The sequence below is a fragment of the Acinetobacter sp. AR2-3 genome (assembly GCF_001878775.1).
Lineage (GTDB): Bacteria > Pseudomonadota > Gammaproteobacteria > Pseudomonadales > Moraxellaceae > Acinetobacter > Acinetobacter lwoffii_D.
Window position 1 is genome coordinate 1 of sequence record NZ_MJIQ01000059.1, and the last position, 115343, is coordinate 115343.

The 115343-nt window shown below is 41.8% G+C and carries 107 protein-coding genes and 1 tRNA gene (1 of these 108 running past the window's edge); 63 read left to right on the top strand and 45 right to left on the bottom strand.

Features of this window, described 5'->3' with window-relative positions:
- Positions 1–582, top strand: a 582-nt coding sequence (locus tag BFN00_RS11075; RefSeq protein ID WP_171260797.1) for an FAD-dependent oxidoreductase, incomplete at its 5' end; no start/stop codon positions are given.
- A gap of 250 nt (positions 583–832) precedes the next feature.
- Here BFN00_RS11075 and BFN00_RS11080 read toward each other — a convergent pair.
- The 3 genes from BFN00_RS11080 to BFN00_RS11090 form a co-directional block, all read right to left on the bottom strand.
- Positions 833–1087, bottom strand: coding sequence for a YfhL family 4Fe-4S dicluster ferredoxin (locus tag BFN00_RS11080; RefSeq protein ID WP_071851677.1), 255 nt, complete (start codon positions 1085–1087; stop codon positions 833–835).
- A 2-nt stretch (positions 1088–1089) separates the two neighbouring features.
- Positions 1090–2499, bottom strand: coding sequence for a prephenate-dependent tRNA uridine(34) hydroxylase TrhP (gene trhP, locus BFN00_RS11085; RefSeq protein WP_071851679.1), 1410 nt, complete (start codon positions 2497–2499; stop codon positions 1090–1092).
- A 133-nt stretch (positions 2500–2632) separates the two neighbouring features.
- Positions 2633–3043: a Cd(II)/Pb(II)-responsive transcriptional regulator gene (locus BFN00_RS11090; protein ID WP_044112990.1), complete on the bottom strand. Its 411-nt coding sequence runs from the start codon at positions 3041–3043 to the stop codon at positions 2633–2635.
- 86 nt (positions 3044–3129) lie between these two features.
- Here BFN00_RS11090 and BFN00_RS11095 point away from each other — a divergent pair, with 86 nt between their 5' ends.
- From BFN00_RS11095 to BFN00_RS11105, 3 genes are all read left to right on the top strand, one after another.
- Positions 3130–3753: a cation efflux transmembrane domain-containing protein gene (locus tag BFN00_RS11095; protein ID WP_071851681.1), complete on the top strand. Its 624-nt coding sequence runs from the start codon at positions 3130–3132 to the stop codon at positions 3751–3753.
- 171 nt (positions 3754–3924) lie between these two features.
- Complete coding sequence (locus BFN00_RS11100; RefSeq protein WP_071851683.1) at positions 3925–4176, top strand: hypothetical protein; 252 nt, start codon at positions 3925–3927, stop codon at positions 4174–4176.
- Positions 4177–4194: 18 nt separating this feature from the next.
- Entirely contained in the window at positions 4195–4377 is a 183-nt protein-coding gene (locus tag BFN00_RS11105; protein ID WP_004279008.1) for a YgdI/YgdR family lipoprotein, read from the top strand.
- Positions 4378–4441: 64 nt separating this feature from the next.
- Here the strand turns inward: BFN00_RS11105 and BFN00_RS11110 are convergent, their stop codons facing one another.
- On the bottom strand, positions 4442–5221 hold the full coding sequence (locus BFN00_RS11110; RefSeq protein WP_004279005.1) for a ferredoxin--NADP reductase: 780 nt from the start codon (positions 5219–5221) through the stop codon (positions 4442–4444).
- Between the two features lie 105 nt (positions 5222–5326).
- Here BFN00_RS11110 and tsaA point away from each other — a divergent pair, with 105 nt between their 5' ends.
- Positions 5327–6046 (top strand): tRNA (N6-threonylcarbamoyladenosine(37)-N6)-methyltransferase TrmO, encoded by a 720-nt coding sequence (gene tsaA / locus BFN00_RS11115; protein ID WP_071851802.1) that lies wholly within the window; start codon positions 5327–5329, stop codon positions 6044–6046.
- 1 nt (position 6047) lies between these two features.
- Here tsaA and BFN00_RS11120 read toward each other — a convergent pair whose 3' ends face one another.
- Entirely contained in the window at positions 6048–7298 is a 1251-nt protein-coding gene (locus BFN00_RS11120; protein ID WP_071851685.1) for an MgtC/SapB family protein, read from the bottom strand.
- 209 nt (positions 7299–7507) lie between these two features.
- Between BFN00_RS11120 and tfpB the strand changes: the two genes are divergently transcribed.
- From tfpB to BFN00_RS11140, 4 genes are all read left to right on the top strand, one after another.
- Positions 7508–9265, top strand: a complete 1758-nt coding sequence (gene tfpB / locus BFN00_RS11125) for a type IV pilus assembly ATPase TfpB (protein WP_071851687.1) — start codon at positions 7508–7510, stop codon at positions 9263–9265.
- Positions 9266–9358: 93 nt separating this feature from the next.
- Positions 9359–9724, top strand: a complete 366-nt coding sequence (locus BFN00_RS11130) for a NirD/YgiW/YdeI family stress tolerance protein (RefSeq protein ID WP_004645581.1) — start codon at positions 9359–9361, stop codon at positions 9722–9724.
- Positions 9725–9859: 135 nt separating this feature from the next.
- Positions 9860–10525, top strand: a complete 666-nt coding sequence (locus tag BFN00_RS11135) for a response regulator transcription factor (RefSeq protein WP_004645580.1) — start codon at positions 9860–9862, stop codon at positions 10523–10525.
- A gap of 4 nt (positions 10526–10529) precedes the next feature.
- Positions 10530–11864: an ATP-binding protein gene (locus BFN00_RS11140; RefSeq protein ID WP_004645579.1), complete on the top strand. Its 1335-nt coding sequence runs from the start codon at positions 10530–10532 to the stop codon at positions 11862–11864.
- A gap of 75 nt (positions 11865–11939) precedes the next feature.
- Here the strand turns inward: BFN00_RS11140 and hemP are convergent, their stop codons facing one another.
- Positions 11940–12110 (bottom strand): hemin uptake protein HemP, encoded by a 171-nt coding sequence (gene hemP / locus BFN00_RS11145; RefSeq protein WP_071851689.1) that lies wholly within the window; start codon positions 12108–12110, stop codon positions 11940–11942.
- 138 nt (positions 12111–12248) lie between these two features.
- On the opposite strand from hemP, the gene BFN00_RS11150 reads away from it, so the two are divergent.
- Positions 12249–13148 carry an NUDIX domain-containing protein gene (locus tag BFN00_RS11150; RefSeq protein WP_071851691.1) on the top strand — a complete coding sequence of 300 codons (900 nt, stop codon included), beginning with the start codon at positions 12249–12251 and terminating at the stop codon, positions 13146–13148.
- A gap of 58 nt (positions 13149–13206) precedes the next feature.
- On the opposite strand, the gene BFN00_RS11155 is transcribed toward BFN00_RS11150, so the two are convergent.
- Positions 13207–13752, bottom strand: coding sequence for a hypothetical protein (locus BFN00_RS11155; protein ID WP_026055721.1), 546 nt, complete (start codon positions 13750–13752; stop codon positions 13207–13209).
- Between the two features lie 20 nt (positions 13753–13772).
- Positions 13773–16163 (bottom strand): penicillin-binding protein 1B, encoded by a 2391-nt coding sequence (gene mrcB, locus BFN00_RS11160; protein ID WP_071851693.1) that lies wholly within the window; start codon positions 16161–16163, stop codon positions 13773–13775.
- A 191-nt stretch (positions 16164–16354) separates the two neighbouring features.
- Here mrcB and BFN00_RS11165 point away from each other — a divergent pair, with 191 nt between their 5' ends.
- Together BFN00_RS11165 and BFN00_RS11170 are read left to right on the top strand one after the other, a co-directional pair.
- Positions 16355–17293, top strand: a complete 939-nt coding sequence (locus BFN00_RS11165) for an NAD(+) kinase (protein WP_004645573.1) — start codon at positions 16355–16357, stop codon at positions 17291–17293.
- 3 nt (positions 17294–17296) lie between these two features.
- Positions 17297–17569, top strand: coding sequence for a YeaC family protein (locus BFN00_RS11170; RefSeq protein ID WP_004278992.1), 273 nt, complete (start codon positions 17297–17299; stop codon positions 17567–17569).
- Positions 17570–17651: 82 nt separating this feature from the next.
- Here the strand turns inward: BFN00_RS11170 and BFN00_RS11175 are convergent, their stop codons facing one another.
- The gene (locus BFN00_RS11175) at positions 17652–18653 is read right to left on the bottom strand and encodes a glycosyl transferase family protein (RefSeq protein ID WP_004645572.1); all 1002 of its coding nucleotides are present in this window, start codon (positions 18651–18653) and stop codon (positions 17652–17654) included.
- A gap of 410 nt (positions 18654–19063) precedes the next feature.
- Between BFN00_RS11175 and BFN00_RS11180 the strand changes: the two genes are divergently transcribed.
- A complete protein-coding gene (locus BFN00_RS11180; RefSeq protein ID WP_071851695.1) occupies positions 19064–20407 on the top strand; it encodes a dicarboxylate/amino acid:cation symporter in 1344 nt (447 codons plus the stop codon).
- Between the two features lie 159 nt (positions 20408–20566).
- Complete coding sequence (locus BFN00_RS11185; RefSeq protein ID WP_071851698.1) at positions 20567–21709, top strand: acyl-CoA dehydrogenase family protein; 1143 nt, start codon at positions 20567–20569, stop codon at positions 21707–21709.
- Between the two features lie 85 nt (positions 21710–21794).
- Here BFN00_RS11185 and BFN00_RS11190 read toward each other — a convergent pair whose 3' ends face one another.
- Positions 21795–22313, bottom strand: a complete 519-nt coding sequence (locus BFN00_RS11190; protein WP_005106495.1) for a DJ-1/PfpI family protein — start codon at positions 22311–22313, stop codon at positions 21795–21797.
- Positions 22314–22801: 488 nt separating this feature from the next.
- On the opposite strand from BFN00_RS11190, the gene pheA reads away from it, so the two are divergent.
- The 5 genes from pheA (at position 22802) to BFN00_RS11215 (ending at position 28311) form a co-directional block, all read left to right on the top strand.
- Positions 22802–23911, top strand: coding sequence for a prephenate dehydratase (pheA, locus tag BFN00_RS11195; protein ID WP_004645570.1), 1110 nt, complete (start codon positions 22802–22804; stop codon positions 23909–23911).
- A 66-nt stretch (positions 23912–23977) separates the two neighbouring features.
- A complete protein-coding gene (gene hisC, locus BFN00_RS11200; RefSeq protein WP_071851700.1) occupies positions 23978–25069 on the top strand; it encodes a histidinol-phosphate transaminase in 1092 nt (363 codons plus the stop codon).
- 3 nt (positions 25070–25072) lie between these two features.
- Positions 25073–27319 (top strand): bifunctional prephenate dehydrogenase/3-phosphoshikimate 1-carboxyvinyltransferase, encoded by a 2247-nt coding sequence (locus tag BFN00_RS11205; protein WP_071851702.1) that lies wholly within the window; start codon positions 25073–25075, stop codon positions 27317–27319.
- 99 nt (positions 27320–27418) lie between these two features.
- Positions 27419–27781 (top strand): hypothetical protein, encoded by a 363-nt coding sequence (locus BFN00_RS11210; RefSeq protein WP_071851704.1) that lies wholly within the window; start codon positions 27419–27421, stop codon positions 27779–27781.
- Entirely contained in the window at positions 27769–28311 is a 543-nt protein-coding gene (locus BFN00_RS11215) for a GNAT family N-acetyltransferase (protein WP_071851706.1), read from the top strand. The genes BFN00_RS11210 and BFN00_RS11215 overlap by 13 nt, the downstream gene beginning before the upstream one ends.
- Positions 28312–28342: 31 nt before the next feature.
- Here the strand turns inward: BFN00_RS11215 and BFN00_RS11220 are convergent, their stop codons facing one another.
- Complete coding sequence (locus tag BFN00_RS11220) at positions 28343–28975, bottom strand: alpha/beta hydrolase (RefSeq protein ID WP_004645565.1); 633 nt, start codon at positions 28973–28975, stop codon at positions 28343–28345.
- Positions 28976–29098: 123 nt separating this feature from the next.
- On the opposite strand from BFN00_RS11220, the gene yaaA reads away from it, so the two are divergent.
- The 4 genes from yaaA (at position 29099) to BFN00_RS11245 (ending at position 33859) form a co-directional block, all read left to right on the top strand.
- The gene (gene yaaA / locus BFN00_RS11225; RefSeq protein ID WP_071851709.1) at positions 29099–29881 is read left to right on the top strand and encodes a peroxide stress protein YaaA; all 783 of its coding nucleotides are present in this window, start codon (positions 29099–29101) and stop codon (positions 29879–29881) included.
- Positions 29882–31059: 1178 nt separating this feature from the next.
- Positions 31060–32382, top strand: a complete 1323-nt coding sequence (locus tag BFN00_RS11235; RefSeq protein ID WP_004645563.1) for an NCS2 family permease — start codon at positions 31060–31062, stop codon at positions 32380–32382.
- A 76-nt stretch (positions 32383–32458) separates the two neighbouring features.
- Complete coding sequence (locus tag BFN00_RS11240) at positions 32459–33460, top strand: adenosine deaminase (RefSeq protein ID WP_071851713.1); 1002 nt, start codon at positions 32459–32461, stop codon at positions 33458–33460.
- Positions 33461–33505: 45 nt separating this feature from the next.
- Entirely contained in the window at positions 33506–33859 is a 354-nt protein-coding gene (locus BFN00_RS11245; RefSeq protein ID WP_004645560.1) for a hypothetical protein, read from the top strand.
- A 43-nt stretch (positions 33860–33902) separates the two neighbouring features.
- Here the strand turns inward: BFN00_RS11245 and BFN00_RS11250 are convergent, their stop codons facing one another.
- Complete coding sequence (locus BFN00_RS11250; protein ID WP_026055720.1) at positions 33903–34466, bottom strand: cytochrome b; 564 nt, start codon at positions 34464–34466, stop codon at positions 33903–33905.
- Between the two features lie 217 nt (positions 34467–34683).
- On the opposite strand from BFN00_RS11250, the gene BFN00_RS11255 reads away from it, so the two are divergent.
- Together BFN00_RS11255 and rnhB are read left to right on the top strand one after the other, a co-directional pair.
- Entirely contained in the window at positions 34684–35055 is a 372-nt protein-coding gene (locus BFN00_RS11255; RefSeq protein ID WP_004278974.1) for a hypothetical protein, read from the top strand.
- Between the two features lie 59 nt (positions 35056–35114).
- The gene (gene rnhB / locus BFN00_RS11260; protein WP_004278973.1) at positions 35115–35702 is read left to right on the top strand and encodes a ribonuclease HII; all 588 of its coding nucleotides are present in this window, start codon (positions 35115–35117) and stop codon (positions 35700–35702) included.
- A gap of 95 nt (positions 35703–35797) precedes the next feature.
- On the opposite strand, the gene csrA is transcribed toward rnhB, so the two are convergent.
- From csrA to alaS, 3 genes are all read right to left on the bottom strand, one after another.
- The gene (csrA, locus tag BFN00_RS11265) at positions 35798–36052 is read right to left on the bottom strand and encodes a carbon storage regulator CsrA (RefSeq protein ID WP_004278972.1); all 255 of its coding nucleotides are present in this window, start codon (positions 36050–36052) and stop codon (positions 35798–35800) included.
- A gap of 250 nt (positions 36053–36302) precedes the next feature.
- Positions 36303–37583, bottom strand: coding sequence for an aspartate kinase (locus tag BFN00_RS11270; RefSeq protein WP_004278971.1), 1281 nt, complete (start codon positions 37581–37583; stop codon positions 36303–36305).
- 64 nt (positions 37584–37647) lie between these two features.
- Positions 37648–40341: an alanine--tRNA ligase gene (gene alaS / locus BFN00_RS11275; RefSeq protein ID WP_171260798.1), complete on the bottom strand. Its 2694-nt coding sequence runs from the start codon at positions 40339–40341 to the stop codon at positions 37648–37650.
- Between the two features lie 388 nt (positions 40342–40729).
- Between alaS and BFN00_RS11280 the strand changes: the two genes are divergently transcribed.
- Together BFN00_RS11280 and BFN00_RS11285 are read left to right on the top strand one after the other, a co-directional pair.
- Positions 40730–41752 carry a type I glyceraldehyde-3-phosphate dehydrogenase gene (locus BFN00_RS11280; RefSeq protein WP_071851716.1) on the top strand — a complete coding sequence of 341 codons (1023 nt, stop codon included), beginning with the start codon at positions 40730–40732 and terminating at the stop codon, positions 41750–41752.
- 192 nt (positions 41753–41944) lie between these two features.
- Positions 41945–42241 carry a hypothetical protein gene (locus tag BFN00_RS11285; RefSeq protein ID WP_004278968.1) on the top strand — a complete coding sequence of 99 codons (297 nt, stop codon included), beginning with the start codon at positions 41945–41947 and terminating at the stop codon, positions 42239–42241.
- Positions 42242–42286: 45 nt separating this feature from the next.
- Here the strand turns inward: BFN00_RS11285 and BFN00_RS11290 are convergent, their stop codons facing one another.
- A complete protein-coding gene (locus BFN00_RS11290) occupies positions 42287–42586 on the bottom strand; it encodes an AzlD family protein (RefSeq protein WP_071851718.1) in 300 nt (99 codons plus the stop codon).
- A complete protein-coding gene (locus BFN00_RS11295) occupies positions 42583–43332 on the bottom strand; it encodes an AzlC family ABC transporter permease (protein WP_071851720.1) in 750 nt (249 codons plus the stop codon). The genes BFN00_RS11290 and BFN00_RS11295 overlap by 4 nt, the downstream gene beginning before the upstream one ends.
- A 147-nt stretch (positions 43333–43479) precedes the next feature.
- Here BFN00_RS11295 and BFN00_RS11300 point away from each other — a divergent pair, with 147 nt between their 5' ends.
- From BFN00_RS11300 to BFN00_RS11320, 5 genes are all read left to right on the top strand, one after another.
- Positions 43480–43935 (top strand): Lrp/AsnC family transcriptional regulator, encoded by a 456-nt coding sequence (locus BFN00_RS11300; protein WP_004645552.1) that lies wholly within the window; start codon positions 43480–43482, stop codon positions 43933–43935.
- 206 nt (positions 43936–44141) lie between these two features.
- Positions 44142–45308, top strand: a complete 1167-nt coding sequence (locus BFN00_RS11305) for an ATP phosphoribosyltransferase regulatory subunit (protein ID WP_071851722.1) — start codon at positions 44142–44144, stop codon at positions 45306–45308.
- A gap of 70 nt (positions 45309–45378) precedes the next feature.
- Positions 45379–46698 (top strand): adenylosuccinate synthase, encoded by a 1320-nt coding sequence (locus BFN00_RS11310; RefSeq protein ID WP_005106508.1) that lies wholly within the window; start codon positions 45379–45381, stop codon positions 46696–46698.
- Positions 46699–46858: 160 nt separating this feature from the next.
- Entirely contained in the window at positions 46859–47167 is a 309-nt protein-coding gene (locus BFN00_RS11315; protein WP_071851724.1) for a hypothetical protein, read from the top strand.
- Positions 47168–47279: 112 nt separating this feature from the next.
- Positions 47280–48050 (top strand): M48 family metallopeptidase, encoded by a 771-nt coding sequence (locus tag BFN00_RS11320; RefSeq protein ID WP_071851726.1) that lies wholly within the window; start codon positions 47280–47282, stop codon positions 48048–48050.
- A 166-nt stretch (positions 48051–48216) separates the two neighbouring features.
- Here BFN00_RS11320 and slyD read toward each other — a convergent pair whose 3' ends face one another.
- The 3 genes from slyD to BFN00_RS11335 all read right to left on the bottom strand — a co-directional run bounded on the left by slyD (position 48217) and on the right by BFN00_RS11335 (position 51686).
- Positions 48217–48699: a peptidylprolyl isomerase gene (gene slyD, locus BFN00_RS11325; protein WP_004278960.1), complete on the bottom strand. Its 483-nt coding sequence runs from the start codon at positions 48697–48699 to the stop codon at positions 48217–48219.
- A gap of 136 nt (positions 48700–48835) precedes the next feature.
- The gene (locus tag BFN00_RS11330) at positions 48836–50122 is read right to left on the bottom strand and encodes an NAD(P)/FAD-dependent oxidoreductase (protein WP_071851729.1); all 1287 of its coding nucleotides are present in this window, start codon (positions 50120–50122) and stop codon (positions 48836–48838) included.
- 250 nt (positions 50123–50372) lie between these two features.
- Positions 50373–51686, bottom strand: coding sequence for a D-alanyl-D-alanine carboxypeptidase PBP6B (locus BFN00_RS11335; protein ID WP_071851731.1), 1314 nt, complete (start codon positions 51684–51686; stop codon positions 50373–50375).
- A 175-nt stretch (positions 51687–51861) separates the two neighbouring features.
- Between BFN00_RS11335 and BFN00_RS11340 the strand changes: the two genes are divergently transcribed.
- Complete coding sequence (locus BFN00_RS11340; protein WP_071851733.1) at positions 51862–53565, top strand: M61 family metallopeptidase; 1704 nt, start codon at positions 51862–51864, stop codon at positions 53563–53565.
- Between the two features lie 76 nt (positions 53566–53641).
- On the opposite strand, the gene paaI is transcribed toward BFN00_RS11340, so the two are convergent.
- Complete coding sequence (gene paaI, locus BFN00_RS11345) at positions 53642–54034, bottom strand: hydroxyphenylacetyl-CoA thioesterase PaaI (RefSeq protein WP_071851734.1); 393 nt, start codon at positions 54032–54034, stop codon at positions 53642–53644.
- Between the two features lie 168 nt (positions 54035–54202).
- Here paaI and BFN00_RS11350 point away from each other — a divergent pair, with 168 nt between their 5' ends.
- The gene (locus BFN00_RS11350) at positions 54203–55249 is read left to right on the top strand and encodes a DUF2971 domain-containing protein (RefSeq protein ID WP_249449791.1); all 1047 of its coding nucleotides are present in this window, start codon (positions 54203–54205) and stop codon (positions 55247–55249) included.
- Positions 55250–55275: 26 nt separating this feature from the next.
- Here BFN00_RS11350 and uraH read toward each other — a convergent pair whose 3' ends face one another.
- Together uraH and BFN00_RS11360 are read right to left on the bottom strand one after the other, a co-directional pair.
- The gene (gene uraH, locus BFN00_RS11355; protein ID WP_071851738.1) at positions 55276–55671 is read right to left on the bottom strand and encodes a hydroxyisourate hydrolase; all 396 of its coding nucleotides are present in this window, start codon (positions 55669–55671) and stop codon (positions 55276–55278) included.
- 117 nt (positions 55672–55788) lie between these two features.
- The gene (locus BFN00_RS11360; protein ID WP_004645540.1) at positions 55789–56577 is read right to left on the bottom strand and encodes an rRNA large subunit pseudouridine synthase E; all 789 of its coding nucleotides are present in this window, start codon (positions 56575–56577) and stop codon (positions 55789–55791) included.
- A 194-nt stretch (positions 56578–56771) separates the two neighbouring features.
- Here BFN00_RS11360 and icd point away from each other — a divergent pair, with 194 nt between their 5' ends.
- The 3 genes from icd to BFN00_RS11370 all read left to right on the top strand — a co-directional run bounded on the left by icd (position 56772) and on the right by BFN00_RS11370 (position 59154).
- Positions 56772–58028, top strand: coding sequence for an NADP-dependent isocitrate dehydrogenase (gene icd, locus BFN00_RS11365; protein WP_071851740.1), 1257 nt, complete (start codon positions 56772–56774; stop codon positions 58026–58028).
- Between the two features lie 299 nt (positions 58029–58327).
- On the top strand, positions 58328–58453 hold the full coding sequence (locus BFN00_RS16260; RefSeq protein WP_283397895.1) for a hypothetical protein: 126 nt from the start codon (positions 58328–58330) through the stop codon (positions 58451–58453).
- Positions 58454–58596: 143 nt separating this feature from the next.
- Positions 58597–59154, top strand: coding sequence for a M23 family metallopeptidase (locus BFN00_RS11370; protein ID WP_071851742.1), 558 nt, complete (start codon positions 58597–58599; stop codon positions 59152–59154).
- Here the strand turns inward: BFN00_RS11370 and BFN00_RS11375 are convergent.
- Positions 59133–60344, bottom strand: coding sequence for a YbfB/YjiJ family MFS transporter (locus BFN00_RS11375; protein WP_071851745.1), 1212 nt, complete (start codon positions 60342–60344; stop codon positions 59133–59135). The two genes, BFN00_RS11370 and BFN00_RS11375, sit on opposite strands and share 22 nt — an antisense overlap.
- A 212-nt stretch (positions 60345–60556) precedes the next feature.
- The gene (locus tag BFN00_RS11380; protein WP_071851747.1) at positions 60557–61987 is read right to left on the bottom strand and encodes a pyridoxal phosphate-dependent aminotransferase; all 1431 of its coding nucleotides are present in this window, start codon (positions 61985–61987) and stop codon (positions 60557–60559) included.
- Positions 61988–62215: 228 nt separating this feature from the next.
- Between BFN00_RS11380 and msrB the strand changes: the two genes are divergently transcribed.
- A complete protein-coding gene (gene msrB, locus BFN00_RS11385) occupies positions 62216–62635 on the top strand; it encodes a peptide-methionine (R)-S-oxide reductase MsrB (protein ID WP_004645533.1) in 420 nt (139 codons plus the stop codon).
- A complete protein-coding gene (locus BFN00_RS11390; RefSeq protein ID WP_071851748.1) occupies positions 62632–63108 on the top strand; it encodes a glutathione peroxidase in 477 nt (158 codons plus the stop codon). The genes msrB and BFN00_RS11390 overlap by 4 nt, the downstream gene beginning before the upstream one ends.
- A 102-nt stretch (positions 63109–63210) precedes the next feature.
- On the opposite strand, the gene dapC is transcribed toward BFN00_RS11390, so the two are convergent.
- The 6 genes from dapC to BFN00_RS11420 form a co-directional block, all read right to left on the bottom strand.
- Positions 63211–64380: a succinyldiaminopimelate transaminase gene (gene dapC, locus BFN00_RS11395; protein ID WP_071851750.1), complete on the bottom strand. Its 1170-nt coding sequence runs from the start codon at positions 64378–64380 to the stop codon at positions 63211–63213.
- 17 nt (positions 64381–64397) lie between these two features.
- A complete protein-coding gene (glnD, locus tag BFN00_RS11400) occupies positions 64398–67070 on the bottom strand; it encodes a [protein-PII] uridylyltransferase (RefSeq protein ID WP_071851752.1) in 2673 nt (890 codons plus the stop codon).
- Between the two features lie 26 nt (positions 67071–67096).
- Positions 67097–68311, bottom strand: a complete 1215-nt coding sequence (gene purT, locus BFN00_RS11405; protein WP_171248532.1) for a formate-dependent phosphoribosylglycinamide formyltransferase — start codon at positions 68309–68311, stop codon at positions 67097–67099.
- Positions 68312–68426: 115 nt separating this feature from the next.
- The gene (locus BFN00_RS11410; protein ID WP_044113026.1) at positions 68427–69071 is read right to left on the bottom strand and encodes a hypothetical protein; all 645 of its coding nucleotides are present in this window, start codon (positions 69069–69071) and stop codon (positions 68427–68429) included.
- A gap of 93 nt (positions 69072–69164) precedes the next feature.
- A complete protein-coding gene (gene ygaH, locus BFN00_RS11415; protein ID WP_044113027.1) occupies positions 69165–69512 on the bottom strand; it encodes an L-valine transporter subunit YgaH in 348 nt (115 codons plus the stop codon).
- Positions 69509–70261, bottom strand: a complete 753-nt coding sequence (locus BFN00_RS11420; RefSeq protein WP_044113028.1) for an AzlC family ABC transporter permease — start codon at positions 70259–70261, stop codon at positions 69509–69511. Before BFN00_RS11420 ends, ygaH begins: the two co-directional genes overlap by 4 nt.
- Before the next feature lie 103 nt (positions 70262–70364).
- On the opposite strand from BFN00_RS11420, the gene BFN00_RS11425 reads away from it, so the two are divergent.
- Positions 70365–70862: a hypothetical protein gene (locus tag BFN00_RS11425; protein ID WP_071851754.1), complete on the top strand. Its 498-nt coding sequence runs from the start codon at positions 70365–70367 to the stop codon at positions 70860–70862.
- 204 nt (positions 70863–71066) lie between these two features.
- Here BFN00_RS11425 and BFN00_RS11430 read toward each other — a convergent pair whose 3' ends face one another.
- Both BFN00_RS11430 and ychF read right to left on the bottom strand, forming a co-directional pair.
- Complete coding sequence (locus BFN00_RS11430) at positions 71067–71684, bottom strand: superoxide dismutase (protein ID WP_005097397.1); 618 nt, start codon at positions 71682–71684, stop codon at positions 71067–71069.
- A 206-nt stretch (positions 71685–71890) separates the two neighbouring features.
- Positions 71891–72982, bottom strand: coding sequence for a redox-regulated ATPase YchF (gene ychF / locus BFN00_RS11435; protein WP_005097395.1), 1092 nt, complete (start codon positions 72980–72982; stop codon positions 71891–71893).
- 293 nt (positions 72983–73275) lie between these two features.
- On the opposite strand from ychF, the gene BFN00_RS11440 reads away from it, so the two are divergent.
- Positions 73276–74040 (top strand): glutathione S-transferase family protein, encoded by a 765-nt coding sequence (locus tag BFN00_RS11440; protein WP_071851756.1) that lies wholly within the window; start codon positions 73276–73278, stop codon positions 74038–74040.
- Between the two features lie 64 nt (positions 74041–74104).
- Here BFN00_RS11440 and BFN00_RS11445 read toward each other — a convergent pair whose 3' ends face one another.
- Complete coding sequence (locus BFN00_RS11445; RefSeq protein WP_071851758.1) at positions 74105–75256, bottom strand: hypothetical protein; 1152 nt, start codon at positions 75254–75256, stop codon at positions 74105–74107.
- A gap of 379 nt (positions 75257–75635) precedes the next feature.
- Here BFN00_RS11445 and BFN00_RS11450 point away from each other — a divergent pair, with 379 nt between their 5' ends.
- Positions 75636–76106, top strand: coding sequence for an Lrp/AsnC family transcriptional regulator (locus BFN00_RS11450; RefSeq protein ID WP_004645518.1), 471 nt, complete (start codon positions 75636–75638; stop codon positions 76104–76106).
- A gap of 68 nt (positions 76107–76174) precedes the next feature.
- Here the strand turns inward: BFN00_RS11450 and BFN00_RS11455 are convergent, their stop codons facing one another.
- On the bottom strand, positions 76175–76924 hold the full coding sequence (locus BFN00_RS11455) for a YebC/PmpR family DNA-binding transcriptional regulator (protein ID WP_004731522.1): 750 nt from the start codon (positions 76922–76924) through the stop codon (positions 76175–76177).
- A gap of 247 nt (positions 76925–77171) precedes the next feature.
- Positions 77172–77726 carry a 1-acyl-sn-glycerol-3-phosphate acyltransferase gene (locus tag BFN00_RS11460; protein ID WP_026056524.1) on the bottom strand — a complete coding sequence of 185 codons (555 nt, stop codon included), beginning with the start codon at positions 77724–77726 and terminating at the stop codon, positions 77172–77174.
- Positions 77727–78523: 797 nt separating this feature from the next.
- Between BFN00_RS11460 and BFN00_RS11465 the strand changes: the two genes are divergently transcribed.
- From BFN00_RS11465 to BFN00_RS11475, 3 genes are all read left to right on the top strand, one after another.
- Positions 78524–78600: transfer RNA gene (locus BFN00_RS11465), tRNA-Ile, on the top strand.
- A 193-nt stretch (positions 78601–78793) separates the two neighbouring features.
- A complete protein-coding gene (locus BFN00_RS11470; RefSeq protein ID WP_071851760.1) occupies positions 78794–79993 on the top strand; it encodes a tyrosine-type recombinase/integrase in 1200 nt (399 codons plus the stop codon).
- Positions 79994–80122: 129 nt separating this feature from the next.
- Entirely contained in the window at positions 80123–80380 is a 258-nt protein-coding gene (locus BFN00_RS11475; protein WP_082180566.1) for a hypothetical protein, read from the top strand.
- 523 nt (positions 80381–80903) lie between these two features.
- Here the strand turns inward: BFN00_RS11475 and BFN00_RS11485 are convergent.
- A complete protein-coding gene (locus BFN00_RS11485; RefSeq protein ID WP_071851762.1) occupies positions 80904–81230 on the bottom strand; it encodes a helix-turn-helix domain-containing protein in 327 nt (108 codons plus the stop codon).
- Positions 81231–81377: 147 nt separating this feature from the next.
- Here BFN00_RS11485 and BFN00_RS11490 point away from each other — a divergent pair, with 147 nt between their 5' ends.
- Positions 81378–81701, top strand: coding sequence for a hypothetical protein (locus tag BFN00_RS11490; protein ID WP_082180568.1), 324 nt, complete (start codon positions 81378–81380; stop codon positions 81699–81701).
- Here the strand turns inward: BFN00_RS11490 and BFN00_RS11495 are convergent.
- From BFN00_RS11495 to BFN00_RS11505, 3 genes are read right to left on the bottom strand one after another with little or no spacing between them, the layout of a single operon-like run.
- On the bottom strand, positions 81696–84755 hold the full coding sequence (locus BFN00_RS11495; protein WP_071851765.1) for a tyrosine-type recombinase/integrase: 3060 nt from the start codon (positions 84753–84755) through the stop codon (positions 81696–81698). The two genes, BFN00_RS11490 and BFN00_RS11495, sit on opposite strands and share 6 nt — an antisense overlap.
- Positions 84748–86925, bottom strand: coding sequence for a hypothetical protein (locus BFN00_RS11500; protein WP_071851768.1), 2178 nt, complete (start codon positions 86923–86925; stop codon positions 84748–84750). The genes BFN00_RS11495 and BFN00_RS11500 overlap by 8 nt, the downstream gene beginning before the upstream one ends.
- Positions 86915–87556: a hypothetical protein gene (locus BFN00_RS11505; protein WP_071851770.1), complete on the bottom strand. Its 642-nt coding sequence runs from the start codon at positions 87554–87556 to the stop codon at positions 86915–86917. The genes BFN00_RS11500 and BFN00_RS11505 overlap by 11 nt, the downstream gene beginning before the upstream one ends.
- A 454-nt stretch (positions 87557–88010) precedes the next feature.
- Here BFN00_RS11505 and BFN00_RS11510 point away from each other — a divergent pair, with 454 nt between their 5' ends.
- From BFN00_RS11510 to BFN00_RS11560, 10 genes are all read left to right on the top strand, one after another.
- Positions 88011–88364, top strand: coding sequence for a helix-turn-helix domain-containing protein (locus BFN00_RS11510; RefSeq protein WP_005103547.1), 354 nt, complete (start codon positions 88011–88013; stop codon positions 88362–88364).
- 310 nt (positions 88365–88674) lie between these two features.
- Positions 88675–91005 carry a type I restriction-modification system subunit M gene (locus BFN00_RS11515; protein WP_071851772.1) on the top strand — a complete coding sequence of 777 codons (2331 nt, stop codon included), beginning with the start codon at positions 88675–88677 and terminating at the stop codon, positions 91003–91005.
- Positions 91005–92315 (top strand): restriction endonuclease subunit S, encoded by a 1311-nt coding sequence (locus BFN00_RS11520; RefSeq protein ID WP_071851774.1) that lies wholly within the window; start codon positions 91005–91007, stop codon positions 92313–92315. The genes BFN00_RS11515 and BFN00_RS11520 overlap by 1 nt, the downstream gene beginning before the upstream one ends.
- A gap of 187 nt (positions 92316–92502) precedes the next feature.
- Positions 92503–93420: an Abi family protein gene (locus BFN00_RS11530; protein WP_071851778.1), complete on the top strand. Its 918-nt coding sequence runs from the start codon at positions 92503–92505 to the stop codon at positions 93418–93420.
- A 35-nt stretch (positions 93421–93455) separates the two neighbouring features.
- A complete protein-coding gene (locus BFN00_RS11535) occupies positions 93456–96719 on the top strand; it encodes a type I restriction endonuclease subunit R (RefSeq protein WP_071851780.1) in 3264 nt (1087 codons plus the stop codon).
- Positions 96720–96748: 29 nt separating this feature from the next.
- Entirely contained in the window at positions 96749–97483 is a 735-nt protein-coding gene (locus tag BFN00_RS16055) for a lecithin retinol acyltransferase family protein (RefSeq protein ID WP_213032103.1), read from the top strand.
- A 130-nt stretch (positions 97484–97613) separates the two neighbouring features.
- Positions 97614–99788: a coiled-coil domain-containing protein gene (locus BFN00_RS11545; RefSeq protein ID WP_249449790.1), complete on the top strand. Its 2175-nt coding sequence runs from the start codon at positions 97614–97616 to the stop codon at positions 99786–99788.
- Between the two features lie 11 nt (positions 99789–99799).
- Positions 99800–100582, top strand: coding sequence for a hypothetical protein (locus tag BFN00_RS11550; protein ID WP_071851782.1), 783 nt, complete (start codon positions 99800–99802; stop codon positions 100580–100582).
- A 396-nt stretch (positions 100583–100978) separates the two neighbouring features.
- Positions 100979–104095, top strand: coding sequence for a DUF8426 domain-containing protein (locus BFN00_RS11555; RefSeq protein WP_420909160.1), 3117 nt, complete (start codon positions 100979–100981; stop codon positions 104093–104095).
- Positions 104096–104107: 12 nt separating this feature from the next.
- Positions 104108–105385: an McrC family protein gene (locus BFN00_RS11560; protein ID WP_071851784.1), complete on the top strand. Its 1278-nt coding sequence runs from the start codon at positions 104108–104110 to the stop codon at positions 105383–105385.
- Between the two features lie 122 nt (positions 105386–105507).
- Here BFN00_RS11560 and BFN00_RS11565 read toward each other — a convergent pair whose 3' ends face one another.
- Positions 105508–106380, bottom strand: a complete 873-nt coding sequence (locus BFN00_RS11565) for a competence protein CoiA family protein (RefSeq protein ID WP_071851786.1) — start codon at positions 106378–106380, stop codon at positions 105508–105510.
- A 102-nt stretch (positions 106381–106482) separates the two neighbouring features.
- Here BFN00_RS11565 and BFN00_RS11570 point away from each other — a divergent pair, with 102 nt between their 5' ends.
- From BFN00_RS11570 to BFN00_RS11580, 3 genes are all read left to right on the top strand, one after another.
- On the top strand, positions 106483–107466 hold the full coding sequence (locus BFN00_RS11570; RefSeq protein WP_071851788.1) for a hypothetical protein: 984 nt from the start codon (positions 106483–106485) through the stop codon (positions 107464–107466).
- 33 nt (positions 107467–107499) lie between these two features.
- The gene (locus tag BFN00_RS11575; RefSeq protein WP_071851789.1) at positions 107500–108186 is read left to right on the top strand and encodes a metallophosphoesterase; all 687 of its coding nucleotides are present in this window, start codon (positions 107500–107502) and stop codon (positions 108184–108186) included.
- Positions 108187–109021: 835 nt separating this feature from the next.
- A complete protein-coding gene (locus BFN00_RS11580) occupies positions 109022–109258 on the top strand; it encodes a hypothetical protein (protein ID WP_004278931.1) in 237 nt (78 codons plus the stop codon).
- A gap of 7 nt (positions 109259–109265) precedes the next feature.
- Here BFN00_RS11580 and bioB read toward each other — a convergent pair whose 3' ends face one another.
- From bioB to queG, 3 genes are all read right to left on the bottom strand, one after another.
- Complete coding sequence (gene bioB, locus BFN00_RS11585; protein ID WP_004278930.1) at positions 109266–110267, bottom strand: biotin synthase BioB; 1002 nt, start codon at positions 110265–110267, stop codon at positions 109266–109268.
- A 133-nt stretch (positions 110268–110400) separates the two neighbouring features.
- Positions 110401–110604: a hypothetical protein gene (locus BFN00_RS11590; protein WP_004278929.1), complete on the bottom strand. Its 204-nt coding sequence runs from the start codon at positions 110602–110604 to the stop codon at positions 110401–110403.
- Between the two features lie 126 nt (positions 110605–110730).
- Positions 110731–111825 (bottom strand): tRNA epoxyqueuosine(34) reductase QueG, encoded by a 1095-nt coding sequence (queG, locus tag BFN00_RS11595; RefSeq protein WP_071851791.1) that lies wholly within the window; start codon positions 111823–111825, stop codon positions 110731–110733.
- A gap of 23 nt (positions 111826–111848) precedes the next feature.
- Between queG and BFN00_RS11600 the strand changes: the two genes are divergently transcribed.
- Both BFN00_RS11600 and BFN00_RS11605 read left to right on the top strand, forming a co-directional pair.
- Positions 111849–113306, top strand: a complete 1458-nt coding sequence (locus BFN00_RS11600) for a bifunctional ADP-dependent NAD(P)H-hydrate dehydratase/NAD(P)H-hydrate epimerase (RefSeq protein ID WP_071851793.1) — start codon at positions 111849–111851, stop codon at positions 113304–113306.
- Between the two features lie 10 nt (positions 113307–113316).
- Positions 113317–113589, top strand: coding sequence for an acylphosphatase (locus tag BFN00_RS11605; RefSeq protein WP_071851795.1), 273 nt, complete (start codon positions 113317–113319; stop codon positions 113587–113589).
- Between the two features lie 3 nt (positions 113590–113592).
- Here BFN00_RS11605 and ruvC read toward each other — a convergent pair whose 3' ends face one another.
- Positions 113593–114138, bottom strand: coding sequence for a crossover junction endodeoxyribonuclease RuvC (ruvC, locus tag BFN00_RS11610; RefSeq protein WP_004278925.1), 546 nt, complete (start codon positions 114136–114138; stop codon positions 113593–113595).
- Positions 114139–114263: 125 nt separating this feature from the next.
- Between ruvC and BFN00_RS11615 the strand changes: the two genes are divergently transcribed.
- Positions 114264–114830 (top strand): FxsA family protein, encoded by a 567-nt coding sequence (locus tag BFN00_RS11615; protein ID WP_071851797.1) that lies wholly within the window; start codon positions 114264–114266, stop codon positions 114828–114830.
- Between the two features lie 117 nt (positions 114831–114947).
- Positions 114948–115343, top strand: partial view of a LysE family transporter gene (locus BFN00_RS11620; protein ID WP_071851800.1) — the 5' portion only. Its footprint extends 243 nt past the window's final position; only the first 396 of its 639 coding nucleotides appear in the window; it begins with the start codon at positions 114948–114950; its stop codon lies beyond the right edge, outside the window.

Sequence of the window (115343 nt, forward strand, 5' to 3'; positions counted from 1 at the left end):
GACAGGGGTCGAGGTGAGCAGGAATGCAAAACTCGTTGTGTGGCCTACTGTCCGCACTGTGATGGCCCACTGTTTAAGGGTAAACGTGTCGCCGTGATTGGCGGTGGTAACTCGGGGGTGGAAGCTGCGATCGACCTGGCAGGGATTGTAGAGCATGTAACTTTGGTGGAATTTGATACTAAATTGCGTGCGGATCAGGTGCTGCAAGACAAACTGAACAGCTTGCCGAACACCACCGTGATCAAGAATGCCTTGTCGACTGAAGTGCTGGGTGACGGTTCACAGGTGACGGGTCTGAAATACAAAGACCGTGCCACAGATGAAGAGCATACAGTAGAACTTGCAGGGATCTTCGTGCAGATCGGTTTGTTGCCAAATACGGACTTCCTGAAAGAAACGGCTGTTGAATTAACTAACCGTGGCGAGATTGTGATTAACGACCGCAACGAAACCAATGTCAAAGGTGTGTTTGCGGCAGGTGACTGTACCACAGTGCCTTACAAGCAGATCATCATTGCGACCGGTGAAGGTGCCAAGGCGTCACTGTCTGCTTTTGATTACATCATCCGTTCAGGACAATAAAAAAATAGCACCTGGGTTCCCCAAAACCGAGGTGCTATATCTTATAAATACATTATTATCGCTTTATAGGAACTCAGGACGCTAACACCCGAGTTCCTTTTTTTATATTTATTATTGGAACAGCCAAAAGTGTCCCCACGCACTTTCAGCTGTTCCTTTCCTCTGCACAGTTTTTGTTTTCAACCCTTATTTTTATACTTTCCCCAAGGTTGTTTTTATATAAAGCAATGTTTATTCCATCGCTTCATTTTTAAGATTTAAATAAGTTCAAACCCTTAAATTTTTCCAGTAATTGTTCTTGTGTTTCCCCATACTCCGGATGTGGAACAATGCATTCAATCGGACAGACATCTACACAGGTCTGATGCTCATAAAAACCGACGCATTCTGTACAACGGTTCACATCAATTTCATAAACTTTCGCACCCTCATAAATCGCGTCATTCGGGCATTCCGGTAAACACATATCGCAATTGATGCATTTGTCGGTAATCAGCAGTGCCATACTTAACTCGCCTGATAAGCCAGTGAAGATGCCGAAATATCCGCAGTCGAGCTTGGCAGATTACGAATCAGCAGGGCATATTGCATATCAACATCTGCCGGAACTGGAATCTCAACGATATGACCTGAACCTTTGGCGTCTTCGATCAGATTACCTTTTTTGTCTTTCATTTCGGTTAAATTGAAAGTGATATTGCCTTTAGTCGTCATCAGTTCGAGTGAGTCACCGACGATAAAACGGTTTTTCACATCGATCTTGATGTAATCTCCATTGCGCTCCAGTACTTCACCGCAGAAAATTTGATGATCAAAACTGGAAGAACCATGTTCATAATTCTGATATTCACTATGCACATGGCGGCGTAGAAAACCTTCGGTATAACCACGATTCGCTAAGCCTTCCAATTGTGTCATCAGTGACGGATCAAAAGGTTTACCCGCAAGCGCATCATCAATCGCTTTACGGTAAATTTGAGCAGTACGGGCGCAATAGAAATAAGACTTGGTACGGCCTTCGATTTTCAGTGAATGCACACCCACTTTAGTTAAGCGCTCTATATGCTGGACTGCACGTAGATCTTTAGAATTCATGAAATAAGTGCCGTGTTCATCTTCTTCTGCGGCAAACATATCTTCATCATTCCGCTGCAATAGCACAGGCTCATCAAACTGATGTTGTTCTTGCATGTGCTTTTCATCAGCATCTTTAGAGCAGCAGCCTGAATCCAGATTTTTTACTGGAATGACATCACCGGTTTCATCTTCCTTGGCATCCAGAACTTTATATTCCCAGCGGCAGGCATTGGTGCAGGCACCCTGATTGGCATCACGTTTGTTCATATAGCCAGACAGCATGCAACGGCCAGAGTAGGCCATACACAATGCGCCATGAACAAAAACCTCAATCTCCATATCGGGCACTTGCTGTTTGATTTCTGCAATTTCTTCAATCGACAGTTCACGTGACAGAATGACACGGGTCAGCCCCATGTTTTTCCAGAATTTCACGGTTGCCCAGTTCACGGCATTGGCCTGAACCGACAGGTGAATATCCATCTTTGGAAAATGTTCACGCACCAGCATGATCAGACCTGGATCGGACATGATCAGCGCATCCGGCTGCATCGCGACAACAGGTTCCAAGTCACGAATAAAATTTTTCAGCTTGGAGTTATGAGGTTGGATATTGACCACCACATAGAATTTTTTGCCTAGTTCGTGTGCTTCTTTGATGCCAATCGCTAAATTGTCATGGTCAAATTCATTATTACGAACACGCAGACTATAGCGCGGCTGGCCGGCATAAACTGCATCTGCACCATAAGCAAAAGCATAGCGCATATTTTTGAGTGAGCCAGCTGGTGAGAGAAGTTCGGTAACGGTGGTAATGCTCATGATCAAATCGAAAGACATATAAAAAGTACGGCTTTATTCTAATCATCTGGAATTTGGATTCAACCTAGTAAATCACTCGGAAATACGCGATTTGGATGTAAAACAAGGTTCTTTTTTAAGTAGGGAATCCTCCATAAAATGTCTTCAATATTCAGTCATTTTCAGAGTTTTCAAGCGTTTTTAAAATCTGGCAATGATCAATGGTGGTCGGGGTATTGCAACTTTCTCTCAGTGTGATCAGTTGTCGTTCAAATATCTGTAATTCTTTAATTTTATTTGAAATATCCGAAAGATGTTGATCAATCAGCTGGTTGACGGCACAGCAGTCCTGTTCCGGATTTTGTTCAAGTTGAATCAGGGTTTCAATCTCTTTTAACGACATGTCCAAGGCCCGACAACGCTTGATAAAAAGCAGTCTTTTTAATGCGTCTTCACCATAATAACGATACTGATTACTTGCTCGAAAATTCGGCTGAATAAAGCCTTTTTTCTCATAAAAACGTAGGGTATCAGTGCTTAGACCAGTCTTTTTGGCCATTTCTGAAATCAAATAAACTGACATATCGCCCTCATGCTTGACCTTGGAGTTAGTCCATAGTTTCTAATCAATTTATCGTGTTTTAGATAAAAAATCATCGGGGGAGTTATATGGCCTGTAGTTGTAGTCCTGAACCGGCACCCATCAAGCCCAACAGCAAATTTAGAACAGCGCTATGGATTGCCTTGCTGGTAAACTTCACTTTATTTGTAGTGGAGTTGATCGGCGGTGCATATGCACATTCATCGGCCTTGTGGGCAGATGCGCTAGATTTCTTTGGTGATGCCGTCAATTACGGAATTTCTTTGGCTGTACTAGGTGCGAGCCTCTATTGGCGGGCAACAGTCGCTTTGGTGAAGGGGATGACCATGGCATTGTTTGGTCTGGTAGTGATTGGCAAAGTGATTTATGCCTATCTGCAAGGTATTCCACCTGAAGCACTGACAATGGGCCTGATTGGTGTGCTGGCCTTAGTAGCGAATGTATTTACAGCAGCAATTCTTTATGCTTTTCGTGAAGGTGATTCCAATATGCGGTCGGTCTGGCTCTGTAGTCGCAATGATGCAATTGGCAACTTTGCGGTCATTTTGGCAGCCGTAGGCGTATTTGGTACAGGCAGTCTTTGGCCGGATATTATTGTGGCTGTAATTATCGCTACACTCGGCATCACATCAGGTTATCAAGTGATTAAGCAGTCTCTGGAAGAAAGATCACTTAAACATAAATCCAGCTAATTTTTATATTTAAAGCTGTCCTGCAGGGCAGCTTTTTATTTATTTCCATTTTTATAATATTTGAAAAATAAAGCTTTACAAATAAACAAATTAAATTAGAATCTCTGGCGAAATTCAGAAAATATAAATAAATTTTAATAATTTAGTTTTTTGCATCGTGCGAGGGTTAATGTGAATTTAATTAAAATTTTTTCAATATTGGCAATATCGGGGCTAGCCGCTTGTAGTTCCAAAGTCGTGACTTATGATGCAACAGGAAAAATCATCGGTTCATGTATGGCGACGCGTGGCCTACTTTCGACCGCAAGTGCACATTGTAGTGGTTCAGGCGATGCCTTGGGTGTGAATTATAATACGCCAAATGCTGCTACGGGCCTGTTACCAACGCCACCAAGCCAAAATCAGATTAATTTAAAACCGTAAATAATAAAGGGGAATATCATGAAATTATCAGCACTTATTGCACTTGTAGCGACTGTTGTATTGACGGGCTGTGCATCGTCAGTAACTACATTTGACTCTCATGGCCGTATGATTGGTTCATGTAAAGCGCAAACGGGTTTCATCATTGCAGGTGGCGCAGGCTGTTCAGGTTCTGCAAACCAGGAAGGTCGCGATCGTTAATTATTTAGTGATGGTTCCAATAAAAAACCGGACTTAAAAGTCCGGTTTTTTAGTTTAGCAAATCTTATTTTTCTACGAATGCACGTTCAATCACGTAGTCACCTAGAACGCCCATTTTTGGAGATTCTTTCAGACCGTGTTGATCAAGAAGCGCAGCAACGTCATCTAGGAATGCCGGGCTACCACATAACATGGCACGGTCAGTTTCCGGGTTGAAACGTGGCAGACCGATTTTTTCAAACAGTTCGCCGGTTTCAATCGCGGTGGTTACACGACCTTGGTTTGGATATTCTTCACGGGTGACGGTTGGATAATATACCAATTTTTCTTTCGCGCCGAGTTCAGAGAAGAATTCATGATTTGGCACTTCATTCAGGATCAAATCTTGATAAGCCAGTTCTGAAATGAAACGGGTACCGTGAACCACGATAATCTTTTCAAAACGCTCATAAGTTTCAGGATCGCGAATAGTCGACAGGAAGGGTGCAAGACCAGTACCAGAAGAAAGAAGATAAAGATTTTTACCTGGGTTCAAGTCATCCAGTACCAGTGTACCTGTTGGCTTTTTAGAAACCAAAATGTCATCGCCGACTTTGACTTTCTGTAAAATCGAAGTCAGTGGACCATCAGGCACTTTAATTGAGAAAAATTCTAACTCTTCTTCGTAGTTGGCGCTTGCAATTGAATATGCGCGCATTAACGGCTTGCCATTGACTTCAAGGCCGATCATTACAAACTGACCGTTTTTAAAACGCAAAGCAGTGTCACGAGTCGTTTTAAAAGAGAATAAAGTATCATTCCAGTGGTGGACGTGAGTAATCTTTTCGACGTTAAAAGCAGCCATTAAAGGTCTCAATAAATTATCAAATTAGAACAGCTTGCTATTCTAATCTAAATTCATTCTCGATAAACTGAATATATTTAATTGAGCTTATCAAAAAAAGTGATGATGACTGAACTGACGCTGCCGATTATTGGTTATATGCGTTCTCCCTATAAAGAAAAATTTGGTATTCCTCGTCAGCCGAATCTGGTTCAGGTCGAAAGCTATATTGAAATGGTCGGGCCCTATAATGACCTGCTCGCCTTTGAGGGAATTGAAGAATTCAGTCATTTGTGGCTGGTCTGGCAATTTCATGACAATAAAAACCAGCACAACAGCCAGTTTCGTCCACAAGTGCGTCCGCCGCGTTTGGGTGGTAACAAGAAAATAGGCGTGTTTGCTACGCGCAGCATGTATCGTCCATCACCGATTGGTTTATCTGTGGTCAAACTCAAAGAAGTGAGAAAAGTGGGCAAACATGTTCGAGTGTATGTGACAGGGAGTGACTTGCTCGATGGCACGCCAATTATGGATATCAAACCTTATATTCAATATTCGGATGCCATCATTGAAGCACAAAGCGGTTATGCACAGGATGAACCACCACGTAAAACCGTCATTTGGAGCGATGAAGCGGAGCAGCAAAAGCAACAATTACTAGGAAATGGAAAAATTTCTGTGCAGACGATTCAGGAACTGGAAGCTGTCTTATCTTTAGATCCAAGACCTGCATATCAGGAAGATGAAGAACGGGTATATGGGATGAAGTTTGCAAATGTTGATATCCATTTCAAAATTCATGCTCAGCAAGTGCTAACTGTTGCTATCCAGCATATTCCTTCCTAGATTATAGGTTCCACCACAAAACCCCAATCAACACCGCCATATGTAAAATCTGCACCGGTGCAAAATAAAGTACAAACTTCCAGCCACCGGTCAAAGCGGCATTGGCTGATTTGGCCAGGGCATGAGCACCCAGACCTAAAAGCAGGGCATAAATCAGACGCATATTGGAGGGATCACCTTGAACGACGACACTCGCCATCGCGGCATGAATCTCGAACAGAGAGGCGAGTAAGGTCCCGGCCAGTAAGCCGGCATCCCCGAGCCAGACCTCCAGTCCGTAAACTCCAGCCTGAATCAATGTTAATGTGACTGCAATAATCACAGCTTCTTTTAAGCTAAACATCTGGCTGTCTGATGATTCCATGCTCGGCGCAGGTTTTGCCTTGCGCAATAATAAAAATGCACAGGCTGCCAGAAGGATTACGGCAACTAAAGAGGGCAAAAGCAGGATTTTCAGCCAGTTCCATGATACCCCTCCAACCACAATCAATAGCAGTACAATGGTCGAGATACAGGACATCAGCGCGGCACCGGCATTCGATCGTGCATCCATTTCACCTTTACGGACCTGTAAACCTAACTGAGCGATGGTCGCCGTACTGGAAACAAAACCGGAAGCAATGGAGGACAGCATCAGGGCATTTTTAGTCGAAAAAAAGCGTTTCGCAATATGCGCCAGAGCTTGTACCACTAAAATTAAGGTCAGTAATTTTAAGATAATATAAGGGTTAAGCACTTCTCCCCAAAAAGGGCGATCAGGGGTCAGCGGCAAGCCAATCAAAATCAAGGCCAGTAATAATAGTCCATCCCTGAATTCGGCTTCTTTAATCCATTTTCCGGCAATATTGTGCATGGTATGTTTGGCCATCAAAATACCGGTTAAGAGCACAGAAAGACCGGCTGCCAGAGGAATATTCCATAAACACATGGCGCCAATAAAATAGGTCATCACAAATGCAAGCTCTGTGGTAATGCCCGGATCATCTGGTTGATTTTTGATAGATAAAATGACCATGCCACCCACGATCAAAGCACCTATTACAGCAATCACGATTCCAAACAGGAAACACAGTGCACCCAATAAAGCACAGATTGCAAAGGAACGTAAGCCGGCAAAACTCGGTTGCTGTTCGCGTTGCTTATGCCGTTCCCGCTCCAGACCAATCAATAGGCCGCAGCCTAATGCCGAGGTGAGTATCGTGAGCAGTTCATGAAAAGAATGCGCATGCAGGGGAACCGCAGTCAAATCCATCTGTGACCTCAGCAAGCTAAGAGTTGATTATTTAAAAATATATGCGACGAGATAGAGTTTGCATAGATCAAAAATGTTGCGGTAGTAATCAAATCCATTATTTACTTTCTTTTTGAGATTGAAATAGAAACGTACATTCAACAGGTGGGGAGCATGCGAAAAACTGCAAAAACTTGTTATAGTGGAGGCAAGTTTGGGGACTGATAATAATGAAATTTGACTTTGAAATTGATACGGCATGGTGTCTAGACCAACTCTTTAAAGACGGTAAAATCAGTGAACGCGACCGGATGCTGGTACAAACCACTCATCGGCAACGTGAACACCTAAAATGGCACCCTTTACAGTGGATTGCTAATTTTAATCTGGTCGATCAGTCCCATCCTCAAACAACACTGACTCTGAACCGTTTATGTCAGTGGCTGGCAGAAAAAACCGGATTGATGTTCTATATCATTGATCCGCTTAAAGCTGATGTACAGGCATTGACCCATGTCATGTCGCAAGAATATGCATTACGCAACCGTATTCTGGCGGTAGAAATTCAGGCAGACAAAGTTCTGATTGCTACAGATCAGCCTTATAAAACTGAATGGATGTCGAATCTCGAGCAGAATATTGTACCAAAAAAAATACAACGGGTATTACTGAATCCAGAACAATTACAACGTTATATTACTGAATACTATCAAGTCAGTCGTGCAGTTACTGGTTCACAAAAATCGTCTGCCTATGACCGGGAAAATAAGGGCGTCGAAGCCTTGCTGCAACTGGGCGATTCCCAGAATCCGGATGCCAATGACCAGCATATTGTCAAACTGGTGGACTGGGTGCTGCAATTTGCCTTTGAACAAGGTGCCAGTGATATTCACATGGAACCACGTAAAGACACCGGCAAGATCCGTTTCCGGATTGATGGGGTGCTGCATACGATTTACAATATGCCGGCCAATACATTGACCGCCGTCATTTCCCGAATCAAGATTCTGGGCCGAATGAACGTGGCGGAAAAACGTAAGCCACAGGATGGCCGACTGAAAACCCGCACGCCCAAAGGACAGGAAACTGAACTGCGCCTGTCGACCTTACCGACAGCTTTTGGTGAAAAACTGGTAATGCGTATTTTCGATCCGGAAGTGCTGGTGAGAAGTTTTCAGCAACTCGGTTTTGAAGGTCATCTGCTGAATGACTGGAACAATCTGACCAGTCATAGTCATGGCATTATTCTGGTGACCGGTCCGACCGGTTCCGGTAAAACTACTACGCTTTATTCAACTCTGAAGCAGCTGGCGACTGAACAGGTCAACGTCTGCACGATTGAAGATCCGATCGAGATGCTGGAACCTAGCTTTAACCAGATGCAGGTCAATAATGGTATTGATCTCGGTTTTGCTGACGGCGTGCGAGCACTAATGCGTCAGGACCCGGACATTATCATGGTTGGAGAAATTCGTGATCAGGACACTGCCAATATGGCGATTCAGGCAGCATTGACCGGTCACCTGGTTCTATCGACTTTACATACCAATGATGCGCCGTCGAGTCTGACCCGTCTGCATGATCTGGGCGTACAGCCATTTTTGACAGCAGCAACCATCTTGGGTGTTCTGGCTCAACGTCTGGTTCGTAAGCTGTGTCCGCACTGCAAACAGGAAAGTTTCCTGAACGAGCAGGAGTGGCAGCATCTGGCAGCCGATTATCCTTTGCCGCGACCGGAATTTGTCTTTAAGGCGGTAGGCTGTGAAGAATGCCGGCATACCGGCTATAAAGGCCGTATCGGGATTTATGAGTTTATGCCACTGAGTCTGACCACCAAACAGTTGATTGGTGCGGATGCTAACCTGAACCAGCTGCGTCAGCAGGCGAAAAAAGAAGGCGTAGAGCCGCTCAGAATTGCCGGGGCGCGCAAGATTCTGGAAGGTGTGACCACGCTTGAAGAAGTCCTGAGAGTGGTGCCCTTAAATTAATTTTGAAAATGAAGCAATCTTAAGATTCAATTCATCTTTGGCTGTTTTAATAGCATCATCGAAACAAGGCAAGACTTTAAAGAGGTAACTGCGATGAAAATGATGATAAATACGGTTTTGGCAGCTGCATTGATGGGTTCTATCGCGACAGCTACGATAGCAAGTAGTGACACGGCTGTGAATCAGGCCGCTTTTGCTAAATCGACTACAGTCAAACAGGCACTGGCCATGAAAGATGACAGCAAAGTTCAGCTCAAAGGTTATGTCGTGAAAGCAGTCGGTGATGAAAAATACCAGTTCCGCGACAGTACAGGCACCATTACGGTTGAGATTGATGACGAACTTTGGCAAGGCAAACCGATTTCAGCCAAAACACCGGTAATCATCACAGGTGAAATCGACATTGATTATAAACCGGCAAAACGTGTTGAAATTGAGGTTGATCAGGTTCGCTTCTAATATCGCCTCATTTGCTGAAATCAGTTTGAACATAGCAACAAAAAACCACATGCAAGTTACCAAAAAGCATGTGGTTTTTTTGAGTCTGCTGCTTTTTCAGGGCAAGATAGAACAAGGAAGCAAACGGAGCAGAATATGCGTATTCTTTTGGCAGAAGATGATCAGTCTCAGGCAGACAGTATCCAGACTTGGCTGGAAATGGATGGTTATGTGATTGATCGGGTAGAGCGTGGTGATCATGCGATCCTAGCGATTGAGCAGCATAAATATGACTGTATTCTGCTGGATCGTGGCCTGCCGAATGCCACTGGAGATGACATTCTGAAAATTTTGCGCAGCCAACATCAAGATACGCCGGTGATTTTTATTACGGCCAAAGACAGTATTGATGACCGGGTTGAAGGTCTGGATTTAGGCGCGAATGATTATCTGGTCAAACCTTTTAGTCTGGAAGAACTTTCGGCCCGAGTTCGTGCCCAACTCAGACAGAAACAGCAAACACCGAATCATATCCTGCAATGGCAGGATCTCAGTCTGGACACTCAAGCCAAGACCCTAACTAAAGAAGGTCAAGCTGTGAATCTGACTGCGAAGGAATTTCAAATTCTATACAAGCTGATGCAGCAGCCTGAACATATTGTCACCCGTGAACAGCTAGAAGAATCGCTGTACGCTTGGGGTGATGAAATTGAAAGTAATGCCATTGAAGTATTTATCTATCAGCTGCGTAAAAAAATCGGCAGCCAGATGATCAAGACTATTCGCGGTCTGGGCTATCGCATGCATAAGGCTGAGGCTTAACCCCATGTCGGCTGCTATTTCCCTGCAAACCCGGCTAATTAAACATGCGCTGTTCAGTTCCATCTTGGCCGGAATATTGGCCTGGCTGCTGTTATTGGGAATTTCCAGTTATCAGGCCAGTCAGCTGCATGATGAATTAATGCAGCAGATTTCTGAGTTGCTGCTTGGCGATGTCACCCAGGCCAAAGGCACCCAGGTGGATGAGCTCAGTGAACAGTTTGATATCCAGTATGCCTTGTTGCTGGATCAGCAGGTACTGACAACTTCGATTGATGATGAATTAATTAATACCATTCCAAAAGCACGGAACAACGGCTTCCAGTTTGCTTATGAGAATGGTCGTTTTATCCGGATACTGACTGCGGAAGATGACGACCTTCAGGTCAAAATCGTACAGCCACTTTCAGTACGTTTCGATGAACTCTGGCAAACTACTTTGGGCTTTGCCGGGATCTTATTCACTTTATGGCTAGTGCAATGGCTGATTCTAAGGGTCTCGGTCAAACGCCAGTTACGGCCATTAAACAAGATTTCGCGTGCCATTGGTTCCAAGACTGCTCAGGATCTGAGTCCTATTAAAACACCTGACCCTGAAATCACTGAACTGCAACCGATCATTCGTCAGCTGAATGCCATGCTCGGCCGGCTGGAGAAATCACTGGCTGCTGAACAGCGTTTTACTGCAGATGCTTCACATGAGCTGCGTTCGCCACTGTCTGCGATTCAAATGCGTCTACAGGTTTTAAAACGCAAATATCAAGATGATGCACAGCTCCCTCAGGCATTACAGTTGATCCAAAATGATGTCAACCGCGGCACGCAGGTACTGGAAAATTTACTTTTACTGGCACGACTCGATCCGGAGCGAACAGGGCAATTAGCAACGCAAACGATTAATCTTAAGAATCTGGTTCAGGAGGCTTTGCAGGCCTTGCAGCCTTTTGCAGAAGAAAAAGACATTCATTGGAATCTAAAACTTGAGGATGCTGTGATCGAAGCGAATCCAGAACTGATTTTTAGTTGTATTCGCAATCTGGTCGACAATGCGATCCGTTATACGCCGCAACAGGGACAGGTCGAGATCCGAACAGTTATTGAGCAGCATCAGATACAGTTACTGATTGAAAACTCAGGAGAGGGGATTGCTGATGAGGTACTGGAACGTTTAGGTGAACGTTTTTATCGGGCTTTGGGTACGCGAACTCAGGGTTCAGGTCTAGGTCTGTCCATTTGCCAGAAAATTATGGCACTGCATGCAGCTAAAATTGACTATGCGCCGTCGGACTTGGGTGGACTTAAAGTGTCATTGAGTTTTGAGCCTGATGGCAAAATCTCATGATTAGAAGATTAAAAAGCAGTATGCGCTGATTCATACTGCTGCTTCCCACGTTTGTTATTATTAGAACTGATTTAATTATTTGGTCAGAATAAGACGGTTATTGCGGGTCAGACGCAAGCGGTATTCTTCGCCGGCATGCATGATCCGGATTTCACGACCCAGTGCAAACAGATTGTTGGAGTACAGCATTGGCAAGGCATGGTGAGTATCATTGTTACGGGTGAATAGGCTAAATGGGGCGTTCATTCCGTCGACTCCGTGGTGTGTTTTGGATTGATTTAAATGATAATCATTATCGAATAGATCTGTCAACGAAATATTGAGCAATTTATAAAAAACTCTAATTTGCTTACAATCTGTAAAACTTTAACGGTTCTGTACATCATGACTAAAGCTACGATTCATGTCGCAATTGCGCTTTTATTTTATCAAAATCAGGTTCTCGTCGGCTGGCGTGAGGCCAAGCAGCATCAGGGCAATAAATATGAATTTCCAGGCGGAAAAGTTGAACAGGGCGAATTACCAGTCGAGGCATGTCGCCGCGAAGTGATGGAAGAGGTCGGCGTTGATATCGAATGCTGGCATGCCTCTGATTTTATCTCCCATGAATATGAAGATCTCATTGTCAATTTGCATATTTTCCATGCTTCAGTACAGCCTGCTCAACTGGCTGAAATCAAACAGCCCTGGCGCTGGTACAGTCGGGAAGAACTTGGACAGCTGAATTTTCCGAAAGCCAATCAGTCCATGATCCAAAAGCTGCAATGGCCGCAGCGCATCAAGATAGCTGAAGATCTGGATATTTTATCAAGTCTGGATACAGATCAAATGTTGTATTGGCGCGTGGAAGCAACGCCTGAATGGATCATGCAATTACAGCAATATCCGGTAGATCAACTCTCCAAGTTAATCATTAATCAGCAGCTTTGGTCACAACTGAATGAATTGCAGCAGCAGACGATTTGCACGATTCATCTAAAACAGAATCAACTGATGAACTCGAAACAAAGTGAATTGAAATCTGGCTATCGTTATCTAGCGGCTTGTCATGACCTGACCGCTTTAATGCATGCAGAACAGATCGGCTGTGAAGCGGCTTTACTGAGTCCGGTACTAGCGACCGCAACGCATCCGGACACACCTGCGCTAGGCTGGGAGCAATTCAAGCAAATGGCAGAGCAGGTACAGATTCCGGTTTTTGCTTTGGGCGGAATGAAAGCTGAAGAACTCGATTATGCAAAAAGCCAGCATGCTTATGGCATTGCCGGCATTCGCTATATTTAAACACTTTATTTAGAAAATAAACTTTCTATTGGTAAGTCAGTTTCTATAGAAAATTATCTTAAAGCTTTTTCAGTGCCTGTTGAGCTTGCTGAATCGCTTTGGCATTTTTCCGCAACTGAGCAGATTTAAGGCGCACTTGCCAAAGCTGCTTTTTCATGACACTAGATTGTGCATAACTCAGGCCACGTAAGGCAAAAGCATCGGCGCTTGCTGGCTGATTTTTACGGTTGGCGATCATGCCCAAGTATAAATAGGTTTCTGGTGCCTGAGGGGCCAGTCGCTGTGCCTGAGTTGCAGCAGCTTCAGCTTGAGCAAATTGCTGCTTGGTATAGGCCTGCTGGGTTTGCTGCATCAGACTCTTGAAGGCCGGCAGATTACGTCCATCATCAAACTTTTGGCTTTTCGGCTTCTGTTCAGGAATGACAATTTTCTGACGTTTGATGTCAGGACGGTCATAAGGCGTAATCACAACGCCGTCTGGTGTTTTTGCCTTAGGTTTTTCCGTCGCAGGCTTGGCAGGGCTAACTGGCTTTTCTGGCTCAGAGATACTTTGGCAGCCCACCAGACTGAGGATGAGCAAACCAGGGAGGATTTTTCTTAACATAAACATAAACATAAACTCAATTAATGGCTATAACTTCCACTGGCGATAATACGGGTTTCGCTCTCAAGATCGCGTTCTATTTCTGTTTCACTTTCTTGTATGTAGCGACTCATATCATCCTGTTCAGCATCAGATGGCGCAGGTTCTGAATCAATATCATAAGGTTCCGTCGCATAGTGCGAGATGCCGCAGGCAGTCGCCTGATTTGGCAGGGCATGACGCGAAATCGGGATATACATGGCGCCTTCACAGCCTTGTGCAGACAATAAACCAGTATAACGATCCAGCCAATGCCATTCGATTTCATTCGGCTGTGGCAGATTCACCGGTTTCTGGCGCAACTGTTTCATGACATTGGTCCAAACGGGCAGGGCACCTGAAGAACCGGTTAAGCCAGTGACTTTGTTGTCATCCAGACCGAGCCAAACCACGGTCATATAATTACCTGAGTATCCGGCAAACCATGAGTCACGGCTGTCATTCGTAGTACCGGACTTACCAGCAAGATTCAGACTGCGTGGTAAGCTGTTATAGGCTGCACGACCTGTACCATTCGACATGACCTGTTGTAAGCCATAATTCAGGGCATAAGCAGAAGCTGGATCAATGGTCGGTTGTACACTCAGGCTATAACGATCCAGAGAGCGGCCGTTGGCATCCACCACAGAGCGGATGGCTTTGGTTGGGTATTTAAAGCCGCCTGTAGCAAAGTTGCCGTAAATATTCATCACTTCCATCGGGGACATATCTACCGCACCCAAGTAAATCGATGGATAAGATGGAATATCTGAGGTCACACCAAATTTTTTCAGATGATTAATAAAGGTGGACAGACCAAATTCTTGTGCTAAACGCACAGTGGACAGGTTATAAGATTGCGATAAGGCTTGTGACATTGGAATGACACCATGTCCGCGACCACTATAGTTTTTCGGCGTCCAGGTTTTGCCATCACTCTTGATGCTGATTTCACTGTCTTCAATTGGGCTTGCCCAGTGATAACGGTTCGATTCCAGGGCACTCAGGTAGATCACCGGTTTTAGCAGGGAACCGACTTGACGCTTGGCATCGACTGCACGGTTAAAGCCGGTAAAATCTTGAGTCGAACCCACCGCGGCCACCAGCTCACCATTTTCCGGATGCGATACCAATACTGCGCCCTGTAAATCTTTCAGGCGACCTGGATTGGATTTACTTAAACGCGCCACCGTCTCTTTAAAGCTGTCCTGAATTCTGGTTTGGGCTAAAGGATCTAAAGTGGTGAAAATTCGCAGACCCTGATTGGTCAGATCGGTTTCCTGATAATCTGTGCGTAATTGACGACGTACGATATCCAGAAAATCCGGGAAGCGGGCAGGGCCTAAAGTCGGTTTGGAAATGACATTTAACGGACGTGCGGTTTCTTTTTCATATTGTTCCTGAGTCAGATAGCCCATCACCAGCATATTATTCAGAACGATATCACGACGTTTTTTCGCACTTTCAGGATTGCGCCATGGATTATATAGGCTTGGACCTTGGACTAAACCCACCAGAAATGCTTGCTGGGAAATATTCAGTTCACGCAGTGGCAGGCCAAAATAAAACTGCGATGCCAGACCATAACCATTAATGGAGTAGTTACCATTCTGGCCCAGATTTACCTCATTCAGATAAGCTTCCAGAATTTCATTTTTGTCATAATGCAATTCAATCAGCATCGCCATAAAGGCTTCATTCACTTTACGTTTTAAAGTGCGCTCAGGGGTCAAATAGAAATTTTTAACCAATTGCTGGGTCAAGGTTGAACCACCCTGACGTTTACCACCGGTAATATTGCTGACCACGGCACGTGCAATACCACGCGGTGAAACCCCATGATGCTCATAGAACTTACGATCTTCGGTCGCGATCAGCGCTTCGATCAAGGGCTTAGGCACTTTATTTAGCTTAATCAGCACACGGTCTTCGTTATGTTGCGGATAAATCCCGCCTATTAATAAAGGTTCTAAACGCGCAATCCCGCTTGAAGAGGGTTTGGTCGCGCTGACTTCTGCAATCTGTTCACCGCTGAAACTGACTTTCAATATTTGTTCCGGTTCAACCCGGTCACCAAAATCAAAGCCGCGTGTATGCACATACAGGGTATTGCCAGTGCTGACAAAGTTGCCTGATTTAGTATAACTATCCGAATTTTTATAACCGAGTAATTTTAATTCTTGTTGGAAATCCTGCAGGCTGACTGGGGCATTCACGTACACTTCCATCGGACGTGCGAAGACCTTGGCCGGAATATCCCAGCGCTGACCTTCAAACTTGTCGCGTACAATATTGTCTAATCTAATCAAATAGATACTAAATGCTACAAAGATAGAAATGACAATAATAGAAAAAATTAAGGCAAGAAACCCCATGCCACGTTCAGATTTCATAAATACTTATAAGATCCTGTGAAATTGTGCTAATCATGCGAAGCTTTTCATTATTTTGCAATATTTAATCAAGAAATGCGCTTAAAATTAAAATGAAACCCCACAATTTCTCCTTAATTCGAATATATTTCAAATAATTTCCTACCTATGAAGCACTGTTATAAATTGTCATCCAGGTATAGCTTAATGTTATGATAAGCAGGATTCGTAGCGGAGCGACGACACTGGTGCAAATTTCCCATAAGACCTTTCGAAATATCGGGTTAATAGGACGTCCTGATAAATCGTCGGTGGTTGAAACCTTATGCCTTATTCACGATCATCTTCTCAATTTAGGCCTACACCCAGTTTTTGATGCAGCGACAGCTGAACTTGTTCCCTATCAAAATACCCAAACCGTCAGTCGTGCCTTATTGGGTGAGGTGGTGGATCTGGTGATTGTCGTGGGCGGTGACGGCTCGCTATTACATGCAGCACGCGCCTTGGTCAAGTACAATACCCCGGTGATCGGGGTTAACCGTGGTCGTCTGGGTTTTTTAACGGATATCAAGCCGACTGAAGTGATATTCAAGCTGGATCAGGTATTAAAGGGTGACTTTCAGACTGAGCGACGCTTTTTACTCGAAGTCGAAATTCGCTCCAAAGGTGAAGTGATTTACGATGCCATTGCTCTAAATGATGTGGTGCTACATTCAGGGAAATCGGTACATATGATCGATTTTGAACTGAATATTGATGGACAATATGTCTATCGTCAGCACAGCGATGGCCTGATAGTCTCTACGCCGACTGGTTCTACGGCTTATGCGCTTTCTGGTGGTGGCCCGATTGTACATCCAAGTATGGATGCGATTGCCTTGGTACCGATGCATCCGCATACCTTGTCTTCACGCCCGATTGTGGTCGGTGGACATAGTGAAATTAAATTACTGATTCGTGAAAATCGCGTACTGCCGATGGTTAGTGCGGATGGACAACACAGTGTGTCTTTGAATGTGGGTGATAGCGTCCATATTCGCAAGCATCCCTTTAAACTGAATCTTCTGCATCCACCGGGTTATGACTTTTATAATGCCTGTCGAACCAAACTGGGGTGGAATCAGGACTTTGATTATTTTAAGCAGGATTAAATCATGAATATTGAACAAATGCTTGCCGTACTCAATCCTGAGATTGTTGAACGCCTAAGAACAGCAGTCGAAATTGGAAAGTGGCCAAACGGTGTAGCCTTGACACCAGAACAACGTCAGACCTGTATGCAGGCAGTGTATGCCTGGGAAATGAAAAACCTGCCTGAAAATGAGCGCAGCGGTTATATCGATCGCGGTACTAAAGAAGAGGGTGAAGAGTGTGATGATGATCATCACAAGAATGAACCTGAATTCAAGCCGATTCGTTTTGTTTAAGGCTTAATTCCCAGCCAATAGCAATACAATTAAAAAAAGCATTGTTCATTCACTGAACAATGCTTTTTTCTTTTGCACAAGATTAAACCGTGTGGCGATTCGCCCATAAGATTTTGGCTTTTTGCATCGCAGCTTCAAAGCTGTCACACACGCCCATGGTATATAGCGCAATGCCCATAGTTTCTATCACTGCAATCTCGCCATAATCATGGCTTTGCTGACCGTCCCAGACAGCCTTAAATAGCGCCAGATCCAGTTCTTCTTCAATTGGACTGCGGTTGTCAGTGAGCTTTGGCAATTCATGCTCATAGAGCAGGCCATCTTTAATGCCACAGATGAGCGTTTTGGCATCCGGATTACGCTCGAATTCGCCCCCTTCACCTTTAATCACGGCACTATTTTTATAGCCTAAGCGGAAAGCCGCTTGCTGATGCGAACCACGATACGCTGGATGGAAAATTGCTTGCAGGGTCGCTTTGGCATTAAACGGATTGATCAGACGCGCCAGCGTATGAATCGGGGAGCGTAACCCCATGACATTACGCAGCGCAATCAAGTCTGCAAGAATCGGAGAAATCACTTCTAGCGGAATATAGGCAAAATGCTGTTGTTGCAGTTGCTGTTCAACCTCGGCATCATTTTGACAGATTGGATAGCCTAAGTAAGTCAGCACCTGTTCGGTGTAAACACGGTTCATGGTATGGCCTGAGGCACCATGCATCACAATATTATAACCATGCTTGGCCAGCGTCAGCGCTGCCAGAATAAACCATGGATAATGTTTGCGCTTGCCCGCATAGGACGACCAATCCAGATCGACATCCAGTTTTTTGAAACTCAGCTGGTCACGTGTCGCCTGTACGAAACCGGCCAACTCATCTACAGATTCTTCCTTGACCCGCAATAACATCAAGAATGCACCTAACTGCACATCCAGCACTTCATTTTTCAAAATCATACTGAAGGCTTGATAGGCTTCATCATAGCTGAGGGAGCGGGCGCCATTTTTCCCTTTACCCACAATGCGTACATATTGGGCAAAGGGATGTTCGAAATCTTTATAGATATTTCTTTTGGTATTCATAACTTTTTACAGCTTGCAGAAAATATTAATGTCAAGGGAGAGGGTGAAAATCCATAAACCTTTCAGTATACGTAAAACAATCAGTTAAATCTGATTATCGACTAATGTCTAATCCAATATTGATTAAAAAGCAAACAAGCGCATAATAAGTTATGCACATTTAGTATGAATATTCGGTAAAATTTAGGCAATTTTTAGAGTCTGTTTAATTTTTCTTAATCTCTTTCTCCCATTTAATACTTTGGTCTGATACTTGAGTGTCAGATTCAATGCATGGCTGATTATCATTTTTGAACATTCTCTTGAGCCTTTTGAGACTTGATCCGGTTCATCCTGAGAAGGGATGAAGAGGTCAGTATATTTCTCAAAATGGTCTTTCTTATTTTTGATATCGTTCAAGTAGATTTATTATGGCGAAACAACCAATTTATAAGTCACTGTATTTTCAAGTGATTGTGGCCATTATCGCAGGTATTCTGGTCGGGCATTTTTCGCCTAGTGGTACGCAAATTATCAATGGCGTAGAACAGCATGTCCCTGGCTTGGGCGAACAGCTTAAACCGCTTGGTGATGCATTTATCCGTCTGATTAAAATGATTATCGCACCTGTAATTTTCTGTACCGTAGTGAGCGGTATTGCAGGTATGGAAAGCATGAAATCAGTCGGTAAAACTGGTGGTGTGGCTTTACTTTACTTCGAGATCGTATCTACGATTGCTTTGGTCATCGGTCTGGTCGTGATTAACATTGTGAAGCCTGGTGTGGGCATGAACGTTGATCCTGCTTCACTGGATACCAGTGGCATTAGTAAATATGTCGCTTCAGGTGAGTCACAATCGACTATCGACTTCCTGATGAACATCATTCCAAATACGGTTGTGGGCGCATTTGCAGAAGGCGAAATCCTGCAAGTTCTATTGTTCGCGATCATTTTTGGTTTTGCACTGCATAAGCTAGGTGATCAAGGCAAGCCAGTCCTGAAACTCATCGACCAGATTTCACATGTGTTCTTCAATATCGTGAATATGATCATGAAACTTGCTCCAATTGGTGCATTTGGTGCGATGGCATTTACAATTGGTAAATATGGTATTGGTTCTCTTGCTCAGCTGGCACAGTTGATCATTTGTTTCTATGTTACCTGCGTACTGTTTATTTTCATCGTATTGGGCTCAATTGCGCGTTTCGCAGGGTTCAGCATCATGAAGATGATCCGCCTGATTCGCGAAGAACTTCTGATTGTACTGGGGACGTCATCTTCAGAATCAGTACTGCCACGTATGTTGAAGAAACTGGAACTTGCCGGTGCAGAGAAGTCGGTGGTAGGTCTGGTGATTCCAACTGGTTATTCATTTAACCTGGATGGTACGTCGATTTACTTGACGATGGCTGCAATCTTTATTGCGCAAGCAACCAATACGCAACTTGACTTGTCTCATCAAATTACCCTGCTTCTGGTACTTCTGATCTCATCTAAGGGTGCGGCAGGCGTGACTGGTTCAGGCTTTATTGTGATGGCGGCAACTTTGGCTGCTGTAGGGAATATTCCTGTTGCAGGTCTGGCATTGATTCTCGGTATCGATCGTTTCATGTCTGAAGCTCGTGCCTTGACCAATCTGGTCGGTAACTCTTTGGCGACTTTAGTGGTTGCGAAATGGGTGGGCCAGTTAGATATGGACAAGCTGAACTATGCTTTAGCAAATCCTGCAGAAATTGACGAAAAAATGGCACAAGAAGGCAATAACGCTCACTAATTTTGAGTCTGTCTTTCATGTCTAAAAGGGAAGCTTCGGCTTCCCTTTTTTATTGACTGTGAAGTTAGTAAAAAGATGAATGCCGGCACATGACAGGGAGCAGGAAAGTCGATAGTCTGTGAAAAGGAAACTAAAATGATAAACAACAAGGACAATAGAATGCTTGCCTACGATGCCGATCTAGAATTATTCCGCGATAATTTTAAACGCTTTATGAACGAACATGTCGCACCGTACTACGACCAGTGGGAACGTGAAGGTCTGATGCCGCGTTCAGTCTGGAATGCACTCGGTGAAAATGGCTTCTTGTGTGTCGATGTTCCAGAAGAATATGGTGGCTATGGGGTGCCGACCGATTATTCCTTGATGCTGATCGAAGAATCTGCACGTTCCGGATACAGTGCCATTGCCACAGGTCTGTCTTGTCATTCCGATATTGCAGCACCGTATATCCTGCATATTGGTACTGAAGAACAGAAAAAATACTGGTTACCAAAAATGGTCACCGGTGAAGTGGTCGGTGCGATTGGCATGACCGAGCCAGGTGCAGGTTCAGATTTGCAAGCCATGCGTACTAGTGCCATCTTGCAGGATGAATATTATCTGTTAAATGGCTCAAAAACCTTCATTTCCAATGGTCAGCATGCTGACTTGGTGGTGCTTGCGGTCAAAACCGATCCTCAAGCCCGAGCTAAAGGCGTTTCATTGCTGCTGGTCGATACCCATCTGGAAGGCTTTAAAAAAGGCACTAATCTGGACAAGATTGGTCTGCATGCTCAGGATACGTCTGAACTGTTCTTCGACAATGTTAAAGTGCCAAAGGACCAATTACTGGGTCAGCCGGGACAGGGATTTGCTTACCTGATGCAGGAATTGCCACGTGAGCGTACCGCCATCGCTGCCACCGCTCTAGGCGCCATTCGTGGCTCGATCGATGTGACCACACAATATGTGAAAGAGCGTCAGGCTTTTGGTCAGGCGATCGGTCAATTCCAGAATACTCGTTTTGTGTTGGCGCAAGCGAAAATTGATGAATTGGCAACTGCAGCATTTTATAACCAGAATCTTGAGCTTTATATGCAAGGGAAGCTGGATGTAGAAACTGCAGCGGCATTGAAAAGTTTTTCTACCGATATGCAGATGAAAATCGCGGACAATCTCCTGCAATTATTTGGGGGTTATGGCTATATGACTGAATATCCAATTTCACGTTTCTTCGTTGATGCGCGGATTCAGCGGATTTATGGGGGTACTAATGAAATCATGAAAGAGATAGTGGCACGTGGTCTGTTAGGACGTTAATAGCTCACTCATAAAAAAAGAGTCCCGAAGGACTCTTTTTTATAGGGGGAGAACATAGCCAAGATGGGAAATATTTTTTAAGACTTTATGATTTTAAAACATCCAAACATTCATGAATAAAAATGGGTAAATCATTGGGTAGGCGCGATGAAATCAACTGATTATTGTCATTCACCAGTTCTGCATCATAATACGTTCCACCGGCACGTTGTACGCGACTGGCATGCGCGCGAATACTGGTAATAATTCGATTTTTCAGCACATCTGCTTCACACAGTAATAATGATGCATCACATAAACTAAAGATGGTTTTCTTGGCTTGATTAAAAGCCTGGATAAATTGCAGCACCCGCATATCGGTAGATAAAGAAACTGCAGATTCACCGCCAGGAATCAGCAAGGCATCAAAATCATCAATACTGATTTGTTCGATGTCCCGGTCAATCGTCACTGCAGAACAGCCATGCAGACCATAGACCACTTTTCCTGCATTAAACTCAATATTACAGATGCTATGCTTTGCTTCCAGCAAGGCTGCTACGGGTTCAAGATATTCCTGATCTTCAAAATTATTCGTCAAAAGTACAGCTATTCTTTTTGGCATGACTGACACCCAAACGCTTGTTTTAAGTTAGACTATCTATGATTGGTTAAAAAATCGTCTCTGCTTTGTAATTGAGTAGTGATTTAATGTAAAAAAATAACTGAAATCAAAGAGAAGTCGATAAAAATGGGGTTGCAGAGTGTGCATTTTATTGTGAAATCTATCTTAGATATGAATGGTTCAAAAATGACGTGTGAAAAGTAATTATTTTAATTTTCTTATGCTTAAAACCGCTATATAGATTAAGAAATAGTGATATTTTATCTTCCTTAAAATCAGTTAATATGGAGAGGCAAAGTTTACAATTTAATAATGTAAATCAAGCAGAAAAGCTGAAGTAAATGTTACCAGATATGACCAAAAGCGATAAACGGTTAAAATCAACTGTATGTTTTTAAGACTTAATCTACCAATGTCATATTGCGTAACATTTGAAAGCTCACTATTGTTATACTGAACAGATAAGGTTTATGAAGGGCGACAGAACAATGATCAACGACGATCAAAACACCACGACTTCTCTTGATTTGGCAAAAATTCGTGAAGATATCGATTCTGTTGATCAGCAAATTCAGCAATTGATTAACCGTCGGGCACGTTTGGCTGAAGCTGTGGCAAAAGCAAAGTTTGCCTCAGAAGAGAATCCGCTGTTTTACCGCCCAGAACGTGAAGCTCAGGTTTTGCGTAATGTCATGGAACGTAATGAAGGGCCATTGTCTGATACCACCATGGCACGTCTGTTCCGTGAAATCATGTCGGCCTGTCTTGCACTTGAAGCTCCGCAAAGCATTGCTTTCTTGGGACCAGTCGGGACCTATACTCATTCTGCGGTACTCAAGCACTTTGGCCATGATGCTGTGGTTCGTCCTTTACCGACCATTGATGAAGTTTTCCGTGACGTGGAAGCGGGTAGTGCCCATTATGGTCTGGTGCCGGTAGAAAATTCCTCTGAAGGCGTGGTGAACCATACTTTAGACTGTTTCAAAACCTCGAACCTGAATGTGATTGGCGAAGTTGAATTACCGATTCACCATCAGTTCCTGATTTCTGAAAATACCCGTAAAGACAGCATCAAACAGATTTATGCGCATCAGCAGACTTTGGCACAGTGTCGTAAGTGGCTGGATGCTCATTATCCAGGTGTGGAACGTGTCGCTTTAAGTTCCAATGCGGAAGCAGCGCGCCGTATTCGTAATGAATGGCATTCTGCTGCGATTGCCTCTGAAATTGCTGCGAGTATCTATGATCTCGAAATCATGCATAGCAATATCGAGGACAATCCGGAAAATACCACACGCTTCCTGGTGATTGGTCGTGAAAAAGTGCCTCAAAGTGGTAATGACAAGACTTCATTACTAATCTCAGCGCATGATCGTGCCGGAGCTTTGCTGGAAATTCTGGCGCCGTTTGCCAAGCACAATATCAGTCTGACCAGTATTGAAACCCGTCCTGCACTTCCTGAAAAATGGGCTTATGTGTTCTTCATTGATCTTGAAGGCCATATTGAGCAGGAACACGTGAAAGCAGCCATTGAAGAAATTCGTCCTTTGGTCAAAGAAGTTCGCGTACTCGGTTCATATCCTGCAGCTGTACTTTAAGTCAGCTATCCGTGGTCAGGGCGAGGGTGCTGACCACTGTTTTATATTTAAAATTGGAAGTCTAAAATGTCGTTTGTTCCAGCTAATTCAGGCATCTCAAAATTAAAGCCATATCAACCGGGTAAGCCGATCAGTGAACTTGAGCGCGAGTTGGGGCTTACCGATATCGTCAAACTGGCTTCAAATGAAAATCCGCTGGGTTGTTCAGATAAAGTCAAAGAAGCGGTCGCTGCGGAAATTGCTGAAATTGGCCGTTATCCGGATGGTGGTGGTTTTATCCTGAAAGATCAGATCAAGGCCCAGTTTGGTTTTAATCACGATCAGATTACCTTGGGGAATGGTTCAAACGACTTACTGGAAATGTTTGCCCGCGCATTCGTTTCAGAAAATGATTCGGTGGTGTATAGCCAGCATGCTTTTGCAGTTTATGCATTGGTGACTCAAGCCATTAATGCACAAGCGATTGAAGTGCCAGCTAAAGGCTTTTCGCATGACTTGGAAGCAATGGCGGCTGCAATTCAAGACAATACCAAACTCGTCTTCATTGCAAACCCGAATAATCCAACAGGAACCTGGTTTGAAGAAGCTGAATTTGAAGCGTTCATGCAAAAAGTTCCTGCCAATGTCATCGTGGTTCTGGATGAAGCCTATGTGGAATATTTCCCGGAAAACTTCAACAGTCTGAAATTCTTGGCTCAATATCCAAACCTGATCGTTAGCCGTACTTTGTCGAAGTGCTATGGTTTGGCTGCACTACGTGTTGGTTTTGCTCTGGCTTCAGTAGAAGTGACGGATTATCTCAATCGTATTCGTCAGCCATTTAATGTCAACCATCTTGCGATGGTGGCTGCGGTGGCTGCACTGAAAGATGAAGATTTTATCGCGCGTTCTCGTGAAGTGAATAAAGCCGGTATGGCGCAACTTGAAGCTGGTTTTAAGGCTTTGGGTCTTAACTATGTGCCTTCACGTGCCAACTTTATCTTGGTAGATGTACAGGCAGACCCATCAGCAACCTTCAATGGTCTGCTCAAGCAAGGGGTGATTGTGCGTCCGGTCGGTATTTCTAATCACATTCGGGTATCGATTGGTACTGAAGCAGAAAATGCGAAATTCTTGAGCGCATTGGCTAAAGTACTCGGTTTAGAGGCAAAAGCTTAAACCATGTCGCAGCCACTGTTTGAAAAAGTTGCATTTATCGGGCTTGGACTGATTGGTTCAAGTCTGGCGCGTGTCATTCGAGCCGAGCATTTGGCCAATGACATTGTTGCATCGACACGTTCACAAAAGACTTTGGAAGATGCTAAATCTCTTGGCCTGATTTCCGAAGGTTATGCCGATCCTGTAGAGGCGGTCAAAGGTGCTGATCTGGTAGTGCTTGCATTGCCGGTACGTGCCACGCAAAAGGTGTTGGAAGCCATTCAGCCTTATTTATCTCCCAATACCATTATTACTGATGTTGGTAGTACCAAAGGTAATGTGGTCGATGCAGCGAAAGCGGTTTTTGGCGATGAACTGCCTGAAGGTTTTGTACCGGGCCATCCGATTGCAGGTGCCGAGCATACTGGGGTACATGCAGGTAAAGTTGATTTATTTGCCAATCACAAAGTGATTTTGACGCCACTGCCAAGCAGTGCAAACTGGGCCGTCGATAAACTGATTCAGCTGTGGCAAGCGGCGAAAGCCGAAGTGATTTGCATGGATGTCGACAAGCACGATGAAGTGCTGGCGCATACCAGTCATCTTCCGCATCTTATGGCATTCAACTTGGTTGAACAATTGGCCAAGCGTGAAGACAATTTAGATATATTTCGTTATGCTGCGGGTGGTTTTCGGGATTTCTCGCGAATTGCCGCCAGCGATCCACAAATGTGGCATGACATCTTTTTTGCTAATAAAAAAGCAGTTCTGAATGCTGTTGATGGCTTTGAACAGCAGCTCGCGATTATCCGCAAATTGATTGAAGATGAAGATTCCCACGCATTGATGGGCTTATTGGGTCATGCGCAGGCAGCTCGCCAGCATTTCAACCATATGCTCGCCAAGAAACCTTTCATGGAGAAAAATAAAGTGACACAACAATTTACCATTCAGCCGGGTGCCAAGAAATTTCAGGGTAAATTTACCGTGCCAGGTGACAAATCTGTGTCACATCGCTCGATCATGTTTGGTGCGATTGCAGAAGGTACCACACATGTGACCGGCTTTCTGGAAGGTGAGGATGCTCTAGCGACACTGCAAGCTTTCCGTGATATGGGTGTGAGCATTGAAGGCCCTAAAAATGGTGAAGTGACCATTCATGGTGTTGGCATGCATGGCCTTAAAGCGCCACAGTCTGCCATTTATATGGGCAACTCGGGCACTTCAATGCGTTTGTTGTCGGGTATGCTGGCTGCACAAAAATTTGATTCAGTCATGACTGGTGACGCATCTTTATCCAAGCGTCCAATGGAGCGTATTGCCAAGCCTTTACGTGAAATGGGTGCGCAAATTCAGACCACAGGTGAACGCGGTACACCACCTGTATCCATCACCGGCAATCAAAACCTTAAAGGGATTCAGTACGATTTGCCAATGGCCTCTGCTCAGGTGAAATCAGGGATTCTACTTGCAGGTCTATGGGCGGAAGGTGAAACTTCGGTGACTGAACCAGAACCAACACGCGACCATACTGAACGTATGCTGCGTGCATTTGGTTATGAAGTGAAAACCGAAGGTAATCGAATTTCCCTGCAAGGTGGCGGCAAGTTAGTGGGTACCAATATTCAAGTGCCTTCAGATATTTCTTCAGCAGCCTTCTTTATGGTGGGTGCGGCCATTACTGAAAATTCGGACGTCACCCTTGAAGCGGTAGGCATTAACCCGACCCGTACTGGTGTGATTGAAATCCTCAAGCAAATGGGTGCGGACATTACAGTTGAAAACGAGCGTATTGCGGGCGGTGAACCGATTGCAGATATTCGTATTCGTGGTACACGTACGCTCAAAGGCATTCATATGCCAGAAGATCAGGTACCATTGGCAATTGATGAATTCCCGGCGTTATTTATTGCAGCTGCATGTGCTGAAGGTCAGACGATTTTGACCGGCGCTGCCGAGCTTCGCGTGAAAGAATCGGATCGTATTCAGGTCATGGCAGATGGTCTTCAAACCATGGGTATTGACTGTACCCCAACGGACGATGGCATCATCATTGAAGGTAAGGGCAAGTCCGGTGACTGGTCGCCAATCTTTAGCGGTGGTGAAATTGAATCGCATCATGATCACCGTATCGCGATGAGTTTTTCAATTGCCGGTTTGCGTAATTCGGAGCAGATCAAGATTGTCGGTACTGAAACGGTCGCAACCAGTTTCCCGACCTTCACAGAATTAACCTCAATCGCAGGATTGCCAATTCAAGTGTCAGAATAATTTTTAAAATTATGTGAAACAGCCAAGCTTTTGCTTGGCTGTTTTGTTTATATTGCTTATGCTAAACCCATATAAGAAAAAAGCCATTTGGAAGTAGCGATGCGAAAATTAAAATTCATGGCCAATACCCAGAGCCAAACACCACGGGATGGTCAGGAAACCCAGGAATATGTAGCACATTTGCTTGCCGAAAAATTAGGCAAATATGGTTTTCAGACCTTAAGCCAAAGTGGAGCTCAGGTTGCCGTCAGCGTGGAAGAACATGCGCTGCCTTTATCGGTGAGTTGTGAAACCAGAGATGAACAAGGGCATCTGGTCTGTGAAATTGCCTCATATCCTGAAGAAGAACAGGACTGGCTGGATCGCATCACTGAAAGAAGCCTGCTTAATCAGCTTGCACAGGCAGTGGAAACCTCTCTAAAAGAGCAGGAAAGCTTTAGCGAGTTTGAATGGAAGAGCTAATTCAACAGACTCAACCAGCTTTGCCTACACTGCAAAGTAAACGCTTGATCCTGAATTGTTTTAAATCAGCCGATGCCAAAGAAACTTATGCTTCAATTACGCCGAGTTTGACACGTTTTATGGCGTGGGACCCACCACAATCTGAACAGGGATTTGCAACAGTCTGGCAAAATTGGCTGGAAAATATGACTGATTATAAAGAATATGTATTTGTGATCCGTCATATTGAAACACAAGAATTTATTGGGCTATGTGGTTTGCATCGACTTCATGATGAAATACCTGAAGTCGGTATTTGGATTCGTGAAACTGCACATGGTCATCATTATGGACATGAGGCAGTGCATTGTGTTGTGGCTTATGCTTTCAATACATTAGGGATTCAAGTTTTAAGCTACCCGGTAGCAGAAGAAAACTGGGCTAGCCGTAAAATTGCAGAACGCTTGGGCGGAAAAATTATCCGCTACATCGATAAGCCTAAATATCGGGCTGTGATGTATGAAATTTTTGCAGAAGATTTTGTCTTTTAATAAAAAACCCATCATCTGATGGGTTTTTTATTTAACCAAGCGCTAAGTACCGGGTCATTGCGATCCGCAATTGCTTTAAATATCCGGTAAAAAAATGATTGGCACCAGGTAATACGGTCACTAAATGGCGTTGTGGCTTTGCCCATTCAATCATATCTGAGAGCAAAGTCACTTCATCGGCTTCGCCATGAATGAACAGAATGTCGCCTTTAATTGCAGGTGTAACATAATGGCGAATACCAGCCACTGTTGCAGTCGGCAGACCACATAAAATGGTTTGCTTTGGTTGCAGTTCTACGGGTAAGGCTGCATAGCTTTTTGCCATGACATGCGCACCAAAACTAAAACCACCTGCATAAAAAGGCAGGGCAATATGCTGGTTACGAGCGAACCGAATGACTTCTAATACATCATCCGTCTCACCGAAGCCCTCGTCATGTATACCTTCACTTTGACCAGAACCACGGAAACTTGGACGATACACAATACAGCCACGTTCCAGATACATTTGTGCCAGTAAAACCGGAACCTTATGTTGTGGTGTACCGCCTTGCAATGGATGGGGGTGACAAACTACCGCGAATCCTTTCACTTCACCCTGAGGATAATCCACAAAAACTTCAATCTGACCCGCAGGCCCTTGAAGAAAAATTTGCTCGGGCATATAAAAACCGATGATTAACAGGAGAATCGTGCATTTTAACGATTATGGTGAATAAAAACATGAATTGGAATTAAAATAAGCAGACTGATATAGTTTGATTAATCATTTTTTGACCAGGTTGCCATGCTCGCTTTAATTTCTCCAGCCAAAACTCTCGATTACGATACTCCATTACCGACTGACCAATTTACTCAAGCGAGATTATTAGAACATTCACAGGACTTGATCAACGTTTGTCGCACACTTTCTGCAACAGAAATTTCCAGCTTAATGAGTGTTAGTGAAAAAATTGCCACTTTAAATACCGCACGTTTTAATGACTGGCAACCGGATTTTAATTTAGCCAATGCCCGTCAGGCGATTTTTGCATTTAAAGGCGATGTGTATACAGGTCTGGATGCCTATAGTTTAAAACATGAAGATCTGCACTATGCACAAGACCGTTTACGCATGTTGTCTGGATTATATGGACTCTTACGTCCCTTGGATTTGATGATGCCGTACCGTCTGGAAATGGGAACCAAATTGGCCAATTCCCGCGGGCATAACCTATATGACTTCTGGGCACATCACATTACTGATGTGATTAATCAGGATCTAGCAGCAGCAAATTCTGAAATCCTGGTGAATATCGCCTCTGATGAATATTACAAATCAGTCAACGAGTGCAAAATTCAGGCAGACATTATCAAGCCGGTATTTCTGGATCAGAAAAATGGCAAATATAAAGTGATCAGTTTCTATGCCAAAAAAGCACGCGGTCTCATGGCGCGTTTTATGATTGAAAATAAAATTGATCGTATAGAGGGGCTAAAAGCTTTTAATACTGATGGCTATTATTTTGATGCAGACAGTTCACTCAAAGGAGAACTGGTGTTCAAGCGTGATGAACAACTGAGTGCATAAATGAGATGATTCCCAGTATCCAGCATGAGGATATGTATGCCGGATATTGGGATGTCTTTATCATGGTTAGCTTCTTAACTAGTGTTCAACGATTTGACTCTATGATGAGTGAAGTGTGGATGAACTGCATAATGAAAACTTCAAGATAGTTAAAAATAAAAAATATCGTTAAACACTTTGAAATCCCTTGCAAAATCTCCCTTATTTAGATCATTTTATTTTAAAAATTAAAGTTGAGCATTCTTGGAAAAGGCCGATAAAATAAACCGAAATAAGTTCTATTGAATAGGTTAGATTTCATTTATCTACATATTTTAATTTTGAATAAACTTCTTTTAGGGTGTTTAAAAAATATATTAAATTCAATTATTTAGTTTTTTTAAAAGGGTTTTTAATAGGATCGATTTTTTGAAAAAAGAATTATAAATTAATTAAGTATTAATAAATAAAACGACATAAAATTAATATTTAGAGGATAAATAAATGCCTTCTATCGGGTTAAATGTAAACTATGTCACAAGTTTGTTAGGTTTTTTGTTAGCATAATTGCATAGTGTTACAAAGCAGCATAATAAAAATGAAAATATATGCTATCCCTGTTTTTGCCTTAATGATCAGTTTATTAGGATTTTGTGTCCATAAACAGTCAGAAATCAGAAAATATGAAAAGATCCGTCATGTCTTGAACGATGGACGTGATTCAAGCAAATTGCTGGAATCCAATCGGCATCGACATTAAGCAGGTTATATATCTTCCTCCCGCCAATTGGGCTGGATTAATAAAATTAAAACCATAATAAATATAATAAAATTTTTTAAATATTCACCTGGAATATATTAATTTCTAATAAAGTGTAAAATCAAATAAGCAATAAGAAATCAATGTGTTATAATTTGCCAACGATCAGGATGAAGCAGAATTCATCTTGTTAAGCATTTGATTTAAATCGAGAAAATAAAGCTGCATAAAGGTTATGCAGCTTTTTTGTTTAGATTTTTTTTGGGTTTTTATAGCATAGCCCTGGGGCTGTAAGCTGTTCCAACATTTTAACCCGTCAAATGGCTATGCTGGCATATTCGTTGCTAACACATCCTTAAAATTGATGAATTTTTTTATAAAATTTCATTTATTTGACGGCTTGCTTAAAGCATAAAGTTTACTCAATAGGGGCTAGGTCATGACGACTCCTAATCCATCTTCAGAAAGTATGCTTGAACGTCTGTTTAAACTGAGTGAAAACAAAACCAGTTTCCGTACAGAAGTTCTTGCTGGTGTGACAACATTCTTAACGATGTGTTACATCATTATTGTCAATCCGATGATTTTGTCCGAAACGGGGATGGATCATGGGGCTGTCTTTGTAGCAACCTGTCTTGCAGCCGCGATTGGCTGTTTAGTCATGGGCTTGATTGCAAATTATCCAATTGCACTTGCACCAGGCATGGGCTTAAATGCCTTCTTTACCTATTCCGTCTGTTTGGGAATGGGTGTGCCTTGGCAAACAGCACTCGGGGCTGTGTTTATCTCCGGTCTTGTGTTTATTGCGATCAGCATGTTCAAAATCCGTGAAGCCATTGTAAATGCGATTCCAATGTCGCTGAAACTGGCCATCGGTGGTGGTATTGGCTTATTCCTTGCGCTGATTGCTTTGAAAAATGCCGGCCTGATTGTGGATAATCCTGCTACGTTGGTAGGTTTGGGCGATTTAAAACAACCATCGGTTTTGCTTGCATTATTTGGTTTCCTTCTGGTTGTTGTGATGCATCACTTTAAAGTGCGTGGTGCGATCATCATCAGTATTTTGGTGTTAACCGGTATTTCAGCAGCATTGGGTCTGAGTGAATTTAAAGGTGTGGTTGGCGCAGTGCCATCGATTGCACCCACATTTATGCAAATGAGCTTTGAAGGTCTGTTCACTGCCAGTTTAATTGGCGTGATTTTTGTCTTCTTCCTGGTCGATTTATTCGACTCAACCGGTACGCTTGTAGGTGTTTCACACCGTGCAGGCTTGTTGAAAGATGGCAAACTGCCGCGTTTGAAAAAAGCACTTTTTGCGGACTCTTCTGCAATTGTTGCAGGTGCAGCGCTGGGTACATCTTCAACTACGCCATACATTGAATCTTCTGCGGGCGTAGCAGCCGGTGGCCGTACAGGTCTAACTGCTGTTGTAGTCGGTATCCTGTTTGTTGCCTGTTTGTTCCTTGCACCATTGGCACAGTCTGTACCAAGCTTTGCAACAGCACCAGCGCTGTTATTTGTCGGTGTCTTAATGATTCAAGGTATCGTGCATATTGACTGGGAAGATATTACAGAAGCAGTTCCTGCATTTTTAACCATTGTATTTATGCCATTTACCTATTCAATTGCTGATGGTATTGCGATGGGCTTCATCAGCTATGCACTGATCAAATTGTTAACCGGTAAGGCATCAACTGTACCGTATATGGTCTGGATTATTGCAGTACTATGGACGCTTAAATTCGCACTATTTGGCGGCTAATTTTTCTAGATTTGGAAAGGGTGTAAACTCAGTTTGCACCCTTTTTTTATTATTTTAGGTTTCATGAGGAGAAGCGATGAACCGTCTTGAGTTGATTCGAGCTTTGCCAAAGGCCGAGCTTCATGTTCATATTGAGGGCACTTTTGAGCCTGAGCTAATGTTTGCGATCGCTCAGCGTAATAAAATTGCCATCCCGTATAAATCTGTTGAAGAAGTTAAACAGGCCTATAACTTTCATAATCTTCAGTCCTTCCTGGATATTTATTATGCCGGCGCTGCTGTACTGATTTATGAACAGGATTTTTATGATCTGGCGTGGGCGTATTTTGAAAAATGTGCTGAAGACCGGGTCGTGCATACTGAAATGTTCTTTGATCCACAAACCCATACCGATCGTGGCGTTGCTTTTTCAACCGTGATCAACGGCTTGCAAAGAGCTTGTGATGATGCCAAAGCTAAACTGGGTATCAGTTCACATCTGATTATGTGCTTCTTGCGTCATTTAAGCGAAGATGCTGCATTTGCAACACTGGAACAGGCTTTGCCTTATAAAGACCAGATTATTGCGGTCGGTCTGGATTCAAGTGAAGTCGGGCATCCACCTTCAAAGTTTGAACGTGTCTTTGCTAAAGCGCGTGAAGCAGGTTTCTTGGTTGTAGCACATGCAGGTGAGGAAGGTCCGGCAGCTTATGTCTGGGAAGCTTTAGATTTACTGAAAGTGAATCGTATTGATCATGGGGTTCGTTCGGAAGAAGATCCGGAGTTAATGCAGCGCCTGATCGCAGAAAAGATGCCACTGACAGTTTGCCCATTGTCAAACCTGAAACTCTGCGTCGTGGATGATATGCAGCAGCATAATATCCGTTGCCTCTTGCAACAAGGCGTGCACGTTACAGTCAATTCAGATGATCCATCTTATTTTGGTGGTTATATGAATGACAATTTTATTGCCATTGCTGAAGCACTGGATTTAAGCAATGAGGAACTCAAACAGTTGGCCATTAACTCATTTGAAGCCTCTTTTATTACCGATACTGAAAAAGAGCAATGGATCAACCAGATCCGTGCCCTGGTTTAAGTTTTTAAATAAAAGGCAGGGTTCGCTCTGCCTTTGTTTTTATAGATGGATATGAAATTGAAAAATATAATTCTGCTCATCAGTAGCGTGTTGATATCTGCTTGCTCAAATGCGGATATGACTTTGACACAGCGTACTTTAAAACCCGTGATTGAATACCAATGTGCAAAAGAATTGAAAGCATCTAAATTCTGGACTGCCTCGACCTATTTTATGCAGGACAAAAATAAAGCTGAACTTGAACAGAATGTCTGTTCATGTGTAGGTGAGCATGCACTCAAGGATATTCCGGCAAGCACTTTACTGAAAGCGACTCTGGATGAAGAAGTAAAGTCAAAACTCACGCAACAGGCTATTGCAAACAGTCTGAAAGGCTGCATGACCGAGTTCTTAAAATAAAATCAGCTTTGCAATGAAAGCTGATTGAGTGTGGTTTTGCAGATTATTTTTTAGAAGATTTGGATTGTCGGGTCATGCTGTTGAGTACATGATCTTTATCGATAAAATGATGTTTCAGTGCTGCGAAAATATGTCCAACTAAAAGTAAGCCAACTGCCCAGGAAAGCCAGATATGCAGGGGTTTTACGATCGCGGTTACAGCCGGATTTTCTGCAATCAGTGCCGGCAGGTTAAATAAATATAGCACTGGTGCTGGATAGCCCAGACTCCAGCTATATAAACAGCCGGTGACAGGTAGAGCAATCAGCATAAAATACAAAGCCAGATGACCTGCATGTGCCAAAGTTTTCATCCGGGGTGACATAGTGTCCGGTAGTTCAGGGGCAGGATGGGTATAACGCCAGAAAATTCGCACAACCAACAGGAAAATAATGGTGGTGGCGATATTTTTATGCAGGGTGATGACATCGCCTTTAAAGCTGCCATCGACCTCATAACTTAAAAAATTCCCACTATAAAAACCAATCAGCCAGGCCGCAATAAAGATAACTGCCATGATCCAGTGCAACCATTGTGCCGTGCGCGTGTAATATTGTACTTTTTCCATGTGATTTTCGATTGCCCTCAAAGATGGATGCACCTTAGCAAAGGGCGAATCAGCCCAGCAATTCCAAATCTGCAACGCTATGGTGGCTTTCATGCAACATCCATTGAAATGGCTGGGTGCAGATTAAACATTCAGGATGATTTATAGATTTCTTATTCAGGTGAATTTCGGCACAATAGCGTCACGCTTCATATATGAATAAACAAGGAACAGATCTGTGAAAAAATTATTGGCTGCACTTGCTCCGCTTACTTTGGTTTTATCGGCTTGTGCAACAACAGGCAGCCCTGAAACGCAAACCACGACTCAACAGCTGGGTGGGGCTGCGCTTAAAATCGCGATCAATGCAAAATGTACGACTGAGCTGAATAATATTCCAGCATGGCAAACAGCTACACGTCTAATGACTACGACCCAAAAGCAGAATATCCAGACTGAAATTTGTGGCTGTGTCAGCGAAAAAGCACCCCAAAGCGTAACAGCGGTAGATTTGGCGACTGCAGCGATTGACCCGGCAGCACGTGCGACGATTGTCGGCAATGTGGTTGCAAAAACCATTAACGCTTGTGTAGCTGAAGCTGTAAACTAAGCCAAGATTAAATTGAAATAGGCTGACTGGTTCAGCCTATTTTTTATGGAAAAATAGACATGAAGATTGCTGGTGTAGATGAAGCAGGGCGTGGGCCATTAGTGGGTTCGGTGGTCGCTGCGGCAGTTATTTTGGATCCGAACAACCCGATTGAGGGTTTAAATGATTCTAAAAAACTCACTGAAAAGAAGCGTGAAAAACTTTTTATCGAGATTCAGGAAAAAGCGCTGGCATGGGCCATTGCTGAGGCTTCTGCGGCAGAGATTGATGAACATAATATTTTGCAAGCTTCTTTGCTGGCCATGCGCCGTGCTGTAGAAGCTTTGCCAGTTCAGCCTGAGCATGTATTGGTCGATGGCAACAAGATTCCACAGGGCCTTGCTATGAGCTGTGATGCCGTGGTGGGTGGTGATGCACTGCATGCTGAAATTTCAGCAGCCAGTATTCTGGCGAAAGTAACCCGTGATCATCAGATGATCGAGATGGACCAGAAGCATCCGCAATTTGGCTTTGCCAAGCACAAGGGTTATCCGACCAAGGCACATTTTGAAGCGATTGCCTTACATGGCGTGATTGATGAGCATCGTCGCAGTTTTGGGCCGGTAAAAAAGGTGATTGCAGCATTACAGCAGGGTGCAGAACTTTAAGTTTTATTTTAAATTATCTAAGTATTTAATATTTTTGTATAAAATTTAGACAAATTTAAAGCGGCTCAAAAGCCGCTTTATTCTTCACACAAACATTAACGGTTAAAGTTATTTTGTGTCTGGCTATCGTCTTCATAAGAAGGTTGGTAATCTTGATCGATATGTTGAAGATGTTCATGCATTGCACGTTCATGCTGGATACGCTGGTAAATCTCTTCACGGTGCACAGAGACTTCTTTCGGAGCATTTACCCCGATACGAACCTGGTTACCTTTTACACCAAGCACAGTCACACTGACTTGATCACCAATCATTAAAGTTTCCCCGACGCGTCGAGTCAGAATCAGCATGTTTTTCTCCTTGCAAAATGCAAAACCTGCAATCTATTGAATATAAAACAAAAAGCACAACCAAAAATTACAAAATAAGATCTGGATAGAAATTCTGTCATCTGGGTGAAAGATTTTAATCTATCTCAGCTGGTTAAAAATCCTCAGGCTTAATATAACAGAGCCACTATAAAAAAAACTATAGTGGCTCTGCATTTTTGTAGACTTTTATAAAATACTGTCAAACAATGACAATATTCTATCTTAACGCTTAAGCACGTGCGCTAGATTCGCCTTGTTCACGGTCTAAACCGAATGCGGTATGCAATGAACGAACCGCAAGTTCAAGATAATTTTCTTCAATGATCACAGAAATCTTGATTTCAGACGTCGAGATCATCAGGATGTTAATACCTTCATCTGCCAATGCTGTAAACATTTTGCTCGCTACACCGGCATGTGAACGCATACCGACACCTACGATCGATACTTTTACGATATCTGAACGGGTCGCAACTTCACGTGCACCAATTTCTTGAGCAGTTGCTTCAAGAATAGCTTTGGCTTTATTTAATTCGCCACGGTTCACAGTAAAAGTGAAATCAGTTGTACCATCTTCTTCAACGTTCTGGATAATCATATCCACTTCAACATTGGCATCACCAATCGGGCACAAAATTTTAGAAGCAATACCCGGTTCGTCAGGCACGCCTAAAATAGTTAATTTTGCTTCGTCACGGTTAAATGCGATACCGGAGATAATTGGCTGTTCCATATTGTCTTCCAATTCAGTCGTAATAAGTGTACCAACGTTTTGCTTAAACTCTTCGTCGAATGCGCCATCGTTGTCATTGTCGAAACTTGATAATACGCGTAAAGGCACCTGGTATTTACCAGCAAATTCAACTGAACGAATTTGCAGGACTTTAGAACCGAGTGACGCCATCTCAAGCATTTCTTCAAATGAAATACGATCAACTTTTTTTGCTTTTGGTGCAACACGTGGATCGGTGGTATATACACCGTCAACGTCGGTATAAATTTGGCATTCATCTGCTTTGAGTGCGGCAGCAATTGCAACACCTGAAGTATCAGAACCGCCACGCCCTAAAGTAGTGGTATTGCCATGTTCATCAAAACCCTGGAAACCGGCAACGACAAGTACGCGGCCTGCATCCAGATTTGAGTTCAGGACTTCAGTATCAATGGATTCGATACGTGCCTTATTGAATGAGCTGTCGGTTTTCATGCCAACCTGGCGACCTGTTAGTGATTTTGCTTCAACTCCAATTGAGTTCAGCGCCATTGCTAACATAGAAATCGTAACCTGTTCACCCGTAGATACCATTTGGTCTAGTTCACGTGGGTCAGGGGTTTCGGTAATGGCCTTCGCTAAAGCAAGTAGACGATTGGTTTCGCCACTCATTGCTGATACCACTACCACTACCTTGTGGCCGTGGTCATGCCAGCGCTTTACACGACGAGCAACATTTAAAATGCGCTCGGGAGTACCCATAGAGGTACCGCCATATTTTTGAACGATTAATGCCATAGTTGTTCCATATAAGCCATGACCCTGATGTACCTATCAGGGTCAGTTACACAAAATTGAAGTTTTATTTTGCCGCAAGCCAGGCAGTTAAATCTGCCATCACTGGAGCAAACTTCTCGTTAAGTGGCGCGCCACCTTGTGCCAAGTCAGGTTTACCACCACCTTTACCACCTAGCTCAGTTGCCAAATGTTTGATGATGTCACCTGCTTTAATAGAAGCAGTAAAGTCTTTTGCTACAGATGCGATTAAGCTCACCTTGTCACCCTCTACACCTGCCAGAACAATCACTGCATTTTCTAATTTTGATTTCACACCGTCGTGCAGGTTGCGTAGTGCTTTTGCATCCATGTTTTCAACAGTTGTAATCAAGGTTGCACGACCTGCAATGCTTTGAACTTGGCTTAGAAGTTCACCAGCTTGCAGGCTAGCAAGTTTTTGATTGAGTTGTTCGATCTGTTTCTGCAAGCTCGATGCAGTATCAACCAGTGCTTCAACTTTTTCTAAAGTCTGGTCTTTTTGCGCTTTGAGCAAACCGTTAATCGTATTGATATCGCGATCGGCTTTTTGCGCAACTTCAACTGCTTTAGTGCCTGTTACTGCTTCAATACGACGTACACCGGCTGCCACACCACCTTCAGAGGTGATTTTGAACAGACCGATATCACCGGTACGTTTTACGTGAATACCACCGCAAAGTTCGATTGAGAAGTTTTTCTCTTCAATCACTGAACCCATAGACAGTACACGTACTTCGTCACCATATTTCTCACCAAACAGCATCATCGCGCCTTTAGCCTTCGCAGACTCGATATCCAGAAGTTCAGTAGACACCGCAGTATTGGCAATCACTTCAGCATTGACCAAGCGTTCAATTTCTTGCAGCTGTTCAAAGCTTACAGGCTGGTCGTTGGCAAAGTCAAAACGTAACACATCAGATGCAACCAATGAACCTTTTTGCTGTACATGTGAACCTAGAATTTGACGTAACGCAGCATGTAGCAGGTGAGTCGCAGAGTGGTTACGTGCTGTTGCTGCACGAATGTCTGCTTTAACCTTTGCTTCTACATTTTGAGTAACTTTTAAGTTACCCATCGTCACGATCCCTTGGTGTACAAATGCACCACCAGATTTTTTGGTATCTTGCACTTCGAAAATACCAGTATCGTTTTTAAAGATACCTGTATCACCGATTTGACCACCGCTTTCTGCGTAGAAAGGTGTTTGGTTAAGTACGATCAGTGCTTCGTCGCCTTCAACCACTTCGTCAACTTGCTCGCCATCTTTGTAGATTGCGATGATTTGACCTTCACCTGCAGTTGCGTCATAACCCTCAAATTGAGTTTCGCCTTCAACTTTAACTACGCTGTTGTAGTCGATCGCGAATTTACCTGCATCACGTGCGCGTTGACGCTGTGCAGCCATTTCAGTTTCGAAACCAGCTTCATCAATAGTTAAGTCACGTTCACGTGCGATATCCGCAGTTAAGTCAGTCGGGAAACCGTAAGTGTCGTAAAGTTTAAATACCACTTCGCCCGGAATCACAGAACCTTTTAACTGTGCCAATTCGCCTTCAAGCAATTTCAAACCTTGCTCAAGTGTTTTGGCAAATTGTTCTTCTTCTTTAAGAAGTTGTGCTTCGATACGTGCTTGTTGAGCAGCAAGTTCAGGGTATGCATCGCCCATCACTTCGATCAGTGGCTTCAACATTTTGTGGAAGAACGAACCTGTTGCGCCTAATTTGTTACCATGACGTACTGCACGACGGATAATACGACGCAGTACATAACCACGACCTTCATTCGATGGGTTTACGCCATCAGCAATCAGGAATGAACATGAACGTGCATGGTCAGCAACGACTTTCAATGAAGCAGGATACTGAACTGGTGTGCCTTTCTCAGCAGCTTCAGCTTCAAGCGCTGTAGTATCCAGACCAATAATTTCAGCCGCAGCTTTAAGTAAATGCTGGAATAAGTCAATTTCGTAGTTTGAGTTGACGTGCTGTAAAACAGCAGAAATACGCTCCAAGCCCATACCTGTATCTACAGAAGGTGCTGGAAGAGGGTGCAGTACGCCATCCGCAGTACGGTTGAACTGCATGAAAACGTTGTTCCAGATTTCAATGAAACGGTCGCCATCTTCTTCAGGAGAACCCGGTAGGCCACCCCAGATGTGATCGCCATGGTCAAAGAAGATTTCAGAACATGGACCACAAGGACCTGTGTCACCCATTGCCCAGAAGTTATCAGATGCGTATTGACCGCCTTTGTTGTCACCAATACGAATAATGCGAGAAGCGTCTAGACCGATTTCTTTGTTCCAGATGTCGAATGCTTCGTCGTCTGTATGGTAAACGGTTGCATAGAGTTTATCTTTAGGAAGACCAAGCCATTCTTCGTTAGTCAAAAAGTCCCAGGCAAATTTGATCGCATCACGTTTGAAGTAATCACCAAATGAGAAGTTACCCAACATTTCAAAGAAAGTGTGGTGACGTGCTGTATAACCCACATTGTCCAAGTCGTTGTGCTTACCACCTGCGCGTACGCATTTTTGTGATGACACTGCACGTACATAATCGCGTTTTTCTAGACCTAAGAAGCAATCTTTAAACTGGTTCATACCAGCATTGGTGAACAGCAAAGTTGGGTCATTGGCAGGTACTAGAGAACTCGACGCGACACGTGTATGCCCTTGCGATTCAAAGTAACGCAAAAATGCTTCACGAATTTCAGCTGATGTCATAAAACGAGTACTCACAACCAAGTCACTCCATAATTTCCGATTTGGCTAAAACACCACAGTCTGACAAGCATACAAGAGCTCTGCTGCAATGCGGGGCTTAAAAATTTAAAACGCCAAATTATAACGGAAAAAGCAGTATGCACCAATCATTTTAAAACCAATTGCTAAGGATTTATTTACTCAGGTTTTTTGCTGAATAATTAAATTGAATTTTCCCGAAGCAGAATTCGTGGATATCCATCACTTTAAAAAATAAACGGAATTTTAAGTGATCCGAATACAGACAGATGGATCAGAAATAAAATAATCGAAAATCAGTATTTTTACTGAATTTTTTAATATACGGCGCAAGAAATCCTTTAACATAGAAGAATTTTAAAATAGGTATATATAAGGTCGAGTCATGCAACGAGTGGCAATCAATGGATTTGGGCGTATTGGACGGAATGTACTGCGCGCATGGTTTGAAAATCCGAAAGATTTTAATTTTGAAATCGTTGCCATTAACGATATTGCTGATGTTGAAACCCTAATTCATCTGTTTAAATATGATTCGACCCATGGCCGTTTTCCGGGGCAGGTGGATCTCAGCTATGATGCTGAACATATCTATATGCATATCAGCTATCAGGATGCCGCTTTAAAAGTACAGGTTTTGTGTGAGTCGCAGCCGGCTAAGTTGCCTTGGCAAAACTTGGCGGTAGATGTAGTGCTTGAATGTACTGGACTGTTCCGTTCTCGTGAAGCCGCGACCCAGCATATTGGAGCAGGGGCGAAACGTGTGATTATCGGCGCAGCACCTTTTGATACGGTCGATGCCGCAATTGTCTATGGTGTCAATCATCATGAAGTCAAAGCATCGGACCAGATCATTTCCAGTGTTTCTTGTACTACACAGGCTTTGGTGCCACTGGTCAAAATTGTCGATGATGCTTTTGGCATCACTAGCGCCCTGATGACTGAAATCCATGCGGTGACCGCAGATCAATCTGTGCTGGATCATGCGCATCGTGATTTGCGTCGTGCACGTGCTTCAGGCCATAACATCATTCCTACGACTTCGAGCGCACTCGGTGCCTTAAAGCGTGTCATGCCAAAAATGGAAGATCGTATTGATGGTTATTCAATTCGGGTGCCGACCATTAATGTGGCCGCGATTGATTTGACCTTTGTCTCCCAGTCGCCGATTACCGATCACAAGCTGAATGAAGTGCTGATCAAGGCTGCTCAGCAGGATTTTGCGGAAATCATGGCTGTGACGGATGAGCCATTGGTATCGAGTGATTTTAATCATTCCCCATATTCATTGATTGTGGATTTGACCCAGACTCTAGTCGTTGGGCATCAAGCCAAAGTCTTTGCCTGGTACGATAACGAGTGGGGCTATGCCAACCGTCTGCTGGATTTATGTGAATCATTTCATTAAGTTCGGGTTATCTAAACCTCAAAAGCACCAAGACACGGTGCTTTTTTCTTGCCTGTAAATATTCTGCAAGCCATGTTTTAAGAGAATTTGCCGGTAATTGATCGAAAATCAGGAATTGAGGCTGAATTATTTGCGTTATCTGCAGCATTTTTCGTTAAGATAAAGACAATAAAATGAAATAAGAGCAAGCACATGATGGTGGTTTGGGGATTTATTATACTGCTGACTTTGGCGGTGATTTTTCTGATCTGGCTGCAGTTTAATCAGAGTGATGAGCCACGTAGCGTGGAAGGCGTGCCAGTCGAAGAAAAAATTGTGCATCTGGAAGAGAATTTAAAAAAGACCCTGGAAATCATGCAGGATCTAGCCAAAAAAATGCATGTGCAGCAGGAAGTACTGGATCAGACCACAGCCAAACTTCAGCAGGTCGAATTACAAAATGCCGAGCTGGTCAGTTTACTCACCAAAGTGGTTGATCCACAAAAATAGACAAAACCCCTTTAGAGATACATTTAAAGGGGTTTTGTTTAAGTATTAGACGATTAAAATTCTTAAAACTGCGGCAGAAACCATACTGATGGCGACGGTCGGTAATAATCCAAAACGTGTAGCAGCGAACAGCGTTAAAGCCAAGGCGATCAGGTCTGCAGGATGGTCGCGTACAAAATAGGGTGCAATCACTGAAATCAGCACGCAGCCGGGGACTACTTCCAGAATTTTTCGCTGGCGCTGTGTTAGTGTTTTATTTTTTAACAAGACATAGCCCAAGATCCGGGTTAAATAAGTGGTCGCAGCAATCAGGATAATGGCCACCAAGGTACTCATCTGGATCATGTTTGATCCTCTTGAATCAGAAAAAATGCCGAAGCGATTCCAGACAAGGCACCAACCGGCACATACCAGCCTGCAGGTAAATATAAATAAGCCAAAGCCGCACAGACTAAACTGACCAGCCATGGCCGGGCAGCCTCAAAACCTTTCCACATAGTTCTCAGTAACACCAGAAATATAGCAGGAAAGGCCATATCGAAACCAAAACGGTTGATATCGCCTAATACAGGTCCAAGCATGGTGCCGAGTGTGGTAAATCCGACCCACATCAAGTACAGGCAAAAACACAGGCCGGCATAATAAGGCATGCTAAACGCAGCACGATAACCCAGTTGCGCCTGTTTCCTTTGTGCATCAGCCAGACCGAGTGCCCAACTCTCATCGACCATAAAAAACAGCGCCGGAAAAACTTTACGATTCGGAAGATGCTTTAAATACGGCACCAAACTGGCGCCCATCAACAGATGCCGGCTATTTACCAGAAAGGCAATGAACATCAGCATGAGTAAATTTGGTGGACTGCTCCAGACCTCCAGAATGGCAAATTCAGAACCGCCGGCAAAGTTCAAACCTGTCAGTAAAGGCACTTCGAGCAAGCTGAAATTTTTCTGTCCCGCCGTCGCACCCAGCACCAGCGCAAAGGGGATAATCCCTAAAAGCATGGGAATAGAATCTTTCATGCCACGTTGAAATTCGCTGAAATCGGTAGGGATAACTACCGCTGCGGTGCTTTGTCTAAACAAAAGCATGGAAATGACCTAGGTACTGCAAAACTAGACCATATTTTATGGCGATATTCAGGCTATTTGCTGTTGTAATGCAAGTAACTTAGCTTTGATTTGAAATTAAATTGCGCTAAATTAAATTTAAGGGGTTTTAAATGCCAAGGCATAGACATGGATCAAATAGATAAACGCATTTTGCATGAGCTGCAAAAGAATGGAAAACTGCAAAATAATGAACTGGCTCAATTAATTGGCTTGTCACCGTCACCCTGTTTAAGACGGGTGAAACAGCTGGAAGATGATGGTGTGATTGAGCAATATGTCGCGCTGCTGAATCCGCAAAAGGTCAATTTGGCGATGAGTGTGTTTGCACGTGTCTGGCTCAAGTCTCAAGAAGCTGCTGTGGTCGATCAATTTGTCGAAGCGATCAAGGAAATGCCAGAGGTGGTCGAGTGCCAGTTAATGGCGGGCGATTGTGATTTCTTTTTAAGAATTGTAGTGGCTGATCTGGATGCCTATCGTAAATTTCAGATTCATCATTTAACCCAAATTCCCTGCATTCAAAGTGTAAAAACTGAAATTCCATTGCAAACGGTCAAAAGTACCACTGCATTGCCTTTGGTTTAAGGCCGGATTTTTTCATGCTATTTGTTTTGAATGTGCATTAAAATGCTGATAGTTGACACTATTGTTGTTGATTTCATCAGGTAGCGAAAATTATAAAATTTGCGATGCACAGCCAAAACTATCGTGCTAGACTAGGAGAAATCGGGTGTGCTCCCGATTTTTTTATGCGGATTCGTTCCGCGCTGACAAGAATTTAGGTTTACAACATGCCCATTTCAGAGACATGGTTATTACCTGATGGTGTAGCTGATGTATTACCAGAACAAGCGCAAGTTATTGAAAGTCTGCGCCGTAAATCACTGGATTTCCTTGCATCTCGAGGTTATCAGCTGGTGTACACGCCATTCATTGAATACATCGAATCTCTATCTTCTCTCTCAGAATCGAATCAAGATTTAGACTTAGCCACTTTTAAAGTCATCGATCAGCTTTCTGGTCGTTTGCTTGGTGTGCGTGCCGATATGACACCACAAGTGGCTCGTATTGATGCGCATGTACATCCAGTGGAAGGTGTGGCACGTTATTGCTATGCAGGAACCGTTCTGCATACCAAGCCTCGCGGCTTTAATACCTCACGTGCACCACTACAGTTGGGTGCAGAGCTATTTGGTTCAGACAGCATCGATGCCGATGTGGAAATGGTCGACTTGATGATCAGTCTGATTCAGGAGACAGGTCTGGCAGATGGTATCCATCTGGACTTAGGTCATGTAGGTTTATTCCGCAGTCTGGTGGCTCAGGCAGGCTTGAACAAAGTCGCTGAACAGCAATTATCTGATTTATACCAGCGCAAGGCTTTGCCAGAATTAGAAGAATTCACGGCAGACCTCAAATTTGGTCAGGATTTTTATGCCCTTGGACGCTATGCCAGCGACCTGGATGCATTACAAGCGCATTTAAGTGCTGAAGTGTTGGCGAATCCAGCATTCACGCAAGCTTTTAATGTCTTGCAAACCACCAAAGATGAAGTTCAAACCCGTTGGCCAAACTTGAGTATTGGGATTGATGTGGTTGAATTACGTTCATACCATTATCATACTGGCCTAATGTATGCAGTCTATGCACCGAACCGTGCAGCTGCACTGGCACAAGGTGGCCGTTATGATGGCATTGGTGAACATTTTGGCCGTGCCCGTCCGGCAACCGGTTTCTCTTGTGACTTATATGCTTTAAGCGCAGGTCAGTTTGATGCGGTACAGGTCGTGGTTGCACCTAAAGGCACTGATGCAGAACTTCTGAATGCGATTCAGAACATTCGTGCACAAGGCTTAAGTGTAATTCAGTTACTGGGTAATGATGATTTAAACTCGATTCCATATGCAACGCACCAGCTGGTGAATGCGAATGGTGAGTGGGCAGTCAAAACGATTTAACTGCTTGGCTCAGTGTTCATGTCGCTGAGCGGGGCTTTCAACTTTAACAGCATGATGTAATGAGGCTATTATGGGCAAGAATGTTGTGGTACTTGGTACCCAATGGGGCGACGAAGGTAAAGGTAAAATCGTCGACCTGCTCACAGATCAAGCGGCAGCGGTAGTTCGTTATCAAGGCGGACATAACGCAGGTCACACTCTTGTGGTTGGTGGTAAGAAAACTGTCTTACACCTCATTCCATCAGGTATTTTACGTGAAAACGTATTGTGCTTAATTGGTAACGGTGTTGTTCTTTCTCCTGAAGCGCTCATCAAAGAGATGGACATTCTTGAAAAAGAAGGCGTTCCTGTTAAAGAACGTTTACGCATTTCTCCAAACTGTCCATTGATCCTTCCGAACCACATCGCACTTGATCAGGCGCGTGAGAAAAAACGTGGTAATGCGAAGATTGGTACGACAGGTCGTGGTATCGGTCCTGCATACGAAGACAAGGTAGCGCGTCGCGCAATCCGTGTTGCTGACCTGGTGCGTGGTGGTGAACATCTGACTGCTCAGTTAACTGAACTTCTGGACTACCATAACTTCCAGCTGACTGAATACTACGGTGTTGAAGCGGTTAAACTGGAAGACGTGCTGGCACTTTGCGACGAATGGCGTAAGGTTGTTGCGCCACTGGTTGTGGATGTGACCACGGAATTGCATAACTACCGTAAAAACGGTGACAATATCATGTTCGAAGGCGCGCAAGGTTCACTTCTTGACGTTGACCACGGTACATATCCGTATGTAACGTCTTCGAATACAACTGCTGGTGGCGTAAGCTCTGGTTCAGGTCTGGGTCCTTTGCACCTTGACTATGTACTGGGTATTACTAAAGCGTACACAACGCGTGTAGGTGCAGGTCCATTCCCAACTGAGTTGGTGTATGACGCTGCAAATGACACAGGTGATGCGATTGGTAAACACCTCGGTACGATTGGTAATGAATTTGGTGCCTCTACTGGCCGTCAACGTCGTTGTGGCTGGTTCGATGCTGAAATTCTACGCCGTTCAGTTGATGTAAACTCACTTTCTGGTATTTGCCTGACTAAACTTGACGTTCTTGACGGTTTAGAAGAAGTGAAAATCTGTGTGGGTTATGAAGCTGCAGATTCTGGTTGTGTCGGTTCTTCTGATGCGCTTGCATTCGAAACTTTAAAACCGATTTATGAAACTATGCCAGGCTGGTCTGAGTCAACTTTCGGTGCGAAATCACTAGATCAGTTGCCAGAAGCTGCATTGAACTATGTAAAACGTCTTGAGCAATTGATTGAATGTCCAATCGACATCATTTCAACAGGTCCAGACCGTGAAGAAACCATTGTTCTTCGCCACCCGTTTGATGCTTAATCTTCATTTGACTAAAGCTTGAATGATAAAAACCCATCTCCGGATGGGTTTTTTTATATGTTAAATTTATGCAGGTATTTCAAGACTAAAGTTGCATCGGTAATGTAGCGTGATGTGCTTTAACATAGCGGTATATAAAGAAAGAAAAATGAGCTGCAGGATGCAAAAAAATATATCGGCGACCATGTTTTATTCATTGTTATTCGCGATGGGCGGGGCGCCAACAATGGCCATGATGATTATTCGTGCGCAAACCCAAAACCCCGAAGTGATTTATGCGGTGCTGATTGGTCTGAGTGTCATTATTGCATGTATATTAGTGCCTATTATTTTATTGCAAAATGCTTTTTTATATTTCAAACGTAAAGACGAAATGCTTGAACAGAAAATCAAACCACTCAGTCAGGTTTACTTGGGCCTCAATATTATTTGTCTGATTTATTGGTTGGCGATACAGTATTTGGCTTAAAAATTACATAATTTATAAGAAGATGAATGAATTAAGCGTTTAGCTGCTACGCGCTTTCACTTATAATTTTTACAATGTAAATTGCCCTTGAGCCAAGGTGGAGTAAATTATAATGAAGAATAAACTTTTATTGAGTATGGCTGCTGCTACAGTCGTCACATTATCAGGTTGTACCACCATTGCCGATATGGCAGGGGCAGATACTGCGACCTTAAATGCATCTGCGAGCCAAAGCTATAATGCCATGGTCAATGATGCGCGCAATAAAGGCCAACTGGATACCAGTTCAGCCACCTATAAACGGATTAATAATGTATTTAACCGTTTGAAGCCAGTTGCTAACCAGATGAATCAAACTGGTACAGCATTCCAGTGGCAATTGGCTGTGCTCAAATCTGATCAGGTCAACGCCTTTGTTGCACCAGGTGGTAAGGTTGTATTCTATACTGGTATCGTGACGAAGCTGAATCTGACCGATGCTGAAATTGCAGCGATTATGGGGCATGAAATGGTGCATGCCTTAGAAGAGCATTCTAAGCAGAAAATCGGTGCTCAAGCCCTGACTGATCTGGCCTTGGGTATTGGCTTAAATGCAGCAGGTGTAGGTCAAGGTGGCGCTGCAGCAGCACAATTAGGTAGTCAGATCGGTATTGGCTTGCCATACTCGCGTAATCTGGAAAGCCGTGCTGACCAAGGTGGTTTAATGCTGATGGCGCGTGCTGGCTATAACCCGAATGCAGCCATTACCCTGTGGGAAAAAATGAGTAAGCAAAGCAGCAGCGGTGTGGCGTTCTTATCGACCCACCCATCAAGCAGCCAACGTATTGCCGCAATGCGTCAAAATCTGCCAGCCGCTATGCAGATTTATAACCAGAACAGATAATTTGATGATCCTCCTTTAAAAGGAGAGCTAGATCGGATTATAAAGGCAGGGCAATGGCTCTGCTTTTTTTATGACTAATTGGGTAGTTAATATTCTACGGGCTATTTTCAGGCAATAAAAAAGGCAAAGTCAGACTTTGCCTTTTTTCACTCAAGATCAGAAGATCTTAGTGTTGGTGACCGCCTACACCGTGTACGTGACCGTGATCTAATTCTTCTTGAGAAGCTTCACGAACAGATACGATTTCAACTTCGAAAGTCAGGTCTTGACCAGCAAGTGGGAAGTTAGCATCAACAACAACATTGTCGCCTTCAACTGCTTTAACAGTTACGATTTGCACGCCGTCATCAGTTTGAGCTTGGAACTGCATGCCTGCCTGAATGTTGTCTACGCCTTGGAACATTTGCGCAGGAACTTCTTGAACTAGGTCAGGGTTGTATTCGCCATAACCTTCAGCAGCAGGAACGTTTACAGTGAATTTTTCACCTACAGTTTTGCCTTCTAACGCATTTTCTAAACCTGGGATGATGTTACCTGCACCGTGCAAATAGGCAAGTGGTTCACCTTGAGATTGGTCGAGAGTTTCACCCTCTGCGTTAGTCAATGTGTAGTGGAAAGAAACCACGAGGTTATTTGCAATAGCAGTCATGTTAATTGATCCATTCAATTTTTTAAGGGTACATCATAAAGTGAAATTGCATTTTTGTAGACTAAAATTAGCAAAAAAACGCAATTTGACAATTTTGTTGACGATTTTTTCATTGATTGGGCCAAATTCTGGAATTTCAATGCAATTTCAGCTTTGGAGAAATTTTTCCTGTAACAAAATCTTTTGCAGTCAGAATGCCGGCATGTGCATAACCATGAATGGTCGCCTGATGAATTCGATATAAAGAAACATACATCGATTTAGCAACAAAGCCTTGCACATTAACTTGACCGAGCAACTCGCCGACGGCTTTATTCTGGCTTAAGGAAATCAGTGAGCCTTTGTCGGAAAATTTAAACATCGGTAAATAGTTTTCTCCATTGATCCGTGCTTTCAGGGCATTGGCCAGAAAATTGGCCTGTTGGCTAGCGACTTGAGCGCGTGGGCCCAAGACGGGTTCATCTGCAGCAGGTTGGCAGTGAGCACAGTCACCGAAAGCAAAAATGTCTGGGTCAGATTTGGTTTGCAGGGTGGAATAGACTTTCAGGCGGTTAATATTGTCCTTTTCCATGTCTTGCAGTTGTGCCAAGACTTCAGGTGCTTTAATCCCGGCAGCCCAGACTTTAATCTCGGCATCCAGGCTTGAGCCATCTGCAAAATAAATCTTGTCTTCATCAACTTTGGCTACGCGGTGACTGGTCAAAACTTCAATACCGAATTTTTCCAGCTGTTGCATGGTATGTTCAGCAACTTTCGGCGAGAGTGCAGTCAGAATGCGATCTGCCGCTTCAATTAAAGTAATTTTGACTTTATTTGGATCGACCTTGTTTAAGCCATATTTAAAGAAATTGTGTTTGGCTTCCACCAGCTCGGCTGCCAGTTCCACTCCAGTCGCGCCGGCACCAATAATCGCAATATTTAGTTCACGGCTCGAAGCTTCATGTTGAGCATTCAGATAGAGATGCAACAGATCCTGCTGAAAGATATCAGCCTGTGGGCGGCTGTCGAGAAAGTGACAGAACTGTTTGACGCCTTCGGTATTAAAGTCATTTGAGGTAGAACCCAAGGCCAGTACCAGGGTGTCATACTCAATACGCTGGTTTTTCTTGGCTTGGGCCTTTTTGGAGAAATATTCCGTTTCGACCACAATCTGTTTCGCTTCACGATCCAGACCGGTAAATGTGCCCAAGATAAATTCATAATGATGTGCCGCTGAATGGGCAAAATAATTGGTTTCTTCTTCATGTGGATTTAAGGTGCCCGCAGCAACTTCATGCAGCAGCGGTTTCCAGATGTGCGTCAGTTTTTGATCGACCAAAATAATCTGCGCTTTACCGCTTTTACCCAAGCTCTCACCCAGCTGAGTCGCCAGTTCCAGACCACCGGCACCACCACCCACAATCACGATTTTATGTGCTGTCATATATGATTAACCTGTTTATTTTTTTAATAAAAATAAGAGAAATAGAGAGAAAATATACTATGGCATGCGCTAAAACGCGTCTTGATTAAAATTGTTATACAAATTACAAAACGTAGCAATTCTGTGAGAGCAGGTAAGTGTCGCTGCTTTGAAAGATGTGATGGGAGGGCAAGATTGATAGGGGAATCTGCTAGAAGATCAGCGAGTAGATCTTCTAGCTCAAAGGGAAGTCACTTGAGATGTAGCGCTATTACCTATCTAAAGGATAAAGCTTTACGCTTGGCGTATTGTCTGAAAACAAACCGAACAAGCCTTGTAGCCAGCTAAAGAATTTCTGAAACAGGTTGGCTTCTTCAATTTCAACATGATCTTCAATCTGAATGGTGCGAATCAACTGATTATTCTGATAAACCTGAATGGTGGCCAAAGGCATCATGGTGGCCAAAGGCGCAATAAGTTCAGATGCTTTCACTTCAACATTGATATGGGTCTGGGTTTCTTGTAGCGGCTTGATACTTTTTAAAACGCCATCACCAGTATTCAGCATGACACGCTGTTGGGTTTGATCAAACTGGTTCAGGTCAATACTGTAGCCTTGATCATATAAAGAAGTGGTAATAATCTGCGGTTGCTTGGTTTGCACCTTAAACATTTTTAAGGTGGATTTAATCACAGGCAACTCAGCCAGTAGCTGTTGATCTTTGATCGCTACTTCATTGCGGGTATAGGTATAAGCCAGGTTCATCAGCTTATGTGATACTTCAGCGCGTTTTGCCGCACTTTTAGTACCCAGTACCACCACAATCAGACGGCGATTCGGCATTTCAAAATCTGTTGTGACGCGATTGGCAGTTAATGCCAGGTTATAGCCTGCTGCACGGGTAAAACCGGTTTTTAAACCATCTACTGTTGGATCAACCTGAAGCACGCGGTTGGTCGCACGATGAAAATGCTGGTTATAAGTAAAGCTTGGCTGTTTGGAATAATACAGATAATTCGGGGTTTCATTCACCACCGCCATAGACAGTCTGGCCAAATCGGCGGCAGTCGAATAATGCTCAGGCATGGTAATACCGGCCGGATTCTGGAAATTGGTATGCTGCATGCCCAGCGCTTTGGCTTCCTGATTCATGCGTTCAACAAACTGCGGAATACCACCCGAAATTTTCTCAGCCAGCGTCACCGCGGCATCATTGGCAGACATGATAATTAAGCCCGCCAGAAGCTGATCGACTGAAATCTGATCACCTTCTTTCAGGTACATCTGTGACTCATCCCACATCACGGTTTTTACCACAGAGGTCGCGGTTAAAACTTCATTTTTATTTAATTTCCCGGCCTCAATTTCCTTTAAGGCAATATAAGCCACCATCATTTTGGTCAGCGAAGCCGGAGCGCGTTGCACATCGGCATTATGCTCTGCAATGACTTGACCAGACTGTGAATCCAGAATGGTCCAGGCTTCAGCTTCAACGCTTTCAGGCACAATATTGAGTAGGGCAGCATGTGAAAATGCAGAAATAAATAAACTGAAAACCGCAATCAGTGAGATGATGTATTTCAATGGTGTTCCTTGATAACCCGGCGGGTGTTGAACGATTTAATTTTCACGCATGCTATGCCTTTTTTATACAGATAGCTAGTCGTAAATGTAGACAAATAAGACAGCTAAACCATACTGGCTTAAAAAATGCTAAGCTAAGCTATATCTCATTTATTTTAATTTTATATCGTTCATTATGTTGCATTATCAAATTGAATTTGACGATTATCGTCAGCATCTTATTCACGTGACTGTTCGTTTTCTTGCGGACCCGACCCAAGTCTTGTCATTACCCACCTGGATTCCGGGAAGCTATCTGATTCGAGAATTTTCCAAGCACATTGAAGCGGTCAAAGCCTATGATGAAGATGGGCGCCAGTTACAGATCCAGAAATTTGAAAAGAACAAATGGCGTTTATTCAATACTGATCATGAACTGATTACAGTGGAATATGATGTCTATGCCTATGACCTGTCCGTTCGTGGTGCATATGTTGATCAAAATCGTCTCTACGTGAACCCGGCTTGTGCATGTTTAGGGCTAGAAGGTCAGGAAAATAAAGAAATTGAACTGGAAATCTTCCTGCCAGATGAATTAAAGCATTTTCAGCTGGCAACCGGCATGCAAGCTAAAAGTCTGGTCAAAGGCCGTTTCACCCTGAAAGCCAAAAACTATGCCGAATTGATTGATGCGCCATTTGAGCTGGCAGAACAAATCCGTTTCAGTTTTGAAGCAAATGGCATTCCGCATGAATTTGTGGTGTCAGGCAAACATGCTATGAATGCGGCGCGTATGCAGCAGGATATTGAAAAAATCTGTGCTACAGAAATTTCAATGTTTGGTTCAGCGCCGTTTGCGGACTATACCTTTATGACCATGGCAACCGGCAATAGCTATGGCGGTCTGGAGCATCCAAATTCTACCAGCCTGATTACGCCACGCGATGACTTGCCGAAAGCCAATGAACCTGAAGAACCATCTAAAGATTATCAGCGTTTCTTGGGCTTATGTAGCCATGAATATTTCCATTCATGGTTGGTGAAATTCATTCGCCCTGAAAACTTCGTTAATTATGATTTAAACAGAGAAGGCTATACCTCTCTGTTATGGATCTTTGAAGGTTTCACTTCCTATTACGATGATTTGATTTTGCTGCGCAGTGGCGTGATTAATCAGGAATCGTATATTGCTTTGTTAAAAGCGCAGATTGACCGTTATTTGCAAAATCCGGGGCGTGCGATTCAGTCCGTGTCTGAATCCAGTTTTGATGCTTGGGTGAAATTCTATCGTCAGGATGAAAACTCGAATAATGCGGGTACCAGCTATTACAACAAAGGTTGTTTAGTCGCACTGTGCCTGGATTTAGGTTTGCGTTTACGTGGTTCAAGTCTGGATGCCTTGATGCGCCGTTTCTATGAAAATGCCCAGAAGGGCGTTCAGGTGCATGAACGGACGATCTTTGAATTATGCAAAGAACTGACAGGAGATGATTGGTCAGAACAGATTAATCACTTAATCAATACCACAGATGAGTTGCCGCTGGATCAGCTCTTCCCTGAGTTTGGTATTGGTTATAGCCTGAAAAATGACAAGTCTTTGCCATTCGGTTTAAAACTGGCAGATAAGCCGGAAGGTGTGCTGGTTCAATCGGCGCGTCGTGATGGTGCTGCTGTGCTCGCTGGCCTTTCTGCCAATGATGTCATCATTGCAATTGATGGCTTAAAAGCAACGACCAAACTTGTTGAAAGCTATGCAAAACAGCAAGGTATTTTTACGGTACATGCATTCCGTCGTGATGAGCTAATGACGTTTGAAGTTCAAGCCGCGGGTTCTAAACTGACCGAAGTTGAACTGAAAGTGGAAGATCCGGCTAAAGCCGAGAAATGGCTTAAAGCTTAAATCCGAAATTATTCTTAATTTAAAAAACCGGTGCATCGTCACCGGTTTTTTATTGAAGTACATGTTGCAAGCAAATCTATTTAATGAGCAGTCGTGAAGTTCCGCGGAATTCCGCCACGATTTGATTATGTTGATTCATCACCTGAATATCATAAATGCCACTACGGCCACTGCTGGCCTTATGTTCTGCTATAGCAGTCAGTGTGTCGCCAAGCAAGCCCGGTTTTAAATAATGAATACCGCAATGTTGACCGACTGCCGGATGTTCACCGGTATTGCAGGCAATGGCAAAGGCTGCATCTGCCAATGCGAAAATCACGGCACCATTACAGGTCTGATGACCCTGTAAATGCTGTTCAGTCACCTTTAATTCGATCTTTGCATAATTGTGGTTATAAGAAACCAGATGAGCACCAAGATGCTGAATTAACCGGTCCTGATTAAACATCTGGCTGACTTGCTGATCCATTGCAAAACTCCTTTTTAGATACGTTTTATTTTAGAATATAAATTATATGAATCATAAATAGCATTGGGTAGGCAGAATGACAAGAGGGCAGAGTCAGAAATCTTATTTGCACACATAAGAAAAAGTAGGTAAAACCAATATTCAGGTATGGGTTTTTTATTGGATAAAATGAAATTATATAAATATAGATATGGTTCAAAACGTGATTTGGAAGCTTTACAGAACAATTATTTTTATGCTCCACATTCGACACAGCTGAATGATCCATCTGAGAATCTATTCAGTGAAAAAGACATTCATAAAGTATTTGAGCTGTTTCATAATATATTTAGTTTTTCGACTTCTGATATTAGGAAAGAATTTGATCAACTATGTCAAAAAGTTAGGAAGGAGGTCGGGATTTACTCTCTAAGTCGAATTCAAAAGGACGAATTGCTTTGGGCATATTATGCCGATTCACATACAGGATTCTGTATTGAATATGATTTTGAAAAGCTTGATGAACTGAGATCTATAAGTGCTGCGTTTGAGATTGATTATGCTGAACAAAGACCAGAATTGAAGTTTGATCATGTATTCAAAAATGGAGCGACAGCTGTGGAAAAATTATTGCGAGTTACAACAGGGACTAAATCTATAAAATGGCGACACGAAGAAGAGTACAGGATTTGTATCGAACCTTTTGGTAGATTTAACTATGATTATAGGGCAGTGAAAGCAATCTACTTCGGAATGAGGATGCCTAAATCAAAAATTGATCTCGTAAAAAACAATAACAAATTGCCTGATTCTTATGCAAAAGTATGCCAACAGCAAGTTATGGAAGTATTGAAAGGAAGAGGTATTAAGTATTATCAAATGAAATTAAAAGAGGATAGTTATGAGTTTGATTGTTATGAGATAGCAGATATTTATCAAAATTCTCAAAAATACAAAGACAAAGTTCATCTAATTCCAAAGAATTTGATTGACTATAATGACTATGGTCGAGGGGTTGAAAGAGGTTATTTTGATAAGGTTGCAGAAATCATTAGTAAAGAACCATATTTTTATGAGCTAAATAGTATCCATATCTCGAAGGAAGAATCGATTAAGAAAAATCAGCCTGTTATCTTCGCAGGATTTTCTTATGAAAAGAATAATTTACGCCAAATTAAAAGATATTTCACTTTGGATGAAGTCAATGAAAAATATAGCCTCTTGAATATTCGTTAAAATTTTGTGAAAACATGCCCTACATTTTAATTCCCCCGATACGTCGAATACCCATAAGAACTAAGCCGTAGCGGAATATGGTAGTATTCCAAAGTGCCATCAATCACAAAGACCACCGGTACTTCAGGGAAGAACGTCCGTTGATTATTGGCCTTAAACCAGTCACCCGTTTTAAACGTTACTTTATAAACGCCTTTTTGTAACGCGGTGTCTTTAGGATAAAATTCTTTAATACGACCATTACTATCTGTCTTGGCTTCATTGAGCTTGACCCATTTCTCACCTTGTTGCGCTTCTAGGGTGACCGTGACATTGGAAGAAGGCAGGCCAGTTTCCTGATTAAGCACATGAACACTTAGTGGATTGGCAAAGCCAAAAGTTGAAAGGGAAGTCGCAGCTAAAGCAAAAATTATTTTTTTCATGAGACTAACATTAAAATGAATACTTATAGTTATTCTAATAGATTGAAAAATAAAAAATATTGAAGTTATGTAATAAAAAAAGCCCACCGAAGTGAGCTTGATTGAATCTATTCAAACTTAACCACGACCGCGGCCGCGACCACGTGGTGCCTTGGTATTTGGACGAGTAGTACCATTGGTGCGACGTTTCGGCTTTTCGCTTTCGTCCATTTGCCAGATACGTTTGGTCCCAGACTTCTTCACAGAACCATCTTTATTCTTACGAACCATTGGCTTACCACCCGTACCACCCGGCTTTTTCACATAAGAGCGCGAACGGTATGGTTCTTCCGCAGGAACATTCTGGAAGTCTGGATAAAGTAATGGTTCAATTTCTCTGGTCTCGCCCGGTTGCAATCCCATGCGAACCAAATCAATTTCACCAATTTTGGTACGGATCAGACGCAGTGTAGGGAAACCTACCGCAGATGTCATGCGACGAACCTGACGGTTACGACCTTCACAGATCGAAATCTCAACCCAAGACGTTGGAACAGAGGCACGGAAACGTACAGGAGGATTACGCTCCCACAACCATTCCGGTTCAGACACTTTTTCAGCACGTGCTGGAAGCGTCATGCCATCTTTCAGTTCAACGCCTTTACGAAGTTGCTCAAGAGCTTCTTCGGTCACATCACCTTCCACTTGCACCATATAAGTTTTAAACTTTTTATTGGCAGGATTGGTGATATATTGGTTGAGGCCACCGTGATCGGTGAGGAAAACTAGACCTTCTGAGTCCATGTCCAAACGGCCCGCAAGACGTAAATCTTTGTCGTTGACAAAATCAGCCATGGTTGGGTGCTTTTCATCCGCACGGAATTGGGAGAGGACGTCATAAGGTTTGTTTAGAATGACGATTTTCATAGGAAATAACTTCTATAATTACATTAATTTAAAAAATGTAGAGGTTTATTTAAAAGGGAAATTGAGTTATTTCCCGTATAAATCTCAAAAACAACAAATCTGGATTAGAATATTATGCGTTAAGAACAGTTGAAAGTATTGCCTAATCGGCAATTATTTTGGATTTGTCAGCGGCATCCGGGAGAATACTAATAATGGGATATCAAAAAATCGTAGTACCTGTGGATGGTACCAAAATTACCGTTAATGCAGACCTGTCACTCAACGTACCAAATAATCCAATTATCCCATTTATCGAAGGGGATGGAATCGGTGCAGATATTACACCAACAATGCGAACTGTGGTAGATGCTGCTGTGCAAAAAGCATACGCCGGGAAGCGTTCCATCGAATGGATGGAAGTCTACTGCGGTGAAAAAGCTGACAAAATTTACGGCACCTATATGCCTGAAGAAACTCTCGAAGCACTGCGCGATTATGTGATATCGATTAAAGGTCCACTGACCACGCCAGTCGGTGGTGGTATTCGTTCCTTGAATGTGGCTTTACGTCAGGAACTGGATTTATATGTCTGTGTACGTCCGGTGCGCTGGTTTGAAGGGGTACCTTCGCCAGTACATAATCCGGAACTGACCGACATGGTGATTTTCCGTGAGAATTCAGAAGATATTTATGCCGGTATTGAATGGAAAGCAGATTCTCCGGAAGCGAAAAAAGTTATCAAGTTCCTGAAAGAAGAAATGGGTGTAACCAACATCCGCTTTGAAGACAATTGTGGAATCGGAATCAAACCTGTCTCCAAAGAAGGTAGCCAGCGTCTGGTGCGTAAAGCGATTCAGTTCGCCATTGAAAATCACAAGCCGAGTGTGACCTTGGTGCACAAAGGCAATATCATGAAATACACCGAAGGAGCATTTAAAGAGTGGGGCTATGAGGTCGCATTGGAACGTTTCGGCGGTGAGCTTTTAGATGGTGGTCCGTGGGTTAAAATCAAAAATCCAAGAACAGGCAAAGACATTATTATTAAAGATGTTATTGCAGATGCCTTCTTGCAGCAAATCCTGATGCGCCCGGCGGATTATTCTGTGATTGCGACACTCAACTTAAATGGTGACTATATTTCTGATGCGCTGGCTGCGGAGGTTGGTGGGATTGGAATTGCACCGGGTGCCAATATTGGCGGTTCGATTGCAGTCTATGAAGCAACCCACGGCACAGCGCCTAAATATGCCGGGCAGGATAAAGTGAATCCAGGTTCGATTATTCTGTCTGCAGAAATGATGCTGCGTGATATGGGATGGACAGAAGCTGCCGACCTGATCATCAAGGGGATTTCGGGTGCGATTGCGGCAAAAACGGTGACTTACGATTTCGAACGCTTGATGCCAGGGGCGACCTTGCTTCGTTGTTCTGAGTTTGGTGAAGCGATTATTGCTAAGATGGATGCCTAAAATTGCGAGGCAATTTATGAGTTAAAGCCCGCAGTAATTGCGGGTTTCTTTATAGTTTTATTTTTAGAAAAAGTCTGAACAGCTAAGAGCTAAACGTTAAAATAAGTATCAGGCTGCAAGATCATGTAAGAAGTGTAATGAGCCTAAAAATGATTCGTTCTAAGCTGAATAACTTAGTAAACACTGTATTACATTGACGTATTTGGATACAGCTCAGCGATTGGCTTATTTTGTATAAACGTTACAGTGATGAATGGAACTTCCAGTGATATAGAGACGTTTCTCCAAAGGAGTAAATCATGGCTAAAGCTAAAGCGAGACATAAGCAGGTCCAACAAAAAGACAAGCAGGACAATGCTCAGAATGAAGAGCAGCAACAGCAACAACAACCATCGAAACCATCTCGTGCTAAAAAACGTAGATAATCTCCTATCCACCTAAAATAACAAAACCCTCATTTGAGGGTTTTGTTATTTGAACGCTTGTATAAAATCATCACTAAAAATAACAGGATTGTGACTTTAAATTAGGCGGTTGTGATTAAGATAAAAGTCATCTATTTAATTTAATGCGAATATTGGTGAAATTTCTTCGGATTATAAGCTTACTGTTATCTATAGGTTTTCTACTAACTGCCTGTCAGCCACCGCCTTCAGGTGAAGCAGCAGGTTGGAAAAGCCCTTATCTGTATTGGCAATTACAGAGAGCCCAGTTAGAAGCTCCGCTACAGATTCCGGTTGAAGGCGTCAGAGTTGGTCAGATTAATGATACTTGGGGAGCAGCGCGTAGTGACGGTCGTAAACACGAAGGTACGGATATTTTTGCCAAACGCGGTACGCCAGTATTTAGCGCCACCCCAGGTATTGTGCGTAGGATTGGCACCAACAATCTGGGTGGAAAAATCATCTGGGTGACTGGCCCCAATATGAGTCAGCATTATTATGCACATCTGGATGGTTATGCAGAGCATATTCAGGAAGGCGACTGGGTGGAAGCAGGTGAAGTCATCGCTTATGTGGGTAATACAGGTAATGCCAAAAATACCCCGCCGCACTTACATTATGGCATTTATTTAGGTGGGCAAGGAGCAACCAATCCTTATCCTTATTTAGTTCCTTCTCCATGAGCAGAAATTGGCGGAGTTTGTTGTTCAGATTTGAGTCTGACAGGACGTGTGTACCAGAACAATTGCAATGTTCCTAATAAAAGAACCAATGTGGCCAGTATGAACTGTTGATGATAGCTCAATCCAAAATATTGCAGCGCACTAAAGCTGAGTCCACCGATCAGCTGAATCGAGGCAAAACACAAGGTAGCAATACTCCAGAGCTTTTTATAAGCCAGTCCATACAGTTGTAAAATGGTATAGGAGGTCAGGAAGACCACAGCCGGATTTAACATCCCGGTAAAAAAGGAAGAGCTAAAAGTGAGTAAGGGATAGGCATCTAGAGGCGCAATAAAAATAGCCACAATATAAAGACTATAAAGAATTTTCAGGGCAGCAAAATCACCCCATTTTCTGGCCAGCACATAAGCACTAAAGGCACCCAAGGCACTGCCTATTCCATACAGAATCCAGTTGAAATTAATCCAGAACAAGCTCAATCCCAACTGCTGGCTTAAATAATCAATCCAGAATAATGAATGCGGTATATAGGCGAAAGCACTACACGCGTAGACCGTCAGTAAACTATAAAAGATGCTATTCAGAGATAGATGAGAGGTAACCGCAGGAGCTTGTACGGACAAATACGGCTTAAATTTCTGAATCAGTAAACTTAAAACGATACAGATAAGCAAAGCAAAACCACATAAGATCAGCCAGGCTGTCTGTATGGAAATTTGATCCAGATAAGGCAGAAACAGGGTCGCAATTAAAACGCCTAGTCCAATCCCGCTAAAACCAATAAAGTTGATTTTAAGACGGTCTTGAAGTTCACAGCACTGTGCAACCACACTTGGCGATAAGATCATCATCAGTCCACCGCTGATCCCGGAAATAATACGCCAAGCGATATACCAAGCTTCAGAAAAACCAGAAAATGCACAGCACATCAGGCTGAACATGCCGGCGAAGGCTGAAATTTGAATATAAGTGCTCATACTCCGGTCTTGAGGCAGGCGCATGGCGGTAAATGCACCGATCAAATAACCCAGTAAATTGGCACTGCCCAAGAGGCTGGCAAAATCTGTACTCCAGCCAAAGGCTTCTCGTGTACCCGGTAACAACGCGGTGTAAGAGAAACGAAGAATGCCAATGCCCAAGCACATACTAAGGCAAAGAAACAGGCTGAGCTTCATTGTGTTTGAGGACATCCATGTACTCATAGAATTTTATATTTGATCAAAAAATAACATGAATCTTCATGATTGAGGGGAAATTGTCTGAGAAGAAACCATTGAGTGCAGAAATTTGCTCAAGTAAGCCCGTATGATTTTTAAAATTTCATCAGTCAAAAGCCTGAACTTTTTCAGAGAAATAAAAAACCGCGTATCAACGCGGTTTTTTATATTGTCTATTTCAAGAATTAACGCATCTTGGCCAGGAAACGGCCAACACGAGTGATGGCTTCACGCAGTTCATTTTCAGCCGGCAGGAACACGACACGGAAATGATCCGGTGTTGGCCAGTTAAAGCCTGTCCCTTGAACCAGAAGCACTTTCTCGGCACGTAATAAGTCCAACATCAGTTTTTCATCGTCCTGAATTGGATACACATTCGGATCCAGTTTCGGGAAGCAGTACATCGCGCCTTCAGGCTTGACACAAGACACACCTGGAATTTCGTTCAGCATTTCCCAGGCAATATTACGCTGTTCATATAAACGGCCACCCGGACGAATCAGGTCATTAATAGACTGGTAACCACCCAGGGCGGTTTGAATCGCATATTGTGCCTGATGGTTGGCGCACAGTCGCATCGACGCCAGCATATCAAGACCTTCAATATAGTCTGCTGCACGTGCTTTATTGCCGGTAATTGCCATCCAGCCGGAACGGAAACCAGCAATACGATAGGCTTTAGATAAACCGTTAAACGAAACACAGAGCTGATCGCCAGCCAGAGCTGCTACAGCAACATGCTCGATTCCATCGTAGATAATTTTGTCGTAGATTTCATCAGCAAATAAAATCAGGTCATATTTCTTGGCCAAGTCGACAATTTGTTGTAACACATGACGTGGATAAACCGAACCGGTCGGGTTATTCGGGTTGATAATCACAATACCACGGGTATTTGGCGTGATTTTGCTTTCCATATCAGCAATATCTGGATACCAGTGATTTTCTTCATCACATTTATAGTGAATCGCAGTACCGCCAGACAGGTTCACTGCTGCTGTCCAGAGTGGATAATCTGGCATTGGAATCAGCATTTCATCGCCATCATCCAGCAGACCTTGCATGGCCATAACAATCAGTTCAGACACACCATTACCGACATAGACGTCATTGACGTGCATATCCAGAATGCCTTTTTGCTGATAATACTGACAGATCGCCTTACGCGCCGGGAAAATCCCTTTGGAATCTGTATAGCCAATCGCATTCGGCAGGTTTAAAGCCACATCGTTGATAATTTCTTGTGGTGCTTCAAAACCAAATGGGGCAGGGTTGCCAATATTTAATTTAATAATTTTATGGCCAGCTTCTTCCATCTCGATGGCCGCTCGTAACACAGGTCCGCGAATGTCGTAGCAAACATGATCAAGCTTGGATGATTTCTTGATTTCGCGAGGGGATTGGAAAGTGTTCGGCATTTTGATGTTCTCGGATGGAGTGGAGGTCACTTTTGCATAACGATATAAATAACTTTTAAATGTCTCAGTTGTGACTAGATCGAGATCATGTTCATCTCGAAGTAGTGCAACAATTTTTTCATGCGTAAATCCAAGCTGCTGATATTGTTTGATCACAGGCAGCAGATTTTTAAAAATTACGCTCTTTTTTTGCGACATTTTTTAATCCTGAGCAAATTTAGAGCTAAGAATACCATTAAATTTGCTCACTAAAAAACATTTAATGTAAAAATTGCTTACTTTTATTTTTATATTTGCTTTCTTTTTGCTTTTTTAGACATTATATGTCTTTTGTAAAATGTTGAATAAAGACTAGAATTTTTAAAATGAATCACGTAAATATAGGATTATCCTATTTTAAATAGCAAGATAAAAAGGTATGTGATCATGGGAAAACTCAATAAATCAGACCGGGAATGGCAAAGAGAGTTATCACCTGAGGAGTTTCGCATTACGCGCGAGAAGGGAACCGAGCCGGCATTTACTGGAAAATACTGGAATACCAAGCAAGATGGCACCTATGTATGCCGTTGCTGCGGCACGCCACTGTTCTCGTCTGAGACCAAATATGACAGCGGCTGTGGCTGGCCAAGTTTCTACCGTCCCGTCAGCAGTTCGGTGGTAGAAGAATTACCTGATACTTCACACGGAATGGTCAGAACTGAGATTGTTTGTCATCATTGTGACGCACATTTAGGGCATGTTTTCCCGGATGGCCCAGAACCGACGGGTTTGCGTTATTGTGTCAACTCGGCTTCGTTAGACTTAGAAACACAAGAAAAAAATGATGAGGAAACCTATCCATGACTAACATTTATCAGTTCGAAGCTGAATTGTTAGATGGCAAAAGTAAGCCACTTGCAGATTATGAAGGCAAGGTACTTTTGATCGTCAATACAGCGAGTAAGTGTGGTTTTACCCCACAATTTTCAGGATTAGAAAAACTTTACGAAAAATATAGAGATCAAGGTCTGGAAATTTTGGGATTTCCATGTAACCAGTTTGGCGGCCAAGATCCGGGTTCCAATGAACAGATTGGGGAATTTTGCCAGAAGAATTACGGGGTATCTTTCCCGATGTTTTCCAAGGTGGATGTCAAAGGCCCTGAAGCGCACGCCATTTTTCGCTATTTAACCAATAATTCCAAAGGTATTTTAGGCAATGGAATTAAATGGAATTTTACCAAGTTCCTGATCGGCCGTGATGGCAAGGTGTTGAACCGTTTTGCACCAACCACCAAGCCTGAAGATCTTGAAGATGAAATTGCCAAAGTGTTGTAAGACTCTGCGTTATTTTCTCAGTATGCGATGAAGATAAAACTCATCTGAATCCAATTAAAAACCCACTTCGGAAAAGTGGGTTTTTTTAGTTATGAGCAAAACTTAGAGAATAGCTTTCAGGCGTCGAATGACTTCTTCACATTGCGCCAGATCGGCTACGAGTGCCAGACGTACATGATTTTCACCCGGATTACCCTGTTCGGTATCGCGGGATAAATAGCGACCTGGAAGAACTTTAATATGTGCTTCTTCCATCAGGCGTTTTGCAAAGGCTTCATCATTGTCAACTTTTAACCAGTAGTAGAAACCTGCATCCGGTTTTTTGAGCGGTAGCAGGTGACCGAGTTCTTTCTGGAATAAATCAAACTTGGCACGGTATTGCACCCGGTTTTCTTCCACATGCGCTTCATCATCCCAGGCAGCAATTGAAGCCAGTTGATGTTGCACCGGCATCGCTGCACCGTGGTAAGTACGGTATTGCAAGTAAGGTTTTAACAGGCTGGCATCACCGGCAACAAAACCTGAACGCATACCCGGAAGGTTAGAACGTTTAGACAGTGAATGGAACACCACACAGTTTTTATAGTCATCCCGGCCGATTTCAGCACAAACTTCCAGTAAACCTACAGGTGCCTGATCAAACCAGAGTTCTGAATAGCATTCGTCTGAAGCAATCACAAAGTTGTATTGATCCGACAGGGCAATCAGTTTTTTAAACTGCTCTTTTGATAATACTGCACCGGTTGGATTGCCCGGGGTGCAGACAAATAGCAATGCCGTTTTTTCCCAGACTTCTGCCGGAACAGCATCAAAATCACCGAGGTAATTATTTTCCTCAGTACAGTTGATGAAATAAGGTTTGGCACCTGCGAGCAGCGTTGCGCCTTCATAAATCTGGTAAAACGGATTTGGCATCACCACATAAGGTGCATCTTCACGATTCACCAAAGCCTGTACAAACGAGAAAATCGCTTCACGCGTACCGGAAACGGGCAGGATATTGCTGTCTGCGCTGATGCTATTCAGCTTAAAACGGCGCGTCAGCCATTGGGTAATACTTTCACGTAGCTCCGGCAGGCCTTTACTGTTTGGATACGTCGACAAATGTTTGAAGTTATCGATAATCGCTTGTTTCACAAACTCCGGTGCAGGATGCTTCGGTTCACCAATCGACAGGGGAATTAAAGGCATATTTGCAGGCTGGATATCCGCAAAAAGCTGATTTAACTTTTCAAACGGATAAGGATGCAGTAGAGACAAGCTAGAGTTCATGAATAAGTAACCGCGTTTTAATGTGAGTGTTGACTACAAACCTGATGAGAGGCTTCATCCAGTGCAATTTTAAGTGCAGCTGCAAATTCAGCAGATTCTTCAGGTGTCATAGGGTTGCCATCTTTTTTGGTGACAAAGAATATATCTTCGGCACGTTCGCCCAGTGTGGCGATTTTTGCAGAGTGGATATCCAGGCCCTGCATCATAAATAAACCGCCGATTTTGGCAAGTAAACCGGGATGATCGAGAGTGGCAATTTCGACCATATTTTGATTCAAGGCAGGATTGACACTGATATCGACTGTATTTTCAATATCGAAATGACGTAATTGACGCGGAATCCGGCGCTGCATCAAGCCCGGATATTCATCTGAATGACTCAAGGCATCTTTCAGAGCTTCAATCACTGTGGCTTCGCGTTCAGGATCAGTCAATAAAGTACCAAAACGGTCCAATACCACGTAGGTATCCAGACTGAAAGCTTTAGTGGCAGTAATAATTCTTGCGTCTTGTACATCCAGATTCATGCGATCCAGAATAGCCACCGTAGTGGCAAAAAGGTTGGGTTGATCCTGCGTATAAATAAAGATCTGTACCGCATCCTGCGCATATTTACGGTGCGCCCGCATCAGCACCAGTGGAGCAGGATTGTCGCCGTGTTGTAAGATGGCACGGGTATGCCAGGCAATTTCATCTGCTGTTTCTTTTAGGAAATAGTCATCACCAAGTTCCTGCCAGACTTTTTCTACTTCATCCAGTGAAAAGTCCTGAACCAGAAGTTCGCTGGCCGCAAATTTGGTATCTTCAATCAGCATTTGATAATCAACCGGACGACCCAGACCGGAACGGATTACATCGCGCGCCTGAGTATAGAGCTGGCGCATCAGGGAAGCGCGCCAGGTATTCCACAGCTTCGGATTGGTGGCGTTAATATCGGCTACCGTCAGGGTGTATAAATAATCCAGATGCTCCATGTCGCCCATTTTTTCTGCGAATTCTTTGACCACATCCGGATCGGAAATATCTTTTTTCTGGGCGGTGACAGACATTACCAGATGATTCTGGATCAGCCAGGCCACCAGGTTGCTTTCACGTTCGGTAAAACCGTGACTACGGCAGAATTTAATCGCATCGCTGGCACCAAGTTCACTGTGATCACCGCCACGGCCTTTGGCAATATCATGGAAAATTGCCGCCAGATAAACGATGTCACGACGGGTCAAACGCTGGAACACTGAACTGACTACCGGAAATTCTTTGGCAAATTCAGGTTCTTTAAAGCGGTTTAAATTACGTAGCAGCAATAAGGTATGTGCATCGACCGTATAAATATGGAACAGGTCATATTGCATCAGTCCCAGAATTTGTCCAAATGCAGGAATATAGTTTCCAAGCACACCATAACGCTTCATGGCAACCATGGTGTCATAGAGTCGATGCGGTGAACGGATAATCGCCATAAACAGTGCCTGATGCACCGGATTATCACGGAAATCCTGATCAATACGTTTTCCAGCCAAGGTCAGCAGGCGTAAGGTACGCGCACGAATGCCTTCGATTTCAGGACGATTGGCCAGCAGATAGAAAATTTCCAGAATTGCGCTTGGATTTTCCGAGAAAATCTTGTGATGTTGCACAGCCAGTTTGCCATCGACCAGTTTAAAGTTCTGGTTGATTTCTTCGATCTGGCGTTCATATTGCGGTAAACGTGGCGTAATCACCGATTCATTAAAATAAGCCAGCAGCATTTCGTTCAGTGTAGACACTTGCTGCGCACTGCGATAATAGCGCTTCATGAACTGTTCAATTGGATAGTTCGGATGATGCGCTTCTTCACGCACATAGCCGAATTTGGCAGCAATATCGCGCTGATAATCGAACAATAAGCGGTTTTCATCGCGCTTGGTCAGGCGGTGCAGGTGATGACGGATTTCCCAGAGGAAACTTTCGGCTTCCTCAAGCACACCGAGTTCAAATTCTGAAATAAAACCGAGATGCACCAGATCGTAAATGCGATTGACGCGGAAATGCCGTTTGGCAATCCAGCCAATCTGATTGATGTCACGGATACCACCCGGCGCATTTTTAATATCCGGTTCCAGATTGCTTTCGGTATTGTTGTGCTGAGCATAGCGTTTATGCTGCTCATCCATCTTGGCATCAAAAAAGGTTTTGTCGGTCCAGGTACGTGACACGATGCGACGTGGCCATTTGCACAGGTTTTCATTGCCAATAATCAGGCGGGCTTCAATCAGGGTGGTGGCAACGGTGAGATCACTGCTGGCCTGATTAACACATTCATTGATGGTGCGGACACTGATACCGGGTTTGAAATTTCCCACGTCCCAAAGCGATGAAATGAATGTAGAAATCAGTTGTTCCTGTTGCGGGTTAATCTCATCTTCCGACAAGATCATGATGTCGACATCAGAATAAGGCAGCATTTCACGGCGACCATAGCCCCCGACAGCAAACAGGGCCAAATCAGTTTGATCCAGTTCGGCATGTTGCCAGAGAAACTGCAATGCTTCATCAATCAGATTAGAACGCGCCAGAATAATATCCCGAATCGACTGGCCATTTTCAAAACTTTCCTGAAGCTGATTTTCGACATCACTGCGCCATTGATTGATGGCTTTAATGTCATGGTTACTTTTAGCGTAATTCAGCAGTGGATGGGTGTTGATCATGTACAGTCGTCCGTTGGTATTTCAGCTTAGTTTTGGTTGACGCTAACTTGGTTTGCGACCTGTAGGGCCAGTTCACGTGCCTGTTCAATGTTTTCCGCACGTGCTGTGGCAACGCCCATACGACGACGTTTAAAACCTTCAGGTTTGCCAAACAGGCGCAAATCGGTATTGCCGTCTGCTAAAGCAAGATTCAGGCCAGAAAATGAAAGATTACGGCCATCTACTCCAGCATAAATTACCGCACTGGCAGCCACACTATGTCGTGCAGTATTCACCGGCAAGCCTAAAATAGCACGTGCATGCAGCTCAAATTCACTTTGAAATTGGGAGGCTAAAGTCACCAGTCCAGTATCGTGTGGACGTGGGGAAACCTCACTAAACCATACTTTGTCGCCTTTTACAAAGAGCTCTACACCAAAGATGCCGCAACCACCGAGTGCTGTAGTAACCTTATTGGCAATACGCTTGGATTCTTCCAGCGCGGCTGGAGTCATCGGTTGAGGCTGCCAGCTTTCCACATAATCGCCTGAATCCTGACGATGTCCGATCGGGTCGCAGTAAGACGTTTCGATTTCGCCGGTTTCTGGGTTTTTTGCACGAACAGTCAATAAGGTAATTTCAAAATCAAAGTCAATTTGTGATTCTACAATCACCGTACCCTGATTGACCCGGCCACCGGTTTGCGCATATTCCCACGCTGCATCGACTTCATCAAAGTTTGTGACACGAGACTGGCCTTTGCCTGAAGATGACATTACCGGTTTCACAAAGTTTGGATAGCCGACATCGTCACAGGCCGCGCGGAAGGATTCTAAACTGTCGGCAAAACGGTAAGCTGAAGTTGGCAGACCGAGTTCTTCCGCAGCCAGACGACGAATACCTTCACGGTTCATGGTCAGATTGACGGCTTTAGCAGAAGGAATGACTGTAGCAATGTTCTGGGCTTCTATTTCAAGCAGAACTTCGGTCGCAATCGCTTCAATTTCAGGAACAATTAAATGTGGCTGGATTTGATTGATGAGTTGTTTGAGTTCTACAGCATCTGCCATATTCAAGGTATAGGAATAATGCGCAACCTGCATGGCAGGGGCATGATCATAACGGTCAGCAGCATGAACTTCGACTCCAAGGCGTTGTAGTGAAATCACCACTTCCTTGCCCAGTTCACCAGAACCCAATAATAGAACTTTATAGGCAGAAGATTGAAGGGGAGTACCAATAGTCACGCTCATGTGGATCATCCATGGTTGATTTTATGGACTTTTAGCATAGCAGAACTGAGCCGACAGTTAAGCCAAGATTCATACAAAATTGTGATATTGACCAACAGTTTTATTTATAAAGTTTTTCTAGATTTTAATAAGGAGGCGCTGTCATTTTCACATCGCTGTCAGACTGCGTTTGCAGAAGATAAATCTCGCTTTGAGACTTGAGCTTTTCTATTTGTGCAACTTGTTCAGTATTGATATTTAGCATCTTTAACAGACGTAATGTACGAACATGCAGGAAATACGCATAGGGCAATACAAAAGGCAGTACAAAGCACAGCAAAAATAACAGTAGCCCAAAAACTGTGAATTGAATGCAGTCTCGCAAGATGGTGGTGAGCTGGAACTGATCTGCTGAAAAGGCGGTAGCTGAAAAAAGAATAAAAAGGAGCGCAAATAAACCAGCAAAAATTTTTAGAGTATTCGGCAGGACACGATGTCTGAAGCTCCATTTACCCAAAATCAATGTCAAAGGATGAAGATGCAGCACGTATTGGCTCTGATTAAGCATAGCAATAATTTGATGGGTGCTATTCTTTTTAATATAAACCACCCGAACTTGATCTGCTGGTTGAGCATGTATTTCGACAAAATGTCCGGTAAAATTTTGAGCATTGATAAAACATTCAAAATATTGTGCCGGCACTTCATGTCGATGGAATACGGTTAACATTTCATCGCGCCGATGATGAATAAAGATTTTGCCTTCAATCACCTGTTTGACCTCAAACATGCGCATCCTTCCTTGTTTTTATTGTTATATAAAAAAGACCTATACTATGAGTTTAGCATAAGTCTTTGTTTCGATTGATCAACGAGTTAAAGCTTAAAAGGGTACTGGAACATAGGTGTAAACCAGGCCATAGGTGAGCGCTGCGGTCAGTGTCGCCATCACAATACGTTTAAACTTAAAGTACAAAACCGTGAGCACAATAAAGCCAACCAGCATCGCAAAACTTTTATTCGGTGTTTCTAATAATGGCGGTAAGGTAGCAACTACCAGCATGGAGCTGATTGCCGCAATGCCGATTGAACCCAAGGCAATTTTTAGCCACAATGCTCCGCGTTTTTGTGAGCCTTGCTGAAATTTCTGAATCACAAAAAAAGGCCCGAAGCGTGAGACGAAATTGGCGATCCCGACGACAATGCCGACCAGAATAATCTCTAGATTCATGCTTGATCTCCTGCATGTTCAGGATCTGGCTGTTTTAAGATATAGTGCTTGAACAGGCCGGCAAAAATACCAGAACTGATGCCAATGAAAATCGCGGCAGACAGATCAATAAAGTAACAGGCCACAGCAGAAACCAGAATGGTGACAGCCACAACAAAAGTATGTTTCTTCTCAAAAGCAGCCAATAGGAAACTCAGGAACAGCGCAGGTAACAGGAAGTCTAGAGCCGCTTGCAAGAATTGCGGCAGGTTGCTGACCTGATCGGCAAACAATCCACCGAGGAAAGATCCGAGTGCCCAGGACATCCAGCTAAACAGGCTTAAACCGAGCATCCAGGATTCTGACCATTCCTGTCGCCGTTGCGAGAGCTTGATCATGCCGGAGGCAAAAACTTCATCGGTCAAACCCCAAGACCAGATTGCCGTTTTCTTTAAATTCAGCCGGTCTTGAATCAGATTTTGTAACGCAGGGCCATAAAGCAGATGACGAATGTCTAAGGCAATCACGGTTAATGCCGTCATCCAGATAGATGTGCCACTACCTAAGAGAGCGATCACCAGGAACTGGCTGGCACCTGCATACATCGAGCAGGACAGGAACAGTGCTTCCCAGGCGGTAAAGCCAAACTGAGTGGCTGAAACACCAAAAGCAAACGACACTGGTAAATAAGTGAAGATAATCGCTTGGCTATCTTTTGCACCTTGCCAGAAGCCAGCAGGTTGCGTAGCGAGTTGATTCGGTTCAGACACGACACACCTTGAAGGAGAGTTGAACGATGGGTCAAATGAAGATTGTGTATTCTACGTGAATTTAATAGCATAGTGCCGAAATGTTTAAATTGGCGAGCCTGATATGTGGATGTTCAAGACACGTGCGATGCTGATTGCTGCTTTAATAAGCACGGCAATATTGTTACAAGCGTGTGGGAATGACAGTCAATCGACTGATAAGCCAGAAATTAAACCGGCACCTAAATTGACTAATGATGCGACGACTTATGCCAATGCCGCATGGCAACTGATCAATGAAGTGGATCCACTGGTCTATAATAAAGAAGTGGATCAGCTGGAAACACAGGTACGTCAACCAGCACGTAAATTGAGTACAGACTGGCGTATTAATGTCAAAATGACCGATTCGGTGACCGAAGGCAAATATGCTCTGTGTCGTAAAGCTTTGACCAGTCTGGAAATCTGGGCGCGGACGACCATGGAAAATGGCAACAGCCTGCAACAAAAACAGGCGGATTATGAGCGGGATAAACTGCAATGTCAGAATGCGATTGATAATCCTGAATTGGGAAATACTGATCCCAAACAAAAAGGTACCGCGATTGCTAATATGCAATAAACCTTTAGCCATTTAGTTATAAGCATAAAAGCCAGTCATTCAGACTGGCTTTTTTAGGATGAGACAACAGCAAGACTCTAAAAAGAGGGTATCCACACATGTTCTAATAAAATCACAAATACACCACAGATCAGGAGTGTGCTGCCAATTATGCGTTTAATCAGAATAGGTGTAGACATGGTCGATCTCCTTAAATATTTAAAGCTAAAGCGTGTTCAATGCTTCCAGATAACGACGATTCACTTCTTGCCAGTTCACGACATTGAAAAAAGCCGAGATATATTCCGGACGACGGTTTTGATAGTGCAAATAATAGGCATGTTCCCAGACATCCAGACCTAAAATGGGAATATTGCCATGCATCAGTGGAGAGTCCTGATTGGCGCTGCTTTCTACAATAAGTGTTTGATCTGGCGCAACACTCAGCCAGGCCCAACCGCTACCAAAACGGCTCAGTGCTGCCTGGGTAAAGGTGTCTTTAAATGCCTCGAATCCGCCTAATTCATGTTCAATGGCCTTTGCAATTTCAGCTTCTGGATGGCCGCCACCGTCTGGACTCATGACTGTCCAGAACAGGGAGTGATTGGCATGTCCACCGGCATTATTGATCACGTTCTGTTTTAATTGCTGCGGTACTTCATTGAATTTGCTAATTAAGGCTTCGACCGATAAATCTTCCCATTCGGTTCCTGCGATCCCTGCATTGATATTATTGATATAAGTTTGATGATGCTTGCTATGATGAATTTCCATGGTCTTGCTATCGATATGAGGCTCTAGGGCATCATAGGGATATGGCAGTACAGGCAGGGTATAGCTCATGGTCAGGATTCCTTTGCTAGAATGAAGTCATGTTATTTTTCATTAGATTTAACATACGCCTGAATTTAATATTTTTATATGAGAATAATTATCATTATTGTTAATATGTGTGAATTATGCGTTGCCTGTAAGTTTTCTACGCTCGGTCATCTTATTTCCTAGGTAATAAAAAAGCCCCAGAAGGGGCTTTTTCACACAGCAAATACTTAGACGTTAAAACGGAAATGTAAAACGTCGCCATCCTGAACGATATAGGTTTTACCTTCTAGACGCCATTTACCGGCTTCTTTTGCACCCGCTTCGCCGTTGTACTGCACGAAATCATCATAAGCAATACATTCTGCGCGGATAAAGCCTTTTTCAAAGTCGGTATGAATTACACCAGCGGCTTGCGGTGCAGTTGCACCAACTTTCACAGTCCAGGCACGAACTTCCTGTACACCTGCGGTGAAGTAAGTTTGTAAGCCAAGTAGTGAATAACCTGCACGAATCACCACGTTTAAACCAGGTTCTTCCATGCCCATCGCTTCCAGGAATTCAGCACGGTCTTCATCTTCAAGCAATGAAATTTCCGCTTCAATCTGGTTGCAAAGAGGTACGACAATTGCATTTTCTTCAGCAGCCAATTTTCTCACTGCATCCAAATGCGGGTTATTTTCAAAACCGTCTTCAGCAACGTTGGCAATATACATGGTTGGTTTAAGCGTCATTAAGCCAAAGCCACGTACCAGTTTACGTTCGTCATCATCCAGATCCGCTGCGCGAGCCGGTTTGCCTTCATCGAGTAAAGGCTGGATTTTTTCTAATACTGCTTTAGTAGCAATTGCTTCTTTGTCACCACCTTTGGCAGATTTAGTCAAACGGGTAATCGCTTTCGCCACCGCGTCGAGATCTGCAAGCGCGAGTTCTGTATTAATCGTGGCGATATCATCCAGTGGATCAATACGACCATTCACATGAATGACGTTTTCATCTTCAAAACAACGTACCACGTGAGCGATTGCATCAGTTTCGCGGATGTTGGCCAGGAACTGGTTACCTAAGCCTTCACCTTTAGAAGCACCAGCGACCAGACCTGCGATGTCCACAAATTCCATAGACGTTGGAATCACGCGCTGCGGTTTAACAATTGCTGTCAATTTGTCTAAACGTGGGTCAGGAACAGGCACGATGCCGGTATTTGGTTCAATGGTACAGAACGGGAAGTTTTCTGCAGCAATAGCAGCTTTGGTTAAAGCATTGAAAAGTGTAGATTTGCCAACGTTCGGCAAGCCGACAATACCGCAATTAAAACCCATGAAATAACTCACAAAAGCGTTATATAAAAATTGCCCCCGATTTTACATGAAAGCACGGCTAAAGTCAGGTCATGCACTTGTGGTTTATTGCAATCAAATGCTTCTTATAACTTAAAAGCTCCGCTGAGCTTTCCCGGATTTATTATGAGTCCGCCGAATATAGAGGAATAATCAGCCAGTATTGTACTTTTGGATAAAAATCACATTGTTTTTCTAAAATTGAGTGACTAAAGTATCTGAATAAAACAGCGGCCTATACGCCCTGATCCAATAACGATAAACATGGAGCATGCATGCGAACTTTATACCAGTTTCCTTTATCTCACTTTTGCGAAAAAGCACGTTGGATGCTGGACCATAAAGAGCTGTACTATGTTGCTCACAACCTGATTCCCGGCGTACATCGGGCTTTTGCCCGCCTGAAAACAGGTCAGAATCGTCTGCCTATTTTGCGTGATCAGGATCGATGGATCGCAGATTCCACCCAGATTGCTCTGTATCTGGATGATACTTATCCAGAACATCGTTTACTGCGCGCGGAAGGATATTTTCGAAATAAAGCTTTAGAAATTAATGAAATTACTTTGGAATTGGGTCGTCATGTCCGTCGCTGGATGCTCTCTCAAGCACTGACTTCTGATCATGAATCTCTGGATATTTTAATTGGTGAGCAGGGCTATCTGCGCCAGTTTGAAAAATTTTCTAAACCTTTATTGAAAGCGATGGTGGCCAAGGGGTATGCATTGAATGAGGAAACCGTGGCGGAATCTAAACAACACATCGATGTTGCGGTACAACAGCTCAATCAGATGCTGGTCAGCCAAGGTGGGCATTATTTTGTCGGAAATCGTTTAAGTCTGGCGGATATTGCAGTCTGCTCCATGTTGGCACCGCTTCTGGCGATTCCAGGTACGCCATGGGAAAAAGAAAATTTTGAAACCTTGTCCGAAGAATATCGCGACTATCAGCAGTATTTGAATGAGCTTCCACTGGGTGAATATATTTGCCGTATTTACCGAACCGAACGTAATGCCCGGGTAGACTGGCGTGGTGTATAAGTTTAAATGCCAATCCAAGAATTAAAAAACGCGCATGAAGCGCGTTTTTTTGATGAGATTATGATTAACCCCAAGGATTAGTCTGGTCGATATCAATATTTTTAGTAAAATTATTGAGGAGTGAACCAAAATCAAATCCGGATGAAGAACCGCCACTGCCAATATTCTGAATCGTATCTTTGATGCCAGGCAGGAGAGCAGACAGATCAATATTGGAATCAGTCGCGCCCACACCTTGCATAAGATCACCGAGGTCAGGCAATTCAATCGAAGAGCCACTACCAACCAACTGACCAACACCTTCGGCAATACTGCCTAAGTCAAAGCCGTTTGAAGCAGAGGAAATACCTTCGATCATACCACCCAGATCCAGATCGCTACCGAGATTCAGATTACCCAATAACCCACCTAAGTCTATGCCATTTGAACCATTCGCGATTAGACCGCTCAGTAAGTCAGTGAAGCCACCGACATCAAAACCACCCGTTGCATTTCCGCCTACAAAGCCGCTAATTAAATCGGTAATAGCACCAAGATCAAAATCACTGCCTGCATTACCGCCAATCAGGTTGCCGACCAGTCCTGCGATGGCACCAATATCTACACCACCTAATCCGCCAGAACCACCGATCAGGCCACCGACCAATTCAGCAATTTGTGCGATATCAATCTCGCCATTCCCGCCAATCAGGTTACCGACCAGCCCTGCAATCGCACCAATATCAATATTACTTGAACCGCCGATCAGGCCACCGACCAGTTGAGAAATTTTACCAATATCAATATTGCCCGTACTGCCGCCCAATAAGCCGCCTACCAGTTGAGAAATAGCCTCAAGATCCAGGCTGCTGCTATTGCTCCCCATTAAGCTCTTTAATAAGTTGGTGATCTGGGTAATATTAAAGCTACCGCCATTGGATTGGGTTAAGCTACTGATCAGGCTTTGAATATTTAAACTTGAGGCATTCGAACCAGAAAACTGAGTTAATAAATTGCTGAGATTTGTCGTACTCAGGCTGCTTCCAGAAAGGAGATTATTTAATAATGAGCTGACAGAAGGTTGAGTATTGGATCCGGTGAGATTGCCAATAAGATTGGTGAGGGTACCTGATGTCGTTCCACCGAATAAGCCGCCCAATAAGCTCTTCGTTTGGGTTTCGACGGTTAAAACAGGACTCACTTTTGTTTTTATCAAGCTTAAAAGTTTAGAAGCCATGACCGTTCCTTGAGTAATATTTTTGAAATGCGCTATTTTTGTTTTTAAAGCGCCTTTGTTTTAATCTATTTCTATACACTTGTAAAAGATGGGCGGTTAAGTCGTGTAGGGGCTGAGAGGAATAGCCTATCTGTTGTCGTGTTTACCCAATTTAAATAATTTAAAATAAAGATTTAATTAAAAATACCATTGGTCATATTTTTAATTAATGCGATTAACGGTCATTTAAACCCTCCTGAAAACCGTATTTATAAAATGAAATCCCATTTGGAAAAAAATTTCAGAATATGAAAATTTTGTGAAAAATAAATAAATATTGTATAACAGAGATGGCGCAAAATTTTCTGCATCTATTGATTATTGATATAAGAGTATAAAAATGGAACTGGATCGTTTCGATAAACATATTCTAGAAATATTGACCCATGAAGATGTCAATCTGAATGAACTGTCCGAACGGGTGAATTTATCTGTGAGTTCGGTGCATCGCAGGATCAAACATTTAATCGATCATAATATTATCAGTGGCTTAAAACGTGAAATCAATTACCAGAAATTAGGTTTCAGTCTGCATGTGCTGTTACAGGTATCCTTAAGCAAACATGATAGCGATACTTTTGCCAAATTTCTGGAAGAACTGGAAAGCATTCCCGAAGTAATTAATGCCTTTTTGGTCACCGGTCAGTCGGCAGACTTTATTGTTGAAGTCGTGGCAAGAGATATGGAAAATTATAGTGAAATCCTGCTTAAGCGGATTGGAAAAATTGAGCATGTGGTGGCACTGCATTCCAGCTTTGTGATTAAAGAATATAATGTCTTTAACTGTAGCGGATTACTCAATAAAGTTTAATCAAAGCTAGGTTGGTGGACAGCCACAAAAAAACGCACCCTAAGGTGCGTTTTTTGAATCAGACATATTTAAGCATCAAGTTCTGCTAAAACTGCGTCTGAGAATTCAACGTTGGTATAAACGTTTTGTACATCATCCAGATCTTCAAGCATATCAATCATTTTCATGATTTTTTTCGCTTGATCGATGTCGGTGATTTCTGCTTTGGTTGAAGGACTCATCACCACTTCAGCATTGTCAGATTTTAAACCTGCAGCAGTTAAAGCATCTTGAACATCACCGAAAGCTTCAGGTGTAGTAATCACCAGGATTTCATCTTCAGTGACTTCGATGTCTTCCGCACCTGCTTCTAATGCCACTTCCATGATTTGATCTTCCAAAGACACATCTTCAAAAGTAATCTCGCCACGTTTCGTGAACAGGAATGCCACCGAACCGTTAGTGCCTAGGTTACCATCAGTTTTAGAGAAGCAATGACGTACGTCAGGCACAGTACGGTTCAAGTTGTCAGTCATGGTTTCAACAATAACCGCAACACCACCTACACCATAACCTTCGTAGGTCACTTCTTTCAGGTCGTCGTTATCTTCGCCACCAGCACCACGTTGAATGGCACGGTTGATCACGTCACGTGTCATATTCACTGATAATGCTTTTTCAACCACAGCACGTAGACGAGGGTTGCTTGCAGTATCTGGACCACCAAGCTTTGCAGCAGTGGTTAATTCACGAATGTATTTGGTAAAAACTTTACCACGACTCGCATCTTGTTTTGCTTTGCGATGTTTAATATTGGCCCACTTGGAATGACCCGCCATGCGAACTATGCTCCTTGTAGATTGGCTGTATGCCTATCAGAATGCCGAAATTCTACCATAAGCGTTTTTTTAAAAAAAAGTGCCTGGATTTGAGATTTCAGGATAAAAACAAAAAAAGTGCAATATCGAGGAAAAATAGAAAGAGGATAGGGAGATTTATAATTCTATTTATACATTGATATAGACAGATGACTTGGACATAAAAAGCAAAATCGCTGATTATGTCCGTGCTTTTCTTTTAAAAAGCTTATTCTGGAATAACGATATCCAGACCAACCTTATCTTTATACAGTTGTTTGATCAAAGCCAGGTCATGCGCAAGGTCTGTCGGATAGATCTTGCCAAGAATGCCACCTTGCTTGGTTCTGGAATTGGCGTATAACAACACGATCGGTACATTGGCAGCCTTGGCAATATGCCAGAAACCGGTACGGATCGGTTTGCGTGCTTCACCCTGTTTGGCTCGTGTCGCTTCGGGAGCAATGACCAGATTGAACTTTTCATTGTTCTGAAAATGTTCCACCATCTGGGTCACGATATCTTTACTGGCCTTGCGGTCAACCGGAATACCACCCACAGCGTTTAATAGCGGTTTGAAAGGTCCTTTAAATAATTCTTTTTTGATTAAGGTATGAACCTTGAGGTCGTAAATCTGGAACAGAGCAATTGACAGTACCGCATCCATCATTGAGGTATGTTCAAATCCAATAATAACCTGTTTATCTTCAAGCACATCGGGTTCGACATGATATTGCCAACCTGCAAGTTTAAATGCAGATTCGCCAAGGAATTTATTTAGCATAAGCACAGATAAGTAAAAGCTGTATGTAGAGAACTGCATAATTTCATCTTGTTCGCCCATACAGTCAATAGGCTTTCCAATAAAATCAGCGAATAATGTAAAAATCTATGATTTATTCATCTTTTTAAGCTGCAAGATTAAGAGTTAATATATATAAATAAAATAATATTAATATCTTAAAAATATTAGTAGATACAAAAAAAGTCTTAAAATGATGAAAAAATGACTATCCAGAGCACACTTTAGTTATTAGACTTTTGTCGAAGAAGACTGATACAGGTCTTTTCTATTTTCTTATTCTTTCTACTCTGAGATTGAAAAGTATGACGTACATGACAGCCTTCGTAGTCTCCTTATTGATTTTTGCGCTTATAATTGTATGGTCTTTGATCGAAATTAAGCAGGATTTACATAAAGACGAAGAAATGAAGTCTGAATTCTAGTCATTCTATCTTCTTGAGCTCAAGGCTATTCCTTTAACAGTGCTGCCTGAGCAATAAAGAATTTTAATACCTTATAGATATACTAAGACCTTAAATCTATCAGTTTTACCCTTAGTAGACCGGATTAAATTCAAGATGACAGGCTCATTTGTCTTAAATGATGCAGCATGTATCTCATTTTTCTATACGCCTCCTATACTGAAGTCTTAAGTAACTGAAATTTTGGCTAAGACTAGTCGCTTATGATTGCTGCCTAAATGTTCAAGCAGTTATAAAAGCACTTGTCTTTCCAAAAAATCTTAGCTAGTATTCATGACGCCTGAACTTATTGATAAATAAAGTTTTCAGCATATAGGGCCTATAGCTCAGTTGGTTAGAGCAGCGGACTCATAATCCGTTGGTCGACAGTTCAAGTCTGTCTGGGCCCACCAAATTCATGTGTTTATATAGTAAAATACATACTTAAACCCTTAATTCTAAAAGAGTTAAGGGTTTTTTAATGTCTTAAGAATACTCAGGTGTACTCGTATAAAAACACCCTATTTGTATCCTGGCTTGTATCCTGTATAAAAAATAGAACTCAGGATACAGGAGCCTAGTTTAATCTAGGAAAATCAAAATTTTATGGCTAAATCTAAATTACTCACAGATACCCAATATGCAGCGTTAAAAGCACAAGAATCTGAGTACAGAGTTTCCGATATTTCAGGTCTGTATTTAAAAGTTGGTGTAACAGGTAAAAAGTCATGGCAGTTAAGATTTAAGAGTACAGTTGGTAAGTGGACATGGCTTGGGTTAGGAAGTTACCCCGTAATCTCAGTCAAAGAAGCACGATCATTGGCGATTAAATATCAAAATGGTGAAATTATTTTAAAAACTAAAAATGAGAAGTTATTGGAGGCGAAACAACAAGAGAATATGTTGTTTGGTAATTTACTGATTAAATGGATGAATACGAAAAAAGGTGTATGGACTGATAAAACTTTTAAGAAAGAATATCAGTCTATAGAAAGGCATATATTGCCAGTATTTGGTCAACGTCTATCTAAAGAAATTTCTGCGTCTGAGTGGAAAGAATTTTTCAGAAAAAAACAATTAAATGAAGGGATATTTAATCGTCTTGAAAAATTAATTTCGTATTGTCGTAATGCGTATGATTATGCAATTGATGATAATTTAATAAGCTACAACCCTCTTGCAAGAGTACGAAAAGGCCTAGCAAATCATACTGCAGGTTCAATGAAACATGTCGTAATGGATGAACTTCCAGACCTTGTTAATGCAATCCGTAATTATCGCTCTGAAACTACTAGTATTGGACTCGAATTGCTAGTAGTGCTATTTCCTAGGCCTGGTGAGTTAAGAGCCGCACGTTGGGATCAATTTGATTTTGAAACAAGCGTATGGCTTAGACCTGCAGATATTATGAAAAGGAGAATAGCTCATGCGATACCGTTACCGAAGCAAGCAATTAAATTATTGCTTCGATTAAAAGAGATTTCAGGGGATGGCAATGAATATTTGTTTCCATCAAGAAGTAATTCAAATGAAAAATTTATATCTGACGTGACCTTCAATTCAGCATTGAAACGAATGGGGTATGCGGGGAAGCAAGATCCTCATGGATTTCGCCACATTGCGAGTACCTATTTGAATGATGTTTTTAGCGACAAAGAGCAAGTGATTGAATCAGCATTGTCTCATCAAAAGTCAGGTGTGAAGGGTGCCTATGATAAAGGTGCTCACTTAAGGGAAAGGGTGGATATTATGCAATTTTGGGCTGACCACTTGGATTCGATCTGCGGCGAAAGAATATTTGATTAGCGTGTTCTTGTTATAATTTTAGAAGCCGAAACGTTATTTTCGGCTTTTTTTTTTGCCAAATAGGACGGTTGAAGATGTCATTTTTCTAATGTGTGTATATTAATTGGTTTTGATAGGTGTAATAACTTTATGAAACCTTTACTAAATCCCCATAGGAACATAAATCCAACTTTAATCAAACTTCGTGAAGAAAATGTATGGCGTTGTTCAAGTAGTTTAGTATGTGAAATTTTAGAAATTAATCGTCAGCAACTCATCAAACTTCTAAATGCCTTTCCTAATTTTCCAAAACCCATGAGAGATCGAGAGACTCGACAAGCAGTGATGTACTTTGATGTTGATGAGATTTTTCAGTGGTGCATAAATGAATTTCATTCTGATTTTTGAGCAAAATTGAACGAATCGAGACGGTTGGAAAAATATTTTTTTTAGTTTGCTATGATTTTTTCTTTTTTTGAAAAAATACTTATGTTGGAAATGAATATACCACAATCAACTGTAATTCAAGCAAGTGAACCGTTCGCTTTAAAGTTTAATGATGTAGCAAAAAAATTAGGATTATCGAGGACGGGACTAAACTTTTTGATCGCAAAGAATCCCGATTTTCCAAGACCTTTTAAGCTGTCAGATGGTGAAAAAGCGCATAACTACTTTGATTATATGGAGGTGTTCAATTGGTATGAAATACAGAAAAATAATAGATCTTCTGTTAGTAATAAAAAATAAAGTGGTTTATATAGGAACGTTTAGATAATGGAGCAAGGTTAGAGAGGTGATTTTATAAAACCAAGATTTAAATTTACTTTAAATAAAGTACTTCACGAGGAAAAAGCTATTTTGATCCTTAAAAAAACCACGTTAGGTGGTTTTTTAATTTTCAAGTCGTCAGATTTTATATGCTGGGTCGAATCTAATTATGACCTAAAGAAATAACGAATTTCTCAATCATTCTCCGCTCTACCTCAGGTAATTTTTGCAGGGTGCTCACAAGGGGATCAACACCTAACGCACTCATATCTTCACTTCGTCCTAGGATGTAGTCTGCTGATATATTAAGTACGACAATGAGCTTATAAAAATTTTCTAAAGAAGGTTTACGTGAGCCCGACTCAAAATGCGCAATAGAGGTTACGGGTATTCCCGTTTTTTCCGCCAGTTCTTGCTGTGTCAGCTTTCGTAGCTTTCTGACTTCTTTCAATCGAATCTTAAATTCATTCGAGTCTAATTCAAGTGTCATTATTACCGCCAAATAGACAATAAAAACTTGACGTTTTAGTCATGTTTTTATATAAATATAGATATAGTTTAGATGTTTACTTGTTAAACGAGAAGCAACTAAATCATTACTTGATAAAAATCTAAATCAATTGAAGGCCAAACGATCATGATGGATTATTCTTCGAGTCGAATTGTGACATCGATGCATCCTAGTATTCGCCATCTCAATATTCGCAATGTAGCTAAAATTGTAGCCTCAAAAATTATTTGTAATACGCAATTACAGTTGCAATATAATCCTGACTTTTGTCGGCAACTGGGCGTATCAACCTATCTCAACACGCACATAGGATTAGCTTATTTCATTGATGATCGCTATTTTGACCATTATGGTTTACAACCAGAAAACTTAATAAATTTTTCAGATGTCTATGCTCAATTGTTGCATGACTTTTATGAGTTTTCAGGTTATCAGCCAGATCAGCTATGATCTAGGTTGCGACGGCGTACACAGGATCAGTAAAACCAACATGCAATAGCGTAAGACGGTTAGTGCTTTTCCATTGTTTTGGGATACTAGCTCAAACTTAAAAGAATTATTTAGACTGCTGTTCATGCTGCAAGATAGAAATTTAAACTGCAGTCGTTCCATGAGCTTTTCCTCAGAGATTTCAGAAGATATAGCAATCTGCCAATATTTTTCTGGAAATAAAGAATAAATTCCTGTTAAAAATCGATTTGCTAGCCTTATATCAGCACTATTAAAGATTAATCCAGCATGTGAAATGTTGGCTTTCATTTCAAAAATATGTAGTGCATTTAAGATGTTTGCATCATCACTTTTCAATTTATTAAGCCGTTTAAAAAAATACTCTAAGACTATTTTTTCTTCCTTGGTTTCAATATGTGGAAGTATGCGTTGTGATTTATCAGCATCAATAATGAAGCGAGGTCGGTTCTTGCGATTTTTGAGTTGTTTGAGCTTAAGTATATTTTGTTGCCACAGCATGAGTGTCTTAATTGGAAAGTCATACTTTTGAGACAGAAGCTCAGGTGTATAAGATTGATCTAATGCTTTGAGTATTTTTATGATCAGTGCAGACGGATATTCTGATCGAGCAGTACCATAGATGCAATCATCAGTAGGTTTTTGCTGAATTTCTTTTTTATTGATTGGCATACTTGATTGTTTATCTATGCCTAATGGTATTACATGAGTCGCTTGAAGCATTTGAGTGTCAAAACTGCTGAGGTGGATCTCTTGAGCATGTTTCAACGGCGTTATTAAAGTTGGACAGATTTTTTGAATAATTTGGGTGGAAAGCATCAGATCAAATTGACGTAATTGAAAACCTGCCATCACATAGCTGAGATGGATATAGCTTCGGAAGGTCTCGTTTGGTTCAATATGACCGAGCAGGTGCGCAATTAAATACCAGCTGTCTTGTGGTGCTTTAGAGCGTAATAGATGACTTCTGATGAGGTTGTAATGATCGTTTGAATAGTCCGTGAATGCAACTACAAACTCGTAGTCCATAGTCAAAATTATAGCGAGGTTATTCGCTGCAGTATGCCGTAAAGAATGAAAAGAATAACGATGACCAGGCAATATTGCATCTAGGATGCGTTGAAAAGGAAGTGTCACCATATTAGGTTTAAGGCGTTCAGTACTGTTCCACATCGTGAACAAGTATTGACTGGGCCTATAAGCACGGCGCCGTACTTGACAGTAATGTTGAAATTTAAGATGCTCCTCTTGAGTTAGTAGAATTTGAACGTTGAGATTGCGTTCAGCACTATCTGTTTTAAGTAAATGTTGTTGATGCTTTGCACGATATGGACGTATCCAAATTGAACTGGCTTGAATACCTTCAACATCCTTGATTCGCATGCCGAGTATTTCATTAATCCGCATGCCCGTACGAAACGCTATCGTATATACGATACTGAGCATTTCTAAATCATGGGCTGTATAGCTTGGGCTTTTATAGTATTCAAGTCGCGCAAGCATCTGTTGGAATATTTTTGCAGAGATGATTTCGGCTTTCGGTGAGCTTAAATGAAACCTTTCATTCTGCATTGGGAACACATCAGCATCAAATATGACACGCTGAAAGTGATGAAAACGTTTTAAGAGATCAAATTTTTGTGATTTAGATTTACCGACGCCGTTTAACATACGCTTGTAGATCACTTCTAGGTGATCATTGAGATTGCATTCTTCTATAAAATCGGTGCTATGTAATAACCATGACTCGGCAAGTTTGGTGTAATAACTATAGATTGAAGAATGACGAATCTTCTGCTGATGATTGATATAGAGTAAGTACTTGTTTTGATCGAGCTGATAAAGCTCTGTGATTTGCTTAATATCTTCTGTAGTCGGACGAAATAAGCTAAATAGCCAAAGCCCAAGCCGTTTCGCATTTTCTGGAAGATAGGCATGTTGGCTGTGCAGCAGGTTACATAGATCCGAGGTAGTCTTATGCCTATTTTTAAAGAATGTCAAAATTTGTTTATGCAAAGCAGTAAGTGCCTCAAGAGGATCTTCAGTGTGTAATTTTTCCTCTTTTACTCTGTTGTTGATATTTTGGGGCTGTGGTTCTTCAGTTTGATCGGAGTGGTCAAGTATTAGCTGAGGTGAGAGATAGCGTTTAAAAGCACTTGGACTTAAGCCACAGCTTTCTATTTCTTCAGTTAAACACTGTGCAAGCGCAGGGCTTAATTTGACCTTGTCTAGTTGCATAAATGAATGACTGGAGGTTTGTAAAAGCTGATTAAATTTCTTCTGGTTAAAAGAAAGCTCTAAGGCATTAAAAACGTAACGGATATAAGTGTAACAATCGTGTTGGATATCTATTAATTGTGTCTTAAATCGAGTAATCCAGAGCTGTGTTAGCCGGTCTGGTACAAAATTTCGAGATTTCCTTAAGGTTTGTTTAGGATCATATAAATCACCATATTGCGGCGATTGAGGTTCTAAGAATAGAAGCGGAAGTTGTAAGGTCTGAAGATGGTAGATTGCTTCATCAGATTTGAGATGTTCAAGTAAAGCATTCAAGCTTGAATGATGTGAAAGTCCGCCGTACAGGATTGCACTTATAAGAAGATTGCCAACAATTTCATCATCCGAAAAATATTCTACAGTATGCCAATAACGCCAGAGTCGCTCTTTTAAATATGTGAGATATTTCGAATTCTCTAACCAAGATTCATTAAAGAGTAAAGAGGCTCGTTGAATAGAAGCGAGGTGCTGCGTAGGCAGTGGTAAGTCTGCATCATTGGTGCGATTGTATTGAATGATGTGTTTGCGGAAGTGCTGATAAAAGCTCTTTTTTAAAGAAAAGCTTACTTTTTGTTGCTCTAAGTGCTGAATCACTTGGTTATAGAGATCTGGGAAATTTTGTGATTGTTGTGCCTGTTGTAATTTTTCTTGGGAGAGAAACTCCTCAATAATCAATTGAATATGTAAGCGCTCTTTCATTTGTTTTTTATTTCTATCTTTAGCACGGCGCTCATGTGCATAATGTTTTTGTTTAAGCATGTTCATACATCCCATCAATTTGGTAAGCGTGCTGCATATCGTTGAGGCAGTTGGCGAGTTCTTTATATTGTTGAAGCGAAAGACTTGAGAATTTTTGCCCCATTTCTTGTTGGTTTTGCTCATGCCCAAACAAAGCCAGAATGAAGTTTTCATCTGCTTTTTCGGTGAGATATGCACGAGCTGTGTGCCTAAGCCAATTGGCATGATCAAGTTGCATAATACGAGTGAAACTGTTGACTAAATGAGGGCTGAGGGCTTGCCATTGACCATGTTGATAGACACTGAGAAGGGGTCTTTTACTGCTTAAAATTTCTTGAATATACGGTTGATGCTCTGGGTGTAGTTGTTTAAATTCATTTAAGTAGGTAATGAATAAGCGGATTTCCTTCACAACAAAATCACATAATGGGATTAAACGCCCATCATCCGTTCTTGAGTGAATTTCTTTATCAGAAATCCAAAGCCACTGTTGTTTTAAATCGAAATTTTTTAAGAAACCCGGGAACTCGCTGACAGGTCGAGCAGCACTGAACAATAATAAAATATGCCACAGCCAGACATTGTAATGATTGAACATCTCAAGCATTTGCCCATGGTGTTTAGCTTGAATAATCTGATGTTGTAAATATGCAAATATCGCCGTCACTGTTGCAGGTTTCGGCGCTTTACAGCTACCAAATCTTTCTCGATCATCATCAATGACATGGATTTCTTTTGCTAAATCATTTGATAGTTGTTGTACTGTACCCTGATAGCTTTGCTGCAAACGGTAGATTGGATACGAACAATATGAAATAGAAACTGATCGATTTGCATCGATGCCTGTAAGAATGTCGGCTAGTTGTTCATTTTGAGTGTAATGGTAAATACAGTGATGTAATAAAACACTTATTTTTTTAGTTGATAACGACGGAATGAAGAGTTCTTCACGGCATTTTTTTAATGCATGTGCGACCTGTTCTTGCTTCACTGTTGGCGGTTGTCTTAAACCCTCTACCAGCTCTTTTACTAAAGGCAAATCGAAATGGGTCACCTGATTAAGCAATTGGTCTTTGTATTCAAAAGCAGAGTCCTCAAACAGTGTGAATTTGGAACGTAGAAAATATTGATCGTTTTCAAAAATGACCTTCTGTCGTTTATTGAGTGCATAGCGTTGTCTGGATTGTAGATATAGCCATTGCTCAATAGGAACACCACTCAAGAAACTGAGTAAGATAAAAAGATATGCTTTGTTTTTTTCTGGATGATTTAAATAGAGTTGATGACAATGTTGTACAAGTAAGCTCAGGCTATTGAAGTCTGGATAATGCTTGCTACACATAAAATCATGCTGCTGTCTAATAATGTGTTGTTGTGTGAGCTGGCTAATTTTATGTTGTAAAAAACTAGATTGGCTTGTTAATGGCGATACCTGTGCTGTATTGATGGAGTATTGCTGATTTGGCTGTTCATCCTGTAATTTCTCGTAATATAGAGCAGGATCTTCCTTTTGTAGTATGTCTTGTGGGCAGCATAAAATTGCACCGTACTCATCTAGATAATGTGGTTCATCTATGTGTTTGGGCGGTGCTGAATAATTTTTTTTAGGTTTCAGTGCCAACACATAATCATAAAAACGCCGTAGATCAAGAATCAATAAATATTGAAAACGGTTCAGATTAGAATTGGTTTCTAAGCTGCGTAAGCTCTTTACAAACTCAGCTAATGGTGTTTTATCGCTAGGAAGTTGTTGCCATAGCCATAAATATTTTTGTTGAGACTTACTGAGCTGTGTTGCTTGCTGCGATGCAGCATAAGCTTCATTTGCTAACCTAAATCGATCAAGTACTTTAATAATCGTTGTTTGATGGTCTTTTTTACCTGCATTTGGAATAGATTTAAGAATGCAGACAGCATGTAAATTGTGGACTGACCATCGCTGTATAACAGAATGCTGGGAGTGCTGTTGTACTGAATAAATATACGCACAAATAGGATGTGCTGAAACAGAAGGTGGAGCAGGTAGAAACAGTGATTGGTGATTCTGCTCTATCTCATTATCGAGCTTTAATAACTGCTTCAGTTCAGGAATATCAACTGTGCGATTTAGGTATTGCTCAAGTACTTCAGCATAATGATCGTGTATGAACTCTTGCTCTAAAAGGCGCTGAATTAATTGCTTAGCCTGCATGTTGCGCTCTCCAAAAAAGGTTTGGGCTCGGTTCAGAATGTTTGAGTGCTTCGCATTTTTCAGTGAGTTGCTGGATTTTTTCGGTGTAACTAGAATGGATTTTTTTTTGTTGATGCAAGAGCTGATTACGACTACAGCCGATAATTTTTGCGAGCAAATCAAGCGATAACTCACAGCGTGGTTTATCATGATAAAGAGCGTTTAAATCGTAAATTGCTTTTTTTGAAAGTGAGGTATTGAGTGCATGTAATAAGCTATTTGGCTGGATAAGGTTGATCGTAATTTTAAGTTCCATGATTAATTTGAATAAGCGTGTACTGAGTTGATATTTGAGCAGAGGTAGGTCGATGTCGGTTTGCACAATATAGCGTGCATTGATGGATAAACTTTGTGTTTTGGAAGTATATAGAAGCAGGAAGTTATCCAAGACGAAGAACTCATTCTCTGAAATTTTTGAGGGATAAAGTAACTTGATATCTGGCTGATAAATTGAAGGCAATTTTGCTGCCTTTAAGATTTGTGCATAGCAATTGTAAATTTTACTTAAAGGTGGGTATGGGGTAAGGGTGACCTGATGTGAGTCAAACTTTGCTTTAGCGTTTTTCTTCTGACCTGATTGTTTAGATGCCATATTCATGCTCCTTATTTTTTTTAATGTATATAGAGACATGCTTAAAAAGTTAATTTCAAAAAAAAGATCAAGAAAATGGTTATAAATGTGAGTGGTTTTTGATGAATTTGAATTCTTTTTAAACTAGGCTAAGGGTTTGCTTAGATAGATTTTTTTATTTAAGTTATTGATTCTTTGTTTTTGAATGTGACTGGTTTAACTGTGTTTTGTATTTTTCTTATTTTATTTATACGGAAGAGCGGCCAAGATTGAGTCCATCGGAAACTGATGATGGGACGTTCATTATGTTCAGTTTTAGCTAGGGTAAATGCGCATTTAGTTAGGCATAGATATTAACAAAGAACTGGCAACTAACATGAGAGCTGTGCCATATTTGGATCTAAAGATTTTGGTATTTTGACTAGATTTTTATATGACGGCGGCACAACACATAGCTAGATGAGGATAATAAATAATGAATTATTCCGAAAATGATAGTCCGATATATATTGCGTCAGTAATAGGTGAGCGCCTAAAACGCATCCGATTGAATCAAGATATGACACAAGCGGAGATTGCTAATAAAGCTTGGATTAGTCGGAGAGCTGTCCTTAATGCGGAGAAAGGCGACGTTCGACTAGTAGAGCTGATCGCTATTTTAGGTGCGCTCAATATGTTGGGTAATCTAGATCAATTGATACCTGAAGTATCATTTTCACCGATACAGTTGCTTAAGCTCAAAGGTAAAGTTCGCAAAAAAGCCTCAGGTAATAATAAACGAACTCAAAAACTGGTTATAAAGACCGCAAAGCCAGAATTAGATTGGTGATATACCTTCACGATAAAGAGCTTGATAGGTTCGAGGGAGTACCAAAATGGTATGGACAGACGTGAAGGGCTTACTAGAACAAACTTTTAATGATCGGTGTATTTTATATCAACCTTCAATCTGTCCCATTGCTCATTATTGAGCATAAAGCTAAAAATTTCTTTATTTTCAATAATACTTAAAAAACTCATAGGCATACTAATTAATATTCTTTTGTACAGTCTATCTCTAGCAAAACATGTTGTAAATCAGGCACAATGAAACTATAAATTTCAAGTTTTTATAGCCTGAGTGCTAGCGGTATTTTTTAATGACAAATAATAATTTTTCACAAGTAGCAGCTTTTATCTGGTCGGTTGCCGATCTCCTGCGTGGTGACTTCAAACAATCGCAATATGGTCGTGTGATTCTACCCTTTACACTGCTTCGCCGTCTGGAGTGTGTATTGGCGCCTACCAAATCGGATGTGTTGGTTGCTAATGAAAAAGAAAAACAAAAAGAAAAGCAACTTCCTGAAGATGCTAAAGAAAAGATATTGCTCAGAGCCACAGGTGGTTTGTCATTTTTCAATACCTCAGAACTGGATTTAGGCAGCCTGGGTCAAAAGGACATCCGTTCAAACCTCAATACTTATATTCAAAACTTCTCCAAAGACGCACGTGAAATCTTTGAACACTTCAAGTTCGACGAATTTATTGGTCTTCTGGATGATGCCAACTTGCTTTACAAAGTCGTTCAATATTTTTCAGACCCTAAAATTGATCTCAGTCCAAAAAATATATCTAACCATGAAATGGGCTTGGTGTTTGAAGAACTGATCCGCCGTTTTGCCGAAGGTTCAAATGAAACCGCAGGGGAACATTTTACCCCGCGTGACATCGTTCGTTTAACCACAGGCCTAGTATTCAGCAAGGATGATGACGTTCTGAATGGTGACGGTATCATCCGCACAATTTATGACCCGACGGCGGGTACGGGTGGATTTTTATCCTCAGGTTCAGAATATGTGTATGAGCATAATCCTGATGCGGTGATGCGGGTTTTTGGTCAGGAGTTAAACCCAGAGTCTTATGCGATCTGTAAAGCAGACATGCTAATTAAAGGTCAGGACGTGCGTAACATCAAACTCGGCAATACGCTGTCCAATGACCAGTTGGCGTATGAGAAGTTTGACTACATGCTGTCTAACCCGCCATTTGGGGTGGACTGGAAAAAGATCGAATCGGACATCAAAGACGAGCATGAGCAAAAAGGCTTTGAAGGTCGTTTTGGTGCAGGCTTGCCACGTGTATCGGATGGCTCTTTACTGTTCCTGATGCACCTGATTAGCAAAATGCGTGATACTGACAGCAATAGTCAGGGCAGTCGTATCGGCATTATCCTGAATGGTTCGCCGTTGTTTACAGGCAGTGCAGGCAGTGGTGAAAGTGAAATCCGTCGTTATATCTTAGAAGCCGATCTATTGGAAGCGATTATCGCGCTACCCACCGATATGTTCTATAACACCGGTATTGCGACTTATGTTTGGGTACTCAGCAATAAAAAAGAGACTCAACGTAAGGGCAAAGTACAGCTGATTGACGGTAGCAACCTGTACAGCAAAATGCGTAAGTCTCTTGGCTCTAAACGTAATGAAATGAGCGAAGACGATATTGCGATGATTACCCGCAGTTATGGTGACTTTGAAGTGACGGATGCACGTGAACTGGATAAACCCGCAGAGGTTAAATCTAATCGTGGTCGTCAATCGGCTAATCCTAAAAATGAAGCTGCTAAAACCTTTTCTAGTAAAATCTTTAACAGCTACGAGTTTGGTTACCGCCGTGTGACCATTGAGCGTCCTTTGCGTTTATCTGCTCAGGTAAGTGATGACGCCGTGGCATCGTTACGTTTTGCCCCGAAGCCGTTTAATGCAGTGATGCAAAAGGTTCATGAGCAATACGCTACGAACTGGACAGAAGACAGCTATGGTCAGCTTGATGAGTTTGATGTGGAAATCCGTGCGCTGATTAAAGCGGAATTTAGCGAGCTGAAAGAAAAAGATATTAAGACCGTGCTTGAGCCAAAATTGTGGTTGGAACAGCGTAACTTATTAAACAAAGCGAAATGTTTACAAGCGAAGATCGGCACGGCGCAGTTTGATGACTTTAATGCTTTTGATGATGTACTCAAGCAAGCGTTAAAAGATGCTAATGTGAAACTGGAAACTAAAGAGAAGAAGCAATTCCTGGATGCAATCACGTGGAAAAATGCCGAAGCTGAACCTGTCATCAATAAAGTATTAAAGATCAAAGTTAATCCTTTATATGGTCAGTTTGCTTATAAAGGAAAAGTGGTTGAATTTGTGCAGGATGGTGATTTACGTGATGCGGAAAACATTGCCCTTGACCCAAGCCAAAGCACCACCGATTTAATCGAGTCTTACTTTAAGCGTGAGGTGCAACCGCATGTACCTGATGCATGGATTAATGCCGATAAGCGTGATGCACAAGATAGCGAAATTGGTATTGTCGGTTATGAGATTCCGTTTAACCGTCATTTTTATGTGTATGAACCACCACGTGACTTAGCGGAAATTGATGCAGATTTGGATGCAGTCAGCCGTGAAATTATGGCACTGCTTCAAGAGGTGCATTCTTAATGGCGAAGTATCAGAAATATGCTGAATATAAAGATTCAGGTGTTGAGTGGTTAGGTGAAATTCCTCGCCATTGGGATTCAAAACCTTTGAAATATTTATGCACTTACAATGATGAGGTTTTACCTGAAACAACAGCTAAAGATGCAGAGATTCAATATATTGATATTGGTAGTGTTTCAGCAGTTGATGGTATTTCTAAAATTGAAACAATGATTTTTAAGGATGCACCGTCACGAGCTAGACGTATCGTTAGAGATGGTGATGTGATTGTTTCAACAGTTCGCACCTATTTAGAAGCAATAGCACCTATTAACAATCCTCCTGAAAATCTAATCGTTTCAACAGGATTTGCTGTTATTCGTCCTAATCAATACTTGTATAAAAGTTTCGCATCATATTGTTTAAGGGCTAAAGGGTTTATCAAAGAAGTTGTGGCTCGTTCAGTAGGTGTAAGCTATCCAGCTATTAATTCATCTGATTTGGTGAATATTACTATCCCAAGTATTGAATATGTAGAACAAGTAAAAATCGCCAATTTCCTCGACCATGAAACTGCAAAAATTGACAGCTTAATTGCTAAACAAGAAAAGCTGATTGAACTACTGAAAGAAAAGCGTCAAGCGGTAATTAGCCATGCCGTCACCAAAGGTTTAAATCCTGATGTAGCGATGAAAGATTCAGGTGTGGAATGGTTAGGGCAAGTGCCTGAGCATTGGGAAATTAGTCCTATTAAATTTATTTTGGAAAACAAAGATTATAAACGGATACCTCTTAGTGCTGAAGAACGAGGTAACTTTAGTGGTGATTATCGCTATTACGGTGCATCAGGTGTAATTGATTATATTGATGATTATATCTTTGATGAGCCAAACGTCTTAGTTGGTGAAGATGGAGCTAATCTCGTTAATAGGAATACGCCTTTAGCATTTCCTGCTTATGGCAAATATTGGGTAAATAACCATGCTCATATTTTACATCCTCAAGATGGTTTAGCTGACTATTGGGCTGAGTTAATTGAAATTATTGATATTAGTCCTTTGGTGAGTGGATCAGCACAGCCAAAATTAACGGCAGAAGCTCTAAAAAACTTGAAGATATCATTTCCATCAGATATGGAAGAAAGGAAAGCTATTGATGCTTTCATAAAACAACAAAAAGCTAAATTTGATTTGTTGATATCAAAAGCAACTGATCAAATTAAATTACTCAAAGAACGCCGTACAGCCCTTATTTCATCTGCGGTTACAGGAAAAATTGACGTACACAACTGGCAACACCTCAATGAGGCTAAAACGGAGTTTAGCGCATGAATACTCTCAGTTGCCTCAAACAAATGTGGAATCAAGCAGATACAAAAAATCATTGCATAAATAATTGCAATGATTCACTATATGCTCAACAACACCCGACAAGGCTAGGCAAGCAATTGCATCCTCAAACTGTCGGGTTACTTGTTTCTGGAGCCCTAAAAAATATAACAATCAGGGCAAGCCATCTATGAAATCTTTTAACAAGCCTGCCAAAACCTTTGCTGAACAAATTGAGCTATTAAAAGCGCGTGGCATGCAATTTGCCAATGAGCAAGATGCACAATTTTACCTAGAGCAAATCAATTATTATCGCTTAGGTGCCTACTGGCTTCCGTTTGAATACACCCATTCACCACATTGCTTTAAACCAGATACCAGTTTTGAACAGGTGTTAGCGCTGTATGTATTTGATCGTGAATTAAGGCTACTCATCCTGGATGCCATAGAACGCCTGGAAGTTGCCGTTCGTACCCGTTTTGCCTATGAACTGGCACATCGGCATGGCTGTCACGCCTATCTGCAAGGGCAATACTTTAAACCCACCTTTAGATGGCAAAGCTTACTCGAATCACTGAAAACTGAAGTGTCCCGGGCAGATGAAGTCTTTATCGAACACTATAAACGTACCTATGATGAGCCTGAATTACCACCGATTTGGGCAACCTGCGAAGTCATGAGTTTTGGGCAACTGTCCAAATGGTATCAGCTCTTGGCACCGATTCAGACACGTAAAGCCATTTCCAGTCATTTTGATTGCGATGAAAAACAGTTTGAAGGCTTATTACAGCATTTTGTCTACTTAAGAAATACCTGTGCCCATCATTCAAGACTATGGAACCGCAAATTCACTAAAACCATTGCCAAGCCGCGCAGTAAGCCGATGGGGCTTCGGGTGCAATGCAATTTTGAACCTAGTAACTCGGCAGAGCGAAAGATTTATAACAGTCTGGTATTTCTGCTTTATTTCATGGACAAAATCGCCCCACAACATACATGGCGTAAACGTCTGGTTGATCTGCTTTTGACACATCACAACATATCAAAAACAGCGATGGGCTTCCCTGAAGAGTGGCAAAGCCATCCTATTTGGCAGATAGAACAGTAATAAAGAAATTTGAGTATTGAGAGGGTCGGGGAAAAATGAGATCGGATGCAACTTTAGAGACCATCTTCCAGCAAGATATTATTGCGCAAATGCAAAGCCATGGTTGGCTTGTGGGTTCAGGTATAGGCTACGACCGTGAAAAAGCTTTGTATGAACAGGATGTTTTAGACTTCGTACAAAAGACCCAAGACAAAGAGTGGCAGAAGTTTAAAAACATCTTCCCGAATGATACCGAACGCCATTTTTTAGATACCGTGGTGGCTCAGCTTAAAAAAGCCGATATCAATGCCACCGATGTTGAATCCCGCAGTTATGGCACATTGGGCATACTCCGTCATGGTATCAAGACCCGTGGCACACGCTTTTCATTCTGTCAGTTTAAACCTGAACATGGCTTAAACCCCGAACTGAATCAGCGCTATCAGCAAAATATCTGCCGTGTGGTGCCTGAACTGGTGTATAGCCCATATACATCCAAAGCCGAATTAGAGGCAACTGGCAAACAAGCCAAGAAATGGCGCATCGACCTGGTACTGTTTATCAATGGCTTCCCTGTGGCAACTCTGGAGCTCAAGTCCGAGTTTAAACAGGCTGTGCAAAATGCCATGACACAGTACCGAAAAACCCGATTGCCCAAAGACCCTGAAACCAATAAGCCTGAACCCTTGCTGATGTTTAAACGCGGGGCATTGGTGCATTTTGCCGTGAGTCAGTATGAAGTCTATATGGCGACGCATTTGAATGGTGACAGCACCTACTTCCTGCCATTTAACAAAGGCACCAAGGAACAAGGTGCAGGCAATGATGTGCCTGAAGATGTGAATGAATACGCCACAGGCTATTTATGGAATGAAGTCTTAACCCCGGATAGCTTGCTGAATATTTTGGGTAACTTCATTCATTTACAGATTGAAGAAAAGGAAGACTGGGAAGGGCGTAAATACAAAAAAGAAAGCCTGATCTTCCCCCGTTATCACCAATGGAAAGTGGTGAATAACCTAGTTCAAGATTCATTGGCAGAAGGCACAGGGCAAAAATACCTGATTCAGCACAGTGCCGGTTCGGGGAAATCCAACTCGATTGCATGGACGGCGCATCAGCTTTCCAGTCTGTATGATGCCAATAATAAAAAGATGTTTGATTCGGTGATTGTGGTGACAGACCGAACCATTCTGGATGCACAGCTACAAGATACCATCTACCAGTTTGAACATGCCGACGGCGTGGTAGGACGGATTAACAATAAAGAAGGTGATGGCTCAAAATCCGAGAAACTGGCCAAAGCCTTGGAAATGGCGCAGCCGATCATTATTGTCACCATTCAGACTTTCCCGTTTGTACTGCGTGCCATTGAAAACAGCACCAGTTTAAAAGAACGTAAATACGCCGTCATTGCCGATGAAGCCCATTCATCCCAAAGCGGTTCCACGGCGCGTCAGCTCAAAGAAACCCTGATGATTGAAGAGCGTGAAGAAGATGAACAGCTTTCTTCTGAAGATGTACTCGATGCAGTGATGGCATCACGTAAGGGCAGTGCAAACTTAAGCTTCTATGCCTTTACTGCAACACCAAAGGATAAAACCTTACAACTGTTTGGTCGCTTGCCTGATCCAAGCATGCCGCCGTCTAAAACCAATATTCCTGTGGCATACCATGTCTATTCGATGCGCCAAGCGATTGAAGAAGGATTTATTTTGGATGTACTGAAGAATTACACCAACTATAAAGTCATCTACAAGCTCAAGCAGAAGATCGAAGAAAAAGACGCTCAGGTCGATGCCAAGAAAGCCAAGACCAGGCTGAATCAGTGGGTACGCTTACACGATCATAATATCTCGCAAAAAGTGAATATCATCATTGAGCATTTCAAGAAAAATATTATGGGCTTACTCGGTGGACAAGCCAAAGCCATGGTGGTGACCAGTTCTCGTAAAGAAGCGGTGCGTTATAAACAGGCTTTTGATAAATACATTGCTGAACAGAACTATGCCAACATTCAAGCCATGGTGGCATTCTCAGGCGATGTAGAATTTAATGCCAATGATGCAGACAGTAGCCATCTGTTAGGTCAAAAATTTACCGAAAGCAATATGAACCCGAATATGAAAGGTCGTGAAATGCGTAAGGCATTTGATAGCGATGACTTTCAGGTAATGATTGTGGCAAACAAGTTCCAGACCGGCTTTGACCAGCCGAAGCTGTGTGCAATGTATGTCGATAAGAAATTGGGTGGCGTGGAATGCGTACAGACCTTATCTCGTTTGAATCGTACTTATCCGGGTAAAGCAGAAACTGGCACCTTTGTTCTGGATTTCTTTAATGAACCGCAAGATATACTGGATGCTTTCCAGCCATATTATCAAACGGCGGAACTGGCGGATGTATCCAATCCTGATCAGGTTTATGATCTGTTTGAAAAGTTGAAAGCCTCAGGCATTTTCCTCTGGACTGAGGTAGAACAGTTCGTTGAGGCCTTCTACAGCAAAAATAAATCCAGTGCAGCTCTCGCTAACATCTGTAAGCCCGCTTTACAACGTTGGCAGCATCGCTATAAACAAGCCATCAATGATTATGATGTCACCAAGAGCCGTTTAGAACGCTGTAAACAGACAGGTGACGCCGTACTGATTGCCAATGCGGAAAACGAATTTGCTGAAGCGAAGAAAGCCCGTGATGCGCTGGAAATCTTTAAGAAGGATTTAGGCAGTTTTACCCGTTTCTATGAGTTTATGTCGCAGATCGTGGAATATGACGACAAGGAGTTAGAAAAGCTCAGTCTTTTTGCCCGTAACTTGCGCCCATTACTGCGTGAACAGGTGGCCGAAGAGGATGAGGTTGATCTAAGCAATGTTGCAATGACGCATTACCGTTTGTCCAAGTTACGTCAACAGGATATTCAGCTTAAAGCCGATAGTACCGAGCATAAACTTGAGCCTGGTAATGAACTGGGTACTGCAAAGCCGAAAGACAAGAAAGAAGACTTTTTGTCGCAGATTTTAAGCCGTATGAATGATCTGTTTGTGACGGACAATCTGACAGAGAAAGACATGATCAACTATGCTCTGACCATTGCTGACAAGATGTCTGAGAACACACGAATGATGAAACAGATTCATAACAACACTCGTGAACAGGCCATGCTGGGTGAGTTTGACACGGCGCTTGATGATGCTGTATTAGACAGTAATGCAGCGCATATGGAGCAAATGACACAGTTGATGAGTGATCCTGCGAAGATGAAGCAATTTGCGCATATTATTTATGATGTGTTGGTGAGTAAGCAGAATAAATCGATTTAAAAGATAAAGTTAAATTAGGGGGGGGAGTTATGGGAATTAAAGATTTTTTCAGTAATGCGATTGATGCTGTAACAGACACAGCCAAAAGTGCAACAGATGCTATTAAATATAACAGTGTTGTTGAATATGCTGTGATGGTTGCTAAAGAAAAAGCCTTTGATGCTGAAATGAAAACTATTGAGACTATTGAGAAGGCAACGGTCATTGTTGAGAAAGCAGGAGATGATCCAGCGATCCTTTTAAATTCAGCTAAATATATTCTTACAGGTGCATTATCTGGAAGTATTGCACCCACTGTTGTTTCTAAATATGTAGCTACTCATTATGTCGCGAATGGATTAAATAATCTGAGTATGAGAGTAAATCCAATACCAGGATCAATTGTGTATTGTAATTTATTTTTGAACACTGAACATTCAGGTGTTTATATTGGTAACAATAAAATTGTCCATTTAAACAAACATGGAAATATTGAAAGTGTAACTCCTCAAGAATTCATTAGTGGTACACCTGCAAATGCCATTTATGTCTCTTGTAATAATGGTGATCCTGTAGGCAGTGAGGTTGTTGCTGAACGTGCAAGAAAATTTATAAGTTCTAGACGTGATTACAACTTATTTTTTGATAATTGCCACCAATTTTCTGCAAGTTGTTTAACTGGTGATCCTGAGAATCGACTCACCATACTGACTATGCTTAAACTACAAAGTGATATCACCTTAGATGCTAAACAATGGTTGCATTGGGATCGACGTAATTGGTGATGACTTTAGTCATAAGATTTATATTTTAATTATTGGAAATTTTTGACTCAATTTTATTTGGAGATATAAGGAATTATATCTCTTAGGTCATTGTGTAAATAATAAATGTGAAAGTTTTAATAAAACTTGAATGAAAGATACAGAGGGTGATGTGAATACGGTTTCTAAAATTAATTATGCTGAAAGAGATGCATTAGAACAGCAACGAGCTACAATGTTACAACAGCTTAAAGAGTTACAATTTCAACTATTTGATAAAAGCTCGCCAGAGGTGATTGAACACGTTAGTCAGCTTCAGTTGGAAAAGGCAAAACAAGAATCATTGCTTAATCAGGCACAAGCAAAACTAGCGCAATTAGCCCCTGAGTTAGAAAATTTTCAAGAAGGTGCTGAGAAAATTTTGTTGGAGGCAATTAGCCAGCAGGATTGGTATGGGTTCAAAAATAAACGTGAAATTGTTTTTGATAAAAGAAATGGATTTTTATTCCCCAATTTTGAATACATGCCTCATGTGCCTTGGGGTGATTGGGAGAAGCAAAAAAAAGAATATGCGCCTAATGGGATTGGAAAAAAACAATGGGATGTACTTACTAACTATTTTAAATTTAATTCAGAACAGGAAAATATTACAGGCTATAAAGACCGAAGAGATTTTAATTTTCCTATAAAATTTGCAGGCCAACAACTTGTAAGTATAGAAGTTTATACAAATGCTCGTCTTAGCTATTCTACTCAAGGTATTATAAATTTTAAAAAAAATGCAGAAAATTTTGAATTTTCAGGAGTGACGAATCATTCAACCTGGGTGATCTTTCCGGCTTTAAAATTTTTTACTAATCCAGAAGTGACAATAGATAATCCTCGGCTAACAAATTTAGAGAAAGCAAAGACTATTTTAGACTTTTTTATACAACAAGATTGGGTTCCAAATTTTGAACCTTTTCTGGGGAAGTTTCATAATGAGGATGAAGATGATTTTCAAGAACGTTTAAATGAAGCTCAACAGCAATGTGATGAATACAATAAGATTTTCGATGCTTACTACAAGCGAATACAATTGCAAAAGAAGTTAGTAGGATTAGAGTCACAAATTGCCGAATTACCAGAATCAGCACCAATAAATGTATTTACTTCAGATTATGACTATAGAATTGATTTAAATAATTATAATTTAAGTGCAATTCAAAGTTCAGTTTGGCAGTATAGTCAAGCAAGTCAGCAATGGATTTGTAATCTATTAAACAATCTCGATTTATGGGAAAATGAGCACTTAGATTTAGTTAAAAATACAGTTGAACTCAATCAAGAACTAGACAAAAAGTTACCTGTAAGTATCAATGTCACTACGGAAGAAAAGCAGTTACTTGAATCACAATTACAACAGATTAAAAAACGACTTGATCTAGGTTTAACGCCGTTGCGTTCGAATTTAATAAACCTATTATCAGAGTCACAACAGATTTCTTCTAATTTAGAACAGACCAATACATTGTTTGGACTCGCTCAGCTTGAACAACAAGCACGCCCAAGTTTTGAATTACTCGCTGAACATACTGCAACGCTATGTACCAAGACATTAAAAGAAATGGAATGGCTAGACCAATCCCTAGATTTTGTGAGAACAGTAGTCAGTGTTCTACGTAAGTCAGCGGAAGACTATCTCATTCTCGTTGATAAGTATCAACAAGACCTCATACAGATTGGTTTAGACAATAGCATTGAAAGTGAAGAAATAGCCAAGTGGTTTGCTGAGTGGCGCAGTGAGCGTTTATCTTTACTAAAACAGTTTCAGCCTTTGTTGGATGCTGGCTTAAATAAACTTATAGATGAACAAACTGTACTTGATATTCTGCCATGTATTGAGCAGTACCAGAATGAGTTAGATCAATTTTATTTACAAAAGCGTTTAGGTATTCATACTACTTATGCCTTCCAACCGAATGGACACCGTCAAGAGAAGCTTGAAAAAGAGCAAGAACTCACCAAGCTTGTTCACCAGTTTATGCAACAGTTAGAAAAGGTCATCTTTAATACCAAAACAACGGCACAGAAAATTTGGCTTATACGCTTTAGTGAGGTTTGGCAGCAAGGTATGGTGAATGAAATTACAAATTTTCTAGCCAAAGAACAGCTAATAGAACGTGATGATGTTGTTTTAATTATGAGTGAAGAATTACGTAAAGTTCAGCAGCAGAACTTAGCATCATGTTTGCAGGATGCTCAAAGTTATAGTGAAGCTTTAGCTCAGCGAGAAAAAGACGTAAATACATTGATTTTTAAAATGCGTAAAGCATTAATGAAATAAGGAAAAATATAATGGGGTTGTTTAGTTCTATTGGTGGTTTTGTTAGTAAGGCTGCAAGTGCAGTTGGCAGTTTTTTAGGTGGAGCTGCATCAAGTAGTGGAGGTGGAAGTGATCGTGAATATGGTGGCTCATATTCAACGTCGACTTCTACAAGCTCTACAGTGACCAACTATGATCCAGATAAGGTGGAAGTTGCTAAACTAGAAAATGAACGTGTCGATCTAGTCAAAAATGCTCAGCTTGAATTGATGGAAGTCAATGCTCGTCTGGAAGCAGTGATGATTGAAGCTCGATGCAAAGGCTTTCAGGCGATGCAAGGCTCAATGATGCAAATGCTTAAAGAGGTCAATTTACTCGCTGAAGAGCGTTTGGTTCTCTTGGAGAATGGTAGTCAGGAACAAGTTCAGAAAGTTGAAGCAATGTATGCTGATCTGGGAAAAGACATCGAAAATGACGACTTTATGTTTTCAAAAGTTCCACAGATGTTGGATATAGCAAACAAATTCCCAGAGGAATCAGACAGCCGAAAACTTTATATGAGTGGTATTGACCGAGAAATGGCAAAGCATTTTGATTTCAAGACAGAACAGTTGAAGAAACTGAATGAACGTTGTCATATTGTCGTTGCCTCTGTTGTTGAAAGTAAAAAGCAAATGCAGGCCCATATTGATACCGTCATTTCTAAACGTATTGAGCACATTGAACAGGTGATGCAAGTGAATGCACAGCTTCCTTATAGTGCGACGGCACAGATTGGTGGTGGTGATTCATTAAAACTTGAACAGAAGTCTTAAATCAATGGTTAGCAACAAAAAGCTAGGTGATGTACCTGGCTTTTTGTGCATTGTTGAAGGTTTTAATTAAATCAGGGGTAAAAACTTGGCTATAAAGAGATAAAAACTATGAATCAAAATGGGATTAAAACTGTCAGAGCACAGTAATTCACAGATAAACATCATGTACTTGCAGAAAGAATTTTAGATGTGGTGGGTCGTATATACGATGGATACATTAGGCTTTACGGTATCTTAAAAGAAACAGACCAGTAATTTTATGACCTGACGGAGTTTTGCAGACGTATTTGGGTAAAAGAAAGTAAAGCTTGGGTAGCATTGGCTGGGGCTTGGCGGAAGCTATAAAGTAATATTCTGATCAGTATTCATTTCATTAAAAGATATTTGGGGCATAACGTGTCAGTAGAGCAACAGCAACTATTACTTTGGGATCAATTTTTAGCACTTTGGCCAGTCGAAAGAGTTAGGAACATGACACTCGAAGCATATTCTCAAGCTGGAAATAAAGACAATTTCACCTATTGGCTGGAACGTGAGACTAAACCAATTGCTAATATTTTAGGCGGTTCGGCATTTAAATTTGGTATTTATCACCGCAGCGCGACTGAAGATAAGCAAGATGGCAAAGGAAAAATCTATCAAGATGGTTATGCATGGTTAGAAAAATATGGTTCAACCAAAGAACAAGCTTTTTTAGAGGTAAAGAAGCGAGTTATTGAAACCATTGAATATGCACAAGCTGGTAATTTAGAAGCAATTGATGCACTAGATTTTTCACCTGTCGTTAAGTGGAAGATTGCCTTCTTATATCAAAATCAACAGCAACCAAAAATTATTTCAATTTTTTCAAAAACAATGCTGGATTTTCTGACTGAGAATAAGAAATTTAACTATGCTGAAGCCTATCAGCATTTGATAAATGCCAAAGGGGAAATGTCTTTACTCGAATATGGCAATCAATTGGTTCAAGAGTATATAGAGGCTCATCCTAAGCAGACCTATCTGACACCAACAGAAGCAGATGAAATTTTAAATGCAAAATATCCTGATCAATATATCAGTCGTCAAAAGATGACTGTTGTTACCAATGAGGTTGGACGTGAAATTGCATTGGTGCTGACGGGTTCAAAAGCAAGTTTCTTTATTGAAATAGATCCTGAAGGTTGTACGGATTATAGATTTCAATTCAAATCCACGAAAGAAGTTCCTAACGGAAAATACTCTGAGCATGATGGGCGGCATAGTGGATTAAAATCACAAAGTAAAAACTTGTGGTTAGGTAATAGAGCTTATTATATCGAGATAGAATCGGCTCAAGAACTTGAGGAATTCTGTGATTGGTATGAACAAGAAATACATCAATCTCACGCTACGGTGCTTGAGCGCAAAGTAAAGGAATTTTTAAAGTTTTGGCCAATAGACCGTTTAAAAGACCTTACACTTGAGCACTACCACCAAGCTAAAAATAAAGAATGTTTTATTACGCAAATTGACAGCTTTGATCCAACACAAGGCGATCCTACCTTTGCTTGTTATTTTGATATTTGGGAGCCTATAGGCCTAGGAAATAACGACAAATATCATAATGAAAAGCCGTATTCATGGAATAAACGGCTTGGGGATGATGCAAGTCTCGCATTTGAAACACTCAAGCAAGAAATACTTGAGATTGTAGATGCAGCTCAGCGCCGTGACTTAAAGGCAATTGACCAAATTCAGTTTACTAAAGGACTGAAGTGGACGATTGCATTTTTATATCAGGATTTTAACGATCCTTTCATCATTCCAATTGTGAGTAAAGTGAATACAAAACGTATTGGCTATGATCATCTATACCCTAAATTACCACTTCCAGAGTTTTTACCTCTTTTATTGGCTGATAAGGGAGAACAGCAATTTTTCCCTTATGTAGAAAAGCTTTTTGCGATGGTAAGAAAAGGCTACCTGGATAACAAACAAAAGAAACAGCAAACTGAAGAATTAATGGATGAAGTCATGACTCAACAACCTTTAAACCGTATCTTATTTGGCGCTGCAGGTACAGGTAAGACATTTCATACAATCAACCATGCACTATCCATTATTGAAAATAAAACCCTTGAATCATTAGAGGATGAAGATCGCACGGTGCTCAAAAAACGGTTTGATGAATATAAATCTCAAGGGCAAATCAAATTTGTCACCTTTCATCAAAGCTTTAGCTATGAAGATTTTGTAGAAGGGATTCGTGCTGAAACGGATGATAAAGGAAATTTAAAATATCCGGTTAAAGCAGGGGTATTTAAAGAAATCGTTGAGTTGGCTAAAGGAAATGTTCAATCCAATATTGAAGATGAAATTGACCTATCAAATAAAAAAGTCTGGAAGATGTCTTTGGGGAAAGCAGGGATTGAAGATGACCTGTACCGCTCTTGTTTAGACAATAATGTCATTCTGCTAGGATGGGGGGATGCAGTTAATTTTAGTAAGTGCGAAAATATACAGTTCATCAAGAGTAAATTAGCTGAAGTTAATTATCCTAAAGACAGTGAAGATACAGCTGCTGGTTATGTGAATACTTTCAAGAATAAAATTCAGAATGGTGATTTAGTCGTTATTACTGATGGGAATTTGAAGTTTAGAGCAATTGCTGAGGTTACAGGGAATTATGAGTATGATGAAAATCAGGAGTTTGGATATCATCAGCTCAGAAAGGTCAATTGGCTAAAAACTTTTTCACCAAGTTTGAAAAATGAGGATTACTTTAAGAAAATTTTCTCTCAATCAACAGTCTATAACTTAGAAAATGCTGTTGATAAATCGAAGCTATCAGCTTTGTTACAGCCAGAAGCTAAGCATTCAAGTAACTTAGAAAATAAATATGTATTGATTGTTGATGAAATCAACCGAGGTAATATTTCACGTATCTTTGGTGAATTGATTACTTTAATTGAAGATTCAAAACGTGAAGGAGCAGATGAAGCTTTATCTGTAACTTTGCCATATTCTAAAAAAGAATTTTGTGTGCCTGATAATGTTTATCTGATTGGGACGATGAACTCATCTGATCGCTCTTTAACAGGTTTAGATATTGCCTTGCGCCGTCGCTTTACCTTTATTGAAATGCCTCCAAAGCCAGAATTACTAAATGATGTGAATGTCGAAGACGTAGATGTTCAACAGTTACTAACGGTCATTAATCAACGTATTGAAGTCCTGCTGGATCGTGATCATTGCATTGGTCATGCTAATTTCATGTCATTGAAAGATCAGCCAACCTTGCAAAATCTCGCAGATATTTTTAAGCAGAGGATTATTCCACAGCTTCAAGAATACTTTTTTGATGATTGGTCAAAGATCAATATGGTCTTAAATGCCAATGGCATGCTTAAACCAAAAGTAGTGGAAAAATCAGCTTTATTCCCTAATGTCGATACTGGTTCAGAAGGCTTCTTTGAAGATCAAAAAACCTGGGAATTAGTTGATTCCACATTTGATTCACTTGAAAGTTTTACTAAGATCATTAAGCATTAATCGGGGATATCTATGCCTGATTTTACAGTTCGAGAATATGCCTTCATCAGTATCGCTTATGAAGGCTGTCCTAAGTCGACACTAGACCATGCTTATATTTCTGAGTCTGCCTTTGAGCATTTGTGTGAGTTGGCTGCATCCTTTTCAAAGCACGGCGCGAAAGTATTTGAATTGGCAGGTCGAAGAAAGATCAAGCTAGATCAGTATGTGGGTGTCATTGAAACCAAATGTGGCACACGTATTGAAATACTGCCGAAGCATGTGGAAATGAGTGGGACTGATGATCAAAGTATCATTCAGCAAGAACGTAGACTGCTTCAGAAAATGCTCAGTGTTTCTTTGCATTTACCCTACCGTGAAGCGGGTGCGGCGAACCTAAATCGCTTTAAACAGTCACTGCATGAGTGGATTATCAGCCAGTTTTTAGCCTCTTTTGAACGATTGGTTCAACGTGGCTTACGTTTTGACTACAATCGAGTTCAGGAAGAGCAGAAATTCTTAAGAGGGCAGTTGCAGCATGTAAAATACATGCGCCAGCCTCCTTCTAAAAGGCATATTTTCCCAATCGAACATGATGTATATGAGGTCAATCGCCCTGAAAATAGGCTGATTCGTACCGCATTGGAAATCGTCTGTAAAAAGGCTAAAGATGCGAGTAATTGGAAATTAGCGCAAGAACTCCGCCTGATGACGGGTGAAATACCACGAAGTCAGAACATAAGGCAGGATTTGAGACAATGGCAATCAGGACGCTTACTTGCGCTCTATGATGAGATTAAGCCTTGGACTGAGCTAATCCTTGGCGAATATATGCCTGTATCAACGTCCGGTGAGTGGCGTGGTATGAGCCTGCTGTTCCCAATGGAAAAGTTGTTCGAGCACTACGTGGCCTATCATCTGCGCCGTAACTTGCCTGAATCTAAGGTCAAGACACAGCATGCGATGGAACATATCTGTAAACATCAAAATAGCAATATCTTCAAACTCAAGCCAGATATTTTTATTGAGCGATCTGATGATAAAAATATTGTCATGGATACCAAATGGAAGTTGATTGATCAAAGTGATCGTAGTGGACGATACGGTTTAAAAGACAGTGATATTCAGCAGATGTTTGCTTACAGTCACTTTTACTTAGAACATGAGAGCGAAGTAATATTGATTTATCCTTATAGAGTTGAAAAGTTTAATCGGTCTTTAGATGAGTTTGAGTTTAGGCAAACGGATGGTGCAAAGCTGCGAGTCGTACCATTTAATCTGGATGAGCCAGAAAATTTTAAAATTATTTAGTCTTTTATCTTGTGAGGTTAGTACCATATTTGGGACTTAAAGCTACTTTTTAGCTAGATAGGTCCCAATTTAAGTACTTATCATTTGTCGTGATTAGGCAAATATTTATGGGTAATATGCCTTTATTCATTGAGTTCTTTGAGTCTTTGTAAAACCTGTTCCGAAAATGGGAGCCAGTAGTTCCAAGATTTATATGTAGGATTGTATGAGCCGCGTCCTTCACGTTTCCATTGTTTTAGCATCGCAGTGATTGCAGGGTTGTATGCACTATTTACTGAAATCATACCACTCGCAAAATGGCGAACATTAAGGTGCATGCCTTTAACTTTAAATTTATAGTCCTGCCAATTCGGACTGGTGTTCTGTAGTTCAGGCGTTACTGGTAGTGTGGTGGTTACTTTGAAGGAAGTAGAAGCTATTTGTTGCTGAGTGGATTGTTCTTGCGGAAGGGGGTAAATCCATTTTCTATTGTCTAGGTTCTCGAGGATTTGCTGTTTGGCTTCTGTACTTGGAATTGCAATATCATTTTTAAGAAGTGATGATAAATCGACTTCAATACATTTTGATTTAAAAACCTCAATGCGTTTTAGTTTTTCAGCATCAATAAAATGAGTGACTGCGATCTCAATTAAAATAGGTTCGCCATCAAAATAACCAATAAGGTCAGGGCGAATTAAACCGAGAGAAAATTCAGGTAATAATTTTTCGAAGGTCCACCATGCAGCTTCACTATCTGAGTCAGGTAGAGCAGGAAGCATAAGTCCCATAGATTCAAGAATAACCTCTTTGGCATATTTATGTAGTACGGATTCAGGGTTAATCGTACAGCTTACTTTATTACTTGCATGAGCAAAATGATGTTCCTTAATCTCACCTTTACGAGCGATAACAGCTTCACCACATTCAAAGCAAGTGCATTCGCATGCGAGCCCACGTTCAACCTGCTTAATATTAACCAATTTATTATTTTCGTTTAATGCAATATACATCGTCATGATTAAAATCCTTTAGGAAGTTGATTTACTCATTCACTATGCTTGTGATCTAATTGTCCAAACACCGTATAAAGGGGAAATACGGGTAAAATGGGGGTTTAAGTGTCTGAATTAAAATTAAAAGTTTTTATTGTGTTAGATGAGATTTTAAAGAAGGACTTAGCAGATAACAGGGCATACGATTGCTTAAAAGTAATCTGTAGAGCATCGATTGATGCTTTAAATGCTCAAAATGAAGAACCAATAACGTATACCAGGTATCAACTAAAACTTATTCTTGATGGTCAGCAATCTGTTGTATCGATGGATTCTAAAGATCTAGGGAAGTGGATGAGTTACAAAAAATTAAGTGCATACCTTGATCGTGTCATCACAAAACATACTAAAAAATTTGAAGAGATTGGTTATATTCCAGTTGTAAAAACCAACGATACAATTGGAGGAAAAGGGAATGAGCGCCGTTATTGGTTAGATATTACAGAATATGCTCAGATCCAAAATGAAGAGGATCAAAAGCTTGATGAAGATGAAATTTCTTATGAACGGGTAAATCCTTCAGAAATTAAATTGTCCTGGTTTTACCGATTTATTTTTAAAAATGGTGAAATGAAAAATAAAAGTATAAGAGGACTGTTTATGTTAATCGTTCTTTTTGGCGGTTTTATTTCATGGGCTATATATGTTTGTGCATTTTCATTAGTTTTAGTACGTGAAGGACAAAATTTCACGACTCTTGATTTGTTGCTTATAGTCTGTCTAATTGGATTTTCTTACCTATCATTCAAATATTGGTACATTCCGTTATGGAATTTACCAGAGCATCGTGTCATTAAGGCACCTATGACTTTTATTTCACTTAATGAAGATCATGCTGATATTGAGATGTATCGTGATAGAGAGCGTAATAAATTAACACGTGTAACTCGGTTTAGAGGGATATGTCCGATTTGTTCAGCAGAGGTTGTACTTAGAACTGGTCAACCTGATCATAATTTGCCGTTAGTTGGACGTTGTGTAGAAAGTCCTTTTGCGCATGTGTATAGCTTTGATCGAGTACTAATGATTGGGAAGCTGTTAAGTCGTTAATCATATTGAAATTAAGGGTGATCATTTAAGTCAATGAATTATTCTCCTATTTTGACAATCAATACAAATCAAAGGGATCATATATATGTGGTTGGTGATTTGCATGGCTGTTATAGCCTTTTGATGCAAGAACTCCAAAAAATTCATTTTGATTTTCAGAATGATGTGCTCATTTGTACGGGTGATCTTGTAGATCGAGGTGAAGAAAACTTAGCGTGTATTTCATTACTAGACCAACCTTGGTTCTATACGGTGCGTGGTAATCATGAAGAAATGTGTCTCAAGTCACCTCATGATCCTAAAATAAAAGATATTCATGCACGTAATGGAGGTGAATGGTTTTATCAGTTATCTCAAACACAGCGGCTAGAAATTATCGAGCGTTTTAAGCAGTTACCTTTAGTCATAGAAGTTCAATTGGAACATAAAAAGATTGGTGTGGTGCACGCAGACATTGACATACATAATTGGAATGCCTTTAAGCAAGATATTAGTCAAGGCGACTATAAGATCTCTGGTGTAACTTCTGCTTATAGCAATGCACTTTGGGGGAGAGGACGTATCCGTAATCATTCAGAACATTACGATATTGTGGAAAATATTGATGAAATTTATCTGGGACACACCATTGTAAAAGAGCATACTAAAATCGATAATTGTCATTATATTGATGTTGGTTCCTTTTTTACCAAAAAACTTTGTATTGTAAAAATCCAATGAATCTGACGATGTGGTAGGGGAGTTTGGTGGTGAAAAAAGTTCGATTGATCAAAAAATAAACACTTGAATCATGTATCCTAGCTTGTATCCTGTAATTTTTTAATATTAATTAGTGTAATAAAAACAATAGGGTAGGAGAGTGTTGTTGTCCGTCTGGGCCCACCATATAAAACAACCACTTAGGTGTATTAATCCTAGGTGGTTTTTTGTTTTTGGATATTATGAAATCTGAAGTAAGCAATTCACTTAATTGATCGTTGCTCTTATCTCGAAGGACTTAAAATGGTTGCCTCTACTGATAATTAACTTTTCTGGTTTACCTTTCAATAAATACTCTTCGTTCCCAGCTTAATAAAAAAGCATCTCCCTCAGATATTACTTTTGTTATCTAGATTCCATAAACATCCTCTTTAATCAAAAAAAAGTTCATATTTATGAAATAATTGTGATGTAGTTCAAAGAATACCTGCAAAAAAAGTGAAAAGTAGATGAAATGCATTTTACAACTGAAAAAATTATGCTAATTAATATGAGATGATTTTTTAGTCAAAAATCATGATGTTTCAGGACGGAATATCTTAAGAAGCGTATTAAAAAAAATGATTAAACAGGAGTTTCAATGATGCTTCAGCTTTTAAGAAAATTGTTTTGTTTGCATATTTATGAGTATGAGCAAATGCAAGAGATCGGGGAACACAGGGAGTGTCGTAAGTGCGGTACGAATAAGGACTAAAGTTTTTGCAAGAAAAGTGAGCAATGGCTCACTTTTTTTATGCTTGTTATGGGCTAATTTCCGTTAAAATTAAAGGGAAATTTCATCACGATGAACAGGCATATGAGTAAAGATTTTCATGCAGATACCTATATCGTAGACAGCAAGCTGGCAGATACGCTGCACTGGCTCAGCCTGCATCAAGATAGTTATGACTCCTTTAGTTATGATGCAGTCACGCAAGCGCTGATGGTGCATCATGCTAATGGAGTAGATCAAATCCGAGTCGGAGATTATCTGAATGCCCGTTATGGTATTTTAATTACTGCACATAACTTTTCTGCAAGTTCATCAAGTTAAACAGTTGTTAGCTTGCCATGGCATCTGTAGCCAGACTGCGAACACTCGGTTTTGGCTGTTCTGCAACTAAACCTAATTTTGCAAAAAGTTGCTGATCTCGACCTTGGGATGTATTAGGGGTCGTCAGCAGTTTTTCACCAGAGAAAATAGAATTGGCACCAGCCATAAATGCCAAAGCCTGATCCGAATCGCTTAAGGATTCACGCCCTGCAGAAAGGCGAATATAGCTTTTAGGCATCAACAAGCGTGCTACGGCAATGGTACGAATCCATTCAATCACATCCAGTTTTTCTACATCTGCCATCGGTGTGCCTTCAATCGGCACCAACATATTAATTGGCACAGATTCAGGATGGATTGCCAGAGTTGCAAGCTCATATAACAAACCAATCCGGTCATCACGACTTTCGCCCAGACCCACAATACCGCCACTACAGACTTTCATACCAGCTTGACGCACATGATCCAGAGTATCCAGACGATCATCAAAGCTACGCGTGCTGATGATATGTGAATAGTATTCACGAGAAGTGTCCAGATTATGGTTGTAATAATCCAGTCCTGCATCTTTCAAGCGTTCAGCCTGTGATCCATTTAGCATCCCCAGTGTCATGCAGGTTTCCAGACCGAGTGCTTTAACTTCACGTACCATTTCCAGCACATAAGGCATATCGCGTTCATGCGGGTTGCGCCATGCAGCCCCCATACAAAAGCGTGAACTGCCTGATGCCAGCGCCTGTTTGGCTTCCTGAATCACTTTATCGACTGCAATGCGTTTTTCAGCTTCCAGTTTGGAATCATAATGCGCTGATTGTGAACAGTATTTACAGTCTTCAGGACATTTACCGGTTTTAATCGAAAGCAGGGTGCTCACCTGAACGGTATTCGCAGTGAAATGTTCACGATGAACCTGTTGCGCCTGGAACACTAAATCCATTAAAGGCTGTTGATATAGAGCTTGTATTTCTTCACGTGACCAATCATTACGTACCGCATCACTACTGTTCATCTCTTTCCCTATCTGTGCTTATTTATCATTCGGTTCATCTTAATAAAAATAAGCTTTTGCTTCACTAGCAAAATATGACCTTATATAAATGACAAAGCCCACACGAGGTGAGCTTTGTTTTTCAGTTGCCAGATTATTTATTACTGTGATTTCCATGAATATCCTGGCCATGCAGATCACTACGGTGCTGCTTGTTAAACACACGCTGATCCTGTTCATGCTGATTATTTTTTGGGGAATTAATCGGGCCATGTTGCGGCTGCTGCTGCTGTTGCTTCTGCTGGTCATGCTGAAGCTGCTCCAACAGTTCTTGATTTGGATTTTTTGATGACATCATCTTTCCTCCACTTCATTTCTGACTATTTTTATTTATGCCATAGTCTGAAACACGGGTGTGTAAGGCTTTTAAGTGAAACTGTGAATCTAGGTAAAGTTGAAATATATTTTTAAGGGCGATAAAAAATTAGCTGGATTTTGCCAGTTGTTCTTGAATGGCCCAATCGATATGTACCTGCACAATTTCATCATGCTGATCACGCTGTTGTTGGAGTGCCTGAATAATATGCCCATCAAAGGGCGCATTGCCCAAACCAATGGCGATATTGCGCATAAAGCTTTGATAACCCGTACGACGCATCGGACTGCCTTCAGTCGCACTTAAAAAGGTGGCTTCATCCCATTGCCATAAATCCAGTAAACTCATCTGATCCAGACCATGACGCGGATGAAAATCCTCTATCGAGGTGACTTGGGCAAAACTGTTCCAGGGACAAATCAGTTGGCAGTCATCACAACCAAAAACACGGTTGCCAATTCCGCGTCGTAAATCTTCTGGAATAATGCCTTTATATTCGATCGTCAGATAGGCGATACAGCGTCGTGCATCCAGCATGTACGGTTCGACAATCGCTTGAGTCGGACAGATGTCGATACACGCAGTACAGGAGCCACAATGTTTCGTCGCAGGTTCATCAAAGGGCAGTTCCAGTGAAGTAAACAATTCACCCAAAACAAAGAATGAGCCTGATGTTTTATGAATCAGAAGGGTGTGTTTACCTGTCCAGCCCATACCGGCACTTTCAGCCAGCGATTTTTCAAAAATTGGCGCAGAATCGGCAAATGGGCGTGATTCAAAATCTCCGACTTTTTCCCGGATTTTTGTCGCCAGAGTTTTCAGGCGACCCCGCATGGTTTTGTGATAATCTCGGCCACGGGCATAACGCGCGATAATGGCAGAGTTGGGTGCATAAGAGATATAACGTGGTTCTGGTACCTCGACCAGATAATCCATACGCACACAGATAATGCTGCGTGTGCCGGGAACTAGCAAAGTGGGATTGGCACGTTTTTCCAAATTCTCTTCCAGAAACTTCATGTCACCATGATAACCACGATCCAGATATTCCTGTAAGCGTGCTAATTCTGCTTGAGCATCCGGTTTGGCAATGACACAATCAGAAAAACCCAATTCTAAAGCCTGCGCTTTAATCCATGCTTTTAGCTCAGCTGGATCTTGTTGATAAACTTGAATTTGCGCGTGAGAATCGGGAGTTGTCATAAACCAAAGACAGGGAATAAGAAATGCAGCAACAAGTTTACCATAGCCGCGATCTACAAGCATGGGAGCAGCGCTGGTTTCAGCAGCAAAATAGTTCCTACGGTTTAATGCAACAAGTTGCCTGGGGGATTAGCCAGCGGCTGATCACTTTATTTTCCCAGCAAAAAATAAAAAAAATCGCGGTCTGTTGTGGTCAGGGTAATAATGCCGGCGATGGTTATCTGGTGGCTAAATATTTAAAACAGGCTGGTTTTCAAGCTCATATTTATGCGGCTGAGTTAGGTAATTCTAAAGATTTGGCATCGGCTGTGCTGGAAGCCCAGCGGGTTGGTGTGCAGTTTTATTCGCATTTTGATTTTCAATCCGAATATGAGGTCTATATCGATGCCTTATTCGGAATTGGTCTAAACCGTCAGCTGGCTTCTGACTGGCAAAATGTTATTCACGGCATTAACCGGCAAAATGGGCTCAAAATCTCGATCGATATTCCGAGTGGACTGGATGCCAATACCGGCCAGCCTTTGCCTGTTGCGATCAAAGCTGACTATACTTTCACGGGTTTGGGGCTCAAGGCAGGATTGTTTACTGGACAAGGCAAAGAATATGCGGGCAAGATCGAACTGATTTCTGCTATTCCGACAGATACAGAGCTTCAACCGATTGCCCAGCTTGCCTCACATCAGATTCAATTGCCCAAGCGTGAAGCCTTTGGTCATAAAGGCAGTTATGGTCATGTTCTGGTGATTGGTGGACATGCTGATATGGGCGGTGCAGTGATCATGGCGGCAGAAGCAGCATTTGCTGCAGGAGCAGGTAAAGTGACGATCATCTGTGATGCAAAACATCATACTGCGATTTTGTCACGTGCACCGAATATCATGCTGCGTGATATCAATCTCTTAACTCAGGAGCAACGCCAAGCACTGATTCAGCAGGTCGATGCAGTGTGTTTTGGCATGGGGTTAGGTCGTGATCCTTGGGCAAAAGCGCAATACGAAATCTGGTTTGAACTGAGTCAGCAATCTGCTCTAGAGGTTATTTTGGATGCGGATGCCTTATGGTTTCTGGCCAAGCAGCCTCAAGTTTTGAATTCCCAGACTTATGCGACTCCGCATCCTGGGGAAGCAGCCACATTACTGGCATGTAGCACTGCGGAAGTTGAAATGGATCGGATTGCAGCCATTCATGCCCTGCAACAAAAATATCAGGGACAGTGGGTGCTAAAAGGTTCAGGCAGTCTGATTCTGGAAGAAAGGCTTTACATCTGTGATGCCGGGAATGCCGGTATGGGCACTGGCGGAATGGGGGATGTGCTGGCCGGTATGATTGCCAGTTTAAAGGCGCAATTTGCACAAAAAATTCATTTGCATGAAATTGTGACGCTACATGCACTGGCAGGTGATGAACTGGCCAAAAATGGCGAACGCGGTTTACAGGCGCAGGATATGAAACATGCGATTTATCAGGTGGTGAACCGTTAAAGAGGATAGTGTGCCAGTCATCAAATTAAATATTTCAGGCCAAGTCCAAGGAGTTGGATACCGTTATTGGTTTGCCGAGCAGGCTCAAGCACTTGGGCTGAAGGGGCATGTACGGAACTTAAGCACGGGTGAAGTGGAGGTGGTTATTGTTGGAACAGACTCTCAGCTTGACGAAATGATTGCACGAAGTTGGCAAGGGCCTGCTCGTGCAACTGTACAAGCGGTTATTCAAGAGCATCTGGAATCTGACCTAGATGTTCAAGACTTTAGAATATTGCGTTGAACCTTAGCGACGACGGCTGCTGACACGACTCCGGCCGCGTGCCATACCGCCCAACGCATTCAATACTGCCATTTTACTCATGCTGCCTGAGGCGTGGGCATGACAAATGGCAGCCGCCAGGGCATCCGCCGCATCTTGTTGCGGTTTGATGCTGAGTTTTAGAATATTCATCACCATCATCTGTACCTGTTCTTTATCGGCAGCACCATAACCGACTACCGACTGCTTGATCTGGCGCGCGGTATATTCAGCGACTTTCAAATCCAGATTGACCAGTGCAGCAACAGCAGCACCACGAGCCTGACCAAGTTTTAAGGCAGAATCCGGATTTTGTGCCATAAAGACCTGTTCGACTGCAGCTTCAGTGGGGCCATAAAATTTTACAATGCGCTCCACGCCGGCAAAGATCCGTTTTAAACGTTCAGGCATTTCTGTCGTTTCTGTTCTGATGGTGCCGGCATCAACAAAAGTCAGTTTGGAGCCGTCTTTTTCGATAATTCCGTAACCGGTTAAACGAGAACCGGGGTCAATCCCAATAATTAATGACATGCCCGCACTTTAAAAATAGAATAATGCCCATATTGTTACATAAGCGTATCAAAAAAGCTTGATCCTGATGAAGCAGTTGATTCCAGCATCCTATTATTTATTTTACTGAGATTAGATTAATTTTCATGAAATTATTTCTTATTATCCTTGCAGGCTTAATCCTAGAAGTATTTGTCTGGATTGGCGTGGGTGACCTCGTCGGGAGCATGTGGTACGTATTTTTCTGGTTTGTAGCCGCATTTTTTATTGGTATGAATCTGATCCGTAAATACTCGGCCGGTGTCATGCCACAGATGCAGCAAATGCAAATGGGGCAGATGAGTGCAGATCCTGCATTAACAGGAAATTTACCTAAAATTCTGGCAGGTTTCTTTCTGCTTATTCCTGGATTGATTACCGACGTATTGGCAGTATTGATGCTCATTCCAGCGGTTCAGCAGGTTTTTAAGGCTGCTATAATGAAAGCGATGATGAAACGTCAGCAACTCATGATGGAAAAAATGATGGGTGGCATGATGGGCGATATGGGTGGTGCACAAGGCCAGAACCCATTTGCCGAGATGATGCGTCAAATGCAGGATATGCAAAATCAGCAATCAGGTCGCGGTGATTCCAACATTATTGATGGTGAAGCACGTGAAGTGAGACTTGAGGCGAAAAAAATTGAAATGAAAGATATCAATCCAAAATAAATGTTTTATTTAAAAAATTCTATTTAAGCCGAATCTGATGATTCGGTTTTTTATTGGAGCTTTCTAATCTCTTTGAACAAACGTTATAATATATTTTTATAAATTTACCTTATTTTAATGTCTCTGCTTTTTACGATCTGTCTCCTGCATTTTGTTGCTCAACTCAGTCCCGGTCCCGATATTTTGCTCATTGCCAAAAGTGCCGCATCTACCACACGCCAGAATGCCTTGAAAATTATTGCAGGGATCTCTGCCGGTATTGTGGTTTGGGTAGTACTGACACTTGCGGGTTTTACTGTGTTAATTGACCAGTTTCCATGGATCCAGCACGCCTTAATGCTTTTGGGTGGCATATTCTTGGCTAAAATGGGATGGGCCATGTTAAAGGGTGGTGTGCATAGCTTTAAAAATGGACATCAGACCGACGACGATACAAATGGACAGGTGCAAGCTAAAAACTATTTTATGTTGGGCTTATGGACCAATCTTTCTAATCCCAAAACACTGATCTAT

Bases quoted from the DNA above. Each gene is read 5' to 3' on its own strand.
- BFN00_RS11080 (WP_071851677.1), bottom strand. From the start codon at position 1,087: ATGGCACTGCTGATTACCGACAAATGCATCAATTGCGATATGTGTTTA.
- trhP (WP_071851679.1), bottom strand. From the start codon at position 2,499: ATGTCTTTCGATTTGATCATGAGCATTACCACCGTTACCGAACTTCTC.
- BFN00_RS11090 (WP_044112990.1), bottom strand. From the start codon at position 3,043: ATGTCAGTTTATTTGATTTCAGAAATGGCCAAAAAGACTGGTCTAAGC.
- BFN00_RS11095 (WP_071851681.1), top strand. From the start codon at position 3,130: ATGGCCTGTAGTTGTAGTCCTGAACCGGCACCCATCAAGCCCAACAGC.
- BFN00_RS11105 (WP_004279008.1), top strand. From the start codon at position 4,195: ATGAAATTATCAGCACTTATTGCACTTGTAGCGACTGTTGTATTGACG.
- BFN00_RS11110 (WP_004279005.1), bottom strand. From the start codon at position 5,221: ATGGCTGCTTTTAACGTCGAAAAGATTACTCACGTCCACCACTGGAAT.
- tsaA (WP_071851802.1), top strand. From the start codon at position 5,327: ATGACTGAACTGACGCTGCCGATTATTGGTTATATGCGTTCTCCCTAT.
- BFN00_RS11120 (WP_071851685.1), bottom strand. From the start codon at position 7,298: ATGGATTTGACTGCGGTTCCCCTGCATGCGCATTCTTTTCATGAACTG.
- tfpB (WP_071851687.1), top strand. From the start codon at position 7,508: ATGAAATTTGACTTTGAAATTGATACGGCATGGTGTCTAGACCAACTC.
- BFN00_RS11130 (WP_004645581.1), top strand. From the start codon at position 9,359: ATGAAAATGATGATAAATACGGTTTTGGCAGCTGCATTGATGGGTTCT.
- BFN00_RS11135 (WP_004645580.1), top strand. From the start codon at position 9,860: ATGCGTATTCTTTTGGCAGAAGATGATCAGTCTCAGGCAGACAGTATC.
- BFN00_RS11140 (WP_004645579.1), top strand. From the start codon at position 10,530: ATGTCGGCTGCTATTTCCCTGCAAACCCGGCTAATTAAACATGCGCTG.
- hemP (WP_071851689.1), bottom strand. From the start codon at position 12,110: ATGAACGCCCCATTTAGCCTATTCACCCGTAACAATGATACTCACCAT.
- BFN00_RS11150 (WP_071851691.1), top strand. From the start codon at position 12,249: ATGACTAAAGCTACGATTCATGTCGCAATTGCGCTTTTATTTTATCAA.
- BFN00_RS11155 (WP_026055721.1), bottom strand. From the start codon at position 13,752: ATGTTAAGAAAAATCCTCCCTGGTTTGCTCATCCTCAGTCTGGTGGGC.
- mrcB (WP_071851693.1), bottom strand. From the start codon at position 16,163: ATGAAATCTGAACGTGGCATGGGGTTTCTTGCCTTAATTTTTTCTATT.
- BFN00_RS11165 (WP_004645573.1), top strand. From the start codon at position 16,355: ATGATAAGCAGGATTCGTAGCGGAGCGACGACACTGGTGCAAATTTCC.
- BFN00_RS11170 (WP_004278992.1), top strand. From the start codon at position 17,297: ATGAATATTGAACAAATGCTTGCCGTACTCAATCCTGAGATTGTTGAA.
- BFN00_RS11175 (WP_004645572.1), bottom strand. From the start codon at position 18,653: ATGAATACCAAAAGAAATATCTATAAAGATTTCGAACATCCCTTTGCC.
- BFN00_RS11180 (WP_071851695.1), top strand. From the start codon at position 19,064: ATGGCGAAACAACCAATTTATAAGTCACTGTATTTTCAAGTGATTGTG.
- BFN00_RS11185 (WP_071851698.1), top strand. From the start codon at position 20,567: ATGCTTGCCTACGATGCCGATCTAGAATTATTCCGCGATAATTTTAAA.
- BFN00_RS11190 (WP_005106495.1), bottom strand. From the start codon at position 22,313: ATGCCAAAAAGAATAGCTGTACTTTTGACGAATAATTTTGAAGATCAG.
- pheA (WP_004645570.1), top strand. From the start codon at position 22,802: ATGATCAACGACGATCAAAACACCACGACTTCTCTTGATTTGGCAAAA.
- hisC (WP_071851700.1), top strand. From the start codon at position 23,978: ATGTCGTTTGTTCCAGCTAATTCAGGCATCTCAAAATTAAAGCCATAT.
- BFN00_RS11205 (WP_071851702.1), top strand. From the start codon at position 25,073: ATGTCGCAGCCACTGTTTGAAAAAGTTGCATTTATCGGGCTTGGACTG.
- BFN00_RS11210 (WP_071851704.1), top strand. From the start codon at position 27,419: ATGCGAAAATTAAAATTCATGGCCAATACCCAGAGCCAAACACCACGG.
- BFN00_RS11215 (WP_071851706.1), top strand. From the start codon at position 27,769: ATGGAAGAGCTAATTCAACAGACTCAACCAGCTTTGCCTACACTGCAA.
- BFN00_RS11220 (WP_004645565.1), bottom strand. From the start codon at position 28,975: ATGCCCGAGCAAATTTTTCTTCAAGGGCCTGCGGGTCAGATTGAAGTT.
- yaaA (WP_071851709.1), top strand. From the start codon at position 29,099: ATGCTCGCTTTAATTTCTCCAGCCAAAACTCTCGATTACGATACTCCA.
- BFN00_RS11235 (WP_004645563.1), top strand. From the start codon at position 31,060: ATGACGACTCCTAATCCATCTTCAGAAAGTATGCTTGAACGTCTGTTT.
- BFN00_RS11240 (WP_071851713.1), top strand. From the start codon at position 32,459: ATGAACCGTCTTGAGTTGATTCGAGCTTTGCCAAAGGCCGAGCTTCAT.
- BFN00_RS11245 (WP_004645560.1), top strand. From the start codon at position 33,506: ATGGATATGAAATTGAAAAATATAATTCTGCTCATCAGTAGCGTGTTG.
- BFN00_RS11250 (WP_026055720.1), bottom strand. From the start codon at position 34,466: ATGGAAAAAGTACAATATTACACGCGCACGGCACAATGGTTGCACTGG.
- rnhB (WP_004278973.1), top strand. From the start codon at position 35,115: ATGAAGATTGCTGGTGTAGATGAAGCAGGGCGTGGGCCATTAGTGGGT.
- csrA (WP_004278972.1), bottom strand. From the start codon at position 36,052: ATGCTGATTCTGACTCGACGCGTCGGGGAAACTTTAATGATTGGTGAT.
- BFN00_RS11270 (WP_004278971.1), bottom strand. From the start codon at position 37,583: ATGGCATTAATCGTTCAAAAATATGGCGGTACCTCTATGGGTACTCCC.
- BFN00_RS11280 (WP_071851716.1), top strand. From the start codon at position 40,730: ATGCAACGAGTGGCAATCAATGGATTTGGGCGTATTGGACGGAATGTA.
- BFN00_RS11285 (WP_004278968.1), top strand. From the start codon at position 41,945: ATGATGGTGGTTTGGGGATTTATTATACTGCTGACTTTGGCGGTGATT.
- BFN00_RS11290 (WP_071851718.1), bottom strand. From the start codon at position 42,586: ATGATCCAGATGAGTACCTTGGTGGCCATTATCCTGATTGCTGCGACC.
- BFN00_RS11295 (WP_071851720.1), bottom strand. From the start codon at position 43,332: ATGCTTTTGTTTAGACAAAGCACCGCAGCGGTAGTTATCCCTACCGAT.
- BFN00_RS11300 (WP_004645552.1), top strand. From the start codon at position 43,480: ATGGATCAAATAGATAAACGCATTTTGCATGAGCTGCAAAAGAATGGA.
- BFN00_RS11305 (WP_071851722.1), top strand. From the start codon at position 44,142: ATGCCCATTTCAGAGACATGGTTATTACCTGATGGTGTAGCTGATGTA.
- BFN00_RS11310 (WP_005106508.1), top strand. From the start codon at position 45,379: ATGGGCAAGAATGTTGTGGTACTTGGTACCCAATGGGGCGACGAAGGT.
- BFN00_RS11315 (WP_071851724.1), top strand. From the start codon at position 46,859: ATGCAAAAAAATATATCGGCGACCATGTTTTATTCATTGTTATTCGCG.
- BFN00_RS11320 (WP_071851726.1), top strand. From the start codon at position 47,280: ATGAAGAATAAACTTTTATTGAGTATGGCTGCTGCTACAGTCGTCACA.
- slyD (WP_004278960.1), bottom strand. From the start codon at position 48,699: ATGACTGCTATTGCAAATAACCTCGTGGTTTCTTTCCACTACACATTG.
- BFN00_RS11330 (WP_071851729.1), bottom strand. From the start codon at position 50,122: ATGACAGCACATAAAATCGTGATTGTGGGTGGTGGTGCCGGTGGTCTG.
- BFN00_RS11340 (WP_071851733.1), top strand. From the start codon at position 51,862: ATGTTGCATTATCAAATTGAATTTGACGATTATCGTCAGCATCTTATT.
- paaI (WP_071851734.1), bottom strand. From the start codon at position 54,034: ATGGATCAGCAAGTCAGCCAGATGTTTAATCAGGACCGGTTAATTCAG.
- BFN00_RS11350 (WP_249449791.1), top strand. From the start codon at position 54,203: ATGAAATTATATAAATATAGATATGGTTCAAAACGTGATTTGGAAGCT.
- uraH (WP_071851738.1), bottom strand. From the start codon at position 55,671: ATGAAAAAAATAATTTTTGCTTTAGCTGCGACTTCCCTTTCAACTTTT.
- BFN00_RS11360 (WP_004645540.1), bottom strand. From the start codon at position 56,577: ATGAAAATCGTCATTCTAAACAAACCTTATGACGTCCTCTCCCAATTC.
- icd (WP_071851740.1), top strand. From the start codon at position 56,772: ATGGGATATCAAAAAATCGTAGTACCTGTGGATGGTACCAAAATTACC.
- BFN00_RS16260 (WP_283397895.1), top strand. From the start codon at position 58,328: ATGGCTAAAGCTAAAGCGAGACATAAGCAGGTCCAACAAAAAGACAAG.
- BFN00_RS11370 (WP_071851742.1), top strand. From the start codon at position 58,597: ATGCGAATATTGGTGAAATTTCTTCGGATTATAAGCTTACTGTTATCT.
- BFN00_RS11375 (WP_071851745.1), bottom strand. From the start codon at position 60,344: ATGTCCTCAAACACAATGAAGCTCAGCCTGTTTCTTTGCCTTAGTATG.
- BFN00_RS11380 (WP_071851747.1), bottom strand. From the start codon at position 61,987: ATGTCGCAAAAAAAGAGCGTAATTTTTAAAAATCTGCTGCCTGTGATC.
- msrB (WP_004645533.1), top strand. From the start codon at position 62,216: ATGGGAAAACTCAATAAATCAGACCGGGAATGGCAAAGAGAGTTATCA.
- BFN00_RS11390 (WP_071851748.1), top strand. From the start codon at position 62,632: ATGACTAACATTTATCAGTTCGAAGCTGAATTGTTAGATGGCAAAAGT.
- dapC (WP_071851750.1), bottom strand. From the start codon at position 64,380: ATGAACTCTAGCTTGTCTCTACTGCATCCTTATCCGTTTGAAAAGTTA.
- glnD (WP_071851752.1), bottom strand. From the start codon at position 67,070: ATGATCAACACCCATCCACTGCTGAATTACGCTAAAAGTAACCATGAC.
- purT (WP_171248532.1), bottom strand. From the start codon at position 68,311: ATGATCCACATGAGCGTGACTATTGGTACTCCCCTTCAATCTTCTGCC.
- BFN00_RS11410 (WP_044113026.1), bottom strand. From the start codon at position 69,071: ATGTTTGAGGTCAAACAGGTGATTGAAGGCAAAATCTTTATTCATCAT.
- ygaH (WP_044113027.1), bottom strand. From the start codon at position 69,512: ATGAATCTAGAGATTATTCTGGTCGGCATTGTCGTCGGGATCGCCAAT.
- BFN00_RS11425 (WP_071851754.1), top strand. From the start codon at position 70,365: ATGTGGATGTTCAAGACACGTGCGATGCTGATTGCTGCTTTAATAAGC.
- BFN00_RS11430 (WP_005097397.1), bottom strand. From the start codon at position 71,684: ATGAGCTATACCCTGCCTGTACTGCCATATCCCTATGATGCCCTAGAG.
- ychF (WP_005097395.1), bottom strand. From the start codon at position 72,982: ATGGGTTTTAATTGCGGTATTGTCGGCTTGCCGAACGTTGGCAAATCT.
- BFN00_RS11440 (WP_071851756.1), top strand. From the start codon at position 73,276: ATGCGAACTTTATACCAGTTTCCTTTATCTCACTTTTGCGAAAAAGCA.
- BFN00_RS11445 (WP_071851758.1), bottom strand. From the start codon at position 75,256: ATGGCTTCTAAACTTTTAAGCTTGATAAAAACAAAAGTGAGTCCTGTT.
- BFN00_RS11450 (WP_004645518.1), top strand. From the start codon at position 75,636: ATGGAACTGGATCGTTTCGATAAACATATTCTAGAAATATTGACCCAT.
- BFN00_RS11455 (WP_004731522.1), bottom strand. From the start codon at position 76,924: ATGGCGGGTCATTCCAAGTGGGCCAATATTAAACATCGCAAAGCAAAA.
- BFN00_RS11460 (WP_026056524.1), bottom strand. From the start codon at position 77,726: ATGCTAAATAAATTCCTTGGCGAATCTGCATTTAAACTTGCAGGTTGG.
- BFN00_RS11470 (WP_071851760.1), top strand. From the start codon at position 78,794: ATGGCTAAATCTAAATTACTCACAGATACCCAATATGCAGCGTTAAAA.
- BFN00_RS11475 (WP_082180566.1), top strand. From the start codon at position 80,123: ATGAAACCTTTACTAAATCCCCATAGGAACATAAATCCAACTTTAATC.
- BFN00_RS11485 (WP_071851762.1), bottom strand. From the start codon at position 81,230: ATGACACTTGAATTAGACTCGAATGAATTTAAGATTCGATTGAAAGAA.
- BFN00_RS11490 (WP_082180568.1), top strand. From the start codon at position 81,378: ATGATGGATTATTCTTCGAGTCGAATTGTGACATCGATGCATCCTAGT.
- BFN00_RS11495 (WP_071851765.1), bottom strand. From the start codon at position 84,755: ATGCTTAAACAAAAACATTATGCACATGAGCGCCGTGCTAAAGATAGA.
- BFN00_RS11500 (WP_071851768.1), bottom strand. From the start codon at position 86,925: ATGCAGGCTAAGCAATTAATTCAGCGCCTTTTAGAGCAAGAGTTCATA.
- BFN00_RS11505 (WP_071851770.1), bottom strand. From the start codon at position 87,556: ATGGCATCTAAACAATCAGGTCAGAAGAAAAACGCTAAAGCAAAGTTT.
- BFN00_RS11510 (WP_005103547.1), top strand. From the start codon at position 88,011: ATGAATTATTCCGAAAATGATAGTCCGATATATATTGCGTCAGTAATA.
- BFN00_RS11515 (WP_071851772.1), top strand. From the start codon at position 88,675: ATGACAAATAATAATTTTTCACAAGTAGCAGCTTTTATCTGGTCGGTT.
- BFN00_RS11520 (WP_071851774.1), top strand. From the start codon at position 91,005: ATGGCGAAGTATCAGAAATATGCTGAATATAAAGATTCAGGTGTTGAG.
- BFN00_RS11530 (WP_071851778.1), top strand. From the start codon at position 92,503: ATGAAATCTTTTAACAAGCCTGCCAAAACCTTTGCTGAACAAATTGAG.
- BFN00_RS11535 (WP_071851780.1), top strand. From the start codon at position 93,456: ATGAGATCGGATGCAACTTTAGAGACCATCTTCCAGCAAGATATTATT.
- BFN00_RS16055 (WP_213032103.1), top strand. From the start codon at position 96,749: ATGGGAATTAAAGATTTTTTCAGTAATGCGATTGATGCTGTAACAGAC.
- BFN00_RS11545 (WP_249449790.1), top strand. From the start codon at position 97,614: ATGAAAGATACAGAGGGTGATGTGAATACGGTTTCTAAAATTAATTAT.
- BFN00_RS11550 (WP_071851782.1), top strand. From the start codon at position 99,800: ATGGGGTTGTTTAGTTCTATTGGTGGTTTTGTTAGTAAGGCTGCAAGT.
- BFN00_RS11560 (WP_071851784.1), top strand. From the start codon at position 104,108: ATGCCTGATTTTACAGTTCGAGAATATGCCTTCATCAGTATCGCTTAT.
- BFN00_RS11565 (WP_071851786.1), bottom strand. From the start codon at position 106,380: ATGACGATGTATATTGCATTAAACGAAAATAATAAATTGGTTAATATT.
- BFN00_RS11575 (WP_071851789.1), top strand. From the start codon at position 107,500: ATGAATTATTCTCCTATTTTGACAATCAATACAAATCAAAGGGATCAT.
- BFN00_RS11580 (WP_004278931.1), top strand. From the start codon at position 109,022: ATGAGTAAAGATTTTCATGCAGATACCTATATCGTAGACAGCAAGCTG.
- bioB (WP_004278930.1), bottom strand. From the start codon at position 110,267: ATGAACAGTAGTGATGCGGTACGTAATGATTGGTCACGTGAAGAAATA.
- BFN00_RS11590 (WP_004278929.1), bottom strand. From the start codon at position 110,604: ATGATGTCATCAAAAAATCCAAATCAAGAACTGTTGGAGCAGCTTCAG.
- queG (WP_071851791.1), bottom strand. From the start codon at position 111,825: ATGACAACTCCCGATTCTCACGCGCAAATTCAAGTTTATCAACAAGAT.
- BFN00_RS11600 (WP_071851793.1), top strand. From the start codon at position 111,849: ATGCAGCAACAAGTTTACCATAGCCGCGATCTACAAGCATGGGAGCAG.
- ruvC (WP_004278925.1), bottom strand. From the start codon at position 114,138: ATGTCATTAATTATTGGGATTGACCCCGGTTCTCGTTTAACCGGTTAC.
- BFN00_RS11615 (WP_071851797.1), top strand. From the start codon at position 114,264: ATGAAATTATTTCTTATTATCCTTGCAGGCTTAATCCTAGAAGTATTT.